Annotated in this window: 90 protein-coding genes; 47 read left to right on the top strand and 43 right to left on the bottom strand. The window is 68.9% G+C overall.

The features are described from left to right. Positions 1-270 precede the first annotated feature (270 nt). The 3 genes from rimO to ACE3SG_RS26475 all read left to right on the top strand — a co-directional run bounded on the left by rimO (position 271) and on the right by ACE3SG_RS26475 (position 4751). Complete coding sequence (rimO, locus tag ACE3SG_RS26485) at positions 271-1659, top strand: 30S ribosomal protein S12 methylthiotransferase RimO (protein ID WP_374569249.1); 1389 nt, start codon at positions 271-273, stop codon at positions 1657-1659. Then, on the top strand, positions 1656-2852 hold the full coding sequence (locus ACE3SG_RS26480; RefSeq protein ID WP_374569248.1) for a PLP-dependent transferase: 1197 nt from the start codon (positions 1656-1658) through the stop codon (positions 2850-2852). The genes rimO and ACE3SG_RS26480 overlap by 4 nt, the downstream gene beginning before the upstream one ends. A gap of 165 nt (positions 2853-3017) precedes the next feature. Continuing rightward, positions 3018-4751, top strand: a complete 1734-nt coding sequence (locus tag ACE3SG_RS26475; protein ID WP_374569247.1) for an ATP-binding protein — start codon at positions 3018-3020, stop codon at positions 4749-4751. 2 nt (positions 4752-4753) lie between these two features. Here ACE3SG_RS26475 and pip read toward each other — a convergent pair whose 3' ends face one another. Further along, positions 4754-5719 carry a prolyl aminopeptidase gene (gene pip / locus ACE3SG_RS26470; protein WP_374569246.1) on the bottom strand — a complete coding sequence of 322 codons (966 nt, stop codon included), beginning with the start codon at positions 5717-5719 and terminating at the stop codon, positions 4754-4756. A 153-nt stretch (positions 5720-5872) separates the two neighbouring features. Continuing rightward, positions 5873-6343: an SsrA-binding protein SmpB gene (gene smpB / locus ACE3SG_RS26465; protein ID WP_374569245.1), complete on the bottom strand. Its 471-nt coding sequence runs from the start codon at positions 6341-6343 to the stop codon at positions 5873-5875. 226 nt (positions 6344-6569) lie between these two features. Here smpB and ACE3SG_RS26460 point away from each other — a divergent pair, with 226 nt between their 5' ends. Together ACE3SG_RS26460 and ACE3SG_RS26455 are read left to right on the top strand one after the other, a co-directional pair. Continuing rightward, positions 6570-7022 carry a type II toxin-antitoxin system RatA family toxin gene (locus ACE3SG_RS26460; protein ID WP_374569244.1) on the top strand — a complete coding sequence of 151 codons (453 nt, stop codon included), beginning with the start codon at positions 6570-6572 and terminating at the stop codon, positions 7020-7022. Next, positions 7009-7323 carry an RnfH family protein gene (locus ACE3SG_RS26455; RefSeq protein ID WP_374569243.1) on the top strand — a complete coding sequence of 105 codons (315 nt, stop codon included), beginning with the start codon at positions 7009-7011 and terminating at the stop codon, positions 7321-7323. The genes ACE3SG_RS26460 and ACE3SG_RS26455 overlap by 14 nt, the downstream gene beginning before the upstream one ends. A 123-nt stretch (positions 7324-7446) precedes the next feature. Here ACE3SG_RS26455 and ACE3SG_RS26450 read toward each other — a convergent pair whose 3' ends face one another. Further along, the gene (locus tag ACE3SG_RS26450; protein WP_374569242.1) at positions 7447-7962 is read right to left on the bottom strand and encodes a DUF4124 domain-containing protein; all 516 of its coding nucleotides are present in this window, start codon (positions 7960-7962) and stop codon (positions 7447-7449) included. Positions 7963-8095: 133 nt separating this feature from the next. Between ACE3SG_RS26450 and guaB the strand changes: the two genes are divergently transcribed. From guaB to ACE3SG_RS26395, 11 genes are all read left to right on the top strand, one after another. Continuing rightward, a complete protein-coding gene (gene guaB, locus ACE3SG_RS26445; RefSeq protein WP_374569241.1) occupies positions 8096-9568 on the top strand; it encodes an IMP dehydrogenase in 1473 nt (490 codons plus the stop codon). Positions 9569-9791: 223 nt separating this feature from the next. Next, positions 9792-11075 (top strand): MFS transporter, encoded by a 1284-nt coding sequence (locus ACE3SG_RS26440; RefSeq protein ID WP_374569240.1) that lies wholly within the window; start codon positions 9792-9794, stop codon positions 11073-11075. Then, entirely contained in the window at positions 11072-12679 is a 1608-nt protein-coding gene (guaA, locus tag ACE3SG_RS26435; protein ID WP_374569239.1) for a glutamine-hydrolyzing GMP synthase, read from the top strand. Before ACE3SG_RS26440 ends, guaA begins: the two co-directional genes overlap by 4 nt. A 42-nt stretch (positions 12680-12721) precedes the next feature. Continuing rightward, positions 12722-13321, top strand: a complete 600-nt coding sequence (locus ACE3SG_RS26430) for a 2'-5' RNA ligase family protein (RefSeq protein ID WP_374569252.1) — start codon at positions 12722-12724, stop codon at positions 13319-13321. Further along, on the top strand, positions 13318-13923 hold the full coding sequence (tadA, locus tag ACE3SG_RS26425) for a tRNA adenosine(34) deaminase TadA (protein ID WP_374569238.1): 606 nt from the start codon (positions 13318-13320) through the stop codon (positions 13921-13923). Before ACE3SG_RS26430 ends, tadA begins: the two co-directional genes overlap by 4 nt. A gap of 11 nt (positions 13924-13934) precedes the next feature. After that, positions 13935-14822: an LD-carboxypeptidase gene (locus ACE3SG_RS26420; protein ID WP_374569237.1), complete on the top strand. Its 888-nt coding sequence runs from the start codon at positions 13935-13937 to the stop codon at positions 14820-14822. A 240-nt stretch (positions 14823-15062) separates the two neighbouring features. Continuing rightward, positions 15063-17303, top strand: coding sequence for an ABC transporter substrate-binding protein (locus ACE3SG_RS26415; protein WP_374569236.1), 2241 nt, complete (start codon positions 15063-15065; stop codon positions 17301-17303). Between the two features lie 24 nt (positions 17304-17327). Beyond that, complete coding sequence (locus ACE3SG_RS26410) at positions 17328-18311, top strand: ABC transporter permease (RefSeq protein WP_374569235.1); 984 nt, start codon at positions 17328-17330, stop codon at positions 18309-18311. Between the two features lie 37 nt (positions 18312-18348). Then, entirely contained in the window at positions 18349-19800 is a 1452-nt protein-coding gene (locus ACE3SG_RS26405) for an ABC transporter permease (protein ID WP_374569234.1), read from the top strand. A 14-nt stretch (positions 19801-19814) separates the two neighbouring features. Further along, positions 19815-21668: an ABC transporter ATP-binding protein gene (locus ACE3SG_RS26400; protein WP_374569233.1), complete on the top strand. Its 1854-nt coding sequence runs from the start codon at positions 19815-19817 to the stop codon at positions 21666-21668. Between the two features lie 340 nt (positions 21669-22008). After that, the gene (locus ACE3SG_RS26395; RefSeq protein WP_374569232.1) at positions 22009-24903 is read left to right on the top strand and encodes a TonB-dependent receptor domain-containing protein; all 2895 of its coding nucleotides are present in this window, start codon (positions 22009-22011) and stop codon (positions 24901-24903) included. A 160-nt stretch (positions 24904-25063) separates the two neighbouring features. Here ACE3SG_RS26395 and ACE3SG_RS26390 read toward each other — a convergent pair whose 3' ends face one another. The 10 genes from ACE3SG_RS26390 to ACE3SG_RS26345 all read right to left on the bottom strand — a co-directional run bounded on the left by ACE3SG_RS26390 (position 25064) and on the right by ACE3SG_RS26345 (position 33657). Continuing rightward, positions 25064-25990 (bottom strand): hypothetical protein, encoded by a 927-nt coding sequence (locus ACE3SG_RS26390; protein WP_374569231.1) that lies wholly within the window; start codon positions 25988-25990, stop codon positions 25064-25066. Positions 25991-26013: 23 nt separating this feature from the next. Further along, entirely contained in the window at positions 26014-27192 is a 1179-nt protein-coding gene (locus tag ACE3SG_RS26385; RefSeq protein WP_374569230.1) for a JmjC domain-containing protein, read from the bottom strand. A 114-nt stretch (positions 27193-27306) separates the two neighbouring features. Then, positions 27307-28602 (bottom strand): aspartyl/asparaginyl beta-hydroxylase domain-containing protein, encoded by a 1296-nt coding sequence (locus ACE3SG_RS26380; RefSeq protein WP_374569229.1) that lies wholly within the window; start codon positions 28600-28602, stop codon positions 27307-27309. 121 nt (positions 28603-28723) lie between these two features. Then, entirely contained in the window at positions 28724-29482 is a 759-nt protein-coding gene (locus tag ACE3SG_RS26375) for a 3-hydroxyacyl-CoA dehydrogenase (protein WP_374569228.1), read from the bottom strand. Positions 29483-29645: 163 nt separating this feature from the next. After that, complete coding sequence (gene adk / locus ACE3SG_RS26370) at positions 29646-30299, bottom strand: adenylate kinase (RefSeq protein WP_374569227.1); 654 nt, start codon at positions 30297-30299, stop codon at positions 29646-29648. Between the two features lie 205 nt (positions 30300-30504). Continuing rightward, the gene (kdsB, locus tag ACE3SG_RS26365; protein WP_374569226.1) at positions 30505-31272 is read right to left on the bottom strand and encodes a 3-deoxy-manno-octulosonate cytidylyltransferase; all 768 of its coding nucleotides are present in this window, start codon (positions 31270-31272) and stop codon (positions 30505-30507) included. After that, a complete protein-coding gene (locus ACE3SG_RS26360; RefSeq protein WP_374569225.1) occupies positions 31272-31478 on the bottom strand; it encodes a Trm112 family protein in 207 nt (68 codons plus the stop codon). The genes kdsB and ACE3SG_RS26360 overlap by 1 nt, the downstream gene beginning before the upstream one ends. Before the next feature lie 2 nt (positions 31479-31480). Then, positions 31481-32551, bottom strand: a complete 1071-nt coding sequence (lpxK, locus tag ACE3SG_RS26355; protein ID WP_374569224.1) for a tetraacyldisaccharide 4'-kinase — start codon at positions 32549-32551, stop codon at positions 31481-31483. Positions 32552-32584: 33 nt separating this feature from the next. Next, the gene (locus tag ACE3SG_RS26350) at positions 32585-33019 is read right to left on the bottom strand and encodes an ExbD/TolR family protein (RefSeq protein WP_374569223.1); all 435 of its coding nucleotides are present in this window, start codon (positions 33017-33019) and stop codon (positions 32585-32587) included. After that, positions 33016-33657, bottom strand: coding sequence for a MotA/TolQ/ExbB proton channel family protein (locus ACE3SG_RS26345; RefSeq protein ID WP_374569222.1), 642 nt, complete (start codon positions 33655-33657; stop codon positions 33016-33018). Before ACE3SG_RS26345 ends, ACE3SG_RS26350 begins: the two co-directional genes overlap by 4 nt. On the opposite strand from ACE3SG_RS26345, the gene ACE3SG_RS26340 reads away from it, so the two are divergent. The 5 genes from ACE3SG_RS26340 to ACE3SG_RS26320 all read left to right on the top strand — a co-directional run bounded on the left by ACE3SG_RS26340 (position 33644) and on the right by ACE3SG_RS26320 (position 38095). After that, positions 33644-33859 (top strand): hypothetical protein, encoded by a 216-nt coding sequence (locus tag ACE3SG_RS26340; protein ID WP_374569221.1) that lies wholly within the window; start codon positions 33644-33646, stop codon positions 33857-33859. The genes ACE3SG_RS26345 and ACE3SG_RS26340 overlap by 14 nt on opposite strands. 8 nt (positions 33860-33867) lie before the next feature. After that, complete coding sequence (gene xseA, locus ACE3SG_RS26335; protein WP_374569220.1) at positions 33868-35181, top strand: exodeoxyribonuclease VII large subunit; 1314 nt, start codon at positions 33868-33870, stop codon at positions 35179-35181. 101 nt (positions 35182-35282) lie between these two features. Next, a complete protein-coding gene (locus tag ACE3SG_RS26330; RefSeq protein ID WP_374569219.1) occupies positions 35283-35864 on the top strand; it encodes a superoxide dismutase in 582 nt (193 codons plus the stop codon). A 97-nt stretch (positions 35865-35961) separates the two neighbouring features. Next, complete coding sequence (locus ACE3SG_RS26325; RefSeq protein WP_374569218.1) at positions 35962-36675, top strand: response regulator; 714 nt, start codon at positions 35962-35964, stop codon at positions 36673-36675. Then, on the top strand, positions 36662-38095 hold the full coding sequence (locus tag ACE3SG_RS26320) for a sensor histidine kinase (protein ID WP_374569217.1): 1434 nt from the start codon (positions 36662-36664) through the stop codon (positions 38093-38095). The genes ACE3SG_RS26325 and ACE3SG_RS26320 overlap by 14 nt, the downstream gene beginning before the upstream one ends. A 122-nt stretch (positions 38096-38217) precedes the next feature. Here ACE3SG_RS26320 and ACE3SG_RS26315 read toward each other — a convergent pair whose 3' ends face one another. After that, positions 38218-38679, bottom strand: coding sequence for a DUF192 domain-containing protein (locus ACE3SG_RS26315; protein WP_374569216.1), 462 nt, complete (start codon positions 38677-38679; stop codon positions 38218-38220). Positions 38680-38795: 116 nt separating this feature from the next. Between ACE3SG_RS26315 and ACE3SG_RS26310 the strand changes: the two genes are divergently transcribed. From ACE3SG_RS26310 to ACE3SG_RS26270, 9 genes are all read left to right on the top strand, one after another. Then, positions 38796-41063 carry a heavy metal translocating P-type ATPase gene (locus ACE3SG_RS26310; protein WP_374569215.1) on the top strand — a complete coding sequence of 756 codons (2268 nt, stop codon included), beginning with the start codon at positions 38796-38798 and terminating at the stop codon, positions 41061-41063. Between the two features lie 14 nt (positions 41064-41077). Then, a complete protein-coding gene (ccoS, locus tag ACE3SG_RS26305) occupies positions 41078-41239 on the top strand; it encodes a cbb3-type cytochrome oxidase assembly protein CcoS (RefSeq protein WP_374569214.1) in 162 nt (53 codons plus the stop codon). Between the two features lie 93 nt (positions 41240-41332). Beyond that, positions 41333-42772 carry a cytochrome-c oxidase, cbb3-type subunit I gene (ccoN, locus tag ACE3SG_RS26300; RefSeq protein ID WP_374569213.1) on the top strand — a complete coding sequence of 480 codons (1440 nt, stop codon included), beginning with the start codon at positions 41333-41335 and terminating at the stop codon, positions 42770-42772. A gap of 18 nt (positions 42773-42790) precedes the next feature. Next, positions 42791-43411: a cytochrome-c oxidase, cbb3-type subunit II gene (gene ccoO, locus ACE3SG_RS26295; protein ID WP_374569212.1), complete on the top strand. Its 621-nt coding sequence runs from the start codon at positions 42791-42793 to the stop codon at positions 43409-43411. 10 nt (positions 43412-43421) lie between these two features. Continuing rightward, positions 43422-43616 (top strand): cbb3-type cytochrome oxidase subunit 3, encoded by a 195-nt coding sequence (locus ACE3SG_RS26290; protein WP_374569211.1) that lies wholly within the window; start codon positions 43422-43424, stop codon positions 43614-43616. Beyond that, complete coding sequence (ccoP, locus tag ACE3SG_RS26285) at positions 43613-44536, top strand: cytochrome-c oxidase, cbb3-type subunit III (RefSeq protein WP_374569210.1); 924 nt, start codon at positions 43613-43615, stop codon at positions 44534-44536. Before ACE3SG_RS26290 ends, ccoP begins: the two co-directional genes overlap by 4 nt. Positions 44537-44551: 15 nt before the next feature. After that, complete coding sequence (ccoG, locus tag ACE3SG_RS26280) at positions 44552-46111, top strand: cytochrome c oxidase accessory protein CcoG (protein WP_374569209.1); 1560 nt, start codon at positions 44552-44554, stop codon at positions 46109-46111. 57 nt (positions 46112-46168) lie between these two features. Beyond that, positions 46169-46423: a hypothetical protein gene (locus ACE3SG_RS26275; RefSeq protein WP_374569208.1), complete on the top strand. Its 255-nt coding sequence runs from the start codon at positions 46169-46171 to the stop codon at positions 46421-46423. A gap of 35 nt (positions 46424-46458) precedes the next feature. After that, a complete protein-coding gene (locus ACE3SG_RS26270) occupies positions 46459-46722 on the top strand; it encodes a hypothetical protein (RefSeq protein ID WP_374569207.1) in 264 nt (87 codons plus the stop codon). Between the two features lie 58 nt (positions 46723-46780). Here ACE3SG_RS26270 and fnr read toward each other — a convergent pair whose 3' ends face one another. Further along, a complete protein-coding gene (gene fnr, locus ACE3SG_RS26265) occupies positions 46781-47566 on the bottom strand; it encodes a fumarate/nitrate reduction transcriptional regulator Fnr (protein WP_374569206.1) in 786 nt (261 codons plus the stop codon). A gap of 99 nt (positions 47567-47665) precedes the next feature. On the opposite strand from fnr, the gene hemN reads away from it, so the two are divergent. The 4 genes from hemN (at position 47666) to ACE3SG_RS26245 (ending at position 52498) form a co-directional block, all read left to right on the top strand. Beyond that, a complete protein-coding gene (hemN, locus tag ACE3SG_RS26260) occupies positions 47666-49105 on the top strand; it encodes an oxygen-independent coproporphyrinogen III oxidase (protein ID WP_374569205.1) in 1440 nt (479 codons plus the stop codon). A 16-nt stretch (positions 49106-49121) separates the two neighbouring features. Next, positions 49122-49829 (top strand): sulfite exporter TauE/SafE family protein, encoded by a 708-nt coding sequence (locus ACE3SG_RS26255; RefSeq protein WP_374569204.1) that lies wholly within the window; start codon positions 49122-49124, stop codon positions 49827-49829. Positions 49830-49956: 127 nt separating this feature from the next. Continuing rightward, complete coding sequence (gene icd, locus ACE3SG_RS26250; RefSeq protein WP_374569203.1) at positions 49957-51210, top strand: NADP-dependent isocitrate dehydrogenase; 1254 nt, start codon at positions 49957-49959, stop codon at positions 51208-51210. A 136-nt stretch (positions 51211-51346) separates the two neighbouring features. Further along, positions 51347-52498 (top strand): glycoside hydrolase family 5 protein, encoded by a 1152-nt coding sequence (locus ACE3SG_RS26245; RefSeq protein ID WP_374569202.1) that lies wholly within the window; start codon positions 51347-51349, stop codon positions 52496-52498. A 12-nt stretch (positions 52499-52510) separates the two neighbouring features. On the opposite strand, the gene ACE3SG_RS26240 is transcribed toward ACE3SG_RS26245, so the two are convergent. The 19 genes from ACE3SG_RS26240 to ACE3SG_RS26150 all read right to left on the bottom strand — a co-directional run bounded on the left by ACE3SG_RS26240 (position 52511) and on the right by ACE3SG_RS26150 (position 78460). Then, on the bottom strand, positions 52511-56521 hold the full coding sequence (locus tag ACE3SG_RS26240) for a DUF4157 domain-containing protein (RefSeq protein ID WP_374569201.1): 4011 nt from the start codon (positions 56519-56521) through the stop codon (positions 52511-52513). Positions 56522-56566: 45 nt separating this feature from the next. Beyond that, complete coding sequence (locus ACE3SG_RS26235) at positions 56567-58054, bottom strand: DUF4157 domain-containing protein (RefSeq protein ID WP_374569200.1); 1488 nt, start codon at positions 58052-58054, stop codon at positions 56567-56569. A 29-nt stretch (positions 58055-58083) separates the two neighbouring features. Next, positions 58084-61575 carry a DUF6519 domain-containing protein gene (locus ACE3SG_RS26230; RefSeq protein ID WP_374569199.1) on the bottom strand — a complete coding sequence of 1164 codons (3492 nt, stop codon included), beginning with the start codon at positions 61573-61575 and terminating at the stop codon, positions 58084-58086. 295 nt (positions 61576-61870) lie between these two features. Further along, positions 61871-63517, bottom strand: a complete 1647-nt coding sequence (locus ACE3SG_RS26225; protein ID WP_374569198.1) for a phage tail protein — start codon at positions 63515-63517, stop codon at positions 61871-61873. Further along, on the bottom strand, positions 63514-66486 hold the full coding sequence (locus tag ACE3SG_RS26220) for a hypothetical protein (protein ID WP_374569197.1): 2973 nt from the start codon (positions 66484-66486) through the stop codon (positions 63514-63516). Before ACE3SG_RS26220 ends, ACE3SG_RS26225 begins: the two co-directional genes overlap by 4 nt. Before the next feature lie 165 nt (positions 66487-66651). Then, positions 66652-67836: a hypothetical protein gene (locus tag ACE3SG_RS26215; RefSeq protein ID WP_374569196.1), complete on the bottom strand. Its 1185-nt coding sequence runs from the start codon at positions 67834-67836 to the stop codon at positions 66652-66654. A gap of 9 nt (positions 67837-67845) precedes the next feature. Then, positions 67846-68283: a GPW/gp25 family protein gene (locus ACE3SG_RS26210; RefSeq protein ID WP_374569195.1), complete on the bottom strand. Its 438-nt coding sequence runs from the start codon at positions 68281-68283 to the stop codon at positions 67846-67848. Positions 68284-68305: 22 nt separating this feature from the next. Further along, a complete protein-coding gene (locus ACE3SG_RS26205) occupies positions 68306-69124 on the bottom strand; it encodes a phage baseplate assembly protein V (protein ID WP_374569194.1) in 819 nt (272 codons plus the stop codon). Positions 69125-69135: 11 nt separating this feature from the next. Further along, entirely contained in the window at positions 69136-70323 is a 1188-nt protein-coding gene (locus ACE3SG_RS26200; RefSeq protein ID WP_374569193.1) for a phage late control D family protein, read from the bottom strand. Positions 70324-70348: 25 nt separating this feature from the next. Further along, a complete protein-coding gene (locus tag ACE3SG_RS26195; protein WP_374569192.1) occupies positions 70349-70693 on the bottom strand; it encodes a hypothetical protein in 345 nt (114 codons plus the stop codon). Next, positions 70693-71340, bottom strand: a complete 648-nt coding sequence (locus ACE3SG_RS26190) for a hypothetical protein (protein WP_374569191.1) — start codon at positions 71338-71340, stop codon at positions 70693-70695. Before ACE3SG_RS26190 ends, ACE3SG_RS26195 begins: the two co-directional genes overlap by 1 nt. Continuing rightward, a complete protein-coding gene (locus tag ACE3SG_RS26185) occupies positions 71334-71588 on the bottom strand; it encodes a hypothetical protein (RefSeq protein WP_374569190.1) in 255 nt (84 codons plus the stop codon). Before ACE3SG_RS26185 ends, ACE3SG_RS26190 begins: the two co-directional genes overlap by 7 nt. Continuing rightward, positions 71581-72954, bottom strand: a complete 1374-nt coding sequence (locus ACE3SG_RS26180) for an ATP-binding protein (RefSeq protein WP_374569189.1) — start codon at positions 72952-72954, stop codon at positions 71581-71583. Before ACE3SG_RS26180 ends, ACE3SG_RS26185 begins: the two co-directional genes overlap by 8 nt. Positions 72955-72964: 10 nt before the next feature. Next, entirely contained in the window at positions 72965-73993 is a 1029-nt protein-coding gene (locus tag ACE3SG_RS26175) for a Pvc16 family protein (protein ID WP_374569188.1), read from the bottom strand. A gap of 4 nt (positions 73994-73997) precedes the next feature. Then, complete coding sequence (locus ACE3SG_RS26170; RefSeq protein ID WP_374569187.1) at positions 73998-74468, bottom strand: hypothetical protein; 471 nt, start codon at positions 74466-74468, stop codon at positions 73998-74000. A gap of 596 nt (positions 74469-75064) precedes the next feature. Continuing rightward, positions 75065-75928: a hypothetical protein gene (locus ACE3SG_RS26165; protein ID WP_374569186.1), complete on the bottom strand. Its 864-nt coding sequence runs from the start codon at positions 75926-75928 to the stop codon at positions 75065-75067. 7 nt (positions 75929-75935) lie between these two features. After that, a complete protein-coding gene (locus tag ACE3SG_RS26160; protein ID WP_374569185.1) occupies positions 75936-76445 on the bottom strand; it encodes a phage tail protein in 510 nt (169 codons plus the stop codon). Positions 76446-76478: 33 nt separating this feature from the next. Next, positions 76479-78041: a phage tail sheath family protein gene (locus ACE3SG_RS26155; protein WP_374569184.1), complete on the bottom strand. Its 1563-nt coding sequence runs from the start codon at positions 78039-78041 to the stop codon at positions 76479-76481. Positions 78042-78070: 29 nt separating this feature from the next. Continuing rightward, positions 78071-78460, bottom strand: coding sequence for a hypothetical protein (locus tag ACE3SG_RS26150; RefSeq protein WP_374569183.1), 390 nt, complete (start codon positions 78458-78460; stop codon positions 78071-78073). A 481-nt stretch (positions 78461-78941) separates the two neighbouring features. On the opposite strand from ACE3SG_RS26150, the gene ACE3SG_RS26145 reads away from it, so the two are divergent. The 5 genes from ACE3SG_RS26145 to ACE3SG_RS26125 all read left to right on the top strand — a co-directional run bounded on the left by ACE3SG_RS26145 (position 78942) and on the right by ACE3SG_RS26125 (position 86004). Then, positions 78942-81101, top strand: a complete 2160-nt coding sequence (locus tag ACE3SG_RS26145) for a formylglycine-generating enzyme family protein (protein WP_374569182.1) — start codon at positions 78942-78944, stop codon at positions 81099-81101. Positions 81102-81281: 180 nt separating this feature from the next. After that, entirely contained in the window at positions 81282-82610 is a 1329-nt protein-coding gene (locus ACE3SG_RS26140; RefSeq protein WP_374569181.1) for a TolC family protein, read from the top strand. Positions 82611-82616: 6 nt separating this feature from the next. After that, complete coding sequence (locus ACE3SG_RS26135) at positions 82617-83609, top strand: HlyD family secretion protein (protein WP_374569180.1); 993 nt, start codon at positions 82617-82619, stop codon at positions 83607-83609. A gap of 2 nt (positions 83610-83611) precedes the next feature. Beyond that, positions 83612-84805 (top strand): ABC transporter permease, encoded by a 1194-nt coding sequence (locus tag ACE3SG_RS26130; protein WP_374569179.1) that lies wholly within the window; start codon positions 83612-83614, stop codon positions 84803-84805. Beyond that, the gene (locus tag ACE3SG_RS26125) at positions 84802-86004 is read left to right on the top strand and encodes an ABC transporter permease (protein WP_374569178.1); all 1203 of its coding nucleotides are present in this window, start codon (positions 84802-84804) and stop codon (positions 86002-86004) included. The genes ACE3SG_RS26130 and ACE3SG_RS26125 overlap by 4 nt, the downstream gene beginning before the upstream one ends. Here the strand turns inward: ACE3SG_RS26125 and ACE3SG_RS26120 are convergent. After that, on the bottom strand, positions 85944-86426 hold the full coding sequence (locus ACE3SG_RS26120; protein ID WP_374569177.1) for a hypothetical protein: 483 nt from the start codon (positions 86424-86426) through the stop codon (positions 85944-85946). The two genes, ACE3SG_RS26125 and ACE3SG_RS26120, sit on opposite strands and share 61 nt — an antisense overlap. A gap of 336 nt (positions 86427-86762) precedes the next feature. Further along, positions 86763-86993, bottom strand: coding sequence for a cold-shock protein (locus ACE3SG_RS26115; RefSeq protein WP_374569251.1), 231 nt, complete (start codon positions 86991-86993; stop codon positions 86763-86765). A 246-nt stretch (positions 86994-87239) separates the two neighbouring features. Between ACE3SG_RS26115 and clpS the strand changes: the two genes are divergently transcribed. Both clpS and clpA read left to right on the top strand, forming a co-directional pair. Further along, a complete protein-coding gene (clpS, locus tag ACE3SG_RS26110) occupies positions 87240-87596 on the top strand; it encodes an ATP-dependent Clp protease adapter ClpS (protein WP_374569176.1) in 357 nt (118 codons plus the stop codon). Then, positions 87593-89905, top strand: a complete 2313-nt coding sequence (clpA, locus tag ACE3SG_RS26105; protein WP_374569175.1) for an ATP-dependent Clp protease ATP-binding subunit ClpA — start codon at positions 87593-87595, stop codon at positions 89903-89905. The genes clpS and clpA overlap by 4 nt, the downstream gene beginning before the upstream one ends. A 3-nt stretch (positions 89906-89908) precedes the next feature. On the opposite strand, the gene eutC is transcribed toward clpA, so the two are convergent. From eutC to eat, 3 genes are read right to left on the bottom strand one after another with little or no spacing between them, the layout of a single operon-like run. Continuing rightward, on the bottom strand, positions 89909-90709 hold the full coding sequence (eutC, locus tag ACE3SG_RS26100; protein WP_374569174.1) for an ethanolamine ammonia-lyase subunit EutC: 801 nt from the start codon (positions 90707-90709) through the stop codon (positions 89909-89911). After that, positions 90706-92115: an ethanolamine ammonia-lyase subunit EutB gene (locus ACE3SG_RS26095; protein ID WP_374569173.1), complete on the bottom strand. Its 1410-nt coding sequence runs from the start codon at positions 92113-92115 to the stop codon at positions 90706-90708. The genes eutC and ACE3SG_RS26095 overlap by 4 nt, the downstream gene beginning before the upstream one ends. Positions 92116-92140: 25 nt before the next feature. Then, positions 92141-93517 (bottom strand): ethanolamine permease, encoded by a 1377-nt coding sequence (eat, locus tag ACE3SG_RS26090; RefSeq protein WP_374569172.1) that lies wholly within the window; start codon positions 93515-93517, stop codon positions 92141-92143. A gap of 122 nt (positions 93518-93639) precedes the next feature. Between eat and ACE3SG_RS26085 the strand changes: the two genes are divergently transcribed. Further along, complete coding sequence (locus ACE3SG_RS26085; protein ID WP_374569171.1) at positions 93640-94665, top strand: helix-turn-helix domain-containing protein; 1026 nt, start codon at positions 93640-93642, stop codon at positions 94663-94665. Here the strand turns inward: ACE3SG_RS26085 and ACE3SG_RS26080 are convergent. The 4 genes from ACE3SG_RS26080 to ACE3SG_RS26065 are packed head-to-tail and all read right to left on the bottom strand — an operon-like array spanning position 94638 to position 97308. Further along, positions 94638-95420: a zinc-dependent peptidase gene (locus tag ACE3SG_RS26080; protein WP_374569170.1), complete on the bottom strand. Its 783-nt coding sequence runs from the start codon at positions 95418-95420 to the stop codon at positions 94638-94640. The genes ACE3SG_RS26085 and ACE3SG_RS26080 overlap by 28 nt on opposite strands. 4 nt (positions 95421-95424) lie before the next feature. Then, positions 95425-96159, bottom strand: coding sequence for a UDP-2,3-diacylglucosamine diphosphatase (locus ACE3SG_RS26075; RefSeq protein WP_374569169.1), 735 nt, complete (start codon positions 96157-96159; stop codon positions 95425-95427). Positions 96160-96202: 43 nt separating this feature from the next. Beyond that, complete coding sequence (locus ACE3SG_RS26070; protein ID WP_374569168.1) at positions 96203-96706, bottom strand: peptidylprolyl isomerase; 504 nt, start codon at positions 96704-96706, stop codon at positions 96203-96205. 2 nt (positions 96707-96708) lie between these two features. Beyond that, a complete protein-coding gene (locus tag ACE3SG_RS26065; protein WP_374569250.1) occupies positions 96709-97308 on the bottom strand; it encodes a peptidylprolyl isomerase in 600 nt (199 codons plus the stop codon). Between the two features lie 180 nt (positions 97309-97488). On the opposite strand from ACE3SG_RS26065, the gene cysS reads away from it, so the two are divergent. The 5 genes from cysS to ACE3SG_RS26040 all read left to right on the top strand — a co-directional run. Then, a complete protein-coding gene (gene cysS, locus ACE3SG_RS26060; RefSeq protein ID WP_374569167.1) occupies positions 97489-98892 on the top strand; it encodes a cysteine--tRNA ligase in 1404 nt (467 codons plus the stop codon). 78 nt (positions 98893-98970) lie between these two features. Beyond that, a complete protein-coding gene (locus ACE3SG_RS26055) occupies positions 98971-99627 on the top strand; it encodes a DNA-3-methyladenine glycosylase (protein ID WP_374569166.1) in 657 nt (218 codons plus the stop codon). Positions 99628-99644: 17 nt separating this feature from the next. Beyond that, entirely contained in the window at positions 99645-100616 is a 972-nt protein-coding gene (locus tag ACE3SG_RS26050) for an acetyl-CoA carboxylase carboxyltransferase subunit alpha (RefSeq protein ID WP_374569165.1), read from the top strand. A 104-nt stretch (positions 100617-100720) separates the two neighbouring features. Beyond that, positions 100721-102040 carry a tRNA lysidine(34) synthetase TilS gene (gene tilS / locus ACE3SG_RS26045; protein ID WP_374569164.1) on the top strand — a complete coding sequence of 440 codons (1320 nt, stop codon included), beginning with the start codon at positions 100721-100723 and terminating at the stop codon, positions 102038-102040. Between the two features lie 169 nt (positions 102041-102209). Further along, a partial coding sequence (locus ACE3SG_RS26040; RefSeq protein WP_374569163.1) for an aspartate kinase occupies positions 102210-102822 on the top strand: 613 nt, incomplete at its 3' end.

Raw genomic sequence — 102822 nt, 5'->3', positions numbered from 1 at the left:
GGGACCGGCTCCGTTCATGTCCCCCGCCGCTGGCCTTCGGCCACCGGCTCCTCCTAATACTTCACTGCGCCGGTCCCCCAAGCCCCGCGGCGGTCACCGGGGGTGATTTGCGTTGGGCAGCCGTGACAGATCAGGGCGGTGGGCCGCTCTGTGCAGCGAAATATTAGGAGGAGCCGGCAGCCGCAGGCTGGCGGCGGGGGACATTCGCGGAACAGAGCGGCTAGCCGCCCTGATCGCGCTCCAACCTTGGCGGTTTGCGACAATCACGGGATGACTGCAGACCCCACCGCGCTGGCCGACAAGCCCACGCCGACCATCGGTTTTGTTTCGCTCGGCTGCCCCAAGGCGCTGACCGACTCCGAGCTGATCCTGACCCAGCTTTCGGCCGAGGGTTACAAGACCGCCAAAACCTACCAGGGCGCCGACCTGGTGATCGTCAACACCTGCGGCTTCATCGATGATGCGGTGAAGGAAAGCCTGGACACGATCGGCGAGGCGCTGGCCGAGAACGGCAAGGTCATCGTCACCGGCTGCCTGGGGGCCAAGCAGGCCGAAGGCGGCGAGAACCTGGTCAAGCAGATCCATCCCAAGGTGCTGGCCGTGACCGGGCCGCACGCCACGCAAGAGGTGATGGACGCGGTGCACGTGCATGTGCCCAAGCCGCACGACCCGTTCGTCGACCTGGTGCCGGCCGCCGGCATCAAGCTCACGCCCAAGCATTACGCGTATCTCAAGATCAGCGAAGGCTGCAACCACCGTTGCACCTTCTGCATCATCCCCAGCATGCGCGGTGACCTGGTGTCGCGGCCGGTGGGCGATGTGCTGAAAGAGGCCAAGGCGCTGTTCGAAGGCGGCGTGAAGGAGCTGCTGGTCGTCAGCCAGGACACCTCGGCCTACGGCGTGGACGTGAAGTACCGCACCGGCTTCTGGGACGGCAAACCGGTCAAGACCCGCATGCTCGACTTGGTGGCGCAACTGGGCGAGCTGGCCAAGCAGCACGGTGCCTGGGTGCGGCTGCACTACGTCTACCCGTACCCGCATGTGGACGAGGTCATCCCGCTGATGGCCGAAGGGCTGGTGCTGCCCTACCTCGACGTGCCGTTCCAGCATTCGCACCCCGATGTGCTCAAGCGCATGAAGCGCCCGGCCAGCGGCGAGCGCAACCTCGAGCGCATCCAGAAGTGGCGCGAGATGTGCCCCGAGCTGATCATTCGCTCGACCTTCATCGCCGGCTTCCCGGGTGAGACCGAGGCCGAGTTCGACCATTTGCTGCAGTTCCTGGGCGAGGCCCAGATCGACCGCGCCGGTTGTTTTGCCTACTCGCCGGTGACCGGCGCGGCCGCCAATGAGCTGCCGGGCGCGTTGCCGACCGAGCTGCGCGAAGAGCGCCGCGCGCGCTTCATGGCGGTGGCAGAGCAGGTGTCGATCGACCGCCTGCGCCGCCGGGTGGGCGCGACGATGCAGGTGCTGGTCGACCGCGCGCCGGCGCTGGGCCGCAAGGGCGGGGTGGGGCGCTCGTATGCCGACGCGCCCGAGATCGACGGCACCGTGCGGCTGCTGCCGCCGGCCAAGGCCTCGACGCAGCTGCGCGTGGGCGAGTTCGCCAAGGCCCGCATCGTGGCGGCCGAAGGGCACGACCTGGTGGGCGAGCCGATATGAGCCAGCGCGGCAAGAAGGCCACGTCGACCGAGCTGATCCATCACCCTTACCAGCCGCCGGCGGGGTTTGAATCGCCCGTGGTGGGCGTGCACAAGGCGTCGACAGTCTTCTTTCCGAATGTGGCCGCGCTGCGCAGCCACCATTGGCTGAACAAGAGCGGCTACACCTACGGCCTGCACGGCACGCCGACCACCTTCACGCTGGAGGCGCGGCTCGCCACGCTGGAGGGCGCCAAGCACGTGATGCTGGCCCCCAGCGGCCTGTCGGCGCTGGGTGTGGTCAACATGACGGTGCTGCGCAGCGGCGACACCGTGCTGCTGCCCGACAACGTCTACAACCCGAGCAAGGAACTGGCGCGCCACGAACTGGCCGGCTGGGGCATCGCCCACCGGCTGTACGACGCGATGAAGCCCGAGACCTTGCGCGCCGCGCTTGGCCCCGACGTGAAGCTCGTCTGGCTCGAAGCGCCCGGCTCGGTAACGCTGGAGTTCCCCGACCTGCCGGCGCTGGTGCGCACCGTGCGCGAGGCTGCGCCGCAGGCCACCATCGCGTTCGACAGCACCTGGAGCGCGGGGCTCGCGTTCTGTGCCTTCGACTTCGGTGTCGATGTCACGATCCACGCGCTGACCAAATACCCCTCGGGCGGCGGCGACATGCTGATGGGCTCGATCGCCTGCCGCGACGACGCGCTGTACGAGCGTCTGGCGATGACGCACAGCCGGCTGGGCCTGGGCGTCGGCGCCAACGATGCCGAAGCGGTGCTGCGGGCCTTGCCCACGCTTGCGTTGCGCTACGCCGCGCAAGACGCCTCGGCCCGCCGCATCGCCGAATGGGCGACCACGCAGGCACCCACGGTGCGCCAGGTGCTTCACCCGGCCCTGCCGGGCTCGCCGGGCCACGCGCACTGGGCGGCGATCAGCCGTGCCGCGGCCGGCTTGCTGACGCTGGTCTTCGACCCCGCCATCGCACCCGAGCGCGTCGATGCCTTCATCGACGGGCTCGAGCTGTTTCGCATCGGCTGGAGCTGGGGCGGCCCGGTCAGCCTGGCGGTGCCTTACCAGTCGCAGCGCCTGCGCCAATTGGGCGGTGGCTACGAAGGCGTGATCGTGCGCCTGTGCATCGGGCTTGAATCGACCGACGACCTGATCGCCGACCTTCAATCGGGACTCGAACGCCTGCGCCGTGAGGTTTGACGCGGCATTGGTCGCCGGCGCGGGTTGACGCAAGGCAAGCGCTGCGCTGCAATGCTTCGTTAGCTTTCGACCGAACACGGGCCCATTGCGCGACAGCCGCCCAGGCTGCGCCGGGCCCGGCAGGGCCGCCGTGCGGCGCCTGTCGCCAACGACGACACGACGATCTTGACCATTCAATTCTGGCAATGGATTGCGCTGCGCTGCGCCGCCGGTTCACGGCGGGCGCAGCGTGGCGTGCTGATGGCCATCACGTCGTGTGCACTGGTGATGCCTGCGCTGGCGGCGTCGCCGCTGGCACCCGGGCTGTCGGACGAAGAGCGGGCATGGATCGCGCAGCACCCGGTGGTGCGGGTGGCCACCAGCGCCGACTATGGTCCGTTCACCTTCGTCGAGAACGGCGTGGTGCGCGGCATGTCGATCGACTACCTGGAGCGCCTGCATCAGCTGACCGGCATCGAGTTCAAGACCGAGGAGCCGGCGTCTTTCCAGGCCAACCTGCAGCGCGTCGCGCATGGCGAGGTCGACCTGATGATGTCGCTGCGCGACTCGCCCGAGCGGCGCCAGCTGATGAGCTTCACGCGGCCGTATGTCTCGGTGCCCGCGGTGCTGCTGCGGCGCCGCGGCGCGGCCCAGTCGATGGCGCTGGAAGAGCTTCGGCCCGGCGAAACCGTGGCCGTGAGCGCCGGCTATGCGGTGGCGGCCTTCATGGCCGAGCGTTACCCTGACAACCCCGTGATCACGCGGCCCAACGACCGGGCGCTGCTGCTGGCCCTGGCCTCGGGCGAGGTCGAGGCCGCGGTGATGGACCTGGCGGGCGTCACCTACCTGATGCGCACGCTGGGCATCGGCAACGCGCACATCGTGGGCGACGTGGGGCTGTCGTACGACCTGGGCATCGGCTACCGGCGCGATTGGCCGGTGCTGGGCCGCATCCTGGACAAGGCGCTGGCCCGAGTCGACGCGCAGGAGCGGCAGGCGATTGCCGATCGCTGGTTCCTGCCGCCGGCGGCCACTGGCATCGACCCGCGCTGGCTGCAGTGGGGCGCCGGCGTGCTGGCGCTGTTGCTGGGCGGGCTGGCGGTGGTGATCGGCCTGAACCGGGTGCTGCGCCGCCAGGTGGCGCTGCGGACCGAGCAACTTCGGGCCGAGCTGGCCGAGCGGCTGCGGCTGCAAGGGGTGGACCAGGCGAGGGCGCTGGCCGAAGAGGCGAATGCGGCCAAGGTGCGGTTCCTCTCGCAGGCCAGCCATGAGCTGCGCAACCCGCTGAACGCCGTGAGCGGGTTCGCCCAGCTGATGGCGATGGACCCGACACGGCCGCTGGACGACACCCAGCGCAACCGGCTGCAGCACATCCAGCACGCCGTGCAGCAACTGCTGGCACTGATCGACGACATGATGAGCTTCTCGCGCCTCGAAAGCGGCACGCTGGCGCTGACGGTGCGCTCGACCGCGCTGCAAGAGGTGCTGCCGCACTGCCTGGCGCTGGTCGAGCCGGCGGCCAAGGCCATGGCGCTCGAGCTGCGCTGCGCGGTCGACGAGCCGGCGAAGGTGAAGGTGATGGCCGATCCGCTGCGGCTCGAGCAGGTGCTGCACAACCTGCTGTCGAACGCGATCAAGTACAACCGCCAGGGCGGCTGGGTCGAGGTGCGCACCGCGCCGGCCGGCGACGGCACGGTGCGGCTCGAGGTGGCCGACGGCGGGCTTGGCCTGACGCCCGACCAGCAGAAGCAGCTGTTTCAGCCGTTCAACCGCCTGGGCCGCACCGAGCAGGAAGGCACCGGCATCGGCCTGGTGATCTGCAAACAACTGGTCGAGCGCATGGGCGGCGTGATCGACGTTGCCAGCGACCCCGCGAAGGGCACGGTGTTTGGCCTGAACCTGGCGTCTGCGCCGGCCTAGCCTCAGCCGAATCGCCCGTGGCGGGCAAAGCGGTTGGTCGCGTCGACCAGCGCCGCGGCGATGCCCGGCTCGTACGACGAATGCCCGGCATCGGGCTCGATGCGCAGTTCGGCGCCGGGCCAGGCGTCGGCCAGTGCATGGGCATAGCGCACCGGGCAGATCACGTCGTAGCGCCCGTGCACGATGAAGCCGGGCAGGTGGCGGATGCGGGACACGCCGTCGAGCAGTTGGTTGGGCCGCAGGAAGGCTTTGTGGCGGAAGTAGTGCGCTTCGAGCCGGCCGATGCCCAGCGCGATCGCGTCTTCGGTGAAGGCGTCTGCCGTCTCGGGGTTGGGCAGCAGGTGCAGGCACGAGCCTTCGTAGCGGCTCCAGGCGCGTGCCGCCGGGCCGTAGACCGCCGGGTCGTCGGATTCGAGCCGGCGGCTGTAGGCGGCCAGCAGGTCACTGCGCTCGGCTTCGGGCACGTGGCCGGCGAAAGCCTCCCACTCGCGCGGGAAGAAGTAGCGCACGCCGTTGAGCCACCATTCGATCTCGTCGTCGCTGACCAGCCAGATGCCGCGCAGCACCAGGCCCAGGCAGCGCTCGGGGTGGGCCTGGGCATAGGCCAGCGACAGCGTCGAGCCCCATGAGCCGCCGAAGACCAGCCACTGCTCGATGCCCAGCATCTGGCGCAGGCGCTCGATGTCTTCGATCAGCAGGTCGGTGGTGTTCTCGCGGGTCTCGCCGAGCGGCGTCGACTGGCCCGAGCCGCGCTGGTCGAACAGCACGACGTGGTAGCGCTCGGGGTCGAAGAAGCGGCGGCTCTTGGGCGAGATGCCGGCGCCGGGGCCGCCGTGCAGGAACAGGGCCGGGATGCCTTGCGGGTTGCCGCAGGTTTCCCAGTAGAGCGTGTGCAGGTCGCTGACGGGCAGTCGGCCGCTGCGCAGGGGCTCGATCTCCGGGTACAGGACTTGTTCGAGGGTCTTCATCGCTGGCCTTCCCATGACGCGGTGCGTTGCACGATCAGCCCATTCTGTCGAAGAGCCCGCTGAATAACGTTCGGCGTTCGCCTCGATTGGCAGAGGAGAGCTCGGTGACGCGCGGTCGGCTGACGCGACGACTGGCGCTGCGGTCTGCGCTGCTCAGTCTTTCGAGCCCGACGAGACTTTGTGTCTCATCAGGCGACCCTTCTCCCGGTCCCAGTCGCGCTTCTTTTCGGTCTCGCGCTTGTCGTGCTGGGCCTTGCCCTTGGCGAGCGCGATTTCGGCCTTCACGCGGCCGCCTTTCCAATGCAGGTTCAACGGCACCAGCGTGAAGCCGCGCTGCTCGACCTTGCCGACCAGGCGCTTGATCTCGTCCTTGCCCATCAGCAGCTTCTTGGTCCGGTCGGCCTCGGGGTGCACGTGGGTCGACGCGCTGCGCAGCGCGTTGATGCGGCAGCCGATGAGGTACAGCTCGCCATCGCGGATGACCACGTAGCCGTCGGTCAACTGCACCTGGCCGGCGCGGATGGCCTTGACCTCCCAGCCTTCCAGCACCATGCCGGCTTCGTACTGCTCCTCGATGTGGTATTCGAAACGGGCGCGGCGGTTTTCGGCGATCAGGGCAGACATGGCTTGTTGAGCGGTGGCATCGTGGCAAGAAGAAGGTCGACGCCTAGGGCAACGCTGAACAAGTCCCACGCGGGCCGCGCATCCCTGCTTTGGGCGGTCTGCTGCGTTGCAAATCCTCGCCATAGCACGAGCTATGGCTGTGGTTTGCGCCTTGCCGCCCATCCCAAACCGGGGCGCGCAGCCACGCAGGGGCTTATTCAGCGTCGCCCTAGAATCATTGGATTGTATGAAGCATGTGAAGAAGTCCGTCTTGCTCTGGTACTCGGCGGCCGAGATGTACAAGCTCGTGACCGATGTGCAGCAGTACCCGGACTTTCTGCCGTGGTGCGAAAGGGCCGAGGTGCTCGAAGAGCATGCCGATGGCATGACCGCACGCATCAGCCTGGCCTATGCCGGCGTGCGGCACGCCTTCACGACCCGCAACGCGCATGAGCCCGACCGGCAGGTGCTGGTGACCCTGGTCGACGGGCCGTTCTCGCTGCTCGAAGGTTCGTGGCTCTTCGCGCCGCTCGGCCGGCCCGGTGCCGATGCCTCAGCGTGCCGGATCGAATTCGACCTGCGCTATGCGTTTTCGAGCCGCCCGCTCGAAGCGGTGTTGAGCCCCGTGTTCGACAAGGTGGCCAACACCTTCGTCGACTCTTTCGTCAAACGCGCCGAGCAGACCTATGGCCAACGCTGACGCCGCCGTGCTGCTGAAGGTGAAGGTCAGCTACAGCCCCGCACCGCGCGAAATCGACACCGTCGACCTGCAACTGCCCCCCGGCAGCACCCTGGCCGACGCGCTGCGCGCCAGCGGCCTGCTCGAACGCCACGGCCTGTCGCTCGACGACCCGCTCAGCGTCGGCATCTGGACCAAGTCGCGCCCGCTCGACACCCCGCTGCGCGAGGCCGACCGCGTCGAGATCTACCGCGGCCTGACAGTGGACCCCAAAGAGGCCCGCCGCCAGCGCTATCGCAAGCAGTCCCCCAAGCGTCGATAGGCGCAATGGTCTTTCTGGGGCGCGCATAGCGCCGCCCCCTTCAAGTGGCGTGCGCGGATCCGGCTTGGCCGGTCCGCTGCGCGAGCCCCCTCGGGGGGCAGCCCCTGGAAGGGGCGTGGGGGCTCAATTACACGCCGAATCGGCGATGCTCCGCGAGCGCGCAATCTCGGCCGCGCGGCCGGCGTCGTCGAGGATCTCGCGTTCGCCCTTTTCGTTCATGCGGCCCATGCGTTGGCCGCTTTCCAGGGCTGCCAGCTGGTTGCGAGCGCGTTGGCAGGTCTCGAGCTTGGCCTGATTGCGCTTCGCCGTCTCGGCGTCTTTCTTGGCCTTCTCGGCGGCGGCCTGGTCGGTCTGCATCTTGGTCTTCTTGGCCTCCAGCGTCGGGTCGACACGCGGGCCGTCGGGCATCGAGGCGGCATCGCTGGCGGCCGGGCTGGGCATCGGCGCGCGGGCGCCGTGCGGGCGCTGCAGGATGTCTTTTTCGGGGATCTCCACCGGCGGCGGGCGGTCGCTGACCTGGACGTGACCGTCCTTGTCGCGCCATTTCCAGATACTTTGTGCCAGGGCCGACGAGTGGCCGAGCGCCACGACCAATGCCAGCAAGCCGAGGCGTCCAAACGACGAAACGATGGTTTTCATGTAGCGGCGACGGGGCCCTGGCCGAGGGACCACAGGCGTGTTGCAACAAGCCGCCAGTGTACGGCTTGGGCATGGCCTGCACTGGAAACCGAGTGCATCCGTATAATCCGCTTTTGCGTCTGGAGCTTTTCCCATGCGCCTTCTAGGCAAAGCGCTGACCTTCGACGATGTGTTGTTGGTGCCTGCGTACTCCCAAGTGTTGCCCCGAGATACCTCGTTGGCGACCCGCGTTTCCCGCAACATCCTCCTGAACTTGCCACTCGTGTCCGCCGCCATGGACACCGTGACCGAGTCGCGCCTGGCGATCGCCATCGCGCAAGAAGGAGGCATGGGGATCGTCCACAAGAACTTCTCGCCCAAGCAGCAGGCCGCCGAGGTGGCGCGGGTCAAGCGCTACGAATCGGGTCTGCTGAAAGACCCGATCACGATCGCCCCCGGCGCCCGGGTGCGCGACGTGATCGAGCTGTCGCGCCAGCACGGCATCTCGGGCTTCCCGGTGGTCGAAGACGGCAGGGTGGTCGGCATCGTGACCAACCGCGACCTGCGCTTCGAAACGCGGCTCGACGCACCGGTGCGCGACATCATGACCCCGCGCGAGCGACTCATCACCGTCAAGGAAGGCGCGTCGCTCGCCGAGGCCAAGGCGCTGATGCATCAGCACAAGCTGGAGCGCGTGCTGGTCGTCAACGACGCGCTCGAGCTGCGCGGCCTGTTCACGGTGAAAGACATCACCAAGCAGACCACCTTCCCGAACGCCGCGCGCGACGCCAACGGCAAGCTGCGTGTCGGCGCCGCGGTCGGCGTGGGCGAGGGCACCGAAGAGCGGGTCGAGCTGCTGGTCAAGGCCGGCGTCGACGCGCTGGTGGTCGACACGGCTCACGGCCACTCGCACGGCGTGCTCGAGCGGGTGCGCTGGGTGAAGAAGAACTTCCCGAACGTCGACGTGATCGGCGGCAACATCGCCACCGGCTCGGCGGCGCTGGCGCTGGTCGAGGCTGGTGCCGACGGCGTCAAGGTTGGCATCGGCCCGGGCTCGATCTGCACCACCCGCATCGTCGCCGGCGTCGGTGTGCCCCAGATCACCGCGATCGACAACGTGGCCACGGCGCTCAAGGGCACCGGCGTGCCGCTGATCGCCGACGGTGGCATCCGCTACTCGGGCGACATCGCCAAGGCCATCGCCGCGGGCGCTGGCGCCGTGATGATGGGCGGCATGTTTGCCGGCACCGAAGAAGCGCCGGGCGAAGTCATCCTCTACCAGGGCCGCAGCTACAAGAGCTACCGCGGCATGGGCTCGATCGGGGCGATGAAGGCCGGTTCGGCCGATCGTTACTTCCAGGAAAACGACGAGACCACCAACCCGAACGCCGACAAGCTGGTGCCCGAGGGCATCGAAGGCCGGGTGCCCTACAAGGGCTCGATGGTGTCGATCATCTTCCAGATGGCCGGTGGCCTGCGCGCCTCGATGGGTTACTGCGGGTGCGCGACGGTCGACGAGATGCGCGAACGCGCCGAGTTCGTCGAGATCACCTCGGCTGGCATCCGCGAGAGCCATGTGCACGACGTGCAGATCACGAAGGAAGCGCCGAACTACCGGTTGGAGTGATGGTGCCCCCTACGTCGCCTTCGGCGCCGGTCCCCCCGAGGGGGATCGGTCGCCTTGGGGCGGCCCGGCAGCGACCGGTGCCCCCCGCGTCGCCTTTGGTGCTAGTCCCCTCAAGGGGGATCGGTCGCCTTGGGGCGGCCCGGCGGCGACCGAGCCTCCGCCCGACAAACAGCGCCCGGCCCCTGACGCCGGGCGCGGTCTTTTCCACCGCCGATTTCCAGCAATGACCACACCAGAGCCCGCGTCCGCCGGCAAGAGCCGCGAAGCCGCGATGCCGTTCATCATGCTGACGGTGCTGATCGACATGGTTGCGATCGGCCTGATCATCCCGGTGCTGCCGCATCTGGTGGGCACCTTCACGACCTCGGCCACCGACAAGACGCTGTGGTTCGGCGTGGTGGCTTTTGCATTCGGCATCGCCAACTTCTTCGGCTCGCCGGTGCTGGGCGGGCTGTCCGACCGATTTGGCCGCCGCCCGGTGCTGCTGATCGGCTTCAGCGGCCTGGCGCTCAGCTTCTTCGTCACGGCCATGGCCTCGGCGCTGTGGATGCTGATCGTCGTGCGCCTGTTCAGCGGCGCGATGCAGGCCAACATCGCCGTCGCCAACGCCTACGTGGCCGACATCTCGCCCCCGGAGCAGCGGGCCAAACGCTTCGGCATGCTGGGCGCGATGTTCGGCATCGGCTTCATCCTCGGCCCGGCCGTGGGCGGCTTGCTCGGCGGCATCGACCTGCACCTGCCGTTCTACGTGGCTGGCGTGCTGGCGCTGGTGAACTGCGTCTACGGGGCGCTGGTACTGCCCGAGTCGCTGCCGGTCGACCGTCGCCGTCCCTTTGAATGGAAGCGCGCCAACCCGGTCAGTGCGCTGGCAGGGCTGGCGCAGTTGCAGGGCATCGGCCTGCTGGTCGGCGTGATCGGCCTGTCGGGCCTGGCGCAGTTCACGCTGCACATGACCTGGGTGCTCTACACTGACCTGAAGTTCGGTTGGGGCCCGCAGGAAACCGGTTGGTCGCTGTTCGCGGTCGGCGTCATGTCGGCGCTGGTGCAGGGGCTGCTGTTGGGGCGGCTGCTCAAGCGCTTCTCGCCGCGCCGGCTGGCGGTGATGGGCCTGATCTCGTCGACGCTCGCTTTCCTCGCCTGGGGCGCCGCCAGCGAGGGATGGATGATGTATGCGGTGATCGTGGCCAACCTGCTGGGCTTTGCCGGCACCGCGGCGATCCAGAGCATCGTCTCGAATGCGGCCGACGCGAAGACACAAGGCCAGACCATGGGCGCCGTGGCCGGGCTGAACAGCCTGATGGCGGTGATCGCGCCGATCGTCGGCCCGGCGCTGCTGGCGATGGTTTCGCACCTGCCGCGTGGCGACTGGCGCATCGGCGCCCCGTACTACTTCTGCGCGGTGCTGCAAGGCTTGGCCACCGTGCTCGCGATCTACCACTTCCGCACCCACCGGGCCGCGCCTGCGGCCGCCACCGCTCAACCGGAAACCACGCCCGCCGCACCATGACGCACGACAAGATCCTGATCCTCGATTTCGGCTCCCAGGTCACGCAGCTGATCGCCCGCCGCGTGCGCGAGGCGCACGTGTACTGCGAGATCCACCCGAACGACGTGAGCGACGCGTTCATCCGCGAGTTCGCGCCCAAGGGCATCATCCTGTCGGGCAGCCACGCGAGCACCTACGAAGCCGAAGACCTGCGCGCGCCGCAGGCGGTGTGGGACCTGGGTGTGCCGGTGCTGGGCATCTGCTACGGCATGCAGACCATGGCCGCCCAACTGGGTGGCAAGGTCGAAAGCGGCAAGACCCGTGAGTTCGGCTACGCGGAAGTCCGTGCCCATGGCCACACCGCGCTGCTGCAAGGCATCGAAGACTTCAACACGCCCGAAGGCCACGGCATGCTGAAGGTGTGGATGAGCCACGGCGACAAGGTTACCGAGATGCCACCCGGCTTCAAGCTGATGTGCAGCACGCCGGCTTGCCCGATCGCCGGCATCGCCGATGAGGCGCGCCGCTACTACGCGGTGCAGTTCCACCCCGAGGTCACGCACACGGTGCAGGGCAGGGCGCTGCTCGAGCGTTTCGTGCTGAAGATCGCCGGCGCCCAACCCGACTGGGTCATGAAGGACCACATCGCCGAAGCCGTCGAGGCGATTCGCCAGCAGGTGGGCGACGAAGAGGTGATCCTCGGCTTGTCCGGCGGCGTCGATTCGTCGGTGGCGGCGGCGTTGATCCACCGCGCGATCGGCGACCAGCTGACCTGCGTCTTCGTCGACCACGGCCTGCTGCGCCTGAACGAGGGCGACATGGTGATGGAGATGTTCGCCGGCAAGCTGCACGCGCGCGTCATCCGCGTCGACGCCAGCGAGCTGTTCATGGGCGAGCTGGCCGGTGTGACCGACCCCGAGGCCAAGCGCAAGATCATCGGCCGCTTGTTCGTCGATGTCTTCAAGGCCGAGGCCGACAAGCTCAAGGCGGGTGACGCAGGGCACAAAGGCGCCACCTTCCTGGCCCAGGGCACGATCTACCCGGACGTCATCGAGTCGGGCGGCGCCAAGACCAAGAAGGCCACGACGATCAAGAGTCACCACAACGTTGGCGGCCTGCCCGAGCAACTGGGCCTGAAGCTGCTCGAGCCGCTGCGCGACCTGTTCAAGGACGAAGTGCGCGAGCTGGGCGTGGCGCTGGGCCTGCCGCACGAGATGGTCTACCGCCATCCGTTCCCGGGGCCGGGCCTGGGCGTGCGCATCCTGGGCGAGGTCAAGAAGGACTACGCCGACCTGCTGCGCCGCGCCGACGCGATCTTCATCGACGAGCTGAGGGCGTGGAAAGATGAAACGACCGGCAAGAGCTGGTACGACCTGACCAGCCAGGCCTTCACTGTCTTCTTGCCCGTCAAGAGCGTGGGCGTGATGGGCGATGGCCGTACATACGATTACGTGGTGGCGCTGCGCGCAGTGCAAACCAGCGACTTCATGACCGCCGACTGGGCCGAGCTGCCCTATGGTTTGCTGAAGAAGGTCTCGGGCCGCATCATCAACGAGGTGCGCGGCATCAACCGCGTGACCTACGACGTGTCGAGCAAACCACCGGCGACGATCGAATGGGAATGAGAGGGGAACAGCGGCTTGGCTGATCAACTCTTTCTGGATGGCATGGGGGCTCCGCCGACCGGTTCAGATCGTTTGTTCTTTGCCGTCCTGCCCGACGACTACGCCGCCGGGCAGGCTGAGCGGTTTCGACAGCGGTTCTGCAGCGAGCGAAAGTTGACCGGCACGCAGGTGCGCACCGAGCACCTGCATGTCACGCTGCATCACCTGGGCGACCATGCCGGCGTGCCGCAAGACATGGTGGCCAAGGCTGGCGCGGTGGCGGCTGCCTTGCGGGTGGCGCCGTTCGAGGTCGAGTTCGAGTCGGTGATGAGCTTTGTCCGCGGGGCGCAAAACAAGCCTGCGCTGGTGCTGACGGGTGACGATGGCCTCGCGGCCTTGACGGCCTTCCAGCGTGCGCTCGCCGTGGCGATGATCAAAGGCGGCCTGGGCCAATGGGTCGAGAAGAGCTTCACCCCGCACATGACGCTCGTCTACGACCCGCAGGTGGTCCAGAAGCAGAGCATCCGCCCCATCTCGTGGACGGTGCGCGAGCTGGTGCTGATCCACAGTTTTCTGGGGCAGGGGCGGCATGTGGCGCTGGGCCGCTGGCCGCTGCAAGGCCACAGCTCAACCAGGTCGCGCGACAGCGGATTGATGCCGTGAGTGAACCTGACTCGCCGGTGACGCCGGCCGACGAATACGCGATGCGCCTGGCGCTGGATCAGGCGCAGAACGCCTGGCTGTCGGGCGAGGTGCCGGTCGGTGCCGTGATCATGCGCAACGGGCAGGTCATTGCCACCGGCTACAACAGGCCGATCACCACCCACGACCCGACGGCCCACGCCGAGCTGGTGGCCCTGCGGCACGCCGCGCAGCTGCTCGAGAACTACCGCCTGCCCGAGTGCGAGCTGTACGTGACGCTCGAGCCCTGTGCGATGTGCGCGATGGCCTTGATGCACGCCCGTTTCAAGCGGGTGGTGTTCGGCGCCATCGACCCCAAGACCGGCGCGGCCGGATCGGTGCTGAACCTGTTTGCCGAGGGCCGGCTGAACCACCACACCGACCTGCAAGGCGGCGTGATGGCCGAGGCGTGCGGCAACATCCTGCGCGAATTCTTCGCCGAACGACGGGCGCAGCAGCGAGCCGAACGGGCTGCGGCCGTTGAAGAGCCGGCCGAGTCACCAGACGTGACGCCGAGCGACCCGATCCCGACCGGCCTGGCCATCGAACTGCCGATGGACGAACCACCGGCCAACAACAAGTGACCTCCCACCGAATGACCAGCCTGACCTTGTTCACCCCCTCGGGGGTCTTGCTGAAGGCGGCCCCGCTGCGACTGGCCGCCAAGCGGCTGGCGGCGATGGGCTTCGCCGTGACCATCGACGAAGCCGCACTGGCCAAGCAGCAGCGCTTCGGCGGCGGCGACGAGCAGCGGCTGCAGGCGCTGCACCGCGTGGCGACCGAAGCGCCGTCGATCGCCATGGCCACGCGCGGCGGCTACGGCCTGACGCGCCTGCTCGACCGCATCGACTGGAAGAAGCTCAAGCGCAGTGTCGACAAGGGCACCCGCTGGGTCGGCTACAGCGACATGACCGCACTGCAGATGGGCTTGCTGGCCCACACGGGCGCGCCAACTTGGTGCGGCCCGCTGGCCGCTGATGACTTCGGCCGCGAGGTGCTGGACGAGGTCACGCCCGACTGCTTCGCCGAGGCGATGAGCGGTGAGCTCGAAGCGATCGGTTTTCGCACCGAGGCCGGCTTCGACGGCCTGCAGGCCAAGGGCGTGCTGTGGGGCGGCAACCTGACGGTGCTGTGCTCGTTGTTGGGCACGCCGCATTGGCCGCAGGTCAAGGGGGGCGTCCTGTTCGTCGAAGACGTCAACGAGCACCCTTATCGCGTCGAGCGCATGCTGTTGCAGTTGCACCAGGCTGGTGTGCTGGCGCGCCAGAAAGCGGTGGTGCTCGGTGCGGTGAGTGACTGGAAACCGTCGCCGATGGACCGGGGCTACAACCTCAAGGCCATGGTCGAACACGTGCGCTCGGTGACCAAGACGCCGGTGCTGACCGGCCTGCCGTTCGGGCATGTCTCCACCAAGGTGACCATGCCGTTTGGCCGCCCGGTGACGCTGCTGGTCGAAGAGCGCAACGCACTCATCGGATGGTGAGTTTGACTGGTTAAATTCGCTGCCCGTCTCCGATTTTGTTGAGAATGGCTCGCCGACAAGCGGGCTGGGCCTGCGAAAAACCCTAACCCGGGTCCGTAACACCCGGGCATAGAATCTGCACGAGTCGCCTCGCCGCATCTCCGGGCACAAGCCGGGGGTTGCCGCGGGCGGTTTTGTTTTTTGCCATGCAGGTCGCGCCTATCCGTGCGACGACCCGCGTTTCTTCTTTGGAGTATCCGCATGGGCGGTGTGATCTCGGCACTGGGCCGCGCCTTGCCACGGCGGCGCTTGCTGTGGGTAGGGGGGCTGGCGCTGGCCGTGCTGGCCGGCTGTGACAACAGCCCTTGGCCCAAGGGGTCCGCCGAGAGTCAGCTGATCTACTCGGCCATGATCGAGAACACGCCGCGTCACCTGGACCCGACGGCGTCTTACTGGTCGAACGACACGCTGGTCACCTACGAGGTCTATGAGCCGCCCTACGGCTACCACTACCTGAAGCGACCGTTCGAGCTGATTCCGAAGTCGGCCGAGAAGGTCGTTGCACCGCAGTACTTCGACAAGAACGGCCAGCGTCTGCCCGACGACGCGCCGGGCGAGCTGGTGGCCGAGAGCGTGTACGAAGTGCCGATCAAGCGCGGCATCATGTTCCAGCCGCACCCGGCCTTCGCGAAGGACGAGCAAGGCCAGTACCGCTATCACCACATGAAGCCGGGCGAGGTGGGCGACCGCCGCTCGCCGCTGCAGTTCGAGCAGGGCACGCGTGAACTGGTGGCCGACGACTTCGTCTACGCCCTCAAGCGCCACGCCACCACCCGCATCACGACGCCGATCTTCGGCATCTTCTCCGAGTATGTCGTCGGCTTGAAAGAGTACGGCGAGATGATCAAGAAGGAAGACGCCAAGCTGCGCCAGGGCACCGACCCGGCGAGCCTGGACAAGCCCTTCCTCGACTTCCGCAAGTGGCCGCTGGCCGGTGCGACGGCGCCGGACAAACACCTGCTGCGCATCCGCCTGCACGGCAAGTACCCGCAGTGGAAGTACTGGATGCAGATGACCTTCATGGCCCCGGTGCCCTGGGAGGCCGATGCGTTCTATGCCCAGCCCGGCATGGCCGAGAACAGCCTGACGCTGGACAACTGGCCGGTCGGCACCGGCCCCTTCATGGTGACCGAGTTCGTCAAGGACCGGCGCATCGTGATGAAGAAGAACCCGAACTACCGCGGCGAACCGTACCCCTGCGAGGGCATGCCCGAGGACAAGGCCAAGGGTCTGCTGGAAGACTGCGGCAAGAAGACGCCGTTCATCGACGGCATCGTGGCCACGGTGGAGCGTGAAGCCACGCCGCAGAAGAACAAGTTCCGCGACGGCTACTACGACATGGAGGTGTTCGAGCGCACGGACACCGGCATCCAGTACCTGGTCGAAGCCAACGATTCGGACGAAGTCGCCGAGACCTACCGCAAGAAGGGTTTCAACTTCCCCAAGTACAGCGACGTCAACAGCTTCTTCATCGCCTTCAACATGCTCGACCCGGTCATCGGCTGGGGCGACAACGAGGCCCAGCGCGAGCGCAACCGCAAGCTGCGCCAGGCGATCTCGATCGCCATCGACTGGGACGAATACTCGAAGGTCTTCCCGAAGAAGGCCGGTGCGACGGCGATGAGCCTGCTGCCCGAGGGCATCCCGGGCTCGCGTGAAGGCACGCCCGAAGGCGTGAACCCGATGACCCACAAGCTGGTCAACGGCAAGTACGTGCGCCGCCCGATCGAAGACGCCTACAAGCTGATGGAAGAGGCGGGCTACCCCGACGGCCGCGACGTGAAGAGCGGCAAGCCCCTGGTGATCAACTACGACTACTTCGCGCCGCCAACGCCCGAGCGCAAGCCCGAGATCGATTGGGTGGTCAAGCAGTTCGCCAAGGTCGGCATCCAGCTCGAAGTGCGGGCGACCGACAACAACCAGTTCCAGGACAAGGTCCGCAAGGGCAAGCACCAGGTGTTCTGGCTGGGCTGGAACGCCGACTACCCGGACGCCGAGAACTTCCTGTTCCTGTTCTACGGCCCGAACTCGAAGAGCGTGTCGGACGGCGAGAACACCGCCAACTACCAAAACCCCGAGTTCGACAAGCTGTTCACGCAGCTGAAGATGATGGACGATGGCCCCGCGAAGCAGGAGATCATCGACAAGATGAACGACATCCTGCGCCGCGACGCGCCGCTGAGCTTCGGCTTCTACCCGTACGCCTCGGCGGCGGTGCAGAAGTGGGTCACCAACTCGAAGCCCGCCATCCTGGTCCGCGACCATGGCCGCTACCTGCGCCTGAACAGCGCCGAGCGCGCGGCAAGCCTGGCCGAGTGGAACCGGCCGGTCTGGTGGCCGCTGACATTGATCATCGCGGTCATCGCTGCGGGGGTGCTGATCGCCCGCAACAGCCTGCGGCGTCGCGAGCGCATGAACGCGCGCGGCGAGATTCTGGCCTGACCCTGGTTTGCCCCAGCCTAGAACATGCTTTCCTATACCTTGCGCCGGTTGCTTTACGGCGTGCTGATCCTGCTGGGTGTCAACCTGGCGACCTTCTTCCTGTTCTTCACCGTCAACACGCCAGACGACATGGCGCGCTTGAACATCGGTGGCAAGCGCGTCACGCAGGAGCTGATCGAGAAGTGGAAGACCGAGCGCGGCTATGACAAGCCGCTGTACTGGAACGACAAGCTCGAAGGCAGCAACAAGCTGACCGAGACGATCTTCTGGGAGCGCTCGGTGTCGCTGTTCACGCTGAACTTCGGCCGGGCCGATGCCGAAAGCGGCGGTGACCTGGGCCACGAGGTGGCCACGCGGATGTGGGTCAGCGTGCAACTGGCGCTGCCCATCTTCTTGTTGCAGGTGATATCGAGCACCGGCTTCGCGCTGCTGCTCGTGATGTTCAGGCACACCAAGCTCGATTTATGGGGCGTGGTCTTGTGTGTGCTGATGCTGTCGATCTCCAGCCTCTTCTACATCATCGTCGGCCAGTACCTGTTCTCGCGTGTCTTCAAGCTGGTGCCGATTTCGGGCTACGCGCAGGGGTTGGATCTGGTTCGCTTCCTGGTGCTGCCGGTGATGCTGTCGGCCTTGTCTCGCCTGGGCACCGAAGCGCGCTTGTACCGCGCGATGTTCCTGGAAGAAATCGGCAAGGATTACGTCCGCACGGCCCGCGCGAAGGGCCTGAGCGAATACGTCGTGCTGTTCCGCCACGTGCTGCGCAACGCGATGATCCCCATCATCACCAGCATGGGTGGCTACTTGCCCTATGTGTTCATGGGCAGCCTGGTGTTCGAGAGCTTCTTCGGCATCCCTGGGCTGGGTGCCTACGTGATCGAAGCGATCGGCAAGCAGGACTTCGCGATTGTCCGCACGATGGTGTTCGTGGGCTCGCTGCTCTACATCGCGACCTACATCCTGATCGACATCGCCTACTCCTGGGTCGACCCCCGGGTGCGTCTGTCTTGACGGCAGGCTGAACGAAAAGAACTCTGGAGTCTTGGTGATGCCGAAGTTTGTGATGTTGTGGACCGACGTGGCCGTCTGGCTGCTGATCGTCGCCATGGTGGCCTACGGTTGGACGGTGGTGCGCAAGCCGAACCTGTCCGCCAACTGGGGCAAGGTGTTTCGCAATGCGCCGGCGCTGTCGTCGTCGCTGGTGCTGCTGGCCTGCCTGCTGGTGACGCTGGCCGACAGCGTGCATTTCCGGCCGGTGCTGCCGCCTGCTGCCGGCGCGCCCGCCGGCCGCGACGTGGTGTACGACACACGGGTGCAGTCGCTGCTGGATGCGGGGCTGCGCCAGGTGGTGCAGTCGCGCGAGTCGACCTATTCGCGCCCGCTGGCCTATGTGGGCTTCACCAAGGAGTCGGCCGAGGTCAACGGCAAGGTCGAGCGCATTGCACCGCGGCTGAAGTTCGGCGGTGCGCACCTGACCGACCCCGAAACGCAGTGGTCGGGCGACGTGACCCAGCGCGTGTTGGTCGGCGTGGCGGTCGGTGCCTTGGTCGCCGCGTTGCTGAATGCGTTGCTGATCGCCGCCGTGGCGCGGGGCCGTGGGGAAGGGTGGTCCACCACCTTCGGCAAGATCCGCCGCCACGAAACCCCGGTGCCGTGGATGGCCGCCTGCTGGACGCTGTTCGGGCTCGGTCTGCCGATCGGTGTGCTGATTTCTTTGATGGGCCACTACCACGTTTTCGGCACCGACATCACCGGCAACGACGTGATGTACCAGACGCTGAAGAGCATTCGCACTGCGTTCGTGATCGGTACGCTGGCCACGCTGGCCACGCTGCCGCTGGCGGTGGTGCTGGGCATCATGGGCGGCTACCTGAAGGGCTGGGTCGACGAACTGATCCAGTACCTGTACACGGTGCTGTCGTCGATCCCGAACATCCTGCTGATCGCGGCCTGCGTGCTGATGGTGCAGGTCTTCCTGGACAAGCACCCCGAGCTGTTCGAGACGGGCGTCGAGCGGGCCGACCTGAAGCTGTTCCTGCTGTGTGCGGTGCTGGGCCTGACCGGTTGGGCAAGCTTGTGCCGCCTGCTGCGCGGCGAGACGCTGAAGCTGCGTGAGCTGGAGTTCGTGCAGGCGGCCAATGCCTTCGGCGTCGGCCAGGCGCGCATCATGATGCGGCACATCTTCCCGAACGTGGTGCACTTGATCCTGATCGTCACGGTGCTCGACTTCTCGGCACTGATCCTCTACGAAGCCGTGCTGTCGTATGTGGGCGTTGGTGTCGACCCGTCGATGAACAGCTTCGGCGGCATGATCAACTTTGCCCGCAACGAGATGAGCCGCGACCCGGTGGTCTGGTGGCCCTTCGCCTCGGCCTTCGTCTTCATGGTGACCTTGGTGCTGTCGGCCAACCTGTTCGCCGACGGCGTGCGCGATGCGTTCGACCCGCGGGCCCGCGTGTTCCGCCCGCGCCCGATCACCCATCAAAAGAAGCCGGCTTGAGGGACAAGTAAGCCATGCTGGAAATCAAGAACATCAAGGTCGAACTCGACGCCGAGCACGGCCTGGTGCGTGCCATCGACGGCATGCGGCTGACGCTGCAACGCGGCGAGACCTTTGCACTGGTCGGCGAATCGGGTTGCGGCAAGAGCATGACGGCCCTGGCGCTGATGCGCCTGTTGCCCGAAAACGGCTACATCGCCTCGGGCGATGTGCTGGTCGACCAGGAAGACGTGCTGGCACTGCCCGAGTCGCAGATGCGCGCCGTGCGCGGCGGCCGCATCGGCATGATCTTCCAGGAGCCTTCGACCAGCCTGAACCCGGTCATGAAGATCGGCGACCAGATCGTCGAGGCGATCGAGGCCCACACGCCACTGCGTGGCGAAGCGGCCCGGGCCAAGGCGCTGGACTGGCTGCGCAAGGTCGGCATTCCCGAGCCCGAGCGCCGCATCGACGACTACCCGTTCCGCATGAGCGGCGGCCAGAAGCAGCGTGTGATGATCGCGATGACGCTGGCCGGCGAGCCCGACTACATCATTGCCGACGAACCCACCACCGCGCTCGACGTGACCATCCAGGCCCAGGTGCTGGACCTGCTGAAGCAGCTGCAGGCCGAGCATGGCTTGGGGCTGTTGCTGATCACGCATGACCTGGCGGTAGTCTCGGGCATGGCGCACCGCGTGGCGCTGATGTATGCCGGCCAGATCATCGAAGTGGCCACGGCAGAAGAGTTCTTCTCGTCGCCAAAGCACCCGTATGCCAAGGCGCTGTTGCGTGCGCTGCCCGATTCGACGCGCCGCGGCCAATCGCTGGCGGCTATTCCCGGCACGGTGCCGCCGCTGACGACGCAGTTCCAGGGTTGCCGTTTCGAGCCGCGTTGCTACTGTGCCGAGCCGGCCTGCAAGACCACGCTGCCCGAGCTCTACACCTTGGCCGGCACACGGTCCGTGCGCTGCCTGCGTTATGCCCCGGGCCACGATGCCCAGGCCACCGAAGCCATCATCAACATCGTGCCCGCGGCGGCGCCGATCCACGCTGCCAAGGCCGCAGCCGCCGGCACGCAGCCGCTGCTGCAGGTCGACCAGCTGCGCGTGCGCTTCCCGATCCGCAAGGGCCTGCTGCAACGCGTGCACGGTTACTTCGACGCGGTCGATGGCATCTCGTTCAAGGTCCAGCCGGGCCAGACGCTGGCACTGGTCGGTGAATCCGGCTGCGGCAAGACGACGACTGGCAAGGCCATCGTCCAGCTGCTGCGTCACCAAGCCACCTTCGAGGGCCAAGCGCTGCTGAACGGGCAGAACCTGTTCGAGATGGAGGGCGAGCCGCTGCAAAAAGCCCGGCGCGACATCCAGATCATTTTCCAGGACCCGTTCGCGTCGCTGAACCCGCGCATGCGCGTGTTCGACATCCTCGAAGAGGGCCTGCTGTCGCTGCAACCCGATCTGGACGCCGGCGCGCGCCGCGAGCGCCTGCAGCGCCTGGCCGACCAGGTGGGCCTGCGCCAGGACGCACTCGACCGCTACCCGCACGAGTTCTCGGGCGGCCAGCGCCAGCGCATCGCGATCGCCCGCGCCCTGGCGGTGCAGCCCAAGCTGATCGTCTGCGACGAGCCCACGTCGGCATTGGATGTGTCGGTGCAGGCGCAGATCCTGAACCTGCTGCGCGACCTGCAACGCGAGTTGGGCGTGTCGTACCTGTTCATCACGCACAACATCGGCGTCGTCGAGTACATCGCCGATGAAGTGGCGGTGATGCGCGCGGGGCGCATCGTGGAGCAGGGCACTTGTGATGCGGTGATCAGCCACCCGCGCGATGCCTACACGAAGAAGCTCATCGCCTCGGTGCCGAGGCTCGCGACGGTCGGCGCCTGACGTCGATGAGGGTTAACGCTAGTTCCCTCCACCCCTTCTGATGCAGCCCATACGGCCCGGCGCGAGAGCGCCCGGGCCGCATCGTTTTGGGCTCGAACAGCCCTGCGTTGATTGACTAGACAAGTCATTTGCAGCGGTGGAATGTGCTGCGTAAACACAACAAACGCCGTCGCAAAAACCGTTGTAGAGGGTTTCCCGCTAGCGGGCCCCAAAGATGGGTCAGTGACAATCCGTTCACATGTTTTCGAGGTGGGTACATCCTGGCTTCACAAGACCGGCATGTGACTTGCTTCGTGACAGGGTCTATCGATCAACCTTCCCTTACTCAGGAGTGGTACGTATGTTCCAGAAAACAAAGCTCAGCACGAGCTTGCTGCTTGCCTTCGGTGGCGGGCTGATCCTGGCGTCCGGCGCGGCGTCCGCGCAAGAGCGCGTCGAGATCACCGGTTCCCGCATCAAGACGGTTCAGACCGAAGGCACCTCGCCGGTCGTCGTGCTGGGCAAGGAAGCAATTGCACTGGAAGGTGTTCGCAACGCCGAACAACTGCTGAACAACCTGCCCCAGGTCTTTGCTGACCAAGGTGGCAGCGTGTCGAACGGTGCCACCGGTACCGCCACCGTCAACCTGCGCAACCTCGGCTCGAACCGCACCCTGGTGTTGGTCAACGGTCGTCGCCTGCCGGGCGGCAGCCCGCGCGACATTTCGTCCGACTTGAACCAGATTCCGGTGTCGCTGATCAAGCGCGTCGAAATCCTGACCGGTGGCGCTTCGGCCATCTATGGTTCGGACGCCGTTGCCGGCGTGGTGAACTTCATCCTCGACGACAAGTTCGAGGGCGTTCAGATCGACCTGAACCACGAGTTCTTCAACCACAGCCAGCACACCTCGCAAGGCGTCAAAGATGCCAACGCAGCGCGCGCCTTCAAGATGCCCGGCAGTGCCGACGCTGATGGCAAGGTCACCGACTTCAACCTGACGTTGGGCGGCAACTTCGCCGACGGCAAGGGCAATGCGGTGCTGTTCTTCGCCCACAAGACCGAAGACGCGCTGACCCAAGACAAGCGTGACTTCTCGAACTGCGCGCTGACCGCCGTGGGTGGCGCCTGGACCTGCGGTGGCTCGTCCACTTCTTTCCCTGGCCGCTTCCTGGACCTGGCCGATGATGGCGGCGACTGGAACCTCGCACCGGACGGTTCGGTTCGTCCTTGGAGCGGTTTGCGCGACCAGTACAACTTCGCACCGACGAACTACTTCCAACGTCCGTCAGACCGCTACAGCGTTCAGGCGCTGGCGCACTACGACCTGGCCGACTACGCCCGCGTGTACGGCGAGTTCTCGTTCCACGACGACCATACCGTTGCCCAGATCGCCCCTAGCGGCATCTTCTTCGGTGGCTTCACGACCACGGCGGCGTTCGAAAACCCGCTGCTGACGCAAGCCTGGAAAGACGCGCTGAACCTCAACGCTCCTGGCGACACGGCCGACCTGCTGATCGGTCGTCGTAACGTCGAAGGTGGCGGTCGCCAGGACGACATCCGCCACTCGTCTTACCGCGGTGTGATCGGTGTCAAGGGCGACATCGGCGACGCCTGGAGCTATGACGTGTCGGCCCTGGTCGGCAAGGTGCTGTACCAAGAGGTCTACAAGAACGACTTCTCCAACACCCGCCTGCTGCGCGCCCTGGACGTGGTGGACGACGGCAATGGCAATGCGGTTTGCCGCTCGGTGGTCGACGGTTCGGACCCGAACTGCGTGCCGTACAACATTTGGTCGCCCGGTGGCGTGACCCCGGGTGCGTTGGCCTATCTGCAGACCCCCGGTTTCCAGAAGGGCTTCACCTCGACTGAAGTGATTTCGGCATCGGTCAACGGCGACCTGACCGGCTACGGCGTCAAGACGCCCTGGGCCAAGTCGGGTCTGGGCGTTGCGCTGGGTGTTGAGCACCGCACCGAAGAGATGGAGCTGACCACCGACCAGGCATTCACCACTGGTGACCTGGCTGGCCAGGGCGGCCCGACGATCGGTGTGGCCGGCGCGTTCGACGTGACCGACCTCTTCACCGAACTGCGCATGCCGCTGGTCGAGAAGGCACCGTTCGCCGAACTGCTGGCCGTCAACGCCAGCTATCGCTACTCGGACTACAGCACGGGCAAGACGACCAGCACTTGGGGCCTCGGCCTGGAGTGGGCGCCGATCAACGCCTTCAAGGTGCGCGCCAGCGCCCAGCGCGCGTCGCGCGCTGCCAACATCATCGAGCTGTTCTCGCAGTCCGCTCTGGGTCTGTACGACAGCGCCGGCGATCCCTGCGGTGGCCCGACCCCGACCGCCACGGTCGAGCAGTGCGCCCGTACCGGCTTGGCCCCGGCCGACTATGGTCACGTCCTGGCGAACAACCCGGCTGGTCAGTACAACGCGATCTTCGGCGGCAACACCCAGTTGAACCCCGAGACCTCGAAGAGCTGGACGCTGGGCTTCGTCGTGAATCCGTTGAAGGACATGAACCTGACCTTCGACTGGTTCCACATCCGGGTCGACGACATCATCGGCAACATCCCGCCGGGCGCAACGCTGAACGACTGCCTGGAAACCGGCAATGCGTTCACCTGCAGCCTGATCCACCGCAACACGGTCACGCATGACCTGTGGACTGGTACGCCGCCGAACGGTGGCTACATCGTCGCCAACAACCTGAACCTGTCGTTCAAGGAGACGGAAGGTCTGGACGTGGGTGTCGACTACCAGCTCAAGCTGGAAGGCATGGGCCGCCTGGACTTCGCGTTCAAGGGCACGTGGCTGGCCAAGTTCGAAGCGGAAGATGCGCCGGGCTTCGGTGCGTACGACTGCGCGGGCTTCTACGGTGCCAACTGCGGCACGCCGGCTCCGGAATGGCGTCATTCGCTGCGCACCACCTGGCGCTCGCCGTGGAACGTCGACCTGTCGCTGAACTGGCGCTACATCGACTCGGTGAAGAACGAAGCCACCAGCAAGGACCCGCACCTGAACGCCGCGGTCGATCCGCTGGTCGAGAAGCTGAAGGCGATGAACTACTTCGACATCGGTGCTTCGTACAAGGCGACGAAGAACATCACCCTGTCGGCTGCGGTGAACAACGTGCTGGACACCGATCCGCCGCTGCGCAACCAAGGCTCGGGCTTCGTGAACGGCAACACCTACCCGGTGGTGTACGACGCGATGGGCCGTCGTGTGTCGCTGACGCTGAACGCCAAGTTCTGATCAAAGCCGGCGCGAGCCGGTTTGCAAAAGGGTCGCCAGTGGCGACCCTTTTTTATTGCGTCGAATTCAGCTCAGGTAGGGGTGAGGCATGCCGCAATGGATCTTGGCGGCTCGGCGGGCCGAGCAAGTGCCTGTCGCCTGGAGGTTTATCGCGGCGCGATCAGCCGCGCATACACCGCGCATACGCGGGCCGTGCAATCTCGTCGACCGCACGGTGCAGCTCTGGCGATGCCGCGGCGCGTTTGCGCTCGTCATCCGGCGCGAATGAAAGGGCTTGGCCGACTTGAGATTTCGAGTGGCGCTGTGCCGCAGCGGCCATGCGTTGCCTTGAGGGTTCGTCAACGTGAAGGCCGAAGTGGGGAGCGAGGCTGGTCCACACCGCGCTTGGCAGCGATTCGTAGGGTAGCAGCAGGCCGCGCGCCTGGTCCAGGCGCATGATGGCTTCACAGAACGCAGCGAAGAACCGGGCCGCCCTGGCTTCGGTGCCAAGACCCTGGTGGCCGGTGGCCATGAAGGGGGAGAAACGCGTGGCGAAATCGTCGCGCAGCCAGCTGGGTTGCTGCGCCAACAGCGACACGCAGACCTCCAGCGGGTCGCGCAGACACAGCGCCCACGGGGTCTGCGGAAAGGCTTCGGCCACCAGGTCGCAGAACAGGGTGTTCCAGCTCGACAGCTTCAGCACATAGGGCCGTTGTGCGTGCGCGGCGAAGAACCCGCCAAGGGTGCGCAGCGCCGCCACCAGGTCTGCGCGGCTGACCGAGTGCGGCGGGACCAGCAGCTCGTTGATCACCAGCGGCTCGGCGTAGACGACCACGCCGTCGAGCTGTTTCAGCAGTTGCGAGGCCAATGTCGAGCCGCAACGAGCGACATGAAAGATCACACCAACCGGCGCCGACGATGCCTGCACCTGGCCGAGTTCGGCACGGGGCACGTGGGCCAGCGTCTGCGCGGCCGGTACACGTTGGACCGTCTCGTGCAGGAACGGGTCATGCAGCTCGTGGGGGGCGATGTCGAGCAGGCCCAGGTGCAAGCCGGTGGGGTCGAGCGCGGCGCGGGCAGGCAGCCGGCAGGGGGCTTGAGCAGGCATCGAGAAGAAGTGTCGCTTTGCGCTCAGCGCATCTCGGTCTCGACGATCGCGCCGGCATCGACCAGGCGCTGAAGCACCGCCCGAAGCTCGGTGTCGTCGACGAACGGGAATCTCGATCTCAGATCGTCGAACGAGAAGAGCCGTTGCTGCATCAGCCAGCCTACGGCGGGGTAGGTGGCGCCAATGTCGATCTGGCTGCGATCGATCTGCACGCTGAAGCCGGCATCGCGCCGCACGACTTCACCTCGTTTGGCCGTCGAGAAATACTGGGCTCGTTGCCGCGCGGGCAATTCGAACGACGCTGGCGACGTGGCGAAGGAGCGTTGATGGTTGCCGATCTCGAGCGCGAATGACGGTGATGTCATCAGCTCGCCCAGCCGTTGAGACAGGCGGGCGAGGTGCGCACCGAGCGCGGCCGGGTCGCGCGCATCGGGCAGATCGGCCCGGAACAAGCTCTCGGACGCAGCCGTCGTCTCGAGCAGCTTGAGCAGCGACAGCCCGGTGGCAGGCTTGACCCACAGCGTCACATGCAATGACGCTTCGGCGCCGGTGATGGCGTCGTGGTACTGGCCGCGCGGCAGGTACAGGATGTCGCCGGGCTTCATCAGCACTTCGGCCATCACCTTGCCGCGGCTGGCGATCAGCCATTTCTCGGCCTCGTCGCCCGGCGGGGTGGGCACCGTCGGGTTGTCGGCCCGCGCTTCGTAGATGCGCCACAGCTTTTCGCCTTCGGCCTGGAGCGCAAAGACGTCGTGCAGGTCGTAGTGGGTGTTGAAGGCCTGCACGCCCTGGAACGAGCAGTAGGCGTTGGCACCCGATGCGCAAGCGAACTCCCGCTGCAACATGTGCACGAAGGCGGCCACTTCGGGGCATACGCGCTGGATCTGATTGGCCACCAGGCTCGCGCCGAAGCCGAGCAGGACCTTCACCTTGCGCGGGTCAACGGGTGCCTTGGCGCCCGGCGCGAGATCGCTCAGGTCGCAGTAGTTCTCGCGCAGTGCCAGCCGGTTCTGGTAGAAGACCTTCAGCGTGTCTTCGTTCCAGAACGATGTGAGGTCAAGAATCTCGTTGAGGCGCTGCCACGGCAGTGGGTTGGCCAATGCCCGTCCGCGGGCTGCGATGTGCAGCGGCTTCTTGCCGTAGTAGTCGTTCTTGAACGCGACCGGATCGAACGGCGCGAGAAACTCGGCGAGGGTCGTCATACGACCGGTCATCATAGCGGTTCAGTGTGCCGCGGCCGGCTCGCCACAACGGCCCGTTCCTTGCCGACCAGCGCAGTTCAGGTGGCTGCGTGTGCCCTGCAGCGCGGCCGCGCATCAAGCGCCATAGCCTTCGCCTGGCCCCGAGAAATCGTTCAGCGCCGACGACATCATCGTCATCATCGCCTGCTCGCCCGACGTGAGTGACGGATGCCAGATGTCGAAGATGAGGATCACGCGCAGCTTGTCGCTGTTGTTCCAGGCCTCGTGTTCGATGGTGTCGTCGAACACCCAGGCCTTGCCGGGCTCCCATTGGCGGGTCTGGTTGCCGACACGAAAGCCGCAGCCTTCGGGCACGATCAGCGGCAGGTGCACCAGCAGCCGCGCGTTGCTGACGCCGTGGTGCGGCGGGATGCGGGTGTGCGGCTTCAGCAGCGAGAACATGGCCACCGGCGTGCGGCCCGGTTGGTCGGGCTGGGGGGCTTTCGCCAGCAGAGCCATCGTCTGCGGGCAACGGCTGGCGCCGGGCTCGGCGCGTTGCCCATCCTTGAGCAGGTGGTAGGCGCTCCAGCGCGGCGAGTTGTTCAGCTCGACCCACTGGTTCAGCGGCTGGTCGCTGCGGTAGGTGATATAGGGCGCGAAGCCTTCGTCCGACGGCAAGACGGCGAGAAACTCTTCGCGGATCTGCTCGGTGCCGGCCTCGATCTCGTCCAGCCACGGGAACTGCTGCCGATCGAAGAACTCGACCGCCGGCACGTTGGGCAGGTAGAACTGCGCGGGCTTCGAGTCGAAGCGCTGGCGCCGGCCGAGCATGATGTCGACCGACAGGCGAAACCGGTCGAGGTCTTCGCCCTGGTGCTGGGCAAAGCCTTTGGCCAACGCCCCCAGCAGATGATCGGCCAGCAGCTTGTTGTGCCGGTCGCGAACGGCCGCGGCGTGGGCCACCATCGGCCGTAGATCGGGCCGCAGCCGTTCTGGCGGTGGCGCCACGATGCAGGCAGCGGTGTAGGAACTGGCCGCCTCTTTGGTGCGGCCCAGGCGCTCGTGCAGTTGGCCGCGCAGCAGCAGGGCCAGCAGGTCGCTCGCGTCGATCGTCAGCGCTTCGAACAGCGCCTGCTCTTCGCCAGCATCGTCTTTCTGCTGCCGGCAGATGCGGGCAACGTTGATCCACGGGCCCGGGTCGTCTTTGGTGAGTTTCGCCGCGCGCGCGTACTGCTCGCGTGCGCTGGCCAGGTCGCCGCGCTGGTGGGCGTCGAAGCCGCTGGCGATCAGGGCCCGCGGGTGCTCGGGGTTCAGCGCCAGCACCTCGCGCCAACTGGTCAAGGCCTCGGCCAGGCGCCCCTGCCGTTCGGCGCCGAGTGCTCGGGCCTCGAGCTCTGCCAATTGCGGAAGAAGTGACGAGGAAACAGACATCGGCGAGCACCTTGGCCCGACTGTGGGCCGAAGGCGATCATTTTCCGCCGCCGATGATCGCGCGTCGATGCGGGTGACCCATGATCGGGTCACCACGATGGCGCCGTCGCGCGGTACCGGGTTACTTCGGCGCCATGCGGATCGCGCCGTCCAGGCGGATCACTTCGCCGTTGAGCATGTCGTTGGTGATGATCTGGTGCACCAGCTTGGCGTAGTCTTCTGGACGGCCCAGGCGGCTGGGGAAGGGCACGCTGGCGGCCAGTGCGTCCTGCACCTCTTGCGGCATCGAGAACAGCATCGGCGTGCCGAAAATGCCCGGGGCAATGGTCATGTTGCGGATGCCGTTGCGAGCCAGGTCGCGCGCGACCGGCAGCGTCATGCCGACCACGCCGCCCTTGCTGGCCGCGTAGGCGGCTTGGCCGATCTGGCCATCGTAGGCCGCGACGCTGGCGGTGCTGATCATCACGCCGCGCTCGCCGGTGGCCTCGGGCTCGTTCTTGCACATCGCTTCGGCGGCCAGGCGGATCATGTTGAAGCTGCCGACCAGGTTGACCATGATCACCTTGGTGAAGGTGTCGAGCGGGTGAGCGCCGTCCTTGCCGACAGTCTTGATCGCCGGGGCGATGCCGGCGCAGTTGACCAGGCCCATCAGCTTGCCCAGCCCGGTGGCGGCGGCCACCACGGCGCGGCCGTCGGCCTCTTGGCTGACGTCGCAGCGCACGAACACGCCGCCGAGTTCTTTCGCCAGTGCCTCGCCCTTGTCGACCTGCAGGTCGGCGATGACCACTTTGCCGCCGTTGGCGGTCAGCATGCGGGCGGTGCCTTCGCCCAGGCCCGAAGCGCCCCCGGTGACGATGAAGACCTTGCCGGAGATGTCCATGTTGTGCTCCTAGTGCTGCACCGAGGCATGGGTGCCTCGGTTGACGTTGACGTAAACGTCAATTGTGCGACAAAAGCAGAAGCGGCCGGAACGTTTGCACGTGCCGGCCGCTTGGCGATTTGCTGTGCGGGGCGCGCCCCGCGTCAGGTGGTGATCGGGTCTGTCAGCCCAGCGCCTGCAGCGCGCGGGCGGTGATTTCTTCGACCGTGCCGAGGCCCGAGATCTTGCGGTAGCGCGGCGCCTGGGTGTCGCCGGCCGCGGCCCATTGGCTGTAGTAGTCGACCAGCGGGCGGGTCTGGTTCTGGTAGACCTGCAGGCGGGTGCGCACGGTGGCTTCTTCGTCGTCCTTGCGCTGGATCAGGTCCTCGCCGGTCACGTCGTCCTTGCCGGCCACCTTGGGCGGGTTGAACTTGACGTGGTAGGTGCGGCCCGAGGCGGCGTGCACACGGCGGCCGCTCATGCGCTCGATGATGGCCTCGTCCGGCACGTCGATCTCGAGCACGAGGTCGAGCTTGACGCCGGCGTTCTTCATCGCCTCGGCTTGCGGAATGGTGCGGGGAAACCCGTCGAACAGAAAGCCGTTGGCGCAGTCGGGCTCGGCGATGCGCTCTTTGACGAGGCCGATGATGATGTCGTCACTGACGAGGGCGCCGGCGTCCATCACCTTCTTGGCCGCGATACCCAGCGGGGTGCCGGCCTTGACGGCGGCGCGCAGCATGTCGCCGGTCGAGATCTGGGGAATGCCGTACTTCTGGCAAATGAAATTTGCCTGGGTTCCTTTCCCGGCGCCGGGCGCGCCCAACAGGATCATTCGCATGGTTGTTGTCTCAGTAAAGATGATTCTGTAGTGCCGTGTGGGCGCGGCCGTGGGGACGGCCGTTGCGGTCGCGGCTGGGTGCCGAGGGTGGCACGGTGCCGGTGCGAGCGCGGCTGACGTGGCACTTATGCGGCACTGATGCGGGGCAGGATAGCATGGGCAAACCTGCGTCTGGCTGACAAGCCGGGTACAGCCGGCGGGGGTGTCAGCCGGTTGCGACGGCGGGCCACAGCGCGCGAACGCGGGCCAGGTCTTCAGGCGTGTCGACGCCCGCGGCTGGTGCATGCGCAGCCACGTGCACGGCGATGCGTTCGCCGTGCCACAGCACCCGCAATTGTTCAAGTGACTCAAGCTGCTCGATCGGCGCCAGCGACAGCGTGGGGAACGTGCGCAGAAAGCCTGCGCGGTAGGCATACAGGCCGATGTGGCGCAGCGCCTGGCCCGGCGGCAGCGCCGGCGCGCCGGCGCTGGACGCGTCGCGCCACCACGGCATCGGGGCGCGGCTGAAATACAGCGCGCGTCCGGCGGCGTCGCAGACCACCTTGACCACGTTCGGGTTGACGAAGTCGGCCTGCTCGGTCAGCGCATGGGCGGCCGTCGCCACTGCGCAATCGGCGCGCTCGACGAGCAGCCGGGCACAGGCGCTGACCAGGCCCGGGTCGATCAACGGCTCGTCGCCTTGCACATTCACCACCACGTCGCCGCCGCTCAGCCCCAGTTGTTCGCAGGCTTCGGCCAGCCGGTCGCTGCCGCTGACGTGGTCGGGCCGCGTCATCAGCGCCTTCACGCCGTGCGCTTCGCAGGCCTGCACCGTGGCGGGGTCGTCGGCTGCCACCCACACCGCGCTGGCGCCCGCCTGGGCAACGCGCTCGGCCACCCGCACCACCATCGGCTTGCCGCCGATGTCGGCCAGGGGCTTGTTCGGCAGGCGGGTGGACGCCAGGCGCGCGGGGATCAGGACGGTGAAGCCCATCACTCGCCCTGCGCCGTCGCTGGGCTGCCGGCGTCGAGGTGCCGGGCTTCGCTTTCCAGCATCACCGGGATGCCGTCGCGGATCGGAAAGGCCAGGCGGTCGGCCGCACACAGCAGATCCACCGGGCGCGAAGCCTCGTCGCGGCGCAATTGCAGCGGCCCTTTGCACACCGGGCATACCAGCATCTCGGTCAAGCGGTGGTCCATGTCTATCGTGTTGTTTTGAAGGGCACGGCGGCCCGTGGCGGAAGACGCTGTCGCAGCGCTTCGGTGAATTCCGGCGGAAGCGCAAAGTCTAGCGCCACGACCCAGACGCGGGCCTTGCCGACCTGGTCGGGCCGCAGTTTGACCGCGTCTTTTTCGGTCACCAGCACGTCGCCAGTGCCGGCCGGCCAGGGCAGGGGGGTGAAGCTGGCGTGGTCGGGCAGCGGCAGTCGATCGATCGTCAGGCCGGCTTGCTCGAGCATGCCAAAGAAGCGCTCGGGCTCGCCCATGCCGGCGGCGGCCAGCAGCGGGCGGCCTTGCAAGGCGGACAGGGGCTGTGCCTGGGCGGCGTGGCCGCGCCACCAATCGGCCAGCGGCAAGGCGCCTGTCAACCGGCGCTGGGCCACGGTGCCGGGCAGTGGCGTGCTCGGCTGCACGGCGTTGTACAGCACCAGCATTTGCGGGGGCAGGGTGTGCGGCAGGCCTTGCCGCAGCGGGCCGGCGGGCAGCGTCAGGCCGTTGCCGGCGCCGCGGCCGTCGAACACCACCACCTCCACGTCACGCGGTAAACGGTGGTGCTGCAGCCCGTCGTCCGACACGAGGATGTCGACCTCGGGGTGCCGCGCCCACAGCATGCCGGCGGCGGCCACGCGGTCGCGGCCCACCACCATCGGGGCACCGGTGCGGCGGCGGATCAGCAGCGGTTCGTCGCCGACCTGTGCGGCGGGCGAGTCGGCGTGCACCTCGACCAGGGCCTGGTCATCGGTGCGGCCGTAGCCCCGCGACACCACGCCCGGCTGCCAGCCTTGCTGCCGCAGCCAGTCGATCAATGCGATCACGGTGGGGGTCTTGCCGGCGCCGCCGACCACCAGGTTGCCTACGACGATGACGGGCCGGCCCAGGGTGGGCGCGGCCTGCCGGCGCTGCCACCAGCGGTGGCACGCGGCCAACGCGGCGTACAGCGCGGCCAGCGGCTGCAGCAGCCGCATCGCCAGGCTGACCTTGGGCCGCCACCATTGCGCCTGCAGGGCCGTGGCCCACGAGGCGGTGGAACGCGCCGGTGGCGGTGTGCTCATCGCCGGCGCGGCGTCAGCGGCCGGGCGAGCCGATCAAGGGCTGGTGCCCGCAGCGGCGGCCGAGCTCTGCGCCGCGAAGGTCACGCGGGGCAGGCCGGCGCGGCGTGCAGCGTCGAGCACGTTGATGACCGACTGGTGTGCCGCGGTGGCATCGGCCGAGATGATCAGGAACGGGTCCTGGCGTTGCTCGGCCGCGGCGCGCAGGGCGGCCGCCAGCAGCTCGACGCTGCGGCCTTCGACCGGTTGCTTCTCGACCGAGTAGCGGCCATCGGCCGACACCGCGACGATGATTTCCGACGGCCGGTCGCGCGCCTGGTCGGCATCGGCGGCGGGCAGCGTCAACTGCAACTCGGTGAACTTCGAGTAGGTCGTCGACAGCATCAGGAAGATCAGGATGACCAGCAAGACGTCGATGAACGGGATCAGGTTGATCTCCGGCTCGTCGCTGCGGTCGCCGCGGAAGTTCATCGCTTCGACCCCGACGAGCGCTCCATGCGCAGCAGGTGGTGCAGCACGCGCTCGGCGCCTTGCTCCATGTCGTGCAGGTAGTCGTTGACGCGGCCGCGGAAGTAGCGGTGGCACATCAGCGACGGGATCGCGACCATCAGGCCGAACGCGGTGTTGTACAGCGCCACCGAAATGCCGTGCGCCAGCTGCGCCGGGTTGGCACCAGAGCTGCCCGGCGATTGCGAGCCGAAGATCTCGATCATGCCGATCACCGTGCCCAGCAGGCCCAGCAGCGGGGCGGCCGAGGCGATGGTGGCCAGCGCGTTCAAGTAGCGCTCCAGCTGATGGGCAGCGCTGCGGCCGGCGGCTTCGAAGCCATCGCGCAGCAGCGTCTCGCTGCAGCGCGGGTCTTGCGCCACGAGGCGGATGCCGGCAGACAGCAGCGCACCGAGCGTGGAGTTGGCGGACAGCTTGTTCAGCACGTCGCTGGACGGCACGCCTTGGCGCAGCACCTGCAGCACCTCGTCGACCAGACCGGGCGGCGCGACTTGCGCGCGGCGCAGTGCAACACCTCGTTCAATGACCAGGGCGAGCGCGGCCACGGAACACAGGATCAACGGCCAGATGGGCCAGCCGGCGGCTTGTATGATCGACAGCAAGATGCCTGAAGGCGCAAGGCCTGAAACGAAGACGCGCGATTATGAACTGATCGCCAGGCTCGGCCAGCCGTCACACGTTTGTCATCTGTCCACAGCGAGTGTGGAAAACACTGTGGGAAAGCGGCGCGCAACCTTCGCAAAGCGTGCAATGGTGCGGGTTTCCGTGCCGTTGCCCAAAAATAAGGCGCTGTGTCGCCAGTGAACAACCTGATGCAATCAAGTTCAGCGGCGGGCCCGCAGGTCTGGGGTGTCGCGAGTCTGCTGCTGGCCGTGTCCGACGCGCTGGCCGCGCGTTTCTCGGCGGTCGCGGTGCGCGGCGAGTTGTCCGGCTTCAGCCGTGCCAGCAGCGGCCACTGCTACTTCACCTTGAAGGACGGGGCCGGTGGCCAGGCCGGCCTGCGCTGTGCGATGTTCCGCCGCGCGGCCATGATGCTGCAGTTCAACCCGCAGGACGGGCAGCAGGTCGAGCTGCGTGGCCGTCTGGCCGTGTACGAGGCGCGCGGTGAGCTGCAGATGGTGGTCGAGGCGATGCAGCGCGTGGGCGCCGGCAATCTCTATGAAGAGTTCCTGCGGCTGAAAGCCAAGCTCGAGGCCGAGGGTGTGTTCGACGCCGCGCGCAAGCGGCCGTTGCCGCCGTTCCCGCGCCGGCTGATGGTCGTCACCTCGGCCAGCGGCGCCGCGATCCACGATGTGCTGACCACGCTGGCGCGCCGCGCGCCGCAGGTCGAGGTGCTGCTGGTGCCCACGCTGGTGCAGGGCGTGCAGGCGCCCGAGGCGATCGTGCGGGCGCTGGCGCAGGCCAACGCGGTCGGCGATGGCGACCTGATCCTGCTCTGCCGCGGCGGTGGGTCGCTGGAAGACCTGTGGTCCTTCAACGACGAGCGTGTCGTGCGCGCGGTGCGGGCGTCACGCCTGCCGGTGGTCTGCGGCGTGGGCCACGAAACCGACATCACGCTGGCCGACCTCGCCGCCGACCTGCGGGCACCGACGCCAACCGCGGCCGCCGAGCTGGCCGCGCCCGAGCGCGACGCGCTGCTGCAAGGCCTGGCCCTGCGCGCCGACATCCTGACGCGCCGGCTACATCAACGCATCGACAGCGCCGCGCAGACGCTGGACACGCTGGCGCTGCGCCTGCACCGCCCGGCGCAACGGCTGCGGGTTGAGCAGGGCCGCCTGAACACGCTGGCCCAGCGGCACCAGGCGGCGTTGGGCCGCGCGGTCGAGATGCAACGCATGGCCTTGCAGCATCGCACCCAGCGCCTGCTACAGGCGGCCCGCGGCGCCCAGGCGCGCCAGCAAGACCGGCTGCAGGCGCGGGCCGAGCGCCTGGCCGCGCTCGACCCGCGCCGCGTGCTCGCGCGTGGGTATGCGTGGGTCGAAACCGACGACGGCCAGGCCATCGTCTCGGCACACGCCTTGCTACCCGGCCAGAGCCTGCGTGCGGTGTGGGCCGACGGCAGCGCCGACGCCCGGGTGACCGAGGTCCACGTCGACCCGACGCCGAAAAAATCCGATCACCCTTAGCGCCAAGTCGGGCGCCGCCTGCTGCCTACAATGCCCGCGGCCCCTGTTTCACTGGCCCCGCGCTGCGCAAGCCGGCGCGCCCCACCTCGAAAGGAATAAGCATGGAACACACCCTGCCGCCGCTGCCCTTCGGCCTCGATGACCTGGCTCCGCACATGAGCCGCGAGACGCTCGAATACCACCACGGCAAGCACCACAACGCCTATGTGGTGAACCTGAACAACCTGCAAAAGGGCACCGAGTTCGAAGGCCTGTCGCTCGAAGACATCGTCAAGAAGTCCAGCGGCGGCATCTACAACAACGCCGCCCAGATCTGGAACCACACCTTCTTCTGGAACTGCCTGAAGAAGGGCGGCGGCGGTGAACCCAGCGGTGCGCTGGCCGAAGCCATCAACGCCAAGTGGGGCTCTTACGCCGCCTTCAAGGAAGCCTTCACGAAGAGCGCCGTCGGCAACTTCGGCTCGGGCTGGACCTGGCTGGTCAAGAAGGCCGATGGCTCGGTCGACATCGTCAACATGGGCGCCGCCGGCACCCCGCTGACCACCGGCGACAAGGCGCTGTTGACCGTCGACGTGTGGGAGCACGCTTACTACATCGACTTCCGCAATCTGCGCCCGAAGTTTGTTGAAACCTTCCTGAACAACCTCGTCAACTGGTCGTTCGCCGAAAAGAACTTCGCCTGACTGTTGCGCGAGTCGCGCCATTCGTAGAAGCCGGCCTCGCGCCGGCTTTTTCTTTTGCTACGCTCGCCGGCACAACGAGGGATACCGAGGCGACGACATGCGAATCCTGCTGGTGGAAGACGACCCCGCGCTCAGCCTGGGCGTGGCGCGCGGCCTGGAGCGCGAGGGCTGGCAGGTCGATGTGCTGCACGACGGCGAGCAGGCGATGACCGAAGGCGTGATGGGGCAGTACGACCTGGGCATCCTCGACCTCGGCCTGCCGCGGCGCGACGGCATGGAGGTGCTGCGCCACTGGCGCGCCAAGGGCATTCGCATGCCGGTGCTGCTGCTGACCGCGCGCGACGAGCTGAGCGACCGCGTGCAGGGCCTGGACGCTGGCGCCGACGACTACCTCGTCAAGCCCTTCGACCTGCCCGAGCTGCTGGCCCGCATCCGCGCCTTGAAGCGCCGCGCGCAAGGCCGCATCGACGAGGTGCTGCAGCTGGGCGAGCTGAAGCTCGACATCGCCCACCGCGAGTTGACGCACCACGGCCAGCGCATCAGCTTGAGCCCGCGCGAGCTGGCGCTGACCGAGCTGCTGATGCAAAAGGCCGGCCGTGTCGTGCCGAAAGATTCGATCGTCGCCCGCATGTCGAGCTGGGAAGCCGACTTCAGCGAGAACTCGGTCGAGGTCTATGTGCACCGCCTGCGCAAGCGCTTTGCCGACCTGGGCGTGGTGATCCGCACCGTGCGTGGCTTCGGCTATGTGATGGAGGCCGCCACGCCGGGTGGCGCAGCCGCCGACCCATCCGGCGCCGATGACCACCCCTGACTTGCCCGCCCACGGCCCCAGCGTTCGCCGCGCGTTGCTGCGGCCGCTGCTGTGGAGCTGGGGCATCGGCCTGCTGGCGGCGGTGATCGGGGCCTACTGGCTGGCGCGCACCAGCGCCAACCTGGCCTTCGACCGTGGCCTGCAAGACGAAGTCAGCGCGCTGGCCGCCAAGGTCACCTGGTCCGACCGCGGGCCGCTGCTCGACCTGTCGCGCCAGGCGATGGAGCTGGTCACCTGGGACCGCGATGACCGCAACGGCTTCCTGATGGTCGACGTCGAGGGCAACCCGCTGGCCGGCGACACCCATGTGCCGGTGCCGACCACCAAGCTGCGCCAGTCCAGCTTTTCGCAGCCGCGCCTGTTCGACGCCGAATACGACGGCGACCCGGTGCGCGGTGCCGTCTTCTCGATCACCTCGCCGATGCTCGACCGCTCGGTGTCAGTGGTGGTGGTCGAGACCAAGAACAAGCGCGCGGTGCTGATGCGCGACCTGCAGCTGTCGATCGTGCTGCCGGCGCTGGCGCTCGGCGCGGTGACCTTCGCGATGATCGGCTGGGGCATCCGCCGCGGCCTGCAGCCGTTGCGCGACGTGGCCACCGACGTGGCGCTGCGCGATGCCCAAGACTGGCGGCCGCTGCCGATGCAGCATGTGCCGCGCGAAGCGGTGCCGCTGATCGAGCGCATCAACAGCCTGCTGGCGGACGTGGAGCAGTCGATCCACCTGCAGCGGCGTTTCGTCGCCGATGCGGCGCACCAGCTGCGCACGCCGGTGGCCGGCATCCGCGTGCTGGCGCAGAGCCTGGCGCAGGAGCTGTCCGCGCCGCCCGGCGATGCTCCGGCCGGCGAGCCGGCCTGGCGCCCGCTGCTGGCGCAGCTCGAGCGCTCGACCGACCGGCTGTCGCGCCTGATCGGCCAACTGCTGAGCCTGGCCCGGTCGGAGACCGCGTTGTCGGTCGACGGCGAGCACCAGACGATGGACGTGGTGCCGCTGCTGCGTGAATCGGCCGAGCCGCTGGTGCTGCAGGCGCTGCGCCAGGGCCGCAGCATCGTGCTCGAAGCGCCGGACGAGCCGGTGCCGGCCCGCGCCCACCCGCTGTGGCTGGGCGAGGTGGTCAACAACCTGCTCGACAACGCGCTGCGCTACGGCGGCCCGAAAGTGACCCTGCGCGTGTCGCCGCGGCCCGACGGTGGCGCCGAGGTGGTGGTCGAAGACGACGGCCCCGGCGTGTCGCCCGCCCAGCTGCCGCATCTGTTCGAGCCGTTCTGGCGCGGTGAGCGGGCCGACCTGCGCAACGACGGCGGCACCGGCCTGGGCCTGACGATCGCGCGCGAGGTGGTGCTGCGCCTGGGCGGGCAGATCGAAGCGCAATCGCGGCCCGATTTCGAGGGCCTGCGATTCACGATCCGTTTGGGGAGCTGACTCGCGTGCTCTCCTGAGCGCGCGCTGCGCCGCTCATCGCAAGTGGCGTGCGCGGAGCCGGCTTTGCCGGTCCGCTGCGCGGCCCCCCTCGGGGGGCAGCCCCCGGAAGAGGGCGTGGAGGCTCACCGAAACAATGGCCCGGTCAGCTTGGTGCCGGCCTTCAGGCCCCGCTTGGCGAACCAGCCCTGGTTCATCTCCAGCACATAGCGCACCGGCTTGGTCGAGCAGTGCGACTGGTCGCTCAGTGGCTTCATGTCTTCGATGTTGACGATGCTGCCGTCGTCGGCCACGAAGGCGGCCGACAGCGGGATCAGCGTGTTGCGCATCCAGAAACACTGGGTGGCCGGGTCGTCGAAGACGAAGATCATGCCTTCGTGGCCGGCCATCTCCTTGCGGAACATCAGGCCGATCTGCCGCTGCTCGCTGGTCTTGGCGACCTGGGCAACGATGTTGTGCATGCCGGCATGCAGCGTCACGGTGGGCAGGTCCTGCGGCTGGCCCATGTTCTGGGCGCTGGCGGTGGCCAGCAAGCCGGTGCCCAGCACCAGCGTCAAAACGGCGGTTCGAAACTTGATCAATGTCATGTGGGCGGTTCCGTTCGGTCGATAGATTATCGAACGCAGCCGGCCCGGCGCCGCTGACACGCTGCGCCTGCCTGCCGATGACATCTATCGCCCTTCCTGCCGCCCCTTCGACGCCCATGCCGGCCGCACCGGCCGACCTGGCCGTGCTCGATGACCCGGTCGAGCAGCAGGCCAGCACCCGCTGGGATACCGACGCCCAGGGGCGGCGCACGGCTGAAACCAGCCTGTTGCTCAGCGGCATGCACTGCGCCGCCTGCGCCGGCCTGATCGAGGCCGCCTTGCTGCGGCAGCCCGGTGTCGAGCGGGCCGATGTCAGCGCCGCCGGCCAGCGCGCCCAGGTGCGCTGGGACCCGCAGGCCACGCGCTTGTCTTCGCTGGTGCTGGCCATCCGTGCCGCCGGCTACGACGCCGCACCCGACGCCGCGGCCCCCGCCCGCGCCCTGCGCCAGCGCGAGCGCCGCACGGCCCTGTGGCGCCTGTTCGTCGCGGCCTTCTGCGCGATGCAGATCATGATGTTCGCCACCCCGGCCTACGTGGCCGATGCGGGTGAGCTGGCGCCCGATCTGCGCCAGCTGCTGAATTGGGGCAGTTGGCTGCTCAGCATCCCGGTGATGTTGTTTTCGGCCGGCCCGTTGTTCCAGGGGGCCTGGCGGTCGCTGCGCCAGCGCCGGCTGGGCATGGACGTGCCGGTGGCGCTCGGCATCGCCGTGGCCTTCGTGGCGGGCAGCGGGGCCACCTTCGACCCCGGCGGCGTGTTCGGCCACGAGGTGTATTTCGACTCGATGGCGATGTTCGTCAGCTTTCTGCTGGGCGCGCGCTACCTCGAAACGCTGGCGCGCCACCGTGCCGCCGAGAGCCTGGAATCGGCGCTGGCCGCCTTGCCCGAGACGGCCCAGCGGCTGATGGCCGACGGCAGCATCGAGGCGGTCAGCGTGCACCGGTTGCGCCCGGGTGACCGCGTCCAGGTGGCGCTCGGCGCGAGCTTCCCAGCCGATGGGCGCCTGGCCAGCGGCAGCACCCAGGCCGACGAAAGCCTGCTGACCGGTGAGTCGATGCCGGTGCCCAAGGCCCAGGGCGACGAGCTCGTCGGCGGCAGCGTCAACCTGGGCACGCCGGTGGTGATGGAGGTCGAGCGCGTGGGCGCGGACACGCGCCATGGCGCGATCGTTTCGCTGATGCGCCAGGCGCTGACCCAGCGGCCGGCGCTCGCGCGGCGGGCCGATGCCTGGGCCGGCCCGTTCCTGTGGGCGGTGCTGTTGCTGGCCGCCGCGGCCGGCGTGGCCTGGTGGTGGGTCGAGCCGGCGCGTGCGGTGGCGGTGGCGGTGGCGGTGCTGATCGTCACCTGCCCGTGTGCGCTGTCGCTGGCGGTGCCGTCGGCGCTGTTGACGTCGGCCGGTGCGCTGGCGCGCCGCGGGGTGCTGCTGCAACGGCTCGACGCGCTCGAGACGCTGGCCACGATCGACCGCCTGTTCATCGACAAGACCGGCACCTTGACCGAAGACCTGCCGGTGTGCACCGGGGCTCACCTCGTCGAGGCGACCGGGGGCCTGTCCAGCGTGCCGGCACCGCCCGAGCTGATGGCGCGTGCCGCTTCGCTGGCCGCCTGGTCGAGCCACCCGCTGGCGCGGGCCCTGGCCGCCTGGCCCTTGCTGGCCGATGCGGCGCCGGTCGCGTGGCATCGCGTCACAGAGGTGGCCGGCCAGGGCCTGGAAGGCACCGACCCGCAAGGCCATGTCTGGCGCCTGGGGCAATCGGCCTGGGTGCAGGGCGGTGCGCGGGTGGTCAACGCGGCGCCCGATGCGCCGCACGTGTTCTTCGGCCCGGTCGGCCAGCCGGTGGTCTGCGCCGCGTTCGACGAGCGCCTGCGCAGCGATGCGGTCGAGGCCATCCATGCGCTGCGGCAAGACGGGCTGCAGCTGACGCTGCTGTCCGGCGACAGCCCGGCCCGCGCGACGCGGCTGGCGACCCGCCTCGGGTTGCACGACGTGCAGGCCCAGGCCAGCCCGCAGGACAAGCTCGAGGCGGTGGCCGCGGCGCAGCGGCGCGGCGAGCGCGTGGGCATGCTGGGCGACGGCGTCAACGACGCGCCGGTGCTGGCGCAGGCCGATGTGTCGCTGGCGATGGGTCGCGGTGCGATGGTCTCGCGCCTGCATGCCGATGCCGTGCTCACCACCAACCGGCTGGCCGATGTGGTGACGGCGCGCCGCCTGGGCCAGCGCATGCTGCGCGTGACGCGGCAGAACCTCATCTGGGCCGCCGCCTACAACCTGGCCTGCGTGCCGCTGGCACTGGCAGGCTGGCTGCCGCCCTGGGCCGCCGGGCTGGGCATGGCCCTCAGCTCGCTGCTGGTGGTCGGCAATGCCTTGCGACTGACACGGGCCTGACGGGCGCACACACCATGGACATCCTCTATCTCCTGGTGCCGATGTCGGCGGTGCTGGTGCTGGCCATCATCGGCGTCTTCGGCTGGGCGCTGCATCGCGGCCAGTTCGACGATCTCGAGCGCGAAGGCGAACGTATTCTCGACGCAGACCCCGCGCCTGAAATCGCGGCCGATTGACGCCGATCAAGCCCTCCAGGGTCGGGCGAACGAAGAATCCCGGCCAGGCCCGCAAAGCATGCGCAGCGCGGCGCAACCGTGAGGGAACCTTCGATGGCAACTGCTTCCGTACCGGCCCAGCCGGTCTACTCAGACACCGTGGTGCGTGGCTTCGCGCTGGCCTCGGTCGTCTACGGCATCGTCGGCATGTTGGTGGGTGTGCTGATTGCAGCCCAGCTGGCGTGGCCGGAACTGAACTTCGGCATTCCGTGGCTGAGCTACGGCCGCCTGCGGCCGCTGCACACCAATGCCGTGATCTTCGCCTTCGGCGGCAGCGTGCTGTTCGCCACCAGCTACCACGTGGTCCAGCGCACCTGCCAGGCGGCGTTGTTCCTGCCCAAGCTGGCGATGTTCACCTTCCTGGGCTGGAACCTGGTGATCCTGCTGGCGGTGGTCACACTGCCGATGGGCATGACCAGCGGCAAGGAATACGCCGAGCTCGAGTGGCCGATCGACCTGCTGATCACCGTCGTCTGGGTGTCGTACGCGATCGTGTTCTTCGGCACCATCGGCAAGCGCAAGGTCCAGCACATCTACGTGGCCAACTGGTTCTTCGGCGCGTTCATCATCGCCGTGGCGCTGCTGCACGTGGTCAACAGCGCCGAGATCCCGGTGAGCCTGACCAAGAGCTACTCGGCCTATGCGGGCGTGCAAGACGCGATGGTGCAGTGGTGGTACGGCCACAACGCGGTGGGCTTCTTCCTGACCGCCGGCTTCCTGGGGATCATGTACTACTACATCCCGAAGCAGGCCGACCGCCCGGTGTATTCGTATCGCCTGTCGATCGTGCACTTCTGGGCGCTGATCTTCACCTACATGTGGGCCGGCCCGCACCACCTGCACTACACCGCATTGCCTGACTGGGCACAGTCGGTCGGCATGGTGTTCTCGCTGGTGCTGCTGGCGCCCTCGTGGGGCGGCATGATCAACGGGATGATGACGTTGTCGGGCGCCTGGTACAAGCTGCGCGACGACCCGATCCTGAAGTTCCTGATCGTCTCGCTGTCGTTCTACGGCATGTCGACCTTCGAGGGGCCGATGATGTCGATCAAGACGGTCAACGCGCTGTCGCACTACACCGATTGGACGGTGGGCCACGTGCACTCCGGCGCGCTGGGCTGGGTCGGCTTCGTGTCGATCGGCGCGCTGTACTTCCTGATCCCGCGCATGTACGGCCTGAAGAGCATGTACAGCACCCGCGCCATCGCGCTGCACTTCTGGGTCGCCACCGTGGGCATCGTGCTCTACATCGCCGCCATGTGGATCGCGGGCGTGATGCAGGGCCTGATGTGGCGCGCAACCAACCCGGACGGCACGCTGGTCTACAGCTTCGTCGAGGGGGTCAAGGCGACGTATCCCTTCTATGTGATTCGCGTGCTGGGCGGCCTGCTGTATGTCACCGGCATGTTCATCATGGCCTGGAACACCTGGATGACCGTGCGCATCGGCCGCGTGCCGGTGGCCGCCATCCCGGCTGTGCCGGCCCACGCTTGAGGCTTGTTGGAGAAATCGATGTCTGCACACACCAATCCGACGGGTCACCAACGAATCGAAACCAGCAACTTCCTGATGATCGTGCTGATCCTCGCGGCGGTTGCTTTTGGTGGCCTGGTGGAAATCGTTCCGCTGTTCTTCCAGCGCTCCACCACCCAGCCGGTGCCGGGCCTGAAGCCCTACACGCCGCTGCAACTGGCCGGGCGCGATATCTACGTGCGCGAAGGTTGCTACAACTGCCACTCGCAGATGATCCGCCCCTTCCGGGCCGAGACGCTGCGCTATGGCTCCTACTCGGTGGCGGGTGAGTTCGTCTACGACCACCCGTTCCAGTGGGGCAGCAAGCGCACCGGCCCCGACCTGCAACGCGTGGGCGGCCGCTACAGCGACGAGTGGCACCAGTTGCACCTGAACAACCCGCGCGACGTGGTGCCCGAGTCGAACATGCCCGCCTACCCGTGGCTGGCCCGGGCCACGCTGGACCCGGCCGAGCTGGCGCCCAAGATGAAGGCGCTGCGCGTGGTCGGCGTGCCGTACACGGACGACGAGATCGGCCGCGCGGCCGAAGAGGTGAAGGGCCGCACCGAGCTGGAGGCGCTGGTGGCCTATCTGCAGGTGCTGGGCACCGCGCGCAAGTGAGGGGGCTGCGATGGACTTCGATGTCAACACCTGGCGCAGCGGCATCACCGTGCTGTCGCTGCTGCTGTTCCTGGCCTTGATGGCCTGGACGCTCAGCCGCCACCGGCGCGATGCCTTCGACGAAGCGGCCCGCTTGCCCTTCGCAGACGAGGCGCCGGCCCCACACGCCCCCAACACCCAAGCCACCGGGAGCAACCCGCAATGAGTGATTTCTTCAACGCCGGCTGGTCGGTCTACATCGGCGCCATCACCATCGCCGGCCTTGCCTTCTGCCTGCTGCTGCTGCTGATCGCCAGCCGCCGCCAGGTGATGTCCAACGACAACACCACCGGCCACGTGTGGGACGAAGACCTGCGCGAGATGAACAACCCGCTGCCGCGCTGGTGGATGGGCCTGTTCGTCATCACCGTGCTGTTCTCGGTGGGCTACCTGGTGCTGTACCCCGGCCTGGGCAGTGCCGAAGGCACGCTGGGCTGGACCAGCACCGGCCAGTGGGAGGCCGAGCAAGAGCGCGCCCACAAGGCGATGAACCCGGTCTACGCCGACCTGGTGGGCAAGCCGGTCGAGCAGCTGGCCAAGAACCCGAAGGCGATGGCGATCGGCGAGCGGCTGTTCGCCAACACCTGCGCCCAGTGCCACGGCGCCGACGGGCGCGGCAGCAAGTCTTTCCCCGATCTGACCGACCGCGACTGGCTCGGCAGCGGCCAGGAGGGGCTGGACGCCTACATCCACAAGACCATCGTCGAAGGTCGCCGCGGCGTGATGCCGCCGATGGCCGCCGCCGTGGGCAATGGGGACGACGCGCGCAACGTGGCGCAGTACGTGCTCAGCCTGTCGGGCAGCGCGCACAACGAGCTGTCGGCCCAGCTGGGCAAGCCCAAGTTCGCGGCCTGTGCCGCCTGCCATGGCGTGGACGGCAAGGGCAACGCCGCCATCGGCGCGCCGAACCTGACCGACAAGATCTGGCTGCACGGCTGGGGCGAGCCGGCGATCCTCGCGATGATCAACGGCGGCAAGACCAACGTGATGCCGCCGCAGGCCCAGCGCCTGACGCCCGAGCAGGTCGAGGTGCTGACGGCCTATGTCTGGAGCCTGTCGCACCCCACCCAGGTGGCCGGGCAGTGATCGTGATGCAGGCCCATGCGTATGCTTGAACCGACGGCCAGCAAGCCAGCGGCTCGCGTGATCCCGATCGCCCCCGCGCCGGCTGAGGCCGGTGCAGGCGAGGGCGAGGGCAGCGGCGTTCTTGTCTCGCTGTACCAGAAGCAGAACAAGATCTACCCGCGCGCGGTCAGCGGCACCTTCGCCACCTGGCGCTGGCTGCTGGTCTGGGCTACGCAGCTGGTGTTCTACGGCATGCCGTGGCTGGTCTGGAACGACCGCCAGGCGGTGCTGCTCGACCTGGTCTCGCGGCGCTTCTACATCTTCGGCCTGGTGCTCTACCCGCAGGACTTCATCTACCTGACGGGCCTGCTGATCCTCTCGGCCTACGCCTTGTTCCTGTTCACCGCGGTGGCCGGGCGTCTGTGGTGCGGCTACGCCTGCCCGCAGACGGTCTACACCGAGATGTTCATGTGGGTCGAGCAGAAGTTCGAGGGCGACCGGGCCCAGCGGATGAAGCTCGACAAGAGCCCCTGGACCTGGGAGCGCCTGGCCCGCAAGGGCGGCAAGCAGACGGTCTGGCTGGCCATCGGGCTGTGGACCGGCTTCACCTTCGTCGGCTACTTCACGCCGATCCGCAGCCTGGCGCAAGAGGCGCTGACCCTGGGCTTCGGCCCGTGGGAGTGGTTCTGGGTGCTGTTCTACGGCTTTGCCACCTACGGCAACGCCGGCTACATGCGCGAGCAGGTCTGCAAGTACATGTGCCCCTACGCGCGCTTCCAGAGCGCGATGTTCGACCGCGACACGCTGATCATCAGCTACGACACGAAGCGCGGCGAGCCGCGCGGCGCAAGGCTGCGCAAGGGCGATCCGGCGGCGGCCACGCAGGGCGCGTGCGTCGACTGCGGGCTGTGCGTGCAGGTCTGCCCGACCGGCATCGACATCCGCAAGGGCCTGCAGTACGAGTGCATCGGCTGCGCCGCCTGCATCGACGTGTGCGACGGCATCATGGACAAGATGGCCGCCGGGCTGCCCCAAGCTGCCGCGTCCACCGCGAGCGGCGGCGATGCGGCGGCCAGGGGGCCTTATCGGCGCGGGCTGATCCGCTACGCCACCGAGAACAGCCTCGCCGAGCACCTGGGCTGGCGCCAGATCCTGCAGCGGGTGCTGCGGCCGCGGGTGCTGATCTACAGCACGGTGATGCTGCTGATCGCCGGGGCCTTCGTGGCCAGCCTGGCGCTGCGCAGCCCGTTCCGGGTCGACGTGGTGCGCGACCGCGCCTCGCTGGCGCGCCTGGTCGAAGACGGCCGGGTCGAGAATGTCTTCCGGCTGCAGGTGATGAACGTGACCGAGACACCGCAGCACTACCGTGTCAGCGCGCAAGGCCTGCCAGGGCTGGCCCTGGCGCGGGGCAGCGAGTTGACGCTCGCGCCGGCCGAGGCAAGGTGGCTGACGGTGGCGTTGCAGTTGCCGCCAGAATCGGCCGCCCAGGTGGGTGCCGGCCCCCACCCGATCGAATTTCGTGTAGAACGTGAGTCTGTCGGGGCTGAGCCGCCGGCGCAGGTGAGCGAGAAATCCAGCTTTGTGGTGCCGCGCTGAGAGAGCGGCACGGTCCAACACTGGCCGCCAACGAAGGTGGCCCAGAGGAGTGAAGCGATGAATGCGACCCGTACGCAAGACCAGGCGCTGCAGGCGCGCGCCTGGTGGCGTGAGCCGATGGTGTGGCTGATGATCGGCGGCCCGCTGGTCGTGGTGGTCGCCAGCCTGGTGACTGCGGTCATCGCCGCGCGTGGGGCCGACCCCGTGCTGAATCTGCAAGAGCGTGGCGGTGTGAGCGAGCGCTCGGCCGCGCCGGACGCGATGACGCCCGCGCTGCAGGCACGCAACCACGCCGCCACCGCCAAGCCCTGATGGGTGACACCGTGGCGCCAAACGGGGGAGCCGCCATGCCCCACCACCACGTGGCAGAGATCGATGTTGCGCCGCCGGTGCGCTGGCTGTGCATCCTCTGGCCGGCCTTCCTGATGGCGGGCGTGCTTGAGATGCTGGTCTTTGCCGTCGTCGACCCCCACCAGCTTTCATGGGCCGGTGCCGATTCGGCAGACTGGCAGCCGACAACCGTCTACTCGGTGGCTTTCCTGTTGTTCTGGCTGGTGATCGCGCTCGCGTCGACGATCACCCATTTCCTGACCCACCCGAACGTCGAGTGAGCGGCGCGCGGCGCCGATGGGCGCCGTGACGGCATGGCGCCCAGCCGGTGGCTTGCGCTCAGCAGGTGGCGCCGTTGACCAGCTGCTGCAGTCCAGCCTGGTTGATGATGCGGATCTGGCGCTGCCTGACCTGCAGCAGCCCGTCTTCCTGGAACTTCGAGAACGTGCGGCTGACCGTTTCGAGCTTCAGCCCGAGGTAGCTGCCGATCTCTTCGCGCGTCATGCGCAGCACCAGCGCCGAGGCCGAGAAGCCGCGCGACTGCAGGCGCTGGGTCAGGTTCAGCAGAAAGGCCGCCAGGCGCTCTTCGGCGCGCATGCTGCCCAGCAGCAGCATCACGCCGTGGTCGCGCACGATCTCGCGGCTCATGATCTTGTGGAACTGGCGCTGCAGGTCGCCGAACTCGCGCGACAGGTGCTCCAGCTCGGCAAAGGGGATCACGCAGACCTGCGAGTCTTCCAGCGCCACGGCGTCGCAGGTGTGGCGGTCGCCGCTGATCCCGTCCAGGCCCAGCAACTCGCCGGCCATCTGGAAGCCGGTCACCTGGTCGCGCCCGTCTTCGGACGAGACCCGGGTCTTGAAGAAACCGGTGCGCACCGCAAAGAGCGACTGGAAAGGCTCACCGGCGCGAAACAGCGTGTCGCCCCGGGCCACGGTGCGGCGCGTGGCCACCAGCTGGTCCAGCCGGGCGAGGTCGGTGCTCGACAAGCCCACCGGCAGGCACAGCTCGCGCAGGTTGCAGCTGGAGCAGGCCACGTTGAAGGCGCCAGCCCGTTCGCGGGCGCGTTCCGTGGCGGCCGCGCCGGGCTCGCGCGGGGGGAAAGGGCAGGGGTCGGCAGTGGGCATGATCATCCTCAACAACGGCGCAATTTTTCGCCGCAGGGGCCCCCGTCGGCTTGCGCCAGATCAAGCGCCGGGCCGGCACTGCGCGGCACGATTGGCCCCATGCCTGATCTGACCGTTGCCCCTGCTGCCGGCATTGCCACTCCCGAGTCGACGCCGGGCGGCCTGCCGCTTTCGTTGTTGCGCCGCTTCGACGTGCCGGGGCCGCGTTACACCTCGTACCCCACGGCCGACCGGTTCGTCGAGGCCTTCGGCCCGGCCGACCTTGAACAGGCCTTGCGCCAGCGCGCCGACGGGGCCTGCGTCGGCGCCCGCACGCCGCTGTCGCTGTACGTGCACATCCCGTTCTGCGAATCGTTGTGCTACTACTGCGCCTGCAACAAGGTCATCACCAAGCACCACGATCGCGCCGCCGAATACCTGCTGGCGCTGCGCGCCGAGATCGCGCTGTATGCCAAGGTGCTGGGTGCGCCGCAGCCGGTGTCGCAGCTGCACCTGGGCGGCGGTTCGCCCACCTTCTTGAGCGACGCCGAGCTCGAAGGCCTGATGGCCGAGCTGAACGATGCGTTTCGCCTGACCCCGAATGCCGAGGTGTCGATCGAGGTCGACCCGCGCACGGTGACCGCCGAGCGCCTGGCGGCCTTCCGGCGCATGGGCTTCAACCGGCTCAGTTTCGGCGTGCAGGATTTCGACCCCGAGGTGCAGAAGGCCGTGCACCGGGTGCAGAGCTTCGAAAGCGTGCGCGACCTGATCCTGGCGTCTCGCGCGCTGGGCTACGAGTCGATCAACACCGACCTGATCTACGGCCTGCCGAAACAGACGCCGGCCTCGTTCGCCCACACCGTGGCGCAGGTGGCCGAGTTGCGGCCCGACCGCATCGCGCTGTATGCCTACGCGCACCTGCCGCAACGCTTCAAGCCGCAGCGCCGCATTGAAGCGGCGATGCTGCCGCCGCCGGGCGACCGGGTGGCCATGCTGTCCGGCGCGATCGCGGGCTTCATGGGCCATGGCTACAGCTACATCGGCATGGACCACTTCGCGCTCGCCGACGACGCGCTGGCCGCCGCCAAGCGGCAGGGCCGGTTGCACCGCAACTTCCAGGGCTACAGCACGCAGCCCGACTGCGATTTGATCGGCCTGGGCGTGTCGGCCATCGGCCGCATGGGCGCCACCTACAGCCAGAACGCGAAGACGCTGCCCGAGTACTACGACGCGATCCGCCACGGCCAGCTGCCCACCGTGCGGGGCCTGGCACTGACCCGCGACGACCTGCTGCGCCGGGCCGTGATCATGGCGCTGATGTGCCAAGGGCGGGTCGAGTTCGAGTCGATCGAGCTGGCCTACCTGGTGAACTTCCGCGACTACTTCCGGGCCGAGCTGGGCGATCTCGCCACCTTCGCGGCCGAAGGGCTGGTCACCGTGGAGCCGGGCGCGCTGCAGGTGACCGCGTCGGGCTGGTTCGTGGTGCGGGCCATCGCGATGGTCTTCGACAAGCACCTGCAGGCCGACAAGGTGCGCGAGCGCTTCTCGCGCATCATCTGAGCCGCCTGCTGCCGCGATGACCGCCGCCCTGGCGCTGACCGCCTTGCTGATGGGGCTGGCCGGCTCGCTGCACTGCGCGGCGATGTGCGGTGCCCCCAGCATGGCCGCCGTTCGCGCCTGCGGCGGCTCGGCGCGCAACGCCTGGTCGGCCTTCCACCTGGGGCGGCTGGCCGGCTACGCGCTGGCCGGCGCGGTGGCGGCCGCCAGCGTGGCGGCCCTGTCGCACTGGAGCCAGCTGAGCCCGGCGCTGCGCCCGCTGTGGGCGCTGCTGCATGTGGCGGCGCTGGCCCTGGGCCTGTGGTTGCTGATCCGGGGTCGGCAGCCCGATTGGCTCGAACGCGCCGGCCGCGGGGCGCAACGCGCGGCGCAGCCCGACGCGCAAGGCTGGCAGCGCATGACCGGCCCGGCCAAGGCCGGCGGGGTGGGGCTGGCCTGGGTGGCTTGGCCTTGCGGCTTGCTGCAGTCGGCGCTCGTGGTGGCCGCCCTGGCCAACAACGCCGCCGGCGGCGCGGCGGTGATGGCGGTGTTCGCCATCGCCTCGGCGCCCGCGTTGGGCGTGGCGCCCTGGCTGTGGAGCCGTTGGGCCACGGCCAATGGCCAGGTGCTCTCGGCCGGCGTGCAGGCCGGCGCCATCCGCCTGGCCGGCGCGCTGCTCGCCGCGGCCTCGGTCTGGGCGCTGGGTCACGACGTGATCCGGCAGATCGCCATCTATTGCGTCGGTTGAGACCGGCAGGCCCCTGGGTAGACCCGCCGGCCCCTGGGGGTGGTCAGCGGACTGACAGGCAGCCTGAACTAGAATTTCAGGTTCCGAAAACCCCTTTCACAAACAGCGACGCGCGGAGCAAAGCGACATGTACCAGCACATCAAGGTGCCCGAGGGCGGGCAGAAGATCACCGTGAATGCGGACTTCTCGCTCAACGTCCCGAACAACCCGATCATTCCGTACATCGAGGGTGATGGCACCGGCTTCGACATCACACCGGTGATGATCAAGGTGGTGGACGCAGCGGTTGCCAAGGCCTACGGCGGCAAGAAGCAGATCCACTGGATGGAGATCTACGCCGGCGAGAAGTCGACCAAGGTCTACGGCCCCGACGTGTGGCTGCCCGAAGAGTCGCTGGCCGCGCTGCGCGAGTACGTCGTCTCGATCAAGGGCCCGTTGACCACGCCGGTCGGCGGCGGCATCCGCTCGTTGAACGTGGCACTGCGCCAAGAGCTCGACCTGTACGTCTGCCTGCGCCCGGTGCAGTACTTTGCCGGCGTGCCGTCGCCGGTCAAAGAGCCGCACAAGATCGACATGGTGATCTTCCGCGAGAACTCGGAAGACATCTACGCCGGCGTCGAGTGGGAAGCCGAGAGCGACAAGGCCAAGAAGGTCATCAAGTTCCTGATCGAGGAAATGGGCGTCACGAAGATCCGTTTCCCCAACACCTCGGGCATCGGCATCAAGCCGGTGTCGCGCGAAGGCACCGAGCGCCTGGTGCGCAAGGCCTTCCAGTACGCGATCGACAACGACAAGCCCAACGTCACGCTGGTGCACAAGGGCAACATCATGAAGTACACCGAAGGTGGCTTCCGTGACTGGGGCTACGCGCTGGCGCAGAAGGAATTCGGCGCCGAGCTGATCGACGGCGGCCCGTGGTGCAAGTTCAAGAACCCGAAGACCGGCAAGGACATCGTGGTGAAGGACTCCATCGCCGACGCGTTCCTGCAGCAGATCCTGCTGCGTCCGGCCGAGTACTCGGTGATCGCGACGCTGAACCTGAACGGCGACTACATCTCCGACGCGCTGGCCGCGCAAGTGGGCGGCATCGGCATCGCCCCGGGCGCCAACCTGTCCGATTCGGTGGCCTGCTTCGAAGCCACCCACGGCACCGCGCCCAAGTACGCCGGCAAGGACTACGTCAACCCGGGCTCCGAGATCCTCTCGGCCGAGATGATGCTGCGCCACATGGGCTGGACCGAAGCCGCCGACATCATCATCAGCTCGATGGAAAAGTCCATCCAGAGCAAGAAGGTGACCTACGACTTCGCCCGCCTGATGGACGGTGCGACTCAGGTCTCTTGCTCCGGCTTCGGCCAGGTCATGATCGACCACATGTAAATGCGCCTGCAGGCCGACGCCTGCAATCACGCACCAGCCCCAGCGCATGGAAATGCCTGGGGCTTTTTGTTACCTCTTGCCACGGCGAGGCATGTCGATTGCTGTGTAGCGTGCACAGCAACCAAGAAGGCCGACAATGACCCACCGCCGATCGACGCTGAAGTTGCCGCTGCTTGCAATGATGCTGAGCCTGACCGCGAACCTGCACGCACTCGCCGCCGAGGCTGCCGCACCGTCATCGCCAGCTTCGCAGGCCATGCAGGCCGCACCCAAGACACCGCCTCGCCTGACGCTGCGTGGTCCCGACATCATCGACCCCACCAGCGGCCAGCCGATCATGCTGCGTGGTTGGAACTGGGGCCACTGGGAGCAGTTCGAGCCGCAGGATGCGGCCGAGAACGCGGCCCAGGGCGCCAACGTCGTGCGCATCCCGTTGCGCTGGTGGGGCAAGTACCGCACCAAGAACATCGACAGCCGCGATGACCTGGCCACCGACACCGCGGGCATTTCGCCGGGGAATCTGAAGAAGCTGGACGAAGCGATCCGCTCGGCCTCGAATGCGAAGCTGTGGATCGTGCTGTTCATCGATTCCGACTGCGGGCAGAACGGCGTGCAGCCCGACGAGATTCGCTACTGCGACCCGACGAACGAGTACGGCAGCAAGGGCCACAACTTCTGGACCGACCCGTCGATGCGCAAGAAGTACAACGCGGTCTGGCGCTTCGTGGCCAACCGCTACAAGGACACGCCTTACCTGGGCCTGTTCGAGCCGCTGCCCGAGATCAACCCGCCCGGTGTGCCGGCGGCCGAGATCAAGGCGCTGTATGCCGAGCTGATGGGCACCATCCGCGAGGTGGCGCCCGGCGTGCCGTTCCTGATCGGTGGGCGCCACTACCAGGCGAATGCGATGGGCGAGGTCTACGACCCCGCCTGGAAAGACGTGGTCTACACCGGCAACCTGTTCCTGCACGCCAAGGCCCGCGGCGCCGACGAGGGCGCGGTGGCCAACATCCGCGGGCGCGCCGAGGAACTGGCGGACTTTCGCGCCCGCCACCAGGTGCCCGTGTTCGTGCAGCAGATCGGCGTGAAATCGAAGGACGACCCCGACCGCCGCGGCGTGAAGGCGATGATGCAGGCCGTGGTGGAAAACCGCCTCGGCTTCACCTGGTGGACCTACCGCGGTGCCGGCAACCCCAACGAGTTCTCGGTGGTCTACCCCGAGGGTGGGCAGTGGAAGGTCAAGCGCGACTGGCTGGACGAGATCGCGTCGACCTTCAAGCAGCGCTGAGCAAGGCCGTGTTCACGCGCTGACATTCACCTTGTAGCGGGTCCAGTCCTCTCCCTGGGTGAGGGTCGGGCGGTTGTCGATGACCTCGTTCAGTGCCTGGCGCGCGCCGTTGGCGCGCTCGATGACGGCACTGCAGGTGATGGACGTGGCCACGTGTTGCTCGGTCTCCACCACGTCGCGGATGGCCTGCAGCTCGGCGACCGTCCGCCCCGGTGCCCGCCTGGGCGCGGTGCTCGTTCTGTTGGCGACGGCGATCTCGGTGTCGATCTGGGCGATCTGGCCCGAGCGGTCGGTCGAGCCGTAGGTGGGCCGCACGTGGAAGTTGCGCACGGTCGAGTTGGCGTCCACCGCGTCCTTCACCGGCCGCTCGAAGCGGTACAGCATCGAGTCGGCAGCGCGGTTGTTGCTCTCCTGTGCGAGCGGCGTGAGGTTCTTCCAGTCGTCGCCGGGGCCGCCGATGTTGTGGTTGAGCAGGTGGCCGCGCACGTAGTACGACGACGCCCCGGTCTGGTCGTTGCGGCGCTTGATCAGCCGGCGCCAGGCGCGCAGCGTGGCGGTCGAGTCTGACGGCGTGCTGCCGCGCGGCCACACGCCCAGCGCCGCCCGCGTGATCACTGGGGCCGACACGTCGCTGCCGTAGCTGTCGGTCGCCGGTGGGCCCCAGGCGGGCCGTTCGCCCGAGGCCGGGGCGCTGCCCAGCAGCCGGGCCGTCACCACCGAGAGGTCGTTCAGCAGCGCTTCGATCTGCGCCGCCGGCGCTGCAGCGGCGCTGCCGGCGGCGGGCGCTGCGGTGTGCCGCGCGCCGCCCGAGGCCGCGCCGGCGGACACAGCCTCGTCCTGCTTCTGGCGCAGCAGGTCGTACAGCCGCAGCGCCTCGGTCTTGTCGGCGCTGTCGGGCTGCCGGGCGACGAAGTCGCGGAAAGGCTCGGGGTCGGATTCGAGGATCAGCGCGGCTTGCCGCCCATCGCCGCGGAAGTACATCTGGTGCCGCTCGCCGTTGCTCGAGCGGAAGGCCACGCGGGCGCGCCACCAGTCACGCAACGCGGCAGCGCCGCGCCGGGCCAGGTCGATCACCGACTGGCCGAGGCGGATCGCGCGGTCGATCACCCAGTCGATGGCCGCGTCCACGCGCTCCCGCAGCGCGCCGAGGATCTCGGCCAGCCGGTGCGCAATGCGGCCGAAGCCGAACTGGTTGGCAAGAAAGCCGATCGCCACCGGCAGCGCACGCGCGAGCGCGCCTTCGAGAAAGCCCGCAGCCTGGTCGATCTGCCCGCGGGCGATGCCGAGCACGCCGTCGAGCACGGTCGAGACGATCTCCAGCAGCTCGCGCAGGTACTGGATGAACGATTCGATCGCGTTGTAGATCGCGATCAGCGCGTTGACGATCGGCATGATGCCGGTCACGTCCAGCAGCGACAGCAGCCAGCGCGTCGCCACTGTGATGATGCGTTCGGTGACCCAGCCGATCACGCCTTGCACCACCGAGTCCCACAGGTTGGACAGCCGCTGCTGCACCTCGCGCCACAGCCCCGCCGGGCCCTCGGTGACGAGGATGGAGACGAAGCTCCAGACGCCGGTCGCGACGTCCAGCATCTGGCGCAGCCGGTCGGCCACGCCCTGGCCCACGCGCTCGGCCAGCCGCCGGAACACGTTGTCGACGGTGACCCCCAGCACCTGCAGCACGAAGCCCAGCACGCCGCGCAGCGAGAAGTCGGCCGGCGGCTCGATGCCCGCTTCGCGCGCCGCGCCGAAGAGCCAGGCCGCGATGCCGTTCAGCAGGTGGGTGCCGACGTTGTCGAAGAAGCGGCCGAAGCCCGCGCGCATCGCACGCAGCAGGTTGCCGAGAAAGGCGAGCGGGTTGGCCAGCACATCGCCGATGGCCTGTGCCGCCTTGGCCAGGATGCGCACCACCAGCTCGGGCGGCAGGCCCATGACCCGCAGCACGGCCTGGAAGAAGGTCCACGCGGCGCGCGCGAGGTTGCCGTCGACGAAGGCCTGGCGCAGGATCTCGAGCGCCGTTTCCTGCACCCGCTGCCACAGCTCGGGGTTCGAGAAGAAGGCGCCGAACACCGGGATGCGCGACAGGATCTGCGTGAACAGGAAGTCACGCACCGGGTCGCGGATGCAGGCCGGGATCAGCCGCCACACGCCCGAGAGCACCAGCTGCGGCAGCATCATCAGGTCGGTCACCACGCCGATCAGCCGGTTCACCGTCTCGAGCACGGTGCGAAAGAACGGCGTGAGGCGGTCGAAGCCCTGCACCAGCCAGTTGAACAGCGCGCCCACCTGCTCGCGCGCCCAGGCCAGCAGCCGCTGCGCCGCGCCCTGCAACCACCCCAGCGCGTTCGCCAGCAGCGACAGCAGCGGGCTCGCCCGCAGGCGGCCCATCCAGTCGCCGATGCCGGTGGCCAGCTCGCCGAGCCGATCGCCCAGCCACTGGCCCGCGTCGACGATCAGGCCGCGCACGCCGGTGATCACCTGCATCACCGAGGGCAGCGCGCTGGCGATCGCCTGCCGGTTCTCGGCCACCGGGCGGCCGCCCGACTGGCTCTCCATCTGCGACGCGGTGTCGCCGAGCTGCCCGGCCAGCTGCTGCATCTGCTCGCCCATGCGCGCCACGAAGGGCGGCGGGATCAGCGCCGCGACCCGCTCGGCCACGTTGGCCACCGGCTGCCACACGGGCCGCGTCTGCTCCTTGATCGCGTCCCAGGCTTCGCCGGCCTTGCGCGAGATCCAGCCGATCAGGCCTTCGCGGTTCTCGCCGGCGTTGGCGTCGGTGGGCTCGGTGCCGAACAGCTGCTCCTTGATCCAGTCCCAGGCGGCGCCGAGGTCTTCGCGCACCGGTTGCGTCCAGTCCCAGATGTCGCGCCCCAGCTCTTGCAGCCACCCCCACACATCGCCCGCCGTCTCTTGCAGCCACTGCACGGCGGGTGCGCCGTAGCCGGCCCAGATGCGCGAGAAGAAGTCGCCCACCGGCTGCAAGAACTCGGTCAACCGCGCCCACGCCGCGCCCGCCGTGTCGGCCAGGAACGTGCGCAGCTCACGCACCGCCTGGAACAGCGGCTCGCAATCGCCCGAGGCCAGCGCCGCGATGATCGGCTGTGCCCGCGCCACCAGGCCACCGAAGACGGAGGACAGCGTGTCGATCGCGCCGGCCGGGTTCAGGCGGTTCAGTGCGCCGGTCAGGCCATCGAACACGCGGCTGAGCTGGCCCTTGAGCCAGTTCACCGGCCCCTCGCGCACGATCGGCTCCAGCCGCGGCGCGTAGCGGCGCAACACGCGCCAGCCCTGGTTGGCGAGGAAGCGGCCGGCGCCGTCGAACAGGCTGGAGAAGAAGCCCGGGTCCTCCCGGGTCTCGCGGCGCACGGGCGCCGCATCGGCCGGCACCAGCGCACCCTGCGAGGCCCGGTGCTGGGCGACGTGGGCCAGCTCATGGGCCAGCAGGTGGCGGCCAGCGCCCGACTGCGGGGCGAATGCGCCGCGGTTGAAAGCGATGTGCTCACCGACCGTGAACGCGTGCGCATGAAGCTGCTCGGCCAACACGTTCGCCTCGGCACCGGTGTGCACCCGAACGCTGCTCAGGTCGATGCCGAAGCCGGCCTCCATCTCCCGGCGCACGGCCGCTGGCAACGGCGCGCCGCCGGCCTGCAACGCGGCGATGCGCGACGCGAGGCCGGGGTCCAGAGCCATGCCACGGTCTTCATCGACGCGGGCATCGAGCTCGCGCCACAGCTCACCGCGGCGCTCGTCATGCGCCGGCTCGACGAGCGGGCCGGGGGCCGCGTGCGCTGCGCTGCCCGTGCGTTTGGCGGGTGCGGCTGGCGTGGCCGGTGCGGCCGGTGCGGCGGCCTTGGCTGCCGTGGCCAGCGCCTTGGCCGCGACGCGGTCGGCGTGTCGCTCGGCCTCGTCGTGGGCCCCGCCGAGCTTGAGCTTCGGTCGCACCAGCAGTTTCGCCAGGCGAGCCGTCACGGGCGCACCCCGGGCCGCGGGCGCCTGGCGCTGGATCGGCGGTGCGTGTTGCATCGCGGTGCGCGTTGTTCGTGCGGCGCCGTGGCGTGCCGCGCGCGTTCAGGGCTTCTTGCCCGGCAGCGTGAACATCGCCGGCGCGACCGAGAAGCGAACGGTGTAGGGCACGTCGCCGGCGATGCCGGTCGCTTCGAACTGCGAGATGGGAACGGTCGCGATCGATTCGAGGGCCGTGCCGCAGTCGCCCGGGCACAGGTCGATCGTGTCGCGCACGGTGTAGTTGATGACCGGGAACACACTCAGCTGGCCCGATTTCGGATCGCGGACCACGGTCACCACGCCGTCGGCGAGCCGCTGGTCGTCGAAGGGCGAGGGCTGGGCGCCGATCTTGTTCGCCGCCTGGTCCTTGCCGATGCCACCCGCCAGGTTGCCCGGGATATCGCGCGGATGGTTGAAGTTCATCTGGTTGGCGCCGTTGGGGTCGTCGAGTTCGGCGATGGCTGGCGCGATCAACGACTTCAAGGCCCCGACCCAGACCGGGTTGGCCGCGCTGACCGGCGGCGGGGAGAGCTTCAGCTGCTTGCGAAGTGCATCCATCAGGAACGCGGAGGTCTTCGTGGTGGAGGGCGAGGCCGAGAAATCGGCGCCGAACTCGCCGGTCAGATCCTGCGGCGGCGAGCCCCCGCTCAGGTGCTGGGCCCAGAGCTTGGCAACTCTGGAATTGACGGCCGCCGCGATGCCCAGCAGCAGCGGGCCGCGCTGCTTCGCGAGTTGGTAGCGCGCGTATTTCTCATGCGGATACGGGTCGCAGAAGCCCGGCGGGCAGCCGGGTGGCGGCGCGCCTTTGACCGCCTTGGGGGCTCCGCCCTTGTTGTATTCGCGCTCCGCCGCGATGTCCATGTCGTTCAGGTCGGACTCTGGCGTGCGCTGCAGGCGTGCATCGCCACCGCCTTGCTGCAACGTGTGGGTGAGTTCATGCGCCATCAGGCGGCGGCCGCCATCGAGGCCGGGCTGGTATTCGCCCGCACCGAAGAAGATGTGCTGGCCCACGGTGAAGGCCCGGGCATGGATGGACTGCGCGAGTTGCGCGCTGTCGGTGTCGGCGTGGACACGAACCTGGCCGAAGTCCGCGCCGAAGCGAGGTTCGAAGAAGCCGCGTTCGCCCGGCGGCATCGGGCTGCCGGCCTGGCGCGCTTTGCCGATGCCCGAGGCCACCTGCGCAGGCACCACGCCGGCATCGGCCGCGGGCGAGGCATCGGTCGCCTGCCGCTGCACGGTCAGTGGGTCAGGCTCGGGCTTCTTCTTGCGCTGCTCTTCCTCGCAATCCTTGCACTCGCGCTGCACGCGCTCGGGCGAAGGCGCCGCGCGCTCGGGCACGGCCGCACCCATCACCTGCGCGGCCACGCGGTCGGCCTGGGCTTCCTGCGGGTCGTCGGTGCGGCCGAGCACGAGTTTGGGTTGCACCGCGTGGCCCAGCGCATGGGCCACGGCCTGACGGTTCTGTTCAGCGGTCTCGGGCGCGACCACGCGCCGCGGTGCGGTGCGGGCCACGCGGGCCGGTGTGCGGCGGGAGCGGAGCTGGAGCTTCATGGCGGGTCCTTCCCATCGGCGCTTGGCCGTCAGATCTGCGACACCGTCATGAAGTTGCTCGACGCGCGCGCGTGCACGGTGGCCACCTTGATGTCCGGCAGCGTCACGATGCCGATGATGTTGCCCTTGTCGTCGCGCACATAGACCTCGTCGCCGACGTTGCCGACCACGGTCACCTGGTTGGCCATCAGCAGGGCCAGCGGCGTGTCCACATGCTGGGTCACGTCGGCGGTGAACTCGTTGCCCTGCACCGCGAGCTTGCGTGCGACGAGCGAGTGGTTGCTGTCCGTCAGCGCGTTGCCCGACAGCGTCGCGCTCGACGCGCCGGCAATGCCGCCGCTTGGCCAGCTGTCCACGGGCGTCATGGGCACCAGGCTCAGCAGCCGGATGAGGGTGTTGCCTTCGATCGACACGGCGCCGCCGCCGGGGGCCACCACGTCCCTCGTCTTGTCCACGTGCAGCTCGGTGTTTGGCAGGGTGCCGGTGACCCAAAGGTCCAGCTCGTTCATGAAAAGCGTGTACCCCGCCAGCAGGTTGCCGCGCAGCGAGACGCCCATGCGGTGCGACGCGATGCCGAGCGCCAGGCCGGGGTAGAGCGTGAAGCCCCAGCCGATCGGGCCTTCTTGCAGCTGGGCGGTGAGCGCCTCGTGCGTGAGGTCCTGGCGCGCCACCAGGCGCCCGAGCTTGTCCATCTTCACCAGCTCGACGGGCGAGGGCTTGGTGATCTGGCCGGCGACGATGCGCGTCACCTCGGCTTCGGCGGGGGCGGCAGGCGCCTTCACGCGGGTCGAGGTGGTGGCCTTGGCGGTGGCCTTCGCCGCCTTGGCCGATTTCGCCGCAGGCTTGGCGGCGGTCTTGGCCGCGGCCGGCTTCTCGGCCTGCGCCTGCCCGGGGATCGAGCCCTTGGGCACCGGCTTCAGCGTCGGGGCGGTCTTGGCGATTCGCGTCACCAGGACCGGCGGTGTGCCGTTGGCGATCGCCATGCCCAGGTCGATGCGGTCGGGCTCGGGCAGCTTCAGAATCAGGTCGGCCAGGTCGGAGTCGAAGCGCGGCCGGTCGTGGATCTTGTCCAGCAGGTCGTCCGATGGGCGCACCAGCCCCGTGTCCTTGTCGCCGCCGGTGTCCGGGCCCGGCCCCGATTGATCGCCGACGTAGATCCAGAAGTCGAGCATCGTGTTGTCTTGCCAGTCGACGCGGGTGTTCTCGTCGCCGCGCTCGAGCAGCACCATCGGGCGCAGCGTGAAGGTTGACGAAGCGCGTCCGTAGCCGCAGCCCTTGCTGCGAATCTGGCCTGCCTTCAGCGCCAGCTGCGCGCCCTGAAACGGCTTGTCGTAAGTGGCACCCGCCATGCTGAAGGACAGCCCTTCCAGCACGACCTCGTTCGCAGCGAGCGTCAGCACCCCCGACAGCGAGACCAGCACGCTCGCTGCCGCGTGGCCACGCATGCGGATGCCGTGCTTGCCGGCCACGACCAGGTCGGTGGGCAGCTTGTGCTCGCCCGGCATCAGGCACAGCGAGATGTCGAGCGAGGTCGACGCCGCGAAGTCCGTCAGCACCTTTTCCAGCTGGCCGGGCGCCACGATGATCTCGCAGCCCTGGCCCGAGATCTGGCACAGCTTGTCGATCGCGTCCTGCACGGTGACCACGTTCGGGTCAGTCTTGATCTCGTTGCAGCTGATGCGCGAGCGGTCCAGCGGCAGGTGGGTGGCGCGCAGGTCGCACAGCAGCAGGCCCAACAGCTCCTGCACCTTGTGCAGGCCGGGCGTGATGGCCATCAGCTCGCGCAGCGTGCGCGAGCCCGAGCTGGTGCCGTCGACGCAGGCGTCCACGTTGGCCACGATGTCGCCCGCGTCCAGGTTGGCGGCCAGGTCGTCGATCGCCTGCTGCACGGTCAGCGGCGCGGCGCCGCCTTCCTGGATGTCGTTCCAGCGCGCCGCCAGCGCGGCCGGCGCATAGGGCAGCCGCGCCGCATTGAGGTGGCACATCAGCGCGTCGAGCATGTCTTTCACCGACGGGCTCTTGGCCTGGCCATCGAGATCGGGAAAGCCGGGCAGGGTGGCCGTCATCAGCGAGGCCACGCTCGGCGCCCCAGGCGTGCCGCAGCCGGGCACCGTGTAGCCCACGTCTTCGGCGCCGAGGCCGCACAGCGCGTCGAGCGCCGCTTGCACGTTCTGGGCGCCGCCGTACAGGCCGCTGCAGTGGTCGGTGAATCCCACATCCACCGCCCGCAGGTCGGTCAGCGGCGGGAAGCCCATCTGCCGGCGCCGCGCGTCGGTGAAGGGCTGCACGTTGCCGAGGTTGTCGGTCTCGGCCAGGAGCAGGTAGTGGTGGCGCACGCCGCGCGGCAGCTCGGGCGCGGTCTTGCCGAGCACGATGTCGCCGCTCTTGTCGACCGCCTCGCGCACCGCCACCTGCCAGTAGTCGCCGGCAAGAAAATGGCGCAGCGCGCCGCCGCTGCGGTAGACGAGCTTCAGCTCCATCAGGTCCAGCCGCATCAGCACCAGGTCGGCGGCGTTGTCGAAATACACGTAGCCGTGCGACGACGCATCGAGCGCGGTCGACAGCTCCGTGCCGCGGTCCCAGCATTGGCCGGCCACCAGCGTCTGCGTGTTGAGGTTGATCTCGGCGAAGCCGTCCCACTGCCGCACGAAGGCGTTGGGGGCGGGGCTGACCGGGCGGGAGAAGTCGTGCTGCAGCTTGCCGCGGCGGCGGCGCTCGGCCGGCGGGAAATGCTGGCCCGCGAGGTTCTCGGTGTCGCTGTCGAACCACTCCCAGATCCAGCCGCCCTGGTCGAAGTCGGCGGGGTAGGCGTTCCACGGGTAGGCCTCGGCGCCGTTGTCGCGCGACCACTTCAGCACCAGGTGGGTCTGGCCGCCGGTGACGAAGACCTCGTGCACCTCGACGCGGAAGAGGTAGTTGCCGATGCGCTCGTCGACGCTGACCTCGTCGGCGCAGGGGTCGCAGTCGTCGGGCTCGCCAAGGGTGGAGATCAGCTTCAGCGTGAGCGTCGAATCGCCCAGTGTCGGGTTGATCGCCGGGTCGAGCGGGTTCAGGCCGCCTTCGCACCACTTGACCTGCAGCATCGTGCGGGTGCGCGTGGCGGTGTCGGCACCGTGCAGGCCGGCGTCTTGCAGGGCCGAGTCTTCCAGGGCCGAAACGGGGCGCTCCCAGACATCCGCATAGACCTTCAGGTAACCGAGCGCGAAGGCGGGCGGGTTGCGGTAGTCGGGTTGCGCGGTGAGGGCGAGCTGGCCGGGCGCGTCCAGGCGCGCGGGCACGCCGTCGACATACAGGCGGCCCGGGTTGATGACCAGCTGCGAGCCATTGCGCACCACCGACAGCGCGCCGACGCGCGGTGCGCCCGAGGCCACCACGTCGCCAAGCGCGGCGTCCAGCCGCGTCTTCGTGATGTCGGCGGCCTCGTTGACATCGGCGTCGACGATCATCCGGCCCTGCTGCAGGTAGACGCCGGAGTAGCGCTTCGCGCTGTCGAAGGTGTCGCGGGAGATTTGGGTTTTCATGGGGTGGCCCTCGAACCTGAAGATGGGTCAGCGCGGCTTAGGGCCTGTTAACGCTACGGAGGCCCGTGCGAACGGTCCGTCCAGGGATGCAGGGCAAGGCGCCCGCCGCCGCCCAGGCTCGTGCCTGGGCAAGGTGGGCAACGACGCCGTGCGCCCTGGACGGTCCGTTCCCGAAGGGTTGCCACCAGAACAGCCGACCGCGGCGTTGCAAAGCCTCGCCGGGGCTGCACCCCGGCTTCGTTTTGCGCCTTGCGCTCGACTTGTTCTGGTGGCAACGCATCGGGTCTCCGTAGTGTTAACAGGCCCTGGGTGGCTTGCAGCGCAGCGACGTGTCGGGCACCAGCACCGGCTCCATGCCGACCGGCATGAAGTCGCGCAGCTTGTCGAGCACGGCCTGCTCGCGCAGCGTGTAGCGCAGGTCATGGCAGGCGCCTTGCTCGCCGCCGTCCTCGGCGCCGAAGCGCAGCGCGGCGGGCGCGGCCGGGTGCAGCACGGCGCAGCCGGGGCTGCCGAAGACCGTGGCCACGAACACCGGGGCCGCTTGGGTGCAGTTGGATGTCACGCGGAAGTCCGAGTCGGCCAGGTCCGACTGCCAAGGCTTGGCCGGCCCCTCTGGCACGCGGCTGAAGCGCACGCAGCCCGAGCGCGGTACGTCGGTGTCGGCCAGCGGCAGGTCCTTGCGCGGGAACTGCATCAGGATGCAGTCGCTGGCGGTGAGCCGCTCGGCCACCAGGCGTTCGAGCACGGTCACGTATTCCAGCGCCACCGCGGCGCGCGGCGCGAGCAGGTCCTTGAACAGGCAGGCCCGGGCGTCCACCGCCACGGGGTGCGAGGCGGGCAACATCAGGTGCAGCCGGCGCAGCGCGCAACCGACCAGCCGCACCGACCCCGCCACCACCTGCAGCTCGTTGTCGAACCACAGGTTCTCGAAGGTCCATGGGCGTGCGTCTTCGAGCCGGGCGATGCCGCGCAGCTTCACCGGCGAGGGCGTGGTCCCGCGCAACGTGACGGCGCCACCGTCGCCGCGCAGCAGCGTGAGCGGCAGGCCGGGCGGCAGCGGCGCGGTGCCGGTCACCGCGTCCTGGATCGCCGTCCAGTTGACCGAGGTGGCCTGCGGGTCGAAGAAGCCGTCGAAAGGCGCCGCGTGCAGCACGACGCGGCGCGGATGCACGTGGCCGCGCCGCCAGTCCGGCGTGCGCAGGTCGGCGGTGCGGGCGGACAGGTCCTGGTAGCTGTCGGGCAGGCAGGGCGCGCCGTGGCGCGAGGCCTGGCGCCACGACACCTCGTCGTTGCCGAAGGTCGTGGTTTCGGCGCCTGCCGTCCCAGGGGTGACACGCACCGCGCGCGAGTGGCGGCGCAGGTCGACCGTGCCGTTGGGCAGGCCCGGGTGCGTGGCGTACAGCGGCCCGAGGCCCGGGCTGTTCTTCATCGCGACCGTGGCCAAGCGCGGCTCGGCCTCGCCGAAGCTGGCCGCCGGCAGGCGCGCGAAGCCGGCGCGCGGCGTCAAGGCCACCAGGCGCCAGCCCTCCTGGGTCTCGGTGGTGAGGCCCGACACGGCCGCGGCGATCTGCTCTATCCCGGCCGTCGTGCCCTTGCGCTGCCGCCACGGCACCGCATTGGCGATCTCGGCGCGCTGGCCCGCCTCGAGCGGCGACATCGGCACCACGTCCAGCAGCTGCGCCAGGTAGGGCAGCACCCAGGGCTGGCAGCCGCGCCACATGCCGAATTCGTCTTGCCCCTCCTGGTCGGGGAACAGGTCTTGGTAGCGCTGGCGCAGCGTGCGGTACAGCGCCTGCTGCAGGTCGCCGGCGACCTGCAGCAGCCGTGCCATGTCGCCCGGCACGACGACCGTGCCGTCGGCGGCGCGGCGCGGGTTGTCGCGGTCGCGGTGAACCTCCGGCATTTGCCGGTACAGCACGCTCGGGAGGTCGACGGGGGTCATAGCTGGTAGGGCTGGAAGGTGACGGTCACCGCGGGCTGGTGCGGGTCCACATGGGCGCACTGCTCGGGCTGGGGCCGGATCGCGACGATGCCGCCATCGGCGTTGCGCGAGATCCGGTCGGCCAGCGCGGCCATGGCCGGGGTGATCAGTAGCGCGCAGTCGCTGTTCTCCACGCCTTGCACCGCCTCGACGACCGCGAAGACCTCGCCACTGAACAGCGGCTGCCCGAGCCGGCGCTGCGCGATGCCGAAGGCCGCGATCAGCGCGGTGCGCACGTTGGAGATCACGGTGTCGCCGTCGAAGGCGTCGGTGCGCACGCGAACGACGACCTGCAGGCCGACGATCAGCGGCACATAGCTCAGCACGTTGACGTCGACACCCGGCATCGCGTGCGACATCAGGAAGTCTTTCACCCGTTGGCCCAGATCGGGCGTGAACTCGCCGCCGCCGGCGGGGATCACGCGCAGCTCCAGCCGCTCGCGCTGGCCGCGGCCGGGCGGCAGCGCAAAGGCCTGGGCCTGCGCCACGTCGGCCCGGCTGCGTGCGAGGTACGAGAAGTCGGTCAGCGAGACGGCGCGCTCCAGCGCCAGCAGCGTGCCGGCGGCGTTGGTGCGCATGGCGTCGGCGGTTTCGCGTTCGCCGCCGCCGGTGGCCGCGATCGGCTGCACCGCCGCGGCCACCTGCGGGTGCGGCCGTGCCAGCTTGGCGAGCGAGAAGGGCGCCAGGTTGCCGGCCGGGCCGTTGTCTTGCCGGTAGGTGACGCGCACGTTGTTGGCGCCGGTCGGCAGCCGCCGGCCATGCGTGCCGTCGCCGAAGGCGATGCGCAGCGTGCCGTCTTCCTGCTGCCGCACCTGGTAGTGCGCGTCGGTCGGCCCCGATTCGTTCAAGCGCGCCACCTGGGTCCAGCGTTCGCCGGCCACCTCGACCTGCAGGTCGGCCCGCACCCCCGAGGGCATGGCCGCGTCGGCCACGAAGCTGGCATCGACCACGGCCAGCACGAAGGCCTGGTGGCTGCGCGTGCCGTCGCCGCTGCCCAGCACGCGTGCGGCGCGCGTCTGGCCATGGCCGGCGTCCACCACGTTGCCGTAGAGCACCAGCGAGGCGGCCGTGGTGCGGGTGGGCAGCGGGTCGCGCAGCGTGACCGAAGGCGCCGCGCCGGGCGCCGAGACCAGCTTCACGCGTGTGCGCACGGCCGCCTGGCCGTTGGACGCGATGAGCGTGCGGCCGGCGGCCAGCGTGGCCGGCAGCGCCGCGAGCGCCACCTCGTTGCCCGACAGCGGCGTGTCGTTGCGCTGCCAGCCCGACAGCCGCGCGGTGGTGGCGAAGTGGCCGAAGAGCTTGGTGCTGTGCAAGAAGAACGGGGCGCCGCCGCGATCGGTGAAGCCTTCGGCGGTGGTGAAGCGCGCTTCGCCGGCCGAGGCGTCGCTCGCGACCCCGGCGATCCGGCCCCAGGCCACGCGGTGGCCACGCTGCACCACGGCTAGGTCGCCGGCCGAGATCTTCTTCGGCACCGCCCCCACCAGCGGTTCGAGCAGGCGGCTGTCCACGCTTTCCTGCAGGAACGGGTCGGGCCGCACGGTGGTGATCGCTCGCGGCGGTGCCAGCAAAGCCTGTGGGTTGACCAGGTCGAGCTGCGGCTCGCCCCAGGGCGTGAGCACCACGCGGTCGGTGGCGGCCTCCCAGGCCAGCGTGATCGTCGTGCAGCCTTCGCCGGCGGCCTTGGAGGCCTCGGCGTCTCTCAGGCCCGACACCGGGGTGTATTCGGCGCGGATGCATTCGTAGACCGGCAGCACCTCGCGGCCCTCGACCTTGCGCACATCGGCCAGCCACTGCCCATAGAGCCAGCGCCAGTCGCCCGCGACCAGCAGCGCCTGCAGGCGGCGCCCATCTTCGGCGCGGCCGCGGCCGCCTTGCTGGCGCGAGATCGTCACCGCGACCGGGCGGCCGACGAACGCGTGCAGAAGGTCCAGCGTGCCCAGCGGCTCGTGCAGCACCAGCCGTTGCGGCGAGACGCGCTTCAGGCGCCGGTAGAACGGCTTCGCACCGAGGCGGCCGATGGCGACGATCTCGCCGGCGGCCAGGTCGCCGCTGCCGTCGGCGAGCTCGAGGGCGCGGTCGACCGCGGCGGCGCTGGCGACCGGGCCGGTGAGCTTCAGCCCCTCTTTCGGCTCGGCATGGACCCAGGTGCGCCCGACGACAAAGCCCGCGGCGTGGGCGAGCGGCGGCGCGATGGTGACCTGCGTGGCGTTGCGGCCGCCCTCGTCGACGACCGACAGCAGGCCGGTCAGCACGTGGGCGCTCAGCACGCCGTCGCCTTCGCGCTCGAACACCAGCGGCTCACCGAGCTTGAGCGCGTCGTGCGCGCCGTCGAGCACGAAGGTGGTGCCGGCCAGCGGCGCCGGGTTGCGGTCGTGGTCGAGGGCAAAGAGCGTGTCGAGCGCGGGGTCGGCGTCGAGGTCGGCCAGGGTCTCGAAGACCACCGGCGGGCGGCCGTCGGGCGGCGCGTATTTCACCTGCAGGCCGGCCACCACCTTGCTGGCGACGGCGCCGGGCTTGTGCAGCAGCGCCAGCGCGGTCGAGGCCGAGCCGGGTGGGTGGGGCGCGTAGTCGAGCATCGCCACCAGGCGACGCACGCTTTCCCACTGCGTGGCGGTGCCGATCCAGCCTTCGTTGGCGTAGGCATCGAGCGTGCCGGCCAGCACGTGCGCGGCGCGCGCATGGGCGCGCATCAGGTGCCACAGCAGGTCGTCCGGGTTCTGGCGGTACACGCCCTCCAAGAAGGCCTTGCGTGCGCTCTCTTCGGTCGCGGCGGGCGGGGTGAGCTGCAGCGTGCTCCAGCCCGGGAAGGCCTCGGCCAGCTGCACGCGCAGCCGCTCGAGGAAGACGGCGGCGTTGCCGTCCACATATTGCACGCGTGTCAGGCCGGCGCGGTTCCAGCGCGTCAGGTCGGGGGGCAGCGGGGTGGTCATTGGTGGAAGCTGTGAATGGACCCGGCGAGCCCGAGTGGGGTGCGCAGGGCGCGGCAATCGAGGCGCAAAGCACAGCCATAGCTCGGGCTATGGCGCACATTTGCAACGAAGAGTGGCGCGTCCTGAGCGCCACGAGCGGGTTTGGCGGGTTCGTTCACAGCTTCTCTAGCCCTTGCGGCCGCCGTGCAGCGCGAGGCGGTAGAAGCCGCGCGGCGGGTGTTTCGGGTCGTTGTCGCAGACGGCCACTTCGAGCCCTTCGAGCGCGATGCGGCCCGAGGCGGTCTGGTCGGCGAAGCGGTCGCCCAGGCGCTTGAAGCGGTTCAGGCAGACGTGCTCGACACCGTCCAGCGCCATCAGCGCCTGCACGATGTCGCTGGCCCACAGGTCTTCACCAAAGCGCAGGCGTCCGGGCTCGAAGAAGCCGCCCGGCCCGGTGCCCAGCGCCTGCTCGACCGCGTGGCGCACCTCGGACTGGAAGTGGTGCGGCGAGACTTGAACCGCCAGCCGCATCACCACGCCCACCTCGACCGCATCGGCCACCTCGACCGCCTGGCCGGCCAGGCGCAGCGACTCGACCAGCGGCGTCAGCACCGCCCGCACGCTGGGCTGCGCCAGGCGGTCCGGCAGGCCGATCTCGCGCTCGCGGTGGAAGTCGACGACGTCCCGCCACAGCGCGTCGGTGTATTCGCCCGGTGGGTCGAGCCGGCGCCGGTCTTTGGCGATCACGGCCACATGCACCACCAGCCACGAGCCGCCCCAGGCCGACCACGCATGCGCACGCTCGACCAGCGGGTGCTCGACCAGCCGCAACTCGTGGTCTTCGAGCGTGACCATGCGGCGCTGGGTGCGGATCAGGCGCGGGCCGGCCAGGCGCTCCTGGTCCATCTTGTCGGGGTAGTCGAGCCAGTACTGCTCGAGCCGCTCGATGTCGCTGCGCAGGTCTCCGGGCGCGGGGGCGTGGTCGAACGGCGGCAGCCCCAGGTCCTGGCTGCGGCGCAGCACGTCGTGGCCGATCAGCTTGAGCAGGCGGCGCACGGTCTCGGGCCGGCGCGCCGTTTCGAGCGCGAACTCGCCGGCGATGCGGTCCAGCATGTCCGACAGCTTGTCGTACTGCGTGGCCAGCAACTCGACCAGCATCACCTCCAGGTCGGCCGGCGTCCAGCGCGTGCGCGCCGGGAAGCGCGCCGCCAGGTCTTGCAGCATGAACAGCCGGAAGCCGTCGAAGTCGCGCACGTCCCAGTCGAAATCGTCGCCGACCTCGGGCAGCACCGGCGGCAGCACCACCTCGCGGCGGCCGCAGTCGGGGCAGCCGCCGGGGAAGCTGAGCACGGGGTCGGGCAGGCGGGCCATGGCGGGTCCTCAGAGGCGGAAGCGCGCCTGTTCGCGCTGGTTCACGGCGGCCAGCGCATACGACACGCGGATCACCAGCCGCGAGGCGTCCGGCGGCGGCGCGCCTTCGTCGACCTCGTCCAGCCCGACCTCGACCACCAGCGACTTCGGGTCGACCTCGCCCTTGAGCGCTTCGGCCAGTGCAGACGACAGCCGCCGCTGCGTCACCTGCCACAGCGGCGACGCGTTGGGCTCGAACAGCAAGGCCTTGGCACCCGCGCCGAACTCGGGGCGATGGGGCCGCTCACGCGCCAGCGTGAACAGCACCTGCTCGATCTGCGCGCGCACATGGGCCGCGCGGTCGGCCAGGCGCGGGCCACCGCCGCCCGGCGGGTCGACGACGAGCGGGAACGCGAGGTAAGGCGGGTCGGCCAGGCGGCGTTGGACGAGGCGGGCGGTGAGCGTCATGGGGGTCTTTCGAGGTTCGTGGTCAGGCGGTCATGACCTTCATCGACAGCGTGCTCATCTCGCCCTGCGGGATCGCCGGCGACGTGGGGCTGCCCGGCGCGGTGCAGGTGTGCACGTGCGTGGCGAACAGCGTGAGAAAGCTCTGGCCCTTGATGACGGGCTCGCCGCCAGAGCCGCCCAGCATCACCTGCTGGCCTTCGACGACGACCTGCGTGCCCTTGACGTTGATGCCCGAGGAGGTCATCTCGATCTTGTTGCCGTTGCCGTCTTCGACCGTGGTGCCCGACGACGACATCGTCACGCTGTTGCCGTTGGTGTCCTCGATCAGGATCTGGCCGTTCTTCGCGTCGAGCGTGACCTTGCCGCCGCCCTGGTCGGTGAGGGCGAGGTTGCCGTCTTTGTCGATCAGCATCTGCGCGCCGCCGCTGTGGGTCAGCGACAGGTGCTCGTCGTCGTCCTTGTCTTCCAGCACGAACGCGTGGCCCTTGGGCGTCTTCAGCAGCGTCGTGGTGGGCGGGTCCAGCACCTCGGCCGGCACGTCGGACGCCTGCTGCCAGAAGGTGCCGGTCCAGACCGGGTAGTTCACGTCGCCGCCCTCGAACTCGACCCAGACCTGCGCGCCCACCTGCGGCACCCAGAACCAGCCGGTGGCCTGCAGGCCGCCGCAGGGGAAGCACGGCAGCGCCCAGTCCGAGGTTTGGTCGCCCAGCAGCGCGGGCACCGAGACCTTGACGCGGCCGCGCTTGTCCGGGTCCTGGTTGTCGACCACCGCGCCGCGGTACTTGCCGTAGGCGCGGCGGTCGCGCAGGACCTGGGCCAGTCGTTCGTCGATGCCGGGCATGGCCTGGGTCCTCAGAAGATGGCCGCCAGCGAGGCGCCGATCGGGGCGGTGTCGCCCAGGTTGTCGCCCCAGGCGTTGCGCAGCAGCTTGAAGCGCTGGCGGTAGCCCAGCGAGGTGAAGGCGTGGGTCACGGTGTCGACATACCAGATGCCCGAGAAGCGGCTGCCCAGCCCGTCCACACCCACGGTGCCGCCGGCCAGCAGCACGTGGCCGTAGAGCGTGCCGTCGAGCTCGCCCTCGGCCTGGATCTTGTGGATGTCGAAATCATTGGCCTTGCGTTGCGCCACGTCGCGCAGGCGCGAGGCATCGGCACCGGCTTCGCCCGACAGGCGCCAGACGAAGGGCGCCAGGCCGCGGTCGGCGCTGGTCGCGTGGGTCTTGCCCAGCAGCGGCAGGTTGGGGTCGACGGTCTCCTGGGTCGGCTGGTCGCCGGTGGCCGCGGGCGCGTCGTAGGCCACCGCGTCGGCCTGGTGCGAGTCGGTGGTCGCGGTCAGCGACAGGCAGTTGGTGTCGGCGCCGGCGTAGACCATCAGCGTCTCCTGCGGCTGGCGTTGCAGGCGCATCGGGCCGAAGTAGACCTCGCCCTCGCGGAACAGCAGCTCGTAGCCGTTGGCCTCGGCGCGCGCCTTGAGGAACTCGATGTCGGTGCCGTCCTGGTTGAGGTTGACCAGGCCCGACTGGCCGCGGCCGCAGTCGGGCGCGGTGGACAGCGGCGAATAGGTCGACACCAGCTCGGACAGCAGGCTCGCATCGGACGCGGGCACCTGCTCGGTGCCCCAGGTGCGGCGCTTGTGCTCGCGGTCCATCTGCAGCGAGTCGTCCTGGCACTCGACGACCAGGCGCGCGCCGCCGGCGTCTTCGGGGTACTCGGCGCGCACCTGGCGAATGAAGCCGCGGAAGACCTCTTCTTCACGCGCGCCGAACACCGCGGCCAGGCGGATCGGCTTCCACTCGACCAGCACCGGGTCGTCGCCGCCGAAGGTCGACGAGGCGGCGTCCTGCACCAGCCAGCGGCCCTGCTCGTCGCGCCGGGTCTCGAAGGTCAGCGTGGCGGTGGCGGGCTGGGTGCGGCTGGTCTCGACCTGCACCTCGATCAGGAAGGGGTACAGGTCGTCGATCGGCTGCTGGTCGACCTCTACCACGCACTCGGCCGGCGCACGTTCCTTGCCTGAGAGCAGCCCGGCGAGATCGAAGCCCAAGATGTTGCTCCTCGGTGGCCGCCGCTCACTCGCGGGCGCGCGGGATCAGCGCCACGACGCCGAAGTCTTCGGCGGTGGGCGACGGGTCTTCGGTGCCGCCGGCACCGGGGGGCGGGCGCAGGCCCGGGGCTTCGAGCTCGAGCGCGCACAGCAGGTCGGCGTTGGCATCGACGATGCGCCACCACAGGCGGCTGTCGTTGAAGTAATGCGTCGCGAGCCAGTCCAGTCGTTCGCCCGGTTGCAGGCCGTGCTCCAGCACGCCGGTGGCCGCGCCGATCCAGCGCGGGCGCACGCCCTTGAACGGCACGCTGCCGTCGGGCAGCGGATCGAAGCGGTGGGCGGGCAGGTAGCGTGAGTCCTTCAGGAACATCAGAACAGCCCTCCGATGGCGGCCGCCGCGGTGCGGCCGGTGTTGAGTGCGGCGGACATCGTCTGGCGCAGCTTCTCGGCTGCGTAGAACGGGTTGTTGCCTTCGATGACCTGCAGCGTCAGCTTCACGGTGGCGCGGTAGGGCACGAGCGAAGGCAGGTGCGCCGACTCGGTGACATCCACCGCCTTCAGGAACACCGGCAGCACATGCGTGCCCCAGACGAACAGCAGCACCGACGCGGTGAGGTTGCGCTGGAAGGCCCGCGCGCCGCCCTGGCCGAGGCTGGCAAGCATCTGCAGGCCACCAGGGCCCTGGGTCTTGGGCTCGACCATGCTGCGCAGCGTGTCGAGCTCGGGCTCGATGCCGAAGTCGCGCGCCACCATCTCGTTCTTGTTCATGCGGTCGGTGGCGTCCAGCAGGATCTCGACGTCGAAGCTCTCGGGCTCGATCGACACGCCCTGCGCGACGCGCGCGGTCTCGGTGGGCAGCGTGAAGTCGTAGCCGCCGCGCGTGGCCGGCGTGTTGCCCAGCGTGATCGTGACGGCGCGGTTGCGCGTGATCTGCTGCGGGTTGAACTCGAACGCCAGCACCAGCGGCGGCAGCGCCAGCGCGTACTCGACCAGGAAACCGCGGCTCTCGTTCAGCATGGGCCGTCTCCCGTGGGGGCGGTGTGCGGCGCGACCAGCGCCGCGACATGCGCGGCGATCTGCTGCGCGATGTGGTGGTCCGAGCGCGCCGCGTCCACCCGCAGCGGCGCGGCCTGCAGCTGCGGCACGGCGCCTTGGCCGCCCAGGCCGTGCGCGGCCAGCGCCTGCGCGGTCAGGCGGGCGATGCGCGCGGCGCGCGGGCCGAAGCCGGCGGGCAGTGTCAGCGCCAGGTGGTCGATCTCAAGCACGGGCCAGCTCCTCGGGTAGGTAGGGCGCCAGCGCGCCGAGCTCGGTGCGCGCCACTTCGCGGCCGTCTTTCGACAGCTCGCGCCACACGCCCAGCGCCACATGCGGCAGGCCGATCGGCGTGTCGGCGCCGGCGGCGAGGTAGGCCGCATGCAGCGCCGCGTTGCGGATCTGGCCGCCGGTGAGCGCGGCGCAGTCGGCCAGCCAGGCCGGGTCGACACCGGGCTCGCGCGGCGCCCGCGGCGGCAGCAGCCGCTGCCACAGCGCGGCGCGGGCGGTGATGTCGGGCCGCGGGAACTCGATCACCACCTGCAGCCGGCGGGTGAAGGCCGAGTCGAGCTGGCGCCGCAGGTTGGTGGTGAGGATGCAGGGGCCCTGGTGCGTCTCGATGCGCGAGAGCAGGTGGCTCACCTCCATGTTGGCGTAGCGGTCGCGTGCCTCTTTCACCTCGCCGCGCTTGGCAAACAGCGCGTCGGCCTCGTCGAACTGCAGCACCATCGGGCGGCCGTGGGCGGCATCGAACAGGCGGTTGAGGTTCTCTTCGGTTTCGCCGACGTACTTGCTGACCACGCGGCCAAGGTCGACGCGGTACAGCGGCCAGTGGCCCAGGCAGTTGGCGACCACGCTGGCGGCCAGCGTCTTGCCGGTGCCCGACGGGCCCGAGAACAACGCGACCGGGCCACCCACCGAGGCCCCGCCCCAGCGGTCGACCACGGTGGCACGGTGGCGCACCCACAGCAGGTACTCGTGCAGCATCGCGCGACGGTCGGGCGGCAGCACCAGGTCGTCCCAGCCGGCCTGCAGCGGTACCAGCTCGGCGCCGGGCGGCGGTGGCGGCGTCCAGTCGCGGCCGGCCAGGCGCGCGAGCAGCGCCGGCTCGGGCAGCAGCGGCTGGTACGCCCCCTCCTGGTCGACGCGCACCAGCCGGCGCCGGCGCGGCAGGCCCTGGGGCGATAGCGCATCCGACAGCAGGTGCGCGCGGCCGGCGTCGAGCGCGAGCAGCTCTTGCAGCAGCGCGCGGCTCGGGTACGGCGAAGCATTGCCACCGGCACCGGCCTGCAGCTGCTGGAAGGCGCCGCCCAGGCTAGGCTCGAACTCCGGCGCCGCCACCGCGGCGAGCACGTCGAACTCGGGGCCGGAGGCGGTGGGCGCGTCCGCGCCGGTGCCGCCCAGCACCTGCGTCCACGCGCCGCCCGGGGCCCGCAGGTTGTCGACCAGGGCCTTCAGGCGCGCGAGCTGCTGCAGGTCTTCGTCGGCCAGCGCGTGGCCCTGGCGCGTCTGCATCAGGCAGTAGGCGAGCAGCAGCAGGCGCTCCCACTCGGGTTCGAGCAGGGCGGCGGGCAAAAGGTCGACGCGGGGGGCGTTCATGCGGGCCTCGTCATGGCGCGTGCAGCGTCACGAGCACGGGGTTGCTGCGCACGGTGATTTGCACCCCATCGGCCGCGCGCGTGACCAGGCGTTCGGCATAGAGCGCGAGCTGGCCCGGCCGGTCGTCGAAGGGCAGCGTGGTGGCCCGCGTGGTGGCCGAGCCGACCGCGTCCGGGTCGAGCGCCGCATCGGCGATCAGCAGCGGCCCGCCCGGGGCCTGCGTCTGCCAGCCGGCGGCGGCCTCCCAGGTCTCCCAGCGCAGCTGTGCGCTGCTGCCCGGCGCGCCGGCGATCCAGGCCTCGGGGGCGAAGGCGGTGAGCTCGGCGCTGCCCACGGCGAACGAGACCGACAACAGGCACGCGCTGTCGTCGACCAGGCACAGCGCCGGGGCCCAGGTTTCGGGGCCGGTGTCGGGCCGCATGAGGCCGACCATCGGGACGGCGGTGCGCATGGCCGCCGTCGGGCCGGCGTGCCGCGCGGCCATCGTGCCGCGGGCTTCGAAACCGAGGCCGCCCACGCGCGGCGCGGGGATGGTGGGTGTGCGCGGCAGCACCGGCGCGAGCGACAGCTCGAACAGCGCCGAGGGCCGGTAGACGGTGTCGCCCTGGGTCGACCAGAGCTGGTTGAGCTGGTCGAGGCCGAGCGTGAGAAAGACCGCCTGCAGCCGCCACGGCTCGCCGTCGACATCGACATCGAACTCGGGGCTCTCGTGAAAGAAGCGCATCAGCTCGCCGAGCACACGCAGGTCGTTTTCGCCGGCGGCGATGGTGTCGTCATCGAGGCAGAAGGGCGTCATCAGGCAGTGCGCACGAACCAGCCACGGGTCGCCCGGCAGGTTGTCGGGGAAGAAGCCCGACGGCTCGAAGCGAAAGAAGAACAGGTTCAGGCGATGGCCGGTGTCGCCGTCCACCTGTGACCCGACGGCCGGCGTGCCGATGACGACGTTGATGCGCGAGTGCGCCGACTGGTTGATGCCCGTGCCGACGAGCTGGCCCACGGCCCGGCAGACCTGCGACAACGAGGAGATCGCGACCGCCATGGCGTCAAGTCCTGCGCAGGTAGTGGCGGCTGAGGAAGTGCGGGTCGAGCCCACCCGCGTCGGCGCGGGGCGCGGCGCGTGGGGTGTCGGCGAGCACGGTGACGTCGATGCGGCCGATGCGCAGCGACGGAGGCGCGGGCGCGGCTGGTGTCATCGCGGGCGGTCGGGCGCTGGCCATCGGCGCGCGGGCCGAGGGGCTGGCGAGGGTGGGGCGCGTGACCGCCGGCACGGTCGCCACGGAATCGGGCCGGTCACCGGGCACGCCCAGCGCGGCCTCGGGCACGGCCTGCGCCGCCGTCGTGGCCGCATGGCGCAGCGGCCCCGCTGCGGCCCGAGCCGGCGCGGTGGCGGGTGCGATCGCGGGCCCTGGCGGGGCGGTGTCGCTCAGCCCGTCGCGCGCGGCGGGCGAGGCCGCCCATGGTGCGGCGGCTGGTGTCGCGGCGGGCGCGGCGTCGTACCCGGCCGCTTCGTCCAAGGGGCCCGCTGGTGGCACCGGTGCCACTGGTTCGAATGGGTCTCCAGAAGGGGCGCCCCGGGCCTCACGCCTCCACCTGTAGCGATCCTCGGTTGGTCTGTCTGCTTCACTTTGGCTATCTCGTACATGGTTGGAAGACTGGGGTCCCGTGAGCGACCACGACGTATCCACACCCTTCGGTGACGGAATTCCCCGCGAGAACGACTTCGGTGACGACGCTTCCTGGACGATGAATTGCGACTCGTGTTGCTCGCTCGCCTTCTCTGTTTCGACTGACGGGAGAGCTTGCCTCTGGCTTGCTCGTGTGGCGGGTCCGTCACCCGGCGCGCCACCCTTCGGCGCCCGGGAGCCGGTCGAAGGCCCCGTCCGCGCAGCCGCTTCCGGCTGACGGACAGGCGCCCTGGGCGATGGCGAACCACCACCCTCCTTCTGGAGACGGAACACGGTCAACGCGGCCGGGTCGGCGGGCTCGTCGGCCTCGACCGGTGCATCGTCGACGGCGGCGCGGCGCAGCCATGTGGCGCCGCCGGGCAGGGGCCGGCGTGCGTCGCGGATGGTGTCGGAGAACAGGCCCATGGCGCGCTGGCGGCTGCGGGTCAGACGGGCTCGACGGCGGTGTCGAGCAGCGCCAGGTAGGCGTGGCGGCGCGTGCGCGGCAGCCTCAGGATGTCGGCCTCGCTCCAGTGGTAGTGCGAGGCCAGCGTGTGCACCTGGTGCAGCAGGTCGTCGAGCCCGGTGCCCAGGCGCTCGTAGGGGTCGGTCGCGACCGCGTTCACCTGGCCGCAGACGGGGCAGGGCGCGCTGAGGGTCGTGACGACACCGGGGGCGACCGCATCCAGCGCGGCCTCGACCGCTTCGCGCAGGCCGGGCGACGAGGGGTCGGCACGCAGGCGCGGGTCGGTGCCGTCCAGCCACAGGCGCTGAAGCAGGCGGGTTTCGAGGGCCGCGAGGTCGTCGTCGTCATCGCCATCGCCATCGCTTTCGTCACCCGTATGGGCGCGGGCCAGCCAGGCCTGGTCGGCCCCGGTGGGCAGCCGCGCCTGCCAGGCGAGGCCTTGGTGCATGCCGCTGGCCTGCGGGAACGACGATGGCGCGGGGGCGACCGGCAGCGCGAGCAGGTCGAGTTCGAGGTCGAAGCGCTCGCCGCAGGCGGCGCAGGTCGCAACCAGCCAGCGCGTCGAGGCGCCGCACAGGCACTGCAGCTCGCGCATCAGAAACTGCCGGTCGGCCACGCACAGCGCGTCGACCCGCTCGCTGCTGGCGGGTGCATCGCCGAGCGTGGCGAGCGTGGCGCACAGCGCGCGCGTCACGGCCACCGGCAGCGAGGGCGCACCGACCACCGCCTCGCCCAGCGCCAGTTCGACCGCCCCGTCGAGCGGGCGAAACGCATAGGCGCGCGTGCGTGCCCCGCCCTCGACGAGGCCGCCGGGCAGGAGACCTTCGCTGCGGAGCATGGGCATGGGGCTCTTAGGTCTCGAGCGGCTCGGCGACGCTCGCGTCGCGCTGCCAACCCTCGTGCTGCAGCGTCATCGTCTGGATGCCCACCGTGTTGGTGGTGCCCGCGTCCAGGTCCGGCAGCGCCTGGTAGTCCGAGACCCAGGCGCGGAAGATCTTGTACGAGAGCGCCACCTTGCCCTGCAGGTTGAGCACGTTGATGACGATGTCCTTGCGGAAGTTCTTCAACGACATCGCGGCGTCGCCGGTGATGTTGTTGACCAGCGCGGCCCAGTTCTCGAACACCGGGTCGTGCGACAGGCCTTGCTCGAGCGTGATCGGCTCATACGTCGTCGCGCCGGGCAGGATGCGCTCGCTGCTCGGGTCGCCGGCGGTGCGCCACTTGATGGGCTCGGTCTTGCGCTTGAGCGCGCTCATCTTCTTCAGGCCCGCCACCGGCTTGCCGTCGATGAGGACCTGGAATTTGAAGGTGCGGTAGGGGTCGTAGCGATGCGTGTTCACCGGAAACAACGGGGCGGCCATGGGGCTCTCCTCGGCAAGCGGGCTTCTCAGGGGTTACTGCTGTCCGACCTTCTGCTGGATGCGCACGATGACGAACTCGGCCGGCTTCAGCGGCGCGAAGGCCACCAGCACGATCACCATGCCGCGGTCGATGTCGTCCTGGGTCATCGTCTGGCCCAGGCCGCAGCGCACGAAGTAGGCGTCGTTGGCCATCTCGCCCTGGAAGGCGCCTGCGCGGAACAGGCCGTTCATGAACGAGTCGATGTTGGTGCGCAGCGACGACCACAGCCGGTGGTCGTTGGGCTCGAAGACCGCCCACTGGATGCCGCCGTAGATCGACTCTTCGATGAAGATCGCGGTGCGCCGCACCGGCACGTAGCGCCACTCGGGGTTGGCGCGGGTCGACCGCGTGCGCGTGCCCCAGACGACCGGCCCGAAGCCCGGCATGCGGCGCAGCGCGTTCACGCCTTGCGGGTTGAGGTAGTCCTGCTCCTCGTTGGCCACCTGGAACGCCAGGCCCGAGACGCCGAGCAGCGGAAACTCGATGCCCGCTGGCGCCTTCCACACGCCGCGCCGCGAGTCGGTCTTGGCCCACAGGCCGGCGGTCATCGATGCTGGCGAGACCATCACCGAGCGTGGGGCGGCGGGGTTCGAGTCGGGGCTGTAGAAGGGGTTGGCCACCAGCGTCCACGGGTAGTAGGTGACCGCGTAGGTCGAGGTGGGCAGGCCCAGGCCCTGCACGGTCGATTCGTTGTCGAGCAACAGGGCCGGCGGCAGGTCGAACACCAGCATGCGGTTGCGGGTGGTCTCGCAGTGCGCCACGGCCTGGTTCAGGATCGACTGGCCGGTGCCGCCGTCCCAGGTCTGGCCGGGCAGCAGCAGGATGTTGATGTCGCGGATCTTCACCAGCGGCGGGAACGCGTCCTGGTACTCGTTGGCGCCCGGCGCGTTGCCGTCGACGCCGGCGGTGGTCATCGTCACCTCGGTCACGCCGCCCGCGGCGCCTTCCAGATGCGCGCGCAGCGCCGCCTCCTGGCCGGCGGGCACGGTGACCTGCACCAGCTTCGAGCTGGCGTTGATCGTGGCCTGCATCGACGTGGGCTGGCCCGTCTCGGGCACCACCTCTTGCGGCGGCTCGAGCGCGACGAAGGCGCTGCCGGTGCCTTCGCCCACCGAGGCGAGGAAGATGTTGTTGCCGTGGTCGTCCTGCTTCATCGCCAGGCGCAGCACCAGTGCGTTGGCCCAGCGCCCCGGGTTGGCCGCGGTGACGGTGAGCAGCAGGCCGCCGTCGTTGATGGTGCCGCTGGCGGCGCTGGCGCCAAGGGCCAGGCGCACGATGTAGGCAGCCGTGCCGCCGTTCATGAAGAAGGCGTTGACGCCGTGGCCCATCGGGTCACCCAGCGGCGCGGCGGCGCCGGCGACCACGGTGGTGTCGGTCTGCAGGCCGCCGAAGGTGCGCTCGTAGGCGTCCCAGTTGTTGATCAGCGTGGGGGTGTTCAGCGGCCCCTGGCGGCAGTAGCCCATGAAGCAGGCGGTCGATGTGCCGACGCCTTCGATGGGGCGGTTGCCGCTGGGCAGTTCCTCGACGTAGACGCCGGGGTGCAGGTAGCTGGGCATGGGGAACCTCGGTCGGTGGCGGGTCGGGGTCAGGCCGTCGCGTCGCGGCCGACCAGCACCTGGATCGTCGCGGTGCCGTCGGCCAGCGCGTTGCTGAACTTCAGCGTCTTCACGTCCAGCCCGAACAGGCTGGTGACGCCGCGCCCGAACAACTGCGGGCCATGCAGCGTCAGCTCGTCGGAGTCGGTGGTGCCGTCGCTCGCCTTGTAGGTGATGTCGTCGCCATACACGCTGGACTGGATCGCCAGCACGATGATCTGGGCCGATTCGCCGGGTTGAACCTGAACCTCGGTGTCGGTGGCGCCGGCGGGGATGGCCACCGACACCACGTCGTAGGCCTCGACGTCTTCAGTGCGGTTGATGCTCCACGTCGGTCCGCCGGCCACGGCGATGGCCATGGTCATCTTCAGCTGCGTCATGTGTCACCCCTGTCGTGAATCGCCGTTGCCGGCCCGTGCCTGACTGGTACCGCCGACACGCCATGCCATCCACAAAAACCAAATGCGCAGGTGCGTGTCGGTCGGGCCGTGCCACGTTGGCCCGCAGGGTTCTTCCTGGCATCCTCAACATTGATGACGACCTGGCCAGGCAGCATGACCCACGTCAACCATCAGCAGCGGCGATCGGATACGCGCGAACGGCGAGGTCACCAACTAACGATCCACGCTGTTGACAGGGGCTTTCGCTGGGCGCCAGAAAGCCATGCCGGGAACAGTGCCGTTAGGGCCACGGGTCAGGCTCGGTGAAACCACCGTTCAGCGCTCGCCTTCGCGGCCACATACTGCGAGGGTGAAATCGCTTTCAAATCATCGGGTCGGTGGCCCGGGTAGCCGGCGTGGCCCGGGTGGACGACGCCGGCGGGCAGGGGCCGCCGCGCAGCGCCTGAAGCTGCTGGGGGTCATGCTGATGGTCACAGCCCATGCCGCGGTGCCGGCGCAAGACACGCCGATCGAAGTGCGCGGCAGCCAGATCGTTGGGCCGGCGCAGCAAGACCAGGGCGAGCCGGACTGGATGGCGCGCCTGAACAACTGGAAGCGGGATGTGGCCTCGGCACGGCCTGCGTGGCTCGAAGCCATGCAGGCCTGGCGCAGCGCGCAACGCCAGCGGTTGGGTTACGACGGCGCCGAGTACCAGCGCCTCGAATTGCAGTGGACGCAGCGCAGCTTCGTGCAGCCGCAGGCGATGGTCGAAGACCGCTACCTCTACGACCCCGAGCTTCGCCGCTACACCGTCGATCGGTACCTGGACGACCTCGACCGCCGCTACGGCGGCATCGACAGCGTCTTGATCTGGCCGGTCTACCCCAACATCGGCATCGACAACCGCAACCAGCTCGACATGGTGCGCGACCTGCCCGGCGGGTTGCCGGCGGTGCGGCGCATGGTCGACGACTTTCACCGTCGCGGCGTGCGCGTGTTCTTCCCGGTCATGCCGTGGGACACGGCGACCCGCGACGAAGGCGCGCCGCTGGCCGAGGCCGCGGCGAAGCTGATCGCCGAGCTGGGGGCCGACGGCATCAACGGCGACACGATGGACGGCCTGCCGCGGGCCTATCGCGACGCGTCAGACAGCAGTGGGCGGGCCTTGGCGCTGGAGCCCGAGTTGGCGCTGCGCGACGACCGCATGCTGGCCTACAACCAGCTGAGCTGGGGCTACTGGGAGACACCGTTCGTGCCCCTGGTCAGCAAGTGGAAGTGGCTGGAGCCGCGTCACATGGTGCATGTGGCGGACCGGTGGGCCACCGACCGCCACCAGATCCTGCAGGCGGCGTTCTTCAATGGCACCGGCCTGCAGAGCTGGGAGAACGTGTGGGGCTGGTGGAACGGCATCACGCCGCGCGATGGCGAGGTGATCCGGCGCATCGGCAAGCTCTACCGCGCATGGCCCGAGCTGCTGACCAGTGCGGACTGGACGCCCCATGTGGCCACCGGGCACTACGGGGTCTACGCGAGCCGCTTCCCGTCTGCGCACGAGACGCTGTGGACGGTGGTCAACCGCAACGACTTCGCGCTCGACCAGGGCGTGTTGCGCGTGCCGCACCGGGCAGGGCAACGCTACTTCGATGCGTGGAACGGGGTGGAACTGCAGCCCCGGCCGGCGGGCGAGGGCGAGGTGGCGATCGACCTCCTGCTGGAGCCGCGTGGCTTCGGTGCGCTGCTGCAGGTGGACGAGCATGCCGATGCCGCCCACCTGCAGGCCTTTCTAGCGGGAATGCGCGCGTTGGCCGCCACGCCCTTGGCCAGCCATTCTGCGGCGTGGCAGCCGCTGCCGCAGGCCCAGGTGCCGATGGCGACGACGCCGCGGGCCCAGTTGCCGCCGCCGGGCATGGTGCGTGTGCCGGGCGGCGAGTACCTGTTCCGTGTCACCGGTGTCGAGATCGAAGGCGAGAACCGGCCCGGCCTGGACGTGCAGTACCCGTGGGAAGACGTGCCTCGACGCGAGCACCTGCGCCGCATGGTGCTGAGCGCGTTCCACATCGACAGGCACCCGGTGACGAATGCCGAGTACCAGCGTTTCGTCGCCGCAGCGTCCTACCGGCCGGCCGATGACCACCACTTCTTGCGGCATTGGGTGAACGGCGCGCCGCGCGCGGGCGACGGCCAGCGGCCGGTGACCTGGGTTTCGATCGAAGATGCCCGCGCCTATTGCCAATGGGCCGGCAAGCGCCTGCCGCACGAGTGGGAGTGGCAGTACGCCGCCCAAGGCACCGATGGCCGCCTCTACCCCTGGGGCAACACATGGCAAGCCGGGTTCGTGCCGGCGCCCGCCAACGGGCGCGAGCTGCCGCTGCCGCCGCCGGTGGGCCAGCACCCGCAAGCGGCCAGCCCGTTCGGTGTCGAAGACCTGGTGGGCCACGTGTGGCAGTGGACCGACGAATACCACGATGACCACACCCGCGCCGCGATCGTGCGCGGCGGCAGCCACTGGCAGCCGCAGGGCGCGATGTGGTACTTCCCGCAGACGCGCAAGCTGACCGAACACGGCAAGTACCTGCTGATGGCGCCCTCGAAAGACCGCGCCGGCACGCTCGGGTTTCGTTGCGTGAAGGACGCGGCGTGATCGGCCGTGGGCCGATCGGTTAACGTCGAGCCCCGTTGAACCCGGGGCCCTGTTTTGGTCGACAACAAGAGTGTGCGAGGAGCCATGTCGTTCGGCGTGCGACGCGTGGGTGCAAATTGGGCGGTTGCTTGGGCCTTGTGGCTGGCGGCCGCGTCGGCCTGCGCCGCCGATGCCGAACCGATGGACTTGAGCCAGGCGCTGGCGCGGGGCATGCAGACCTCGGGCAGCGTGCGCGGCGCGGCGCTGGACGCCGAGGCCAAGGGCCTGCGGGCCGAGGCCGTGTCCAACCTCAGCGGCCCGGCGGTCAGCCTGTCGGGCTTTGCCGGCCGCGTCTCGACCAGCTTCAACCTCGACATCTCGCGCCTGTCGGCCGCGGCCAACCCGTTGATCGCCGGGGTCGACGCGGCCACCGGGCTGGACATTCCGCCGCTGCCCAACACCGTGTCGACGACGCGCCAGTTCAACCTCAGCTCGGTCGGGTTGTCGGCCAACTGGCCGCTGTACACCGGTGGCCGGCTCGAGGCGGTGCGGGGCGTGGCCGAAGCACGCATCGGCGAGGCCCAGGCCGACCTGCAAGAAGCGCAGGACAAGGCCGCCTCGACCACCGCGCAGCGCTACTTCCAGCTTCAACTCGCGCAACTGGCCGCCAAGGTGCGCGCCGATGCCGCGGCCGGCATCGCCGAGCACCAGCGCCAGGCGGCACGGCTGGAGAGCACGGGCTTGATATCCACCGCCGACCGGCTGAAGGCCGACGTGGCACTGGACGGCGCCAGGCGCGACCTGGCCAAGGCGCGCAGCGATGTCGAGATCGCCGGCGTGGCGCTGCGCCGGCAGGTGGGCGCCGAGGCGGATGTTCGCCCGACCACGCCGCTGTTCGTGCACACGGGCTCGGTCGGCAGCCTGCAGAGTTTCATCGAGCTGGGCATGGCGCACCACCCGGCGTGGCGCAAGCTGGCCAGCAAGCGCGACCAGGCCGACCAGGCGATCAAGCTGCAGGGCAGCGAGTTTTCACCGGTGGTGTTCGGCGTGGGCAACTACAACCTGAACCGCAGCGACGACAAGCTGGTGCAGCCGAACTGGTATGTCGGCCTGTTCGTCAGCATCCCGCTGGTCGGGCATGTGGACCACGGCAAGTCGGCGCTGGCCGCCAAGCTGGACAGGCAACGGGTCGACGAAACGGCAGAGCAGGCCAAGCGCGACATCCCGACGCTGATCGAGAACCAGTGGCGCACGATGGAAAACGCCCGGGCGCAGGTGTTGTCGATGGACTCGACCTTGAAGCTGGCGCGCGAAAACCTGCGCCTGCAGACGGTCGCCTTTTCGCAGCAGCAGGGCACCACGCTCGACGTGACCGACGCCCGGCTGAACCTGGCCAAGAGCGAGACCGAGCGCGCGCAGGCCGCCTACGACTATGTGCTGGCGCTGGCGCGCCTGCTCGAAGCCTGTGGCCAACCCGAGCGCCTGCCCGACTACGCCCGCAGCGCCGACATCACCTTCACGCTGGAATGAACGGCCATGGCTGAACGCAAGAAAGCATCCATCGCCAAGACCTTGGGCCTCGTCGTGGTCGGCGTGGGCGTCGCCGGTTTCGTGGCCTGGGGGTTAAGCAAGGCCTTCGCGCCACGTGTGCTGCCGCTGCAGGGGCAGATCGAGGCGCAAGAGGTCAACGTCTCGTCGAAAGTGCCGGGGCGGGTGGGGCAGGTGCACGTGCGCATCGGCCAGGCGGTGAAGGCGGGTGAGCTGTTGTTCGAGCTGGACAGCCCCGAGGTCGCTGCCAAGATCACCCAGGCCAAGTCGGCACAAGCGGCGGCGCAGGCCGTGTCCGCCAAGGCGCAGGCCGGCGCGCGGCCGGAAGAGGTGGAGATGGCGCGCCTGTCGTGGGAACGCGCGCAGACCGCCGCGCGCATCTCCCGCACCACCTTCGACCGCGTCGACGCGATGTTCAAAGAGGGCGTGCTGGCGCGCCAGAAGCGTGACGAGGCGGAGGCGCAATGGCAGGCCGCCGACCAGCAAGCCAACGCCGCCAAGGCGCAGTACGAGATGGCCAAACACGGTGCGCGCGCTGAAGACAAACGCGCGGCCGAGGCGCAGGCGCTGCAGGTGGGCGGCGTGGTGCAAGAGGCCGAGGTCGCGCAGGCCGAGACGAAGATCAAGGCGCCGATCGCCGGCGAGGTGGCCAAGGTGCAGATCCAGCCGGGCGAGCTGGCGCCGCAGGGCTTTCCGGTCGTCACGCTGGTCAACCTGGCCGACACCTGGGCGGTGCTGCAGGTGCGCGAAGACGAGATGAGCGCCTTCACGATGGGCAGCGCCCACAACGGCCAGGTGCCGGCGCTGAAGACCGAGCTGGTCTTCAAGGTCAGCTCGATCGCGGTGCTGCCCGATTTCGCCACCTGGCGCGCGGCGCGCCCGGGCGGCACCGACCTGCGCACCTTCGAGATCCGCCTGCGGCCGGCGCAGGTGCCGCCCGGCCTGCGGCCCGGCATGAGCGTGGTCTTCGCGCCGCAGTGATCGTGGCCGGCGACACCCGCGCAGGGCCCGGCGGCTTGGCCGCGGTGGTGGCGCGCGAGTGGCGGCGCCTGCGCGCCGACCTGTGGGATCTCGGCATGCTGAGCTGGATCCCGCTGCTGCTGTGTGGCCTGACCTGGTGGATCTTCAGCGCCGGCGTGGCGCGCGACCTGCCGATCGTCGTGATCGACCGCGATGGCTCCAGCCTGTCGCGCTCGCTGATGCGCATGCTGGACGAGTCGCCTGGTATTCGCGTGGCGGCGCAGGTGGCGACAGAAGGCGAGGCGCAGCGCCTGCTGCGTGAGCGCGAGGCGTTTGGCATCGTGCTGATCCCGTCTGGCCTGCAGCGCGAGCTGGGCAACGGCCGCAGCGCTTCTGTGCAGTGGTTCTACAACGGCCAGTTTTCGGCCCATGTGGGTGGCCTGAGCCGCGATGTGCGCACGGTCGTGGCCACGCTGTCGGCGGGCGCCGAGCTGACCGGGCGTGAAAAGCGCGGTGCGTCGGTCAAGCAGGCGACCGTGGCCTACGAGCCGATCCGCATCCGGCTGGTGACGCTGTTCAACGAGAACGCGAACTACGAATCGTTCCTGGCGCTGGCGGTGATCCCGTCGCTGTTGCAGGCTTTTGTCGCCCTGGCAGCCATCACCGCGATCGGCCGCGAGCTGAAAGCCGGCACGGTGCCGCAGTGGCTGGCGGCGGCCGGCGGGCGCTGGGGCCCGGCGCTGGCCGGCAAGCTGGCCATTCCGGCCGCTGCGTTTGCGGTGCAGGCGCTGCTGTACCTGGTGTTCTTCACCGCGGTGCGGGGCTGGGCGATCGAGGGCAGCGCGGGCATGGTGGTGGCCGGGCTGGCGCTGCTGATCGCAGCCTACCTGGGGCTGGGCACCTTGATGATCGCGGCGACCTTGAACCTGCGGCTGGCGCTGTCGGTGGCGGCGTTCGTCACCGCGCCGGCCTTCGCGTTCTCGGGCCAGGGCTTTCCGCTGGTGGCGATGCCGGCGGCCGCGCGGGCCTGGGCCGAGGCCTTGCCGCTGACGCACTACCTGCAGCTGCAAAGCCGGCATTGGCTGGCCGGCGCGCCGGCGGGCTATGGCGTGAACGACGCGCTGGTGCTGGCGGGCTTTGCGGGGGTGTCGCTGGTGCTGGGGTTTCTGCTGCTGAGCCGCCGGGCCGAGGCGCCAGCGGCGTGGGGCCGCACATGAAGGCGCTGCGCGAACTGGCCCGGGCGTTCGTGGCCACCTGGCGGGCGATGTTGTCTGACAGCGCGGCGCTGACGCTGTTGTTCGCCGGCGGCATCGTCTACTCGTTCTTCTACCCGCTGCCGTATGCAAAAGAGAGCGTGCAGCGGGTGCCGGTGGCGGTGGTCGACCAGGACCACAGCGCGCTGTCGCGCCAGATCACCCGCTATGCCTCGGCGCACCCGTCGATCAGCGTGATCGCGGTCACGCCCGACCTTCGCGACGCGCAAGACCTGATCTGGCGCAACGAGGCGGCGGGCATGCTGTTCATCCCGGCCGGGCTGCAAAGCAAGGTGGCGGCCGGCCGCGCGGCCGAGGTCGAGGTGGCTGGCAACGGCGTCTACATGATGCTGAACAAGGCCGCGCTGAACGGCTTCGCCCAGGCCGTGGGCACGGTGTCGGCCGGGATCGAGATCAAGCGCCTGTCGGCCACGACGCCGTCGGGCGCGCAGGCCCAGGCGCAGCGCTCGCCGCTGGGCCTGAACCCGGTCGCGCTGTTCAATGTGCGTGAAGGCTACGGCGCCTATGTGGTGCCGGCGGCGGCGGTGCTGATCATCCAGCAGACGCTGCTGCTGGCGGTGACGCTGATGTTCGGCACCTGGGCCGAGCGGGGCCACTTTCCGGTCCGGCGCAGCGCGGCGGGCTACGCCGGCATGTTGTGCGCCATCGCCTGCGTGCCGCTGATCAACAGCCTGTACTACTTCGGCTTCGTCTTCTGGTGGCAGGACTACCCGCGCGGCGGCAACTTCGGCGGGCTGCTGACGTTCACGCTGCTGTTCGCCTTCACGGTGGCGGCCTACGCGATCATGGTCGGCAACCTGTTCCGCTCGCGTGAGCGCAGCGCGCAGCTGCTGCTGTGCACCGCGATGCCGGTGATGTTTCTCTCGGGCGTCACCTGGCCGGTCGAGGCCTTGCCGCCGGCGCTGCAGGCCTTGCGCTGGCTGGTCCCGTCGACGCCCGGCATCCAGGGCCTTGTGGCGTTGAACCAACTGGGCGCCGACCTGGGCGAGGTGGCGGTGGAGGCCGCGGGCCTGGGTGGGCTGCTGGTGGCCAGCGTCGGGCTCGGCCTGTGGCGCTGGCGGCGCGTGGCCCGCGCCGAGGCTCACCGCCAGCGGCGCGCGGCCAGCCCTCCGGCGGCCAGGCCGGCGGCGAACAAGGCATAGGTCAGCGCCCGGCCACGCTGCGACAGCCGGTGCGCGTCGCCCGGCGCCGAGTGCGCGGGCACGAGCGCCAGGTCGGCCACCGCCGCCAGCGCCGCGACACCGGCCGCGCCGGCCATCAACCCGGCGGGCGAGGGCGGCGGCTGGCGCCGGCACACCGCCTCGTCATAGACAGCGGCCCAGAACACCGAGCTGCCGGCGTGCACCGCGGCACCGAGCGCGGTGTGCCGCGGGTGAGCGGTGTCCAGCCGCAGGGCTCGGCCGGGGCGCAACCGGTGGCTCACGGCGTTGAACGGGGCCGCGGCGCTGCCGGCCTCGGCGTGGCCGCGCAGGGCCAGTGCGGCCATCGACAGCAGGCTGGCCATCGCGCCCAGCGGCAAGATGCTGCCGGCGCGGTGGCGCAGGCGTTGGCGAAGGCTGGTCATCGGCGGAACTCCAGGATCGATGGGCGGCTTGACAGGCATGCCGGCGGTGGAGCAAAGCGTGTGCCGCCCCAGCCGGCCCCGCCCACGCCGGGGGCTGCCCGCAACGGCATCGTGTGTAAAGAAGTTCGCCACGGCTGGCGGCGCCCCGCCGCGTATGCGCCATTCATCAGCAACCGACACGCGTGACCAAGCGCCAGCGCGCCCGGTCGGCCCTGGGAAATCTGTCGTTCGCAGACGAAGCCATGCCGCGGCCGCGCTCGCCGCGCTGCCACGCCGTTGTTTTGGGCTCTGAACGCGCCTGCCGGCCACCCCGCCATGCAGCCAGCGGCGCGAGGCTCAGCTCGGTCGTTCTTCGGACGCCGCCGAGGCGTCAACCGCCCGGATGTTCTGAGCCAGGTGACCCTTGGGGCCCTGCACCAGTTCGAATGCGACCTGGCTGCCCTGCTTCAAGGTGCGAAAGCCATCCATCTGGATGGCCGAAAAGTGGGCGAAAACGTCGTCGCCGCCGCCCTGCGGCTCGATGAAGCCAAAGCCTTTGGCGTCATTGAACCATTTGACGGTACCCATCAAGTCCATATCACTACTCCCCGACGCCCTTTGTGGAGGGGCTTGTGCGGCTATTTTTGTGGGCTCGGTTCGGCGCTGTCAATGGCGTGACGCGATGTCCATCATGCGTTCAGCAGACAGGCAACGCTGCCACCCCTGGAGATTAGGGGCAAGCGACGGCGGTTTTTCACTCAATGGCCTGTTGTCGTTTGCGGCGAAGATGGCCGTGCCTCTGTGCTGCCAGGGTCAACTGGCTATACTGATTTCATGCCTTCAAAAGCGCCCAAGCCGCCTGCTTTGCCACCCTCGGTCACACGGCCGGACGAGGGTGAAGGCTCGGTTGTCGCCGAGAAGAAAGCAGCACGGACCAAACCACCCCGGATGTACCAGGTCGTCATGCTCAACGACGACTTCACGCCGATGGAATTCGTCGTGATGGTGCTGCAGGAATATTTCAGGCTTGATCTTGAAGCCGCCACCCTCATCATGTTGAAGATTCACCATGAGGGTCGGGCTGTCTGCGGCGTCTTCTCGAAAGACGTCGCGGCCACCAAGGTCGAGCTGGTGCTCGCCGCTGCGCGTCGCTCGGGACACCCGCTTCAATGCATTATGGAGGCCGCATGATTGCCCAGGAACTTGAAGTCAGCCTGCACATGGCGTTCGTCGAGGCGCGCCAGCAGCGGCACGAGTTCATCACCGTCGAGCACCTGCTGCTCGCGTTGTTGGACAACCCTTCTGCGGCCGAAGTGCTGCGCGCCTGCGCGGCGAACATCGAGGACCTGCGCAAGAGCCTGGTCGCGTTCATCCGCGAGAACACCCCCACGGTGGGTGGCACCGAAGAGGTCGACACCCAGCCGACGCTCGGTTTCCAGCGCGTGATCCAGCGCGCGATCATGCACGTGCAGTCCACCGGCGGCGGCAAGAAGGAAGTGACCGGCGCCAACGTGCTGGTCGCGATCTTCGGCGAGAAAGACTCGCACGCCGTCTACTACCTGCATCAGCAGGGTGTCACCCGGCTCGACGTGGTCAATTTCATCGCCCACGGCATCAAGAAGTCCGACCCGCCCGAGCCGCAAAAGGGCAACGAGGGCAGCTCGGGTGACGGCGAGAAGGAAGACGGCGCCGCCGAAGGCAAGGGCTCGCCGCTCGACCAGTTCACCACCAACCTGAACCAGCAGGCCCGCGAAGGCAAGATCGACCCGCTGATCGGCCGCGAAAGCGAAGTCGAGCGCGTCATTCAAGTGTTGTGCCGCCGCCGCAAGAACAACCCGCTGCTGGTCGGCGAGGCCGGCGTGGGCAAGACCGCGATCGCCGAAGGCCTGGCCTGGCGCATCACCGAGGGCGACGTGCCCGAAGTGCTGGCCGATGCCACCGTCTACGCGCTGGACATGGGCGCGCTGCTGGCCGGCACCAAGTACCGCGGCGACTTCGAGCAGCGCCTGAAGGGCGTGCTGAAGCAGCTGAAAGAAAGCCCCAAGTCGATCCTGTTCATCGACGAGATCCACACGCTGATCGGCGCCGGCGCCGCGTCGGGTGGCACGCTGGACGCGAGCAACCTGCTCAAGCCGGCGCTGTCGTCGGGCGCGATGAAGTGCATCGGCGCAACCACCTTCACCGAGTACCGCGGCATCTTCGAGAAAGATGCGGCCCTGTCACGCCGCTTCCAGAAGGTCGACGTGGTCGAGCCGTCGGTCGAGCAGACCGTCGAGATCCTCAAGGGCCTGAAGTCGCGCTTCGAAGAGCACCACAGCGTGAAGTACGCGCTGGGTGCGCTGCAGGCCGCGGCTGAGCTGTCGGCCAAGTTCATCAACGACCGCCACCTGCCCGACAAGGCGATCGACGTGATCGACGAGGCCGGTGCGGCCCAGCGCATCCTGCCCAAGAGCAAGCAGAAGAAGACCATCACCCGCAACGAGGTCGAAGAAATCGTCGCGAAGATCGCGCGCATTCCGCCGGCGTCGGTGTCGAGCGACGACCGCGGCAAGCTCAAGAGCCTGGAGCGTGACCTGAAGAGCGTGGTGTTTGGCCAAGACCCGGCCGTCGACGCACTCTCGGCCGCGATCAAGATGGCCCGCTCGGGCCTGGGCAAATCGGACAAGCCGATCGGCGCCTTCCTGTTCAGCGGCCCCACGGGCGTTGGCAAGACCGAAGTCGCCAAGCAGCTGGCCTACATCCTGGGCATCGAGCTGATCCGCTTCGACATGAGCGAATACATGGAGCGCCATGCGGTGAGCCGGCTGATCGGCGCGCCCCCGGGCTACGTTGGGTTCGACCAGGGCGGCCTGATGACCGAGGCCGTCACCAAGAAGCCGCACGCGGTGCTGCTGCTCGACGAAATCGAGAAGGCCCACCCCGATGTCTTCAACGTGCTGCTGCAGGTCATGGACCACGGCACGCTGACCGACAACAACGGGCGCAAGGCCGACTTCCGCAACGTGATCATCATCATGACCACGAACGCGGGCGCCGAGACGATGAACAAGTCGACGATCGGCTTCACCACCCGGCGCGAGCAGGGCGACGAAATGGGCGACATCAAGCGCCTGTTCACGCCCGAGTTCCGCAACCGGCTCGATGCGATCGTCAGCTTCCGTGCGCTCGACGAAGAAATCATCCTGCGCGTGGTCGACAAGTTCCTGCTGCAGCTGGAGCAGCAACTGGCCGAGAAGAAGGTCGAGGTCACCTTCACCGACGCGCTGCGCAAGCAGCTCGCCAAGAAGGGCTTCGACCCGCTGATGGGTGCGCGGCCGATGCAGCGACTGATCCAGGACACGATCCGCCGCGCGCTGGCCGACGAGTTGCTGTTCGGCCGCCTGGTCGACGGTGGCCGCCTGACGGTCGACGTGGACGCCGAAGGCCACACGCTGCTGGATATCCAGCCGCCGGGCAAGAGCGGCGACAAGCCGACCAAGGCCGAGGCGACGGTGCTGTAAGGCTCAGCGACCGTCCGTCAACACAAAACCCGGCGCCGCCGTGCTCGCAAGAGCCGGCGGCGCTTCGCTTTCGTCCTTCAGCGCGACGCCGGTGAGCTGGCGCGCGCGCGCCGCGTTGAGCAGCCAGGCGGCGCGGTTCGCCGCGTCGTCGTACGGCAGGCCTTCGGGCCGGATGTTCGAGATGCAGTTGCGCTCGGCGTCGGTGCGCCCGGGCCGCGGCGCCCAGGTCAGGTACAGGCCCAGGCTGTCGGGCGAGCTGAGGCCGGGCCGCTCACCGATCATCACCAGCACCGCCGACGCTTGCAGCAGCGCGCCGATCTCGTCACCGATGGCCACGCGGCCCTGGTGGACCAGCACGACCGGCGCCAGCGACCACGGCGGGTTGGCGCCGCGCAGCAGGGGCAGCAGCGCAGCCAGCAAAGGCACGGCGTGCCGCTCGACGGCCAGGGCCGACAAACCGTCTGCGATCACCAGCGCCAGGTCGCTGGCCATGGCCGGCCCCCGCAAGGCGGCGGCAGAGGCTTCGTCCAGCCGCCGCCCAAGGTCTGGCCGCTGCAGGTAGGTGGGGCGGTCGGTGGCCGCGCTGCGCGCCACCTGGGTCGGCAACCCCAGCGCCTGGATGGCCTGGGCGGTGCCATCGGCATCGAAGCTGCGGTGCACGGCGTCGCGCGCCTGGGCGTGCGCCAGCTGGAACGCGAGCTGCGGCGCGGTCGGCAGGCTGGTGCCGCTGCGCCCGAGCGCGATGCGCGCGGGCGTGAAGCGCCGCAGGGTCGACCAGGGGTTGGGGACAACGGTCGGCTTCACGGCGGTGGCAGCAGGTGGGCGAAGCCGGCCGGCATGGCGTCGGCCAGCTGGTTGGGGCGGCGCGGGTCGAACACGCCCATGCGCTGCAGCCAGGCTTCGAACTCGGGCGCCGGCTGCAGGCCCAGCACGCGCCGCGCGTACAACGCGTCGTGGAACGAGGTGGTCTGGTAGTTCAGCATCACGTCGTCGGAGCCGGGGATGCCCATGATGAAGGTGACCCCCGCCACGCCCAGCAGCGTCAGCAGCACGTCCATGTCGTCCTGGTCGGCCTCGGCGTGGTTGGTGTAGCAGATGTCGCAGCCCATCGGCAGGCCGAGCAGCTTGGCGCAGAAATGGTCTTCGAGCCCGGCGCGGATGATCTGCTTGCCGTCGAACAGGTATTCGGGCCCGATGAAGCCGACCACGCTGTTGACCAGCAGCGGCTTGAAGCGCCGCGCCACGGCGTAGGCGCGGGCCTCGATCGTCTGCTGGTCGCAGCCGTGGTGGGCGTTGGCCGACAGCGCGCTGCCCTGGCCGGTTTCGAAGTACATGACATGGCCGCCGCGTTGGCCGTCGTCGTCGAACACGCGGCCGCGCTGCAGGCTGAGCGCCGCCTCGCGGGCCTCGGCCAGCAGGGCCAGGTCGATGCCGAAGCTGCGGTTGGTGGCCTCGGTGCCGCCGATCGACTGGAACACCAGGTCGACCGACGCGCCGCGCTCGATCGCCTGCAGGGTGTTGGTCACATGCGTCAGCACGCAAGACTGGGTGGGGATCTCGTACTGCGCGATCACCGCGTCCAGCATCTGCAGCAGGCGCATCACCTGCGGCACGTTGTCGGTCGCGGGGTTGATGCCGATCACCGCGTCGCCGCTGCCGTAGAGCAGGCCGTCCAGCACGCTGGCGGCGATGCCGGCGGGGTCGTCGGTCGGGTGGTTGGGCTGCAGCCGGGTCGACAGGCGGCCGGGCAGGCCGATGGTGCTGCGAAAACGGGTCTGCACCTGGCACTTGCGCGCGACGAGGATCAGATCCTGGTTGCGCATCAGCTTGGACACGGCGGCCACCATCTCGGGCGTCAAGCCCGGCGCGAGCGCGCGCAGCGTGTCGCTGTCGGCCGTGTCGGACAACAGCCAGTCGCGCAGGCCGCCGACGGTCAGGCTGGCCACCGGGGTGAAGGCTGCCGCATCGTGGCCGTCGATGATCAGCCGGGTGACCTCGTCGGTCTCGTAGGGGACGATGGCCTCTTGCAGAAACTGCGTCAGCGGCAGGTCGGCCAGTGCCATCTGCGCGGCGACGCGCTCTTGCGCGGACTGCGCCGCCACGCCGGCCAGGTGGTCGCCCGAGCGCTCGGGCGAGGCCCGCGCCAGCAGGGTGGCGAGGCTGTCGAACTGGTAGGTCTGAACGCCGATGCGGTGCTGGAAAGCGGGCATGTGGGGCCTGGGCGCGCGGCCGATCTCACGCGGCAGACTGCAGTGTGCCCCCGGTGGCCTGGGCCCGCCCGGTCAGCCTGAAATAGGCGTAGCCGAGCAGGCCGAGGGCGAAGAACAGCCCGGCGACCAGCAGGTTGTAATAGACCATCGTCACCAGGCACACCACCGCGGCGGCCAGCGCAAACGCGGGGAAATAGGGGTACAGCGGCGCGCGGAACGGCCGCACCATGCCGGGCTCGCTGCGGCGCAGTTTGAACAGGCTGGCCATGCTGACGATGTACATCACGATCGCGCCGAACACGCTCATCGTCACGATGTTGGCGGTCAGCGTCTGGCCGCCGAACGAAACGAGCTCGTCGCTGAAGATCGCGACGATGCCCACCACGCCGCCGGCGAGGATGGCCCAGTGCGGCGTGTGAAAGCGCGGGTGCACCCGGCCCAGCACACCGGGCAGCACGCCGGCGCGGGCGAGCGCAAAGATCTGCCGCGAGTAGCCGAGGATGATGCCGTGGAACGAGGCGATCAGGCCGAACAACCCCAGCCACACCAGCATGTGCAGCCAGCCGCTTTGCTCGCCGACGATGATCTTCATCGCCTGCGGCAGCGGGTCGTTGATGTTGGCGAGCTTGGTCCAGTCGCCAGCGCCGCCGGCGAACAGCATCACGCCCGCGGCCAGCGCCAGCAGCGTCAGGATGCCGGCGATGTAGGCGATCGGGATCGATCGCTTCGGGTCTTTCGCCTCTTCGGCCGCCATCGCAACACCCTCGATCGCCAGGAAGAACCAGATCGCAAACGGAATGGCGGCGAACATGCCCGGGATCGACGCGGCGCTGAAGCCGTCTTGCCCCGACCAGCCACCCTTGGCGAAGTTGGCGATCGAGAAGCCGGGCGCCACGACACCCATGAAGACCAGCAGCTCGAAGATCGCGACCACGGTGATGAACAGCTCGAAGCTGGCCGCGATCTGCACGCCGGCGATGTTCAGCGCCATGAACACGACATAGGCGCCGACGGCCGCGAGCTTGGGGTCGAGCGCCGGGAACTGCACGTTCAGGTAGGCGCCGATCGCCAGCGCGATCGCTGGCGGCGCGAAGACGAACTCGACCAGCGTCGCGAAGCCGGCCACGTAGCCGCCGGTCGGGCCAAAGGCGCGCCGGCTGTACTCGAACGGGCCGCCGGCGTGCGGGATCGACGTGGTCAGCTCGGTGAAGCTGAAGATGAAGGTGGCGTACATCAGCGCGATGAAGCCCGCGGTGATCAGAAAGCCCAGCGTGCCGGCCGAGGCCCAGCCGTAGCTCCAGCCGAAATACTCGCCCGAGATCACCAGCCCGACGGCGATGCCCCAGAGTTGCCAGGTGCCCAGCGACTTGTTCAGGGCTGGGCGAGGGGTGGTGGGGTCCATGCAGTCCTCCAAGCAGGTTGGGGCAACCATGTGGCCTGGCCTTTGCTTGGACCCGGTCACGGCGGTGGGGGCAAGGGTACGGGTGCTGGCAACTTGAGCGTTATCGAGAATCGGCAAACTTCATGAGCACGATCGGCGCGCACGATGCACCGGCTTGGAGAGCGGGCTGGCAACACCAGTCGCTGTTGGCCCACGATGTGGACGAGCACGCCGCGCGCTTGAGCGGTTGGCAGCAGCGGTACGACCAGTTGACGGCTGGCGCATTTGTCGGCCGCCTCGATCAGCTGTCGACCGGCGGCGCGCAGGTGTTTCGCGAGCGCACCAGCCAGGCCTTGCGCCAGCGCTGCGAGGTGTGGCCGGGGGCGGTGTGGTGCGGCATCACGGCGGTGCAAGACGGCTCGCGCATCGATGGCCGGTTGGTCGGCGAGCACGGGGTGATGGTGTGCGGGCAGGCGGCGCGGTTCGAGCTGGTCAGCCCGGCCGGGCACGACATCCTGGGTGTGGTGATCGACCGCGCCGCGCTGCAGCGGCACGCGCAGGCGACCGGCATGGCCATCGCCTGGCCGATGGTGGACCGGGCGCCGTGGCTGCAGGTCACGGGCCCGCAACGCCGGCTGGCGCAGGCGCGCCTGCGGGCGGTGCTGGCGCTGGCCGGGGCGGCCGATGATGCCCACCGGCAGGCCGCTGCGGCCGTGGGCAGCCTTGAAGAGGCCTTGCTCGACGCGGTGGTCGATCTGCTCGAACGCCCGGCCGAGCCCGAGGCCGTGCGCTGCAACGCCACCGCCCGCCGCCACGTGGTGCAGCAGGTGCACGAGTGGATCGCCGAGAACCCGGCGGCGGTGCCCAGCGTGCCGCAGCTGTGCGCGCGGCTGCACATCAGCCGCCGCACGCTGCAATACGCATTCGAGGCGGAAACCGCGATGAGCCCGAAGGCCTACTTGCGCAGCATTCGGCTGAACGGTGCGCGGCGCGCGTTGCGTGGCGGGTGGGGCACGACCTCGGTGCGCGAGGCCGCGGCAGCGTGGGGTTTCTGGAACCTGAGCCAGTTCGCCAGCGACTACCGGCACCAGTTTGGCGAGCGGCCGTCGGACACGCTGCTGCGCGCGTCCGCGTGGGGGCTTCAGCCGGCGGGAGACTGCCGAAAGTAGCCGGCGAACAGGGCGTACAGGGCCGGGTGTTCGGCGCGCATTGCGCCCGGCGCGACGAAGAACGCCTCGACGGCCACGGCGAAGAATTCTTCCACCGCTTCGGCGCCGTAGGGGTCGAGCACGGTGTCTTCGTCGCCGGCGTCGATGCGGTCGGCAAAGCGCTCGTACTCAGCGTCGATGCAGGCGATCCACGCCTCGCGGGCGGCGTCGGTCGGCAGCAGCGGCACGCCGTCGGCGGCCCCATCGGCCATGTCCAGCACGTGCGCGAATTCGTGGATCACCACGTTGTAGGCCAGCTCGGCCGATTCGCCCGCCGTCAGCACGTCGGCCCAGGCCAGCATCACCGGCCCGCCTTCCATCGCCTCGCCGGTGAGCACCTCGTCGTACTGGTGCACCACGCCGTCTTCGTCCATCACCTCGCGCGCGGCCACCACCTCGTCGGCGTGGACGACGATGCCGACGAAACCGTCGTAGGCCTCCAGGCCCAGCTTCAGGATCGGCAGGCAGGCCTGGGCGGCAATCGCCACCGCCATCTCGTCGGTCACCTGCATGCCCTGCGCGCCGTGGAATTCCTTGCGCGACAGGAACAGGCTGCTCAGCGTGCGCAACGCCTGCTGGTCTTCAGCCGAGCGCGCGGCGATGAAAGGGTACGCGGCGAGGATCGTCGCCCACAGCTCGTCGGGGATCGCGTGGCGCTCGAGGGCGCGTGTCTCGCGCCAGCGCGACACGCGGCGCAGCAGGCGGGGCAGCACCATCGTGTCAGGCCGCTTCAGGCGCCAGGCGCGTGAAGCCCTGGGCCGACCAGCGCAACACCTCGGCCCGCGGCGATGGGCCGTGGTCGCAGTCCCAATCGCTCAGCACGTGGCGCACCCAGCCTTCGGCGCGTTGCTCGCTTTGCGGGCGGTGCGTGTGGCCGTGGACCAGCGTCTTCGCGCCGGCTTGCGCGAGCCACTGCTGGGCCAGCCCGGGGTCGGCATCGGCATAGGTGATCGGCTGCGCGCGTTGCTGGTGTTCGCGGCTGGCGGCGCGCATCTGCGCACCGATGGCCTGGCGCTCGGCCAGTGGCTTGGCCAGAAAGGCCTGTTGCCACGCCGGTTGCCGCACCTGGGCGCGAAACTGCTGATAGGCGGTGTCGTCCAGGCACAGCGCGTCGCCGTGGCTCAGCAGTACCGGCTCGGGCGAGACCCCTGGCGCATGCAGCGCCACCGGGTCGGGCAGGTCGACGGCGCCGGTGGCTTCGAAGAACGCCGCCCCCAGCAGGAAATCGCGGTTGCCGCGCATCACATACAACGGCCGCTGCCGGGCCGAGGCCGCCAGCAGGCCGACACATTCGGCTTCGAAGGGCAGGGCTGCGGCATCGTCGCCCACCCAGGCCTCGAACAGGTCGCCGAGGATGAACAGCGCATCGGCGCGCGTGGTTGCCAGGTACTGCTGCAGCGCGGACAGGGTCTGCGGCAGATCGGGGCTCAGGTGCAGGTCTGAAATGAAATCCACCGTCCGGGTGGACGGTGGCAACTCGATCCGCGGCAGCACAGGCTCAGGCGATCTCGACGGCCTTGTCGATCGTCACCGCTTCGAGCGGCACATCGTCGTGGAAGCCCTTGGTGCCGGTGCGCACCTTCTCGATCGTGTCGACCACATCCTGGCCGGCCACGACCTTGCCGAACACGCAGTAGCCCCAGCCGCTGGCCGACTCGGCGGTGAAGTTCAGGAAGCCGTTGTCCTTGGTGTTGATGAAGAACTGCGAGGTGGCCGAGTGCGGCGCATTGGTGCGCGCCATCGCCACGGTGTACTTGTCGTTCTTCAGGCCGTTGTTGGCTTCGTTCTGGATCGGCGCGTCGGTGGGCTTTTGCTTCATGTCGGGCGTCATGCCGCCGCCTTGCACCATGAAACCCTTGATGACACGGTGGAACACGGTGCCGTCGTAGTGGCCCTTCTTCACGTACGACAGGAAGTTGGCCACGCTTTGCGGGGCCAGTGCGTCGTCGAGTTCGAGGCGGATCACGCCTGCGCTGGTGGTCAGTTCTACGGTCTTGGTCATGTTTACTCCAACGTCGCTTTCTTGATGATGACGGGCTGCACCGGGACGTTCTGGTGCGGGCCCTTGGCTTTGGTCTCGACAGCTTTGATCTTCTCGACCACATCGGTGCCGGCAATCACCTTGCCGAACACCGCGTAGCCTTCGCCGTCGCGCGAGTTCGGCTGGTCGAGGAAGACGTTGTCGTTGACGTTGATGAAGAACTGCGAGGTGGCCGAGTTCGGCACCATCGTGCGCGCCATCGCCACGGTGTACTTCACGTTGGACAGGCCGGTGCGGCTTTCCAGCGGGATCGGCGCGCGGGTCGGCTTCTCGCTCAGGTCGGGCTTCATGCCGCCGCCCTGGATCATGAAGTTCTCGATCACGCGGTGGAAGATCGTGCCGTCATAGTGACCGGCCTTCACGTATTGCACGAAGTTGTCGACGGTCTTGGGCGTCTTGTCCTTGTACAGCTCGAGCACGATGTCGCCCATGCTGGTGGACAACCGCACCTTCGGCCCGGCGGCGGCCGGAGCGCCCGAGGCAGGGGCTTCGGGTGCGGTCGTGCCTTGGGCCTGCGCGGGCAGCGTGGCCAGTGCGCCGAGCGCAAGGCTCAGGCCGAGCAGGCAGCTGCGGCGGCCCAGGCCGCGAAAGATAGTGGATGCCCCGGTGGCAGTCGATGTCACGTCAAAAGTCTCCTTGGCTATACTCAGACGATTCTAGCGACCCCCGCACAACGGGCGTTCGGCTACTGCAGCCCACCGCTTCCCCGGCGACGCCACCGCGCCCGTTGATCACCCTCGTTGATGGCCCTGCGCATCTACAACACCCTGACCCGTCGGGTCGAAGACTTCGTCCCCATCGAGCCTGGGCATGCCCGCATGTACGTGTGCGGCATGACCATCTACGACCTGTGTCACATGGGCCACGCGCGCATGATGATGGCCTTCGACGTGGTCTACCGCTGGCTCCAGGCCAGTGGTTACCAGGTCACCTATGTGCGCAACATCACCGACATCGAAGACAAGATCATCCGGCGTGCGGTCGAGCGGGGCATCAGCATCCGCGGGCTGACCGACGAAATGATCTCGGCGATGCGGCAAGACCTGGGCGCCATCGGCGCCGCGCCGCCCACGCATGAGCCGCGCGCCACCGAATACGTGCCGCAGATGCTGTCGATGATCGGCACGCTTGAGCAAAAAGGCCTGGCCTACCGTGCGAGCAATGGCGACGTGAACTTCGCCGTGCGCAAGTTCCCGGGCTACGGCAAGCTCAGCGGCAAGTCGATCGACGACCTGCAAGCCGGCGCCGGCCTGGCCGACCGCGACCTGAAATCGAAGGCACAGGCCGAAGGCAAGCAAGACCCGCTCGACTTCGTGCTGTGGAAAGCCGCCAAGCCCGAGGAGCCGGCCGACGCCAAGTACGACGGCGCCTACGGCCCCGGCCGCCCGGGCTGGCACATCGAGTGCTCGGCGATGAGCTGCGCCGTGCTCGGCGAGCGCTTCGACATCCACGGCGGCGGCATGGACCTTCAGTTCCCGCACCACGAAAACGAGATCGCGCAGAGCGAAGGCGCGCTGGGCCACCCGTTCGTCAACTACTGGCTGCACAACGGGTTCCTCAACGTCGACAACGAGAAGATGTCGAAGTCGCTTGGCAACTTCTTCACCATCCGCGACGTGCTGCAGCGCTACGACGGTGAGACGCTGCGCTTCTTCATGCTGCGCACGCACTACCGCAGCCCGTTCAACTTCAGCGACGCCAACCTCGACGATGCGCGCAGCGCGCTGCGGCGCCTCTACACCGCGCTCGAGGCCGGTGGCTCGCCGCAAGACAACGCAGCGATCGACTGGCAGCAGCCGGCTGCTGCGGCCTTCAAGGCCGCGATGGATGACGACTTCAACACGCCCGGTGCGATGGCCGTGCTGTTCGAGCTGGCGGGCGAAGTCAACCGCAGTGGCTCGACCGAAGCGGCGCGCACGCTGCGCGCGCTGGCCGGCACGCTGGGCGTGCTGCAGCAGGTGCCCACCACCTACCTGCGCGCGGGCTCGGGCCTGAGCGAAGCGGCGATCAACGAGCGCATCGAGGCGCGCAACGCCGCCAAGAAGGCCCGCGATTTCGCCGCCGCCGACCGCATCCGCGACGAGTTGCTGGCCGCTGGCGTGATGCTGAAAGACACGCCGCAAGGCACCACCTGGGTCAAGGCTTGATGAAGTCTCAGCGCGAACTTCGACAGCCCGCCTTTGGCGCGGCGCCTCAAGGCCTTCGGGCGGCGGGGCAGCACTGAGATGGCCACCAAGGTGAATCCGGCGGGAGTCACGCCGGACTACTGGGACGACGCCTGCAAACACCTCGCCAAGCGCGACCGGGTGATGAAGAAGCTGATCCCGCAGTTCGGCGAAGCGCGCCTGCAAAGCCGCGGTGATGCGTTCACCACGCTGGCCCGCTCGATCGTCGGCCAGCAGATCTCGGTCAAGGCGGCGCAGTCGGTGTGGGACAAGTTCGCCGCCGTTGTCGGGGGCCCGTCCACCCGCCTGGCACCCAACGACGTGCTGGCGTTGGACGCGCTGACGCTGCGCGGCGTGGGCCTGTCGGCCCGCAAGGCCGAGTACCTCACCGACCTCGCCCACCACTTTGCCGACGGCACCGTGCACGTCAAGCAGTGGCAGCAGATGGACGATGAGGCGATCATTGACGAACTCGTCGCCATCCGGGGCATCGGCCGCTGGACGGCCGAGATGTTCCTGATCTTCCACCTGATGCGCCCGAACGTCCTGCCGCTGGACGATCTGGGCCTGCTCAAGGGTATTTCCTTGAGCTATTTCAGCGGTGAACCGGTGTCGCGCGCCGAAGCGCGCGAGTTGGGTGAGGGCTGGGCACCATACCGCTCGGTCGCCACCTGGTATCTCTGGCGCAGCCTCGATCCGCTGCCCGTCGAGTACTGACCTGCGAGAATCAACCGATGAGCAAACGCCACTTCCTGGAATTCGAACAGCCGATCGCCGAGCTCGAGTCGAAGATCGAAGAACTGCGCTACGTGCAGAACGAGTCGGCCGTCGACATCTCTGAAGAAATCGAGCGGCTGGACAAGAAGAGCCTGCAGCTCACGAAGGACATCTACACCCAGCTGAACCCCTGGCAGGTGACGCAGATCGCGCGCCACCCGCAGCGGCCCTATACGCTGGACTACGTCAACGAGATCTTCACCGAATTCCAGGAACTGCACGGCGACCGTGCGTTCGCCGATGACCAGTCCATCGTCGGCGGCTTGGCCCGTTTCAACGGCCAGGCCTGCATGGTGATCGGCCAGCAAAAAGGCCGCGACACGAAGGAGCGCGGCTTGCGCAACTTCGGCATGCCGCGCCCCGAGGGCTACCGCAAGGCGCTGCGCCTGATGAAGCTGGCCGAGAAGTTCGGCCTGCCGGTGTTCACCTTCGTCGACACGCCGGGCGCTTACCCGGGCGTGGGCGCCGAAGAGCGCGGCCAGTCCGAAGCGATCGGCCGCAACATCTTCGAGATGGCACAACTCGAAGTGCCGATCATCACCACCATCATCGGCGAGGGCGGCTCGGGCGGCGCGCTGGCCATCAGCGTGGGCGACCAGGTGCTGATGCTGCAGTTCTCGGTCTACTCGGTGATCTCGCCCGAAGGCTGTGCGTCGATCCTGTGGAAGACGGCCGAGCGCGCGTCCGACGCCGCTGACGCGCTGGGCATCACCGCGCACCGCCTGAAGGCGCTGGGCCTGATCGACAAGATCGTCAACGAGCCGGTGGGCGGCGCCCACCGCGACCCGAAGCAGATGGCCGCGCAGCTCAAGCGTGGCCTGGTCGACGCGCTGCGCCAGGTGGCCGACCTCAACACCGCCGAGCTGCTGGCCCGTCGCTACGAACGCCTCAAGAGCTACGGCCGCTTCAACGACACGACGGCGCGCTGAATGGCGCACCCGGTGACGGCGCGCCGTCACCACCCGCCGTGCGGGTGGCGCGGCCACTCGGGAGCGGCCCTGCGCCGGCCGCACTCGCGCTGACGGTGCCGGCTGTGGATCGCGTCGTGGCCGTGGCCGCCAGCGGCGGCCGAGATTCCACCGCGTTGCTGCACGCCACCGCGCGCGCAGCGCAGGGGCAGGGCGCCCACGTGGTGGCGCTGCATGTGCACCACGGCCTGAACCCGGCCGCCGACAGCTGGCAACAACACCTGCAACGGCAGTGCGCGCGCTGGGCCCGTGCGGGCCTGCCGGTGCGCTTGTCCACGATGAGATTGAGCGGCGCGCCGGCGCGCGGCGAAAGCATCGAAGCCTGGGCGCGGCGCGGTCGCTACACCGCGCTGGCGCAGATGGCGCACGAGGCCGGGGCGCAGGTGGTCCTGCTGGCCCATCACCGGCGTGACCAGGCCGAGACGTTGCTGCTCCAGGCATTGCGCGGCGCCGGCCCGGCTGGCCTGGCTGCGATGCCGCGTGAGGCCGAGCGCGAGGGCCTGCTGTGGTGCCGGCCGTGGCTCGACCAGCCGGCCGAGGCGATCGCCGCCTATGTGGCGCGATACCGGCTCACCCACATCGACGACGACAGCAACCAGGACACGCGTTTCGACCGCAACCGACTGCGACACGATGTCTGGCCGGCCTTGCTGGCCGCGTTTGCCCACGCCGAAGCGGCGCTGGCACAGTCGGCCCGGTTGTCGCAGCAGGCGGCGGCGCTGGTGGACGAGGTGGCGCACGCTGATCTCGCGGCGCTGCGGGGCGAGCCGGGCGCCGGGATCATCGTGGCGGCGTGGAAGGCGTTGTCGCCGGCCCGCCAGGCCGCGGTGCTTCGCCATTGGTTGCGGCCGTCCGCCGAAGAGGGCGTTCGCGAGACGCTGATCGAGCGGCTGCTGCTCGAGCTGCCACATGCCCGCGCGTCGCGTTGGCCGATGGGCGCGGCGTGCGAGCTGCGGCTGTACCGAGGGCGCCTGACCCTGTCGAGCCTGGCGCCGCCCAACGCTGCGACCGCTGCGACCACCACACCCAATGCAGCGCCGATCCGGCTCGACCAGCCCGGCCAGTTCGCGCTGCCCGCCTGGGGCGGCACGCTCGAGCTGGCGGTGGTGGCGCAGGGCGGCGTGCCACGCGCGCTGCTGGCCCAGGCTGGCTTGCGCGAGCGCCTGCCCGGTGACCAGTTCCAGCGCGCTCCGCGCAGCACCGCCCGCAGCCTGAAAAAGCAGTTCCAGGCGGTCGGCGTGCCGGCCTGGCAGCGGGGCGGCCCGATCGTGGCCACGGCGAACCAGCTGATCTTCGTGCCCGGCCTCGGCATCGATGCCCGGGCATGGGCCGCCCCGGGCGAGCCGCAGCTGGCGATCCACTGGAAACCGGCCACCCGGGTGTAGCCTTCGCCCCACGCGAAGCCCGGTTTTCTTGTTGGTGACGTGTCAGCGATTGCTGCAGCGCAGCAGCTAAACTGGGTCGGTTTGCGCCGTTGCTTTTGCGGTGGCGCTGCGGCCGCAGCCCTGCGGCACTCCCGGTTGTGAAACTCCAGCGAGCACTCTCGACAAGGCCATGGCACTGATTGTTCACAAGTACGGCGGCACCTCGATGGGGTCGACCGAGCGCATTCGCAACGTGGCCAAGCGGGTCGCCAAATGGGCGCGTGCCGGCCACCAGATGGTGGTGGTGCCCTCGGCCATGAGCGGCGAAACCAACCGCCTGCTGGGCCTGGCCAAAGAGGTTGCGCCGGCCAGCCACAGCCCGGCCGTGCTGCGCGAGATGGACATGATCGCCTGCACCGGCGAGCAGGTCTCGGTGGGACTGCTGTCGCTGGCCCTGCAGGCCGAAGGCATGGAAGCCGTCAGCTACAACGGCTGGCAGGTGCCGATCAAGACCGATTCGTCGTTCACCAAGGCGCGCATCCAGAGCATCGACGATGCCCGCGTGCGGGCCGACCTGGCCGGTGGCAAGGTGGTCATCATCACCGGCTTCCAGGGCGTCGACGAAGACCTCAACATCACCACGCTGGGGCGTGGCGGCTCGGACACCTCTGCCGTGGCGGTGGCCGCCGCGATGAAGGCCGACGAGTGCCTGATCTACACCGACGTGGACGGCGTCTACACCACCGATCCGCGCGTGGTGCCCGAGGCGCGCCGCCTGCACACCATCACCTTCGAAGAGATGC

This window comes from Ideonella sp., from assembly GCF_041914305.1.
In the GTDB taxonomy this organism is placed as follows: Bacteria; Pseudomonadota; Gammaproteobacteria; order Burkholderiales; family Burkholderiaceae_C; genus Ideonella.
The sequence above is the reverse complement of the archived record's forward strand: the minus strand, read 5'-3'. Positions and strand labels throughout refer to the sequence as shown.

Excerpts from the sequence above, each read along its gene's own strand:
- rimO (WP_374569249.1), top strand. The coding sequence starts at position 271 with ATGACTGCAGACCCCACCGCGCTGGCCGACAAGCCCACGCCGACCATC.
- ACE3SG_RS26480 (WP_374569248.1), top strand. The coding sequence starts at position 1,656 with ATGAGCCAGCGCGGCAAGAAGGCCACGTCGACCGAGCTGATCCATCAC.
- pip (WP_374569246.1), bottom strand. The coding sequence starts at position 5,719 with ATGAAGACCCTCGAACAAGTCCTGTACCCGGAGATCGAGCCCCTGCGC.
- smpB (WP_374569245.1), bottom strand. The coding sequence starts at position 6,343 with ATGTCTGCCCTGATCGCCGAAAACCGCCGCGCCCGTTTCGAATACCAC.
- ACE3SG_RS26460 (WP_374569244.1), top strand. The coding sequence starts at position 6,570 with ATGAAGCATGTGAAGAAGTCCGTCTTGCTCTGGTACTCGGCGGCCGAG.
- ACE3SG_RS26455 (WP_374569243.1), top strand. The coding sequence starts at position 7,009 with ATGGCCAACGCTGACGCCGCCGTGCTGCTGAAGGTGAAGGTCAGCTAC.
- ACE3SG_RS26450 (WP_374569242.1), bottom strand. The coding sequence starts at position 7,962 with ATGAAAACCATCGTTTCGTCGTTTGGACGCCTCGGCTTGCTGGCATTG.
- guaB (WP_374569241.1), top strand. The coding sequence starts at position 8,096 with ATGCGCCTTCTAGGCAAAGCGCTGACCTTCGACGATGTGTTGTTGGTG.
- ACE3SG_RS26440 (WP_374569240.1), top strand. The coding sequence starts at position 9,792 with ATGACCACACCAGAGCCCGCGTCCGCCGGCAAGAGCCGCGAAGCCGCG.
- guaA (WP_374569239.1), top strand. The coding sequence starts at position 11,072 with ATGACGCACGACAAGATCCTGATCCTCGATTTCGGCTCCCAGGTCACG.
- ACE3SG_RS26430 (WP_374569252.1), top strand. The coding sequence starts at position 12,722 with ATGGGGGCTCCGCCGACCGGTTCAGATCGTTTGTTCTTTGCCGTCCTG.
- ACE3SG_RS26420 (WP_374569237.1), top strand. The coding sequence starts at position 13,935 with ATGACCAGCCTGACCTTGTTCACCCCCTCGGGGGTCTTGCTGAAGGCG.
- ACE3SG_RS26415 (WP_374569236.1), top strand. The coding sequence starts at position 15,063 with ATGGGCGGTGTGATCTCGGCACTGGGCCGCGCCTTGCCACGGCGGCGC.
- ACE3SG_RS26410 (WP_374569235.1), top strand. The coding sequence starts at position 17,328 with ATGCTTTCCTATACCTTGCGCCGGTTGCTTTACGGCGTGCTGATCCTG.
- ACE3SG_RS26405 (WP_374569234.1), top strand. The coding sequence starts at position 18,349 with ATGCCGAAGTTTGTGATGTTGTGGACCGACGTGGCCGTCTGGCTGCTG.
- ACE3SG_RS26400 (WP_374569233.1), top strand. The coding sequence starts at position 19,815 with ATGCTGGAAATCAAGAACATCAAGGTCGAACTCGACGCCGAGCACGGC.
- ACE3SG_RS26395 (WP_374569232.1), top strand. The coding sequence starts at position 22,009 with ATGTTCCAGAAAACAAAGCTCAGCACGAGCTTGCTGCTTGCCTTCGGT.
- ACE3SG_RS26390 (WP_374569231.1), bottom strand. The coding sequence starts at position 25,990 with ATGCCTGCTCAAGCCCCCTGCCGGCTGCCTGCCCGCGCCGCGCTCGAC.
- ACE3SG_RS26385 (WP_374569230.1), bottom strand. The coding sequence starts at position 27,192 with ATGACGACCCTCGCCGAGTTTCTCGCGCCGTTCGATCCGGTCGCGTTC.
- ACE3SG_RS26380 (WP_374569229.1), bottom strand. The coding sequence starts at position 28,602 with ATGTCTGTTTCCTCGTCACTTCTTCCGCAATTGGCAGAGCTCGAGGCC.
- ACE3SG_RS26375 (WP_374569228.1), bottom strand. The coding sequence starts at position 29,482 with ATGGACATCTCCGGCAAGGTCTTCATCGTCACCGGGGGCGCTTCGGGC.
- adk (WP_374569227.1), bottom strand. The coding sequence starts at position 30,299 with ATGCGAATGATCCTGTTGGGCGCGCCCGGCGCCGGGAAAGGAACCCAG.
- kdsB (WP_374569226.1), bottom strand. The coding sequence starts at position 31,272 with ATGGGCTTCACCGTCCTGATCCCCGCGCGCCTGGCGTCCACCCGCCTG.
- ACE3SG_RS26360 (WP_374569225.1), bottom strand. The coding sequence starts at position 31,478 with ATGGACCACCGCTTGACCGAGATGCTGGTATGCCCGGTGTGCAAAGGG.
- lpxK (WP_374569224.1), bottom strand. The coding sequence starts at position 32,551 with ATGAGCACACCGCCACCGGCGCGTTCCACCGCCTCGTGGGCCACGGCC.
- ACE3SG_RS26350 (WP_374569223.1), bottom strand. The coding sequence starts at position 33,019 with ATGAACTTCCGCGGCGACCGCAGCGACGAGCCGGAGATCAACCTGATC.
- ACE3SG_RS26340 (WP_374569221.1), top strand. The coding sequence starts at position 33,644 with ATGATCGACAGCAAGATGCCTGAAGGCGCAAGGCCTGAAACGAAGACG.
- xseA (WP_374569220.1), top strand. The coding sequence starts at position 33,868 with ATGCAATCAAGTTCAGCGGCGGGCCCGCAGGTCTGGGGTGTCGCGAGT.
- ACE3SG_RS26330 (WP_374569219.1), top strand. The coding sequence starts at position 35,283 with ATGGAACACACCCTGCCGCCGCTGCCCTTCGGCCTCGATGACCTGGCT.
- ACE3SG_RS26325 (WP_374569218.1), top strand. The coding sequence starts at position 35,962 with ATGCGAATCCTGCTGGTGGAAGACGACCCCGCGCTCAGCCTGGGCGTG.
- ACE3SG_RS26320 (WP_374569217.1), top strand. The coding sequence starts at position 36,662 with ATGACCACCCCTGACTTGCCCGCCCACGGCCCCAGCGTTCGCCGCGCG.
- ACE3SG_RS26315 (WP_374569216.1), bottom strand. The coding sequence starts at position 38,679 with ATGACATTGATCAAGTTTCGAACCGCCGTTTTGACGCTGGTGCTGGGC.
- ACE3SG_RS26310 (WP_374569215.1), top strand. The coding sequence starts at position 38,796 with ATGCCGGCCGCACCGGCCGACCTGGCCGTGCTCGATGACCCGGTCGAG.
- ccoS (WP_374569214.1), top strand. The coding sequence starts at position 41,078 with ATGGACATCCTCTATCTCCTGGTGCCGATGTCGGCGGTGCTGGTGCTG.
- ccoN (WP_374569213.1), top strand. The coding sequence starts at position 41,333 with ATGGCAACTGCTTCCGTACCGGCCCAGCCGGTCTACTCAGACACCGTG.
- ccoO (WP_374569212.1), top strand. The coding sequence starts at position 42,791 with ATGTCTGCACACACCAATCCGACGGGTCACCAACGAATCGAAACCAGC.
- ACE3SG_RS26290 (WP_374569211.1), top strand. The coding sequence starts at position 43,422 with ATGGACTTCGATGTCAACACCTGGCGCAGCGGCATCACCGTGCTGTCG.
- ccoP (WP_374569210.1), top strand. The coding sequence starts at position 43,613 with ATGAGTGATTTCTTCAACGCCGGCTGGTCGGTCTACATCGGCGCCATC.
- ccoG (WP_374569209.1), top strand. The coding sequence starts at position 44,552 with ATGCGTATGCTTGAACCGACGGCCAGCAAGCCAGCGGCTCGCGTGATC.
- ACE3SG_RS26275 (WP_374569208.1), top strand. The coding sequence starts at position 46,169 with ATGAATGCGACCCGTACGCAAGACCAGGCGCTGCAGGCGCGCGCCTGG.
- ACE3SG_RS26270 (WP_374569207.1), top strand. The coding sequence starts at position 46,459 with ATGCCCCACCACCACGTGGCAGAGATCGATGTTGCGCCGCCGGTGCGC.
- fnr (WP_374569206.1), bottom strand. The coding sequence starts at position 47,566 with ATGCCCACTGCCGACCCCTGCCCTTTCCCCCCGCGCGAGCCCGGCGCG.
- hemN (WP_374569205.1), top strand. The coding sequence starts at position 47,666 with ATGCCTGATCTGACCGTTGCCCCTGCTGCCGGCATTGCCACTCCCGAG.
- ACE3SG_RS26255 (WP_374569204.1), top strand. The coding sequence starts at position 49,122 with ATGACCGCCGCCCTGGCGCTGACCGCCTTGCTGATGGGGCTGGCCGGC.
- icd (WP_374569203.1), top strand. The coding sequence starts at position 49,957 with ATGTACCAGCACATCAAGGTGCCCGAGGGCGGGCAGAAGATCACCGTG.
- ACE3SG_RS26245 (WP_374569202.1), top strand. The coding sequence starts at position 51,347 with ATGACCCACCGCCGATCGACGCTGAAGTTGCCGCTGCTTGCAATGATG.
- ACE3SG_RS26240 (WP_374569201.1), bottom strand. The coding sequence starts at position 56,521 with ATGCAACACGCACCGCCGATCCAGCGCCAGGCGCCCGCGGCCCGGGGT.
- ACE3SG_RS26235 (WP_374569200.1), bottom strand. The coding sequence starts at position 58,054 with ATGAAGCTCCAGCTCCGCTCCCGCCGCACACCGGCCCGCGTGGCCCGC.
- ACE3SG_RS26230 (WP_374569199.1), bottom strand. The coding sequence starts at position 61,575 with ATGAAAACCCAAATCTCCCGCGACACCTTCGACAGCGCGAAGCGCTAC.
- ACE3SG_RS26225 (WP_374569198.1), bottom strand. The coding sequence starts at position 63,517 with ATGACCCCCGTCGACCTCCCGAGCGTGCTGTACCGGCAAATGCCGGAG.
- ACE3SG_RS26220 (WP_374569197.1), bottom strand. The coding sequence starts at position 66,486 with ATGACCACCCCGCTGCCCCCCGACCTGACGCGCTGGAACCGCGCCGGC.
- ACE3SG_RS26215 (WP_374569196.1), bottom strand. The coding sequence starts at position 67,836 with ATGGCCCGCCTGCCCGACCCCGTGCTCAGCTTCCCCGGCGGCTGCCCC.
- ACE3SG_RS26210 (WP_374569195.1), bottom strand. The coding sequence starts at position 68,283 with ATGACGCTCACCGCCCGCCTCGTCCAACGCCGCCTGGCCGACCCGCCT.
- ACE3SG_RS26205 (WP_374569194.1), bottom strand. The coding sequence starts at position 69,124 with ATGCCCGGCATCGACGAACGACTGGCCCAGGTCCTGCGCGACCGCCGC.
- ACE3SG_RS26195 (WP_374569192.1), bottom strand. The coding sequence starts at position 70,693 with ATGTTCCTGAAGGACTCACGCTACCTGCCCGCCCACCGCTTCGATCCG.
- ACE3SG_RS26190 (WP_374569191.1), bottom strand. The coding sequence starts at position 71,340 with ATGCTGAACGAGAGCCGCGGTTTCCTGGTCGAGTACGCGCTGGCGCTG.
- ACE3SG_RS26180 (WP_374569189.1), bottom strand. The coding sequence starts at position 72,954 with ATGAACGCCCCCCGCGTCGACCTTTTGCCCGCCGCCCTGCTCGAACCC.
- ACE3SG_RS26175 (WP_374569188.1), bottom strand. The coding sequence starts at position 73,993 with ATGGCGGTCGCGATCTCCTCGTTGTCGCAGGTCTGCCGGGCCGTGGGC.
- ACE3SG_RS26165 (WP_374569186.1), bottom strand. The coding sequence starts at position 75,928 with ATGCCCATGCTCCGCAGCGAAGGTCTCCTGCCCGGCGGCCTCGTCGAG.
- ACE3SG_RS26160 (WP_374569185.1), bottom strand. The coding sequence starts at position 76,445 with ATGGCCGCCCCGTTGTTTCCGGTGAACACGCATCGCTACGACCCCTAC.
- ACE3SG_RS26155 (WP_374569184.1), bottom strand. The coding sequence starts at position 78,041 with ATGCCCAGCTACCTGCACCCCGGCGTCTACGTCGAGGAACTGCCCAGC.
- ACE3SG_RS26150 (WP_374569183.1), bottom strand. The coding sequence starts at position 78,460 with ATGACGCAGCTGAAGATGACCATGGCCATCGCCGTGGCCGGCGGACCG.
- ACE3SG_RS26145 (WP_374569182.1), top strand. The coding sequence starts at position 78,942 with ATGCTGATGGTCACAGCCCATGCCGCGGTGCCGGCGCAAGACACGCCG.
- ACE3SG_RS26140 (WP_374569181.1), top strand. The coding sequence starts at position 81,282 with ATGGACTTGAGCCAGGCGCTGGCGCGGGGCATGCAGACCTCGGGCAGC.
- ACE3SG_RS26135 (WP_374569180.1), top strand. The coding sequence starts at position 82,617 with ATGGCTGAACGCAAGAAAGCATCCATCGCCAAGACCTTGGGCCTCGTC.
- ACE3SG_RS26125 (WP_374569178.1), top strand. The coding sequence starts at position 84,802 with ATGAAGGCGCTGCGCGAACTGGCCCGGGCGTTCGTGGCCACCTGGCGG.
- ACE3SG_RS26120 (WP_374569177.1), bottom strand. The coding sequence starts at position 86,426 with ATGACCAGCCTTCGCCAACGCCTGCGCCACCGCGCCGGCAGCATCTTG.
- ACE3SG_RS26115 (WP_374569251.1), bottom strand. The coding sequence starts at position 86,993 with ATGGGTACCGTCAAATGGTTCAATGACGCCAAAGGCTTTGGCTTCATC.
- clpS (WP_374569176.1), top strand. The coding sequence starts at position 87,240 with ATGCCTTCAAAAGCGCCCAAGCCGCCTGCTTTGCCACCCTCGGTCACA.
- clpA (WP_374569175.1), top strand. The coding sequence starts at position 87,593 with ATGATTGCCCAGGAACTTGAAGTCAGCCTGCACATGGCGTTCGTCGAG.
- ACE3SG_RS26095 (WP_374569173.1), bottom strand. The coding sequence starts at position 92,115 with ATGCCCGCTTTCCAGCACCGCATCGGCGTTCAGACCTACCAGTTCGAC.
- eat (WP_374569172.1), bottom strand. The coding sequence starts at position 93,517 with ATGGACCCCACCACCCCTCGCCCAGCCCTGAACAAGTCGCTGGGCACC.
- ACE3SG_RS26085 (WP_374569171.1), top strand. The coding sequence starts at position 93,640 with ATGAGCACGATCGGCGCGCACGATGCACCGGCTTGGAGAGCGGGCTGG.
- ACE3SG_RS26080 (WP_374569170.1), bottom strand. The coding sequence starts at position 95,420 with ATGGTGCTGCCCCGCCTGCTGCGCCGCGTGTCGCGCTGGCGCGAGACA.
- ACE3SG_RS26070 (WP_374569168.1), bottom strand. The coding sequence starts at position 96,706 with ATGACCAAGACCGTAGAACTGACCACCAGCGCAGGCGTGATCCGCCTC.
- cysS (WP_374569167.1), top strand. The coding sequence starts at position 97,489 with ATGGCCCTGCGCATCTACAACACCCTGACCCGTCGGGTCGAAGACTTC.
- ACE3SG_RS26055 (WP_374569166.1), top strand. The coding sequence starts at position 98,971 with ATGGCCACCAAGGTGAATCCGGCGGGAGTCACGCCGGACTACTGGGAC.
- ACE3SG_RS26050 (WP_374569165.1), top strand. The coding sequence starts at position 99,645 with ATGAGCAAACGCCACTTCCTGGAATTCGAACAGCCGATCGCCGAGCTC.